The sequence below is a fragment of the Algoriphagus sp. genome (assembly GCF_046296635.1).
Lineage (GTDB): Bacteria > Bacteroidota > Bacteroidia > Cytophagales > Cyclobacteriaceae > Algoriphagus.
In genome coordinates this window covers 115,343-210,701 of sequence record NZ_JBKBKZ010000004.1, presented here as the reverse complement: position 1 = coordinate 210,701, position 95,359 = coordinate 115,343, and the positions used below count along the sequence as shown (strand labels likewise).

The 95,359-nt window shown below is 40.8% G+C and carries 88 protein-coding genes (1 of these 88 only partly in view); 38 read left to right on the top strand and 50 right to left on the bottom strand.

Translation table 11 applies throughout. The annotated features are described in order from the left end of the window. Positions 1 to 141: 141 nt before the first annotated feature. The 3 genes from ACK4HU_RS05240 (at position 142) to ACK4HU_RS05230 (ending at position 2,822) form a co-directional block, all read left to right on the top strand. On the top strand, positions 142 to 591 hold the full coding sequence (locus ACK4HU_RS05240) for a GxxExxY protein (RefSeq protein WP_409803966.1): 450 nt from the start codon (positions 142 to 144) through the stop codon (positions 589 to 591). 218 nt (positions 592 to 809) lie between these two features. After that, positions 810 to 1,388 (top strand): Crp/Fnr family transcriptional regulator, encoded by a 579-nt coding sequence (locus tag ACK4HU_RS05235; RefSeq protein WP_409803964.1) that lies wholly within the window; start codon positions 810 to 812, stop codon positions 1,386 to 1,388. A gap of 57 nt (positions 1,389 to 1,445) precedes the next feature. Next, positions 1,446 to 2,822 (top strand): NAD(P)/FAD-dependent oxidoreductase, encoded by a 1,377-nt coding sequence (locus ACK4HU_RS05230; RefSeq protein ID WP_409803962.1) that lies wholly within the window; start codon positions 1,446 to 1,448, stop codon positions 2,820 to 2,822. 90 nt (positions 2,823 to 2,912) lie between these two features. Here ACK4HU_RS05230 and ACK4HU_RS05225 read toward each other — a convergent pair whose 3' ends face one another. Further along, positions 2,913 to 3,323 carry a hypothetical protein gene (locus tag ACK4HU_RS05225; RefSeq protein ID WP_409803960.1) on the bottom strand — a complete coding sequence of 137 codons (411 nt, stop codon included), beginning with the start codon at positions 3,321 to 3,323 and terminating at the stop codon, positions 2,913 to 2,915. 136 nt (positions 3,324 to 3,459) lie between these two features. Here ACK4HU_RS05225 and ACK4HU_RS05220 point away from each other — a divergent pair, with 136 nt between their 5' ends. Together ACK4HU_RS05220 and ACK4HU_RS05215 are read left to right on the top strand one after the other, a co-directional pair. Further along, a complete protein-coding gene (locus ACK4HU_RS05220; protein WP_409803958.1) occupies positions 3,460 to 3,813 on the top strand; it encodes a D-arabinono-1,4-lactone oxidase in 354 nt (117 codons plus the stop codon). 125 nt (positions 3,814 to 3,938) lie between these two features. Next, complete coding sequence (locus ACK4HU_RS05215) at positions 3,939 to 5,012, top strand: alkaline phosphatase (RefSeq protein ID WP_409803956.1); 1,074 nt, start codon at positions 3,939 to 3,941, stop codon at positions 5,010 to 5,012. 1,170 nt (positions 5,013 to 6,182) lie between these two features. Here ACK4HU_RS05215 and ACK4HU_RS05210 read toward each other — a convergent pair. The 5 genes from ACK4HU_RS05210 to ACK4HU_RS05190 all read right to left on the bottom strand — a co-directional run bounded on the left by ACK4HU_RS05210 (position 6,183) and on the right by ACK4HU_RS05190 (position 9,666). Next, positions 6,183 to 6,707, bottom strand: coding sequence for a hypothetical protein (locus ACK4HU_RS05210; RefSeq protein WP_409803954.1), 525 nt, complete (start codon positions 6,705 to 6,707; stop codon positions 6,183 to 6,185). A gap of 12 nt (positions 6,708 to 6,719) precedes the next feature. Beyond that, positions 6,720 to 8,015, bottom strand: a complete 1,296-nt coding sequence (locus ACK4HU_RS05205; RefSeq protein ID WP_409803952.1) for a hypothetical protein — start codon at positions 8,013 to 8,015, stop codon at positions 6,720 to 6,722. Between the two features lie 11 nt (positions 8,016 to 8,026). After that, the gene (locus ACK4HU_RS05200; protein WP_409803950.1) at positions 8,027 to 8,605 is read right to left on the bottom strand and encodes a YceI family protein; all 579 of its coding nucleotides are present in this window, start codon (positions 8,603 to 8,605) and stop codon (positions 8,027 to 8,029) included. Between the two features lie 332 nt (positions 8,606 to 8,937). Beyond that, entirely contained in the window at positions 8,938 to 9,150 is a 213-nt protein-coding gene (locus ACK4HU_RS05195) for a hypothetical protein (RefSeq protein ID WP_409803948.1), read from the bottom strand. Between the two features lie 18 nt (positions 9,151 to 9,168). After that, positions 9,169 to 9,666 (bottom strand): class I SAM-dependent methyltransferase, encoded by a 498-nt coding sequence (locus tag ACK4HU_RS05190; RefSeq protein ID WP_409803945.1) that lies wholly within the window; start codon positions 9,664 to 9,666, stop codon positions 9,169 to 9,171. A gap of 641 nt (positions 9,667 to 10,307) precedes the next feature. Between ACK4HU_RS05190 and ACK4HU_RS05185 the strand changes: the two genes are divergently transcribed. Further along, positions 10,308 to 10,658: an MmcQ/YjbR family DNA-binding protein gene (locus ACK4HU_RS05185; RefSeq protein ID WP_409803943.1), complete on the top strand. Its 351-nt coding sequence runs from the start codon at positions 10,308 to 10,310 to the stop codon at positions 10,656 to 10,658. A gap of 219 nt (positions 10,659 to 10,877) precedes the next feature. Here the strand turns inward: ACK4HU_RS05185 and ACK4HU_RS05180 are convergent, their stop codons facing one another. From ACK4HU_RS05180 to ACK4HU_RS05165, 4 genes are all read right to left on the bottom strand, one after another. Then, on the bottom strand, positions 10,878 to 11,975 hold the full coding sequence (locus ACK4HU_RS05180) for an endo-1,4-beta-xylanase (protein WP_409803941.1): 1,098 nt from the start codon (positions 11,973 to 11,975) through the stop codon (positions 10,878 to 10,880). A 307-nt stretch (positions 11,976 to 12,282) separates the two neighbouring features. After that, complete coding sequence (locus ACK4HU_RS05175) at positions 12,283 to 13,035, bottom strand: DUF3298 and DUF4163 domain-containing protein (RefSeq protein ID WP_409803939.1); 753 nt, start codon at positions 13,033 to 13,035, stop codon at positions 12,283 to 12,285. 3 nt (positions 13,036 to 13,038) lie between these two features. Next, on the bottom strand, positions 13,039 to 14,025 hold the full coding sequence (gene meaB / locus ACK4HU_RS05170; protein WP_409803937.1) for a methylmalonyl Co-A mutase-associated GTPase MeaB: 987 nt from the start codon (positions 14,023 to 14,025) through the stop codon (positions 13,039 to 13,041). Beyond that, positions 14,022 to 14,426: a hypothetical protein gene (locus tag ACK4HU_RS05165; protein ID WP_409803935.1), complete on the bottom strand. Its 405-nt coding sequence runs from the start codon at positions 14,424 to 14,426 to the stop codon at positions 14,022 to 14,024. Before ACK4HU_RS05165 ends, meaB begins: the two co-directional genes overlap by 4 nt. Before the next feature lie 54 nt (positions 14,427 to 14,480). On the opposite strand from ACK4HU_RS05165, the gene ACK4HU_RS05160 reads away from it, so the two are divergent. The 3 genes from ACK4HU_RS05160 to ACK4HU_RS05150 are packed head-to-tail and all read left to right on the top strand — an operon-like array spanning position 14,481 to position 16,092. Next, a complete protein-coding gene (locus tag ACK4HU_RS05160) occupies positions 14,481 to 15,023 on the top strand; it encodes a CopD family protein (RefSeq protein WP_409803933.1) in 543 nt (180 codons plus the stop codon). Continuing rightward, positions 15,020 to 15,646 carry an SCO family protein gene (locus tag ACK4HU_RS05155; RefSeq protein ID WP_409803932.1) on the top strand — a complete coding sequence of 209 codons (627 nt, stop codon included), beginning with the start codon at positions 15,020 to 15,022 and terminating at the stop codon, positions 15,644 to 15,646. The genes ACK4HU_RS05160 and ACK4HU_RS05155 overlap by 4 nt, the downstream gene beginning before the upstream one ends. Next, entirely contained in the window at positions 15,643 to 16,092 is a 450-nt protein-coding gene (locus ACK4HU_RS05150) for a c-type cytochrome (protein ID WP_409803930.1), read from the top strand. The genes ACK4HU_RS05155 and ACK4HU_RS05150 overlap by 4 nt, the downstream gene beginning before the upstream one ends. Here the strand turns inward: ACK4HU_RS05150 and ACK4HU_RS05145 are convergent. After that, a complete protein-coding gene (locus ACK4HU_RS05145; protein WP_409803928.1) occupies positions 16,089 to 16,520 on the bottom strand; it encodes a hypothetical protein in 432 nt (143 codons plus the stop codon). The genes ACK4HU_RS05150 and ACK4HU_RS05145 overlap by 4 nt on opposite strands. A 224-nt stretch (positions 16,521 to 16,744) precedes the next feature. Here ACK4HU_RS05145 and ACK4HU_RS05140 point away from each other — a divergent pair, with 224 nt between their 5' ends. Next, positions 16,745 to 17,566 (top strand): aminotransferase class IV, encoded by an 822-nt coding sequence (locus tag ACK4HU_RS05140; protein WP_409803926.1) that lies wholly within the window; start codon positions 16,745 to 16,747, stop codon positions 17,564 to 17,566. A gap of 237 nt (positions 17,567 to 17,803) precedes the next feature. On the opposite strand, the gene ACK4HU_RS05135 is transcribed toward ACK4HU_RS05140, so the two are convergent. From ACK4HU_RS05135 to ACK4HU_RS05110, 6 genes are all read right to left on the bottom strand, one after another. Further along, positions 17,804 to 18,562 carry a hypothetical protein gene (locus ACK4HU_RS05135; protein ID WP_409803924.1) on the bottom strand — a complete coding sequence of 253 codons (759 nt, stop codon included), beginning with the start codon at positions 18,560 to 18,562 and terminating at the stop codon, positions 17,804 to 17,806. Then, entirely contained in the window at positions 18,562 to 19,548 is a 987-nt protein-coding gene (locus tag ACK4HU_RS05130) for a DNA cytosine methyltransferase (RefSeq protein WP_409803923.1), read from the bottom strand. Before ACK4HU_RS05130 ends, ACK4HU_RS05135 begins: the two co-directional genes overlap by 1 nt. A gap of 261 nt (positions 19,549 to 19,809) precedes the next feature. Further along, on the bottom strand, positions 19,810 to 20,247 hold the full coding sequence (locus tag ACK4HU_RS05125) for a hypothetical protein (protein ID WP_409803921.1): 438 nt from the start codon (positions 20,245 to 20,247) through the stop codon (positions 19,810 to 19,812). A 24-nt stretch (positions 20,248 to 20,271) separates the two neighbouring features. Then, entirely contained in the window at positions 20,272 to 21,570 is a 1,299-nt protein-coding gene (locus ACK4HU_RS05120; RefSeq protein WP_409803919.1) for an ABC transporter permease, read from the bottom strand. Next, positions 21,567 to 22,199 carry an ABC transporter ATP-binding protein gene (locus tag ACK4HU_RS05115; RefSeq protein WP_409803917.1) on the bottom strand — a complete coding sequence of 211 codons (633 nt, stop codon included), beginning with the start codon at positions 22,197 to 22,199 and terminating at the stop codon, positions 21,567 to 21,569. Before ACK4HU_RS05115 ends, ACK4HU_RS05120 begins: the two co-directional genes overlap by 4 nt. 3 nt (positions 22,200 to 22,202) lie before the next feature. Then, a complete protein-coding gene (locus ACK4HU_RS05110; RefSeq protein WP_409803915.1) occupies positions 22,203 to 23,378 on the bottom strand; it encodes an ATP-binding protein in 1,176 nt (391 codons plus the stop codon). Between the two features lie 404 nt (positions 23,379 to 23,782). Here ACK4HU_RS05110 and sucD point away from each other — a divergent pair, with 404 nt between their 5' ends. The 8 genes from sucD to ACK4HU_RS05070 all read left to right on the top strand — a co-directional run bounded on the left by sucD (position 23,783) and on the right by ACK4HU_RS05070 (position 33,017). Next, positions 23,783 to 24,664, top strand: coding sequence for a succinate--CoA ligase subunit alpha (gene sucD, locus ACK4HU_RS05105; protein ID WP_409803913.1), 882 nt, complete (start codon positions 23,783 to 23,785; stop codon positions 24,662 to 24,664). 70 nt (positions 24,665 to 24,734) lie between these two features. Next, a complete protein-coding gene (locus ACK4HU_RS05100; RefSeq protein ID WP_409803911.1) occupies positions 24,735 to 26,237 on the top strand; it encodes a DUF294 nucleotidyltransferase-like domain-containing protein in 1,503 nt (500 codons plus the stop codon). A gap of 206 nt (positions 26,238 to 26,443) precedes the next feature. Further along, positions 26,444 to 28,771 (top strand): glucosamine-6-phosphate isomerase, encoded by a 2,328-nt coding sequence (locus tag ACK4HU_RS05095; RefSeq protein WP_409803909.1) that lies wholly within the window; start codon positions 26,444 to 26,446, stop codon positions 28,769 to 28,771. A 100-nt stretch (positions 28,772 to 28,871) separates the two neighbouring features. Next, positions 28,872 to 29,732 carry an ROK family protein gene (locus ACK4HU_RS05090; RefSeq protein ID WP_409803907.1) on the top strand — a complete coding sequence of 287 codons (861 nt, stop codon included), beginning with the start codon at positions 28,872 to 28,874 and terminating at the stop codon, positions 29,730 to 29,732. 412 nt (positions 29,733 to 30,144) lie between these two features. After that, a complete protein-coding gene (locus ACK4HU_RS05085; protein WP_409803905.1) occupies positions 30,145 to 31,095 on the top strand; it encodes a carbon-nitrogen hydrolase family protein in 951 nt (316 codons plus the stop codon). Positions 31,096 to 31,253: 158 nt separating this feature from the next. Then, positions 31,254 to 32,129 (top strand): RhuM family protein, encoded by an 876-nt coding sequence (gene rhuM, locus ACK4HU_RS05080; protein ID WP_409803903.1) that lies wholly within the window; start codon positions 31,254 to 31,256, stop codon positions 32,127 to 32,129. After that, positions 32,126 to 32,257, top strand: a complete 132-nt coding sequence (locus ACK4HU_RS05075) for a hypothetical protein (protein ID WP_409803901.1) — start codon at positions 32,126 to 32,128, stop codon at positions 32,255 to 32,257. Before rhuM ends, ACK4HU_RS05075 begins: the two co-directional genes overlap by 4 nt. A 145-nt stretch (positions 32,258 to 32,402) precedes the next feature. Beyond that, a complete protein-coding gene (locus ACK4HU_RS05070) occupies positions 32,403 to 33,017 on the top strand; it encodes a DUF4230 domain-containing protein (protein ID WP_409803899.1) in 615 nt (204 codons plus the stop codon). A gap of 69 nt (positions 33,018 to 33,086) precedes the next feature. On the opposite strand, the gene ACK4HU_RS05065 is transcribed toward ACK4HU_RS05070, so the two are convergent. From ACK4HU_RS05065 to ACK4HU_RS05055, 3 genes are all read right to left on the bottom strand, one after another. Beyond that, positions 33,087 to 35,501 (bottom strand): OmpA family protein, encoded by a 2,415-nt coding sequence (locus ACK4HU_RS05065; protein WP_409803897.1) that lies wholly within the window; start codon positions 35,499 to 35,501, stop codon positions 33,087 to 33,089. Then, positions 35,501 to 36,685 (bottom strand): hypothetical protein, encoded by a 1,185-nt coding sequence (locus ACK4HU_RS05060; protein ID WP_409803895.1) that lies wholly within the window; start codon positions 36,683 to 36,685, stop codon positions 35,501 to 35,503. Before ACK4HU_RS05060 ends, ACK4HU_RS05065 begins: the two co-directional genes overlap by 1 nt. A gap of 777 nt (positions 36,686 to 37,462) precedes the next feature. Next, positions 37,463 to 38,833 (bottom strand): Gfo/Idh/MocA family protein, encoded by a 1,371-nt coding sequence (locus ACK4HU_RS05055; protein ID WP_409803894.1) that lies wholly within the window; start codon positions 38,831 to 38,833, stop codon positions 37,463 to 37,465. 144 nt (positions 38,834 to 38,977) lie between these two features. Between ACK4HU_RS05055 and ACK4HU_RS05050 the strand changes: the two genes are divergently transcribed. The 4 genes from ACK4HU_RS05050 (at position 38,978) to ACK4HU_RS05035 (ending at position 43,694) form a co-directional block, all read left to right on the top strand. Further along, on the top strand, positions 38,978 to 39,850 hold the full coding sequence (locus ACK4HU_RS05050) for a geranylgeranylglycerol-phosphate geranylgeranyltransferase (RefSeq protein WP_409803892.1): 873 nt from the start codon (positions 38,978 to 38,980) through the stop codon (positions 39,848 to 39,850). Between the two features lie 219 nt (positions 39,851 to 40,069). Further along, positions 40,070 to 41,152 carry a glutamate 5-kinase gene (gene proB, locus ACK4HU_RS05045; protein WP_409803890.1) on the top strand — a complete coding sequence of 361 codons (1,083 nt, stop codon included), beginning with the start codon at positions 40,070 to 40,072 and terminating at the stop codon, positions 41,150 to 41,152. Continuing rightward, positions 41,145 to 42,383: a glutamate-5-semialdehyde dehydrogenase gene (locus ACK4HU_RS05040; protein WP_409803888.1), complete on the top strand. Its 1,239-nt coding sequence runs from the start codon at positions 41,145 to 41,147 to the stop codon at positions 42,381 to 42,383. The genes proB and ACK4HU_RS05040 overlap by 8 nt, the downstream gene beginning before the upstream one ends. A 114-nt stretch (positions 42,384 to 42,497) precedes the next feature. Next, a complete protein-coding gene (locus ACK4HU_RS05035; RefSeq protein WP_409803887.1) occupies positions 42,498 to 43,694 on the top strand; it encodes an ATP-binding protein in 1,197 nt (398 codons plus the stop codon). A 162-nt stretch (positions 43,695 to 43,856) separates the two neighbouring features. Here the strand turns inward: ACK4HU_RS05035 and omp85 are convergent, their stop codons facing one another. From omp85 to ACK4HU_RS05020, 3 genes are all read right to left on the bottom strand, one after another. Continuing rightward, positions 43,857 to 45,311, bottom strand: coding sequence for an Omp85 family outer membrane protein (gene omp85 / locus ACK4HU_RS05030; protein WP_409803885.1), 1,455 nt, complete (start codon positions 45,309 to 45,311; stop codon positions 43,857 to 43,859). Positions 45,312 to 45,522: 211 nt separating this feature from the next. Further along, positions 45,523 to 46,914 (bottom strand): ATP-binding protein, encoded by a 1,392-nt coding sequence (locus ACK4HU_RS05025; RefSeq protein ID WP_409803883.1) that lies wholly within the window; start codon positions 46,912 to 46,914, stop codon positions 45,523 to 45,525. Next, positions 46,914 to 47,594, bottom strand: coding sequence for a response regulator transcription factor (locus ACK4HU_RS05020; protein WP_409803881.1), 681 nt, complete (start codon positions 47,592 to 47,594; stop codon positions 46,914 to 46,916). The genes ACK4HU_RS05025 and ACK4HU_RS05020 overlap by 1 nt, the downstream gene beginning before the upstream one ends. A 356-nt stretch (positions 47,595 to 47,950) precedes the next feature. Between ACK4HU_RS05020 and ACK4HU_RS05015 the strand changes: the two genes are divergently transcribed. Next, positions 47,951 to 48,373 carry a rhodanese-like domain-containing protein gene (locus tag ACK4HU_RS05015; RefSeq protein ID WP_409803879.1) on the top strand — a complete coding sequence of 141 codons (423 nt, stop codon included), beginning with the start codon at positions 47,951 to 47,953 and terminating at the stop codon, positions 48,371 to 48,373. Between the two features lie 51 nt (positions 48,374 to 48,424). Here ACK4HU_RS05015 and ACK4HU_RS05010 read toward each other — a convergent pair whose 3' ends face one another. Next, entirely contained in the window at positions 48,425 to 49,456 is a 1,032-nt protein-coding gene (locus ACK4HU_RS05010) for an LLM class flavin-dependent oxidoreductase (protein WP_409803877.1), read from the bottom strand. A 150-nt stretch (positions 49,457 to 49,606) separates the two neighbouring features. Between ACK4HU_RS05010 and ACK4HU_RS05005 the strand changes: the two genes are divergently transcribed. Continuing rightward, positions 49,607 to 49,831, top strand: coding sequence for a DUF3820 family protein (locus ACK4HU_RS05005; RefSeq protein WP_409803875.1), 225 nt, complete (start codon positions 49,607 to 49,609; stop codon positions 49,829 to 49,831). A 30-nt stretch (positions 49,832 to 49,861) separates the two neighbouring features. Here the strand turns inward: ACK4HU_RS05005 and ACK4HU_RS05000 are convergent, their stop codons facing one another. Next, a complete protein-coding gene (locus ACK4HU_RS05000) occupies positions 49,862 to 50,968 on the bottom strand; it encodes a Gfo/Idh/MocA family protein (protein WP_409803873.1) in 1,107 nt (368 codons plus the stop codon). 95 nt (positions 50,969 to 51,063) lie between these two features. Then, complete coding sequence (locus ACK4HU_RS04995; protein ID WP_409803871.1) at positions 51,064 to 51,570, bottom strand: metallophosphoesterase family protein; 507 nt, start codon at positions 51,568 to 51,570, stop codon at positions 51,064 to 51,066. Between the two features lie 69 nt (positions 51,571 to 51,639). Between ACK4HU_RS04995 and ACK4HU_RS04990 the strand changes: the two genes are divergently transcribed. From ACK4HU_RS04990 to ACK4HU_RS04980, 3 genes are all read left to right on the top strand, one after another. Beyond that, entirely contained in the window at positions 51,640 to 52,035 is a 396-nt protein-coding gene (locus ACK4HU_RS04990) for a rhodanese-like domain-containing protein (protein WP_409803869.1), read from the top strand. Then, positions 52,032 to 53,402 carry an NAD-dependent succinate-semialdehyde dehydrogenase gene (locus ACK4HU_RS04985; RefSeq protein WP_409803867.1) on the top strand — a complete coding sequence of 457 codons (1,371 nt, stop codon included), beginning with the start codon at positions 52,032 to 52,034 and terminating at the stop codon, positions 53,400 to 53,402. The genes ACK4HU_RS04990 and ACK4HU_RS04985 overlap by 4 nt, the downstream gene beginning before the upstream one ends. Before the next feature lie 85 nt (positions 53,403 to 53,487). Continuing rightward, the gene (locus tag ACK4HU_RS04980) at positions 53,488 to 54,468 is read left to right on the top strand and encodes a pyruvate dehydrogenase complex E1 component subunit beta (RefSeq protein WP_409803865.1); all 981 of its coding nucleotides are present in this window, start codon (positions 53,488 to 53,490) and stop codon (positions 54,466 to 54,468) included. Between the two features lie 251 nt (positions 54,469 to 54,719). Here the strand turns inward: ACK4HU_RS04980 and ACK4HU_RS04975 are convergent, their stop codons facing one another. Continuing rightward, positions 54,720 to 57,239, bottom strand: a complete 2,520-nt coding sequence (locus ACK4HU_RS04975) for a TonB-dependent receptor domain-containing protein (RefSeq protein ID WP_409803863.1) — start codon at positions 57,237 to 57,239, stop codon at positions 54,720 to 54,722. 257 nt (positions 57,240 to 57,496) lie between these two features. Here ACK4HU_RS04975 and ACK4HU_RS04970 point away from each other — a divergent pair, with 257 nt between their 5' ends. From ACK4HU_RS04970 to ACK4HU_RS04960, 3 genes are all read left to right on the top strand, one after another. Further along, on the top strand, positions 57,497 to 58,582 hold the full coding sequence (locus tag ACK4HU_RS04970; protein ID WP_409803861.1) for a sensor histidine kinase: 1,086 nt from the start codon (positions 57,497 to 57,499) through the stop codon (positions 58,580 to 58,582). After that, entirely contained in the window at positions 58,579 to 59,322 is a 744-nt protein-coding gene (locus ACK4HU_RS04965; protein ID WP_409803859.1) for a LytR/AlgR family response regulator transcription factor, read from the top strand. The genes ACK4HU_RS04970 and ACK4HU_RS04965 overlap by 4 nt, the downstream gene beginning before the upstream one ends. Before the next feature lie 156 nt (positions 59,323 to 59,478). Continuing rightward, positions 59,479 to 59,955: a nucleoside deaminase gene (locus ACK4HU_RS04960; protein WP_409803857.1), complete on the top strand. Its 477-nt coding sequence runs from the start codon at positions 59,479 to 59,481 to the stop codon at positions 59,953 to 59,955. 439 nt (positions 59,956 to 60,394) lie between these two features. On the opposite strand, the gene tnpA is transcribed toward ACK4HU_RS04960, so the two are convergent. Both tnpA and ffh read right to left on the bottom strand, forming a co-directional pair. Next, positions 60,395 to 60,856 carry an IS200/IS605 family transposase gene (gene tnpA / locus ACK4HU_RS04955; RefSeq protein WP_409803855.1) on the bottom strand — a complete coding sequence of 154 codons (462 nt, stop codon included), beginning with the start codon at positions 60,854 to 60,856 and terminating at the stop codon, positions 60,395 to 60,397. A 641-nt stretch (positions 60,857 to 61,497) separates the two neighbouring features. Then, positions 61,498 to 62,838, bottom strand: a complete 1,341-nt coding sequence (gene ffh / locus ACK4HU_RS04950; RefSeq protein ID WP_409803853.1) for a signal recognition particle protein — start codon at positions 62,836 to 62,838, stop codon at positions 61,498 to 61,500. A gap of 389 nt (positions 62,839 to 63,227) precedes the next feature. On the opposite strand from ffh, the gene ACK4HU_RS04945 reads away from it, so the two are divergent. From ACK4HU_RS04945 to ACK4HU_RS04930, 4 genes are all read left to right on the top strand, one after another. Next, on the top strand, positions 63,228 to 63,644 hold the full coding sequence (locus ACK4HU_RS04945; RefSeq protein ID WP_409803851.1) for a hypothetical protein: 417 nt from the start codon (positions 63,228 to 63,230) through the stop codon (positions 63,642 to 63,644). Between the two features lie 471 nt (positions 63,645 to 64,115). Next, entirely contained in the window at positions 64,116 to 66,530 is a 2,415-nt protein-coding gene (locus ACK4HU_RS04940; protein ID WP_409803849.1) for a YfhO family protein, read from the top strand. Further along, complete coding sequence (locus ACK4HU_RS04935) at positions 66,517 to 67,248, top strand: class I SAM-dependent methyltransferase (RefSeq protein WP_409803847.1); 732 nt, start codon at positions 66,517 to 66,519, stop codon at positions 67,246 to 67,248. Before ACK4HU_RS04940 ends, ACK4HU_RS04935 begins: the two co-directional genes overlap by 14 nt. A gap of 10 nt (positions 67,249 to 67,258) precedes the next feature. Then, positions 67,259 to 67,786: a peptidylprolyl isomerase gene (locus tag ACK4HU_RS04930; RefSeq protein ID WP_409803845.1), complete on the top strand. Its 528-nt coding sequence runs from the start codon at positions 67,259 to 67,261 to the stop codon at positions 67,784 to 67,786. A 325-nt stretch (positions 67,787 to 68,111) separates the two neighbouring features. Here the strand turns inward: ACK4HU_RS04930 and ACK4HU_RS04925 are convergent, their stop codons facing one another. Together ACK4HU_RS04925 and ACK4HU_RS04920 are read right to left on the bottom strand one after the other, a co-directional pair. Further along, positions 68,112 to 69,071, bottom strand: coding sequence for an ABC transporter ATP-binding protein (locus tag ACK4HU_RS04925; protein WP_409803843.1), 960 nt, complete (start codon positions 69,069 to 69,071; stop codon positions 68,112 to 68,114). A 179-nt stretch (positions 69,072 to 69,250) separates the two neighbouring features. Further along, positions 69,251 to 69,595: an MmcQ/YjbR family DNA-binding protein gene (locus ACK4HU_RS04920; protein ID WP_409803841.1), complete on the bottom strand. Its 345-nt coding sequence runs from the start codon at positions 69,593 to 69,595 to the stop codon at positions 69,251 to 69,253. 355 nt (positions 69,596 to 69,950) lie between these two features. On the opposite strand from ACK4HU_RS04920, the gene ACK4HU_RS04915 reads away from it, so the two are divergent. From ACK4HU_RS04915 to ACK4HU_RS04905, 3 genes are all read left to right on the top strand, one after another. Beyond that, positions 69,951 to 71,210 carry an LVIVD repeat-containing protein gene (locus ACK4HU_RS04915; protein WP_409803839.1) on the top strand — a complete coding sequence of 420 codons (1,260 nt, stop codon included), beginning with the start codon at positions 69,951 to 69,953 and terminating at the stop codon, positions 71,208 to 71,210. Positions 71,211 to 71,265: 55 nt separating this feature from the next. Further along, complete coding sequence (locus ACK4HU_RS04910; protein ID WP_409803837.1) at positions 71,266 to 71,889, top strand: hypothetical protein; 624 nt, start codon at positions 71,266 to 71,268, stop codon at positions 71,887 to 71,889. A gap of 157 nt (positions 71,890 to 72,046) precedes the next feature. Next, positions 72,047 to 72,937 carry a sterol desaturase family protein gene (locus ACK4HU_RS04905; RefSeq protein WP_409803835.1) on the top strand — a complete coding sequence of 297 codons (891 nt, stop codon included), beginning with the start codon at positions 72,047 to 72,049 and terminating at the stop codon, positions 72,935 to 72,937. Positions 72,938 to 73,139: 202 nt separating this feature from the next. Here the strand turns inward: ACK4HU_RS04905 and ACK4HU_RS04900 are convergent, their stop codons facing one another. Next, on the bottom strand, positions 73,140 to 73,334 hold the full coding sequence (locus ACK4HU_RS04900; RefSeq protein ID WP_409803833.1) for a DUF6728 family protein: 195 nt from the start codon (positions 73,332 to 73,334) through the stop codon (positions 73,140 to 73,142). A 175-nt stretch (positions 73,335 to 73,509) separates the two neighbouring features. Here ACK4HU_RS04900 and ACK4HU_RS04895 point away from each other — a divergent pair, with 175 nt between their 5' ends. Beyond that, positions 73,510 to 73,932: a 3-hydroxyacyl-ACP dehydratase FabZ family protein gene (locus ACK4HU_RS04895; RefSeq protein WP_409803831.1), complete on the top strand. Its 423-nt coding sequence runs from the start codon at positions 73,510 to 73,512 to the stop codon at positions 73,930 to 73,932. A gap of 64 nt (positions 73,933 to 73,996) precedes the next feature. On the opposite strand, the gene ispG is transcribed toward ACK4HU_RS04895, so the two are convergent. From ispG to nrfD, 18 genes are all read right to left on the bottom strand, one after another. Further along, the gene (gene ispG / locus ACK4HU_RS04890; protein ID WP_409803829.1) at positions 73,997 to 75,979 is read right to left on the bottom strand and encodes a (E)-4-hydroxy-3-methylbut-2-enyl-diphosphate synthase; all 1,983 of its coding nucleotides are present in this window, start codon (positions 75,977 to 75,979) and stop codon (positions 73,997 to 73,999) included. A gap of 3 nt (positions 75,980 to 75,982) precedes the next feature. Then, on the bottom strand, positions 75,983 to 76,687 hold the full coding sequence (locus ACK4HU_RS04885; RefSeq protein ID WP_409803828.1) for an SDR family oxidoreductase: 705 nt from the start codon (positions 76,685 to 76,687) through the stop codon (positions 75,983 to 75,985). A gap of 63 nt (positions 76,688 to 76,750) precedes the next feature. After that, positions 76,751 to 80,215, bottom strand: a complete 3,465-nt coding sequence (locus ACK4HU_RS04880) for a hypothetical protein (protein WP_409803968.1) — start codon at positions 80,213 to 80,215, stop codon at positions 76,751 to 76,753. Positions 80,216 to 80,263: 48 nt separating this feature from the next. Continuing rightward, a complete protein-coding gene (locus ACK4HU_RS04875; protein WP_409803826.1) occupies positions 80,264 to 83,968 on the bottom strand; it encodes a sensor histidine kinase in 3,705 nt (1,234 codons plus the stop codon). Positions 83,969 to 84,022: 54 nt separating this feature from the next. Then, a complete protein-coding gene (locus ACK4HU_RS04870) occupies positions 84,023 to 84,268 on the bottom strand; it encodes a hypothetical protein (RefSeq protein WP_409803824.1) in 246 nt (81 codons plus the stop codon). A 41-nt stretch (positions 84,269 to 84,309) separates the two neighbouring features. Continuing rightward, complete coding sequence (locus tag ACK4HU_RS04865) at positions 84,310 to 84,864, bottom strand: DUF420 domain-containing protein (RefSeq protein ID WP_409803822.1); 555 nt, start codon at positions 84,862 to 84,864, stop codon at positions 84,310 to 84,312. Further along, entirely contained in the window at positions 84,851 to 85,519 is a 669-nt protein-coding gene (locus ACK4HU_RS04860) for an SCO family protein (RefSeq protein WP_409803820.1), read from the bottom strand. The genes ACK4HU_RS04865 and ACK4HU_RS04860 overlap by 14 nt, the downstream gene beginning before the upstream one ends. A gap of 258 nt (positions 85,520 to 85,777) precedes the next feature. Beyond that, on the bottom strand, positions 85,778 to 86,107 hold the full coding sequence (locus ACK4HU_RS04855) for a cytochrome C oxidase subunit IV family protein (RefSeq protein ID WP_409803819.1): 330 nt from the start codon (positions 86,105 to 86,107) through the stop codon (positions 85,778 to 85,780). A 21-nt stretch (positions 86,108 to 86,128) separates the two neighbouring features. Further along, positions 86,129 to 86,905, bottom strand: coding sequence for a cytochrome c oxidase subunit 3 (locus tag ACK4HU_RS04850; protein ID WP_409803817.1), 777 nt, complete (start codon positions 86,903 to 86,905; stop codon positions 86,129 to 86,131). Positions 86,906 to 86,933: 28 nt separating this feature from the next. Next, a complete protein-coding gene (locus ACK4HU_RS04845; RefSeq protein WP_409803815.1) occupies positions 86,934 to 87,515 on the bottom strand; it encodes a heme-copper oxidase subunit III in 582 nt (193 codons plus the stop codon). A 3-nt stretch (positions 87,516 to 87,518) separates the two neighbouring features. Next, positions 87,519 to 88,424 carry a heme o synthase gene (cyoE, locus tag ACK4HU_RS04840; RefSeq protein ID WP_409803813.1) on the bottom strand — a complete coding sequence of 302 codons (906 nt, stop codon included), beginning with the start codon at positions 88,422 to 88,424 and terminating at the stop codon, positions 87,519 to 87,521. 1 nt (position 88,425) lies between these two features. Continuing rightward, positions 88,426 to 89,502: a COX15/CtaA family protein gene (locus tag ACK4HU_RS04835; RefSeq protein WP_409803811.1), complete on the bottom strand. Its 1,077-nt coding sequence runs from the start codon at positions 89,500 to 89,502 to the stop codon at positions 88,426 to 88,428. Next, on the bottom strand, positions 89,486 to 91,366 hold the full coding sequence (locus ACK4HU_RS04830) for a cbb3-type cytochrome c oxidase subunit I (RefSeq protein WP_409803809.1): 1,881 nt from the start codon (positions 91,364 to 91,366) through the stop codon (positions 89,486 to 89,488). The genes ACK4HU_RS04835 and ACK4HU_RS04830 overlap by 17 nt, the downstream gene beginning before the upstream one ends. 11 nt (positions 91,367 to 91,377) lie before the next feature. Further along, positions 91,378 to 92,415, bottom strand: a complete 1,038-nt coding sequence (locus ACK4HU_RS04825; protein ID WP_409803807.1) for a cytochrome c oxidase subunit II — start codon at positions 92,413 to 92,415, stop codon at positions 91,378 to 91,380. Between the two features lie 24 nt (positions 92,416 to 92,439). Continuing rightward, positions 92,440 to 93,735, bottom strand: a complete 1,296-nt coding sequence (locus ACK4HU_RS04820; protein ID WP_409803806.1) for a quinol:cytochrome C oxidoreductase — start codon at positions 93,733 to 93,735, stop codon at positions 92,440 to 92,442. Between the two features lie 2 nt (positions 93,736 to 93,737). Beyond that, positions 93,738 to 94,430, bottom strand: coding sequence for a c-type cytochrome (locus tag ACK4HU_RS04815; RefSeq protein WP_409803804.1), 693 nt, complete (start codon positions 94,428 to 94,430; stop codon positions 93,738 to 93,740). 13 nt (positions 94,431 to 94,443) lie between these two features. Then, positions 94,444 to 94,974, bottom strand: coding sequence for a DUF3341 domain-containing protein (locus ACK4HU_RS04810; RefSeq protein WP_409803802.1), 531 nt, complete (start codon positions 94,972 to 94,974; stop codon positions 94,444 to 94,446). A 2-nt stretch (positions 94,975 to 94,976) separates the two neighbouring features. Next, positions 94,977 to 95,359, bottom strand: partial view of an NrfD/PsrC family molybdoenzyme membrane anchor subunit gene (nrfD, locus tag ACK4HU_RS04805; RefSeq protein ID WP_409803801.1) — the 3' end only. Its footprint extends 982 nt past the window's final position; 383 of the gene's 1,365 nt are visible here — the last part of the coding sequence; the start codon falls outside the window, past its right edge; the stop codon is at positions 94,977 to 94,979.

Sequence of the window (95,359 nt, the reverse complement as noted above, 5' to 3'; positions counted from 1 at the left end):
GAACGGCAAATTTGGCTGGAAAGAACTTTCATCTTCCTAGGTTTTTAAGTTAATTTATAACACACACGCCTCGTGGCGCACCGGATGTTCACTAATAAATTATTCGTGTTAATTAGTGTATCCGTGGCAAACTTATATTGTTTGATAGCTACAGATACACGGATATTCAGTAATCGATTTGTGATAAATAGAGCATTAGTGGCATATTTGAATATGGAATCGAATTTAATTTACAGAGAAGAGTCTTACCGTGTTATTGGTAAGTGCATGGAGGTTCATAATGAGCTCGGCCATGGATTTTTGGAAATTGTGTATAAGGATGCTTTGGAACTTGTTTTCAGACAAGATGGTATACCTTATGAAAGGGAAAAACCTTATGAAGTTTTGTTTAGAGGTGTATTACTACCACATAAATTTTATGCTGATTTTGTAGTGGAGGGTAAAATAATCCTTGAAGTCAAATGCGTTTCAGCCCTCACAGATGAACATATTGCTCAAACCATCAATTATCTTAAAGTCTCAGGCAATAAATTAGGTTTGCTGGTCAATTTTGGAAGAGGAAAGATGGAATATAAACGACTGGTATATTGATGCCACGGATGCACGGATGTTCACTAATGGATAATTCGTGTTGATCAGTGCATTTGTGGCAACCTTCAATCATCAACGGCTATAATACTTGATGTTTGAAAAGCCACGGAGTCCAGATTAATTTGACATATAATCGACCATGTCAATAATGACACCCAAAGTAATGAATATTGAAATGCGAGATTCCATCTGACCTTTAAAAGACAAATTATATACAGATGAAAAATAATACCTATTTCCATATTATATCAAAGTATTTTTCCACAATTCCTGACGCAAAAGGCATTGAATACCTGGAAGATTGTTTGGAAGAGACAACTTTTAAGAAGGGAGAATCGCCGATTCAGTTCTCAAAATACCACAATTTCGCTTACATTATCATCCATGGAGCAGCAAGAAGTTACTGCATCAAAAAAGACAAGGAATTTAATTTATGGTTTGCATTTGAAAATGATACAGTAGCATCCATTCAAAACTATAATGGAAAGCCGGCAAAAGAAACTGTAACGTTTTTGGAAGTAACCCACTGCTTAAAGATTGACCTTCCAAAACTACTTCTTTATTCAAAAACCGATTTCATCTGTAGTAACTTCATCAGAGCACTTCTTGAAGATTACATAGATTTTTTAGAAACGCGTTTGGGCATTTTTCAATTTCATGAGGGACTGGAGAGGTACCTTCATATTTTGGAAAATGAACCTGCCCTTATTCAACGTATCCCACTGACTTATCTGGCTTCTTACCTTGGTATTTCCAGAGAAACTTTAAGTAGGTTAAGGGCAAAGGCTGCTTTGTGACATATGTCAAGTGAATCTAATTTCCGGATTGATAATTTTGAAAAAAATATCAATGGAATGCAAAGAAATGATTTCCTGAAGTTAGTAGGATTAGGATCAGCTGCTTTTTTATTGACCTCCTTCAAGCCATTTAAACTTGATAAGTCAAAAGGGAAAGTAATCATTATTGGAGCAGGAATGGCCGGAGCTAGCGCAGCCTTTTACCTAAATCAAGAAGGATTTGAAATTGAAATTTTAGAAGCTAGAGATCGCATTGGAGGTAGAGTACATACCTTCGAAGAATGGGGTCACCCAATTGAGCTTGGTGCAGGATTTATCCATAGAGGTTCTCCTGAATCAGACTTAATCTGGAAGGAATCTCAAAAATTGAATTTGCTGACTAAAGCAACAGATTTTGAAAAAACAATGCTATTTGATCAAAATGGAGGAAAAATAGCCAAGTCAAATCTGATCAAGTTTTATGACAGGAAATTTGAACCAGCAGTGCTAAAAGCTTCTCAGGAAGTAAAAAACATCTTTTCAGATATTTCTTTAGAGGATATTTTTGAAAACAAGAATTTTATTTCAAAGGTAAATGATCAGGAAAAAGTAATAATTGATTTTATTATGCAGGGTTATCAGAACTCTATCAATACAAATCTGAAAAACGCATCTGCAAAATATTATTTAGAGGAAGCAATAATGGGTTCGGAAGGTAATGATCAAGCCATGTTGGGAGGATTTGTAAATATTATTGAGGCTCATTTAAAAGGTATTAGAGTTAATTTTAATTCTCCTGTAATAGAAATTGACGACCTAGGCAATAAGGTTGTTGTCAAAACCGAAAACGATACCTACGAGGCCGATTATGTGGTTGTTTCAGTCCCCTTAAGTATTCTAAGATCACAAGAGATAAAATTTAATCCCGATCTTCCGCCTTGGAAAAAAGAAGCATTCAATCAAATAGGTACAGGTCAATTTAACAAGATCGTTATGAAGTTTTCTGAAAAGTTTTGGAAAGGGAATAACGATGCATTTTTCTTTTCAAGTGAGATCAAGGATTCTTTTGGGTTGACTGTAAACTGGGATAAATACTCAAATCAACCAATTTTAATAGCCATGCCCGTAGCTGACGCAGCTTTATGGGTGGAAAAGCAAGATGCCGAAACCATCAGAAAAAAATGGGTAAACATCCTACATAAAGCATTCCCAAGAAAAAATATTGAAATAGTTGATCTATTGACTACGCATTGGGTTAGTGATAGCTATTCTCAAGGGGCATATAGTTATACACCGGTCGGATCAAGTAAAGAAATGTTTAACGCAATCGCTGAATCCGTAGGAAGAATACATTTTGCGGGAGAGGCAACATCCCCATTGAGTAATGGAACTGTGCATGGTGCATACGCTTCAGGCCTTCGGGAAGCAAAAAATATTAGTAACCCATACAAATAGTGTGATATTATCTAGTTTCAATGGTCTTTTGTTGATCCATAACCTTGAGGCACCGTTTTTAATGTTCATATGGCTCCAAAATACTAGAATTCAGTCCAATTCATTTTGAATCTGCTCTTCTAAAAAGTCCCTTCCAAAACTTAACTTTCCTGCCAAGGAGCTATTCGGATCAATCACCCTCCAAAATGGTGTGATGGATTCCAATGGGCTGCCTTGTTGCCATTTTTCGTAATTGGCCTCAGCCACGATACGTAAAAAAATCCCCGTGGTCACAGGGCAGGTGTATTCTGCCCTGTGTTCGAGGGCAAGATCCGTCCTGAGCGTTTTGAGGCTGACTCTTTTTCCTTTCCCGATGTTACGGACATATTCTTCAATGATTTTTGGATTGGCGATCAGCATCATGCATCCTGCCGGCATATCTGCAAAATCTTTATCCAAACGTTTGACCTGAGGGGCTTTGTCCTCTTCCAGTTTTTCTATCCAAGTTTTCTTTTTTGCCATATTATTTGCCTAAGTGGGTTTTAAGATTTACCATATAGTCTTCCATAGTCTTGTCCAGTTCCACAAATACATAGCTCAGTAACCTGAAAATAGGATTTTCTAAACGAATTACTTCTCTAAACACCACTTTAGTATTATGGCTGTTGCAGAAATGTCAGAGCAAATTAATCCTCACCTTTTTATTTCCGAAATCCGAAGCATCAAAGCGGATGATCTTTGGATGAGCACCTGCTATCAGCGTGACTCGATTGCGATTCACACGACTTGGAAGCAGGAAATTCCGGAAGTGACAGCTCTCATTTTGCAAATGGAAGAAAAGCTAAACCGTTTCAATCCTAGACCGCATTGGGCGAAACTATTCAGCATCCCAAGCGAAACGCTTCAGTCCAGATATCCCAAAATTGAAGATTTCAAGGCCTTACTCCAGAAACATGACCCTCAGGGAAAGTTTAGGAATGAATATTTGGATCGACATATTTTTGGGATTTAGGAATAGCTGGAATGAAAGCCATGATCAAGTCAGATTAAGCTTTGGTTAAACTTGACAAAAAACCTCAAAACCAGCATCTATATTCTATTTTAGCATTTAATAAACGCTTTAACCCACACTAGCTTATGTTTCGGAAATTCATTTTAGTACTAGCGCTCTTTACCATTCTCAGTCCAACATGGGCCCAAAAAAAAGCCAAAAACCCTAAAAACATCATCCTAATGATCGGTGACGGAATGGGTGTCTCTCAGATTTATGCAGGAATGGTGGGTAATTATGGGAACCTTAATCTGGAAAAATTCAAGGTGATCGGATTCCAAAAAAACCAAGCAACCAACAACTTCGTGACCGATTCAGCAGCTGGAGCCACGGCTTTAGCTTGTGGAGTCAAAACATACAATGGTGCGATTGGAGTAGATGAAAACGGAAACGCCGTGCCAACCATCCTCGAAATCGCAGAAAATAATGGTCTTGCCACCGGACTAGTGGCAACATGCTCCATCACCCATGCGACTCCGGCTAGTTTTATTTCACATCAGGCTTCCAGATCATTGGATGAAAATATCGCCTTAGATTTCCTAAATACAGACATCGATGTGTTTATTGGAGGCGGAAGGAAATTTTTCGCCAATCGAACTGACGGGTTGAACTTGATCGATTCTTTGAAAAACAGAAGCTATCAAATTGCCAATACCATCGAGGAAGTTCAGCAAATCAAATCAGGAAAACTTGCGGCCTTTCTTGCCGAGACGCAGCAGGACAAATTCTCTGAAGGACGTGGTGATGAATTGGTGAAATCGACCGAAGTGGCTTTGAATCTTTTGAAAACAAACAAAAAAGGAATGTTTTTGATGATCGAGGGCTCTCAAATTGACTGGGCAGGTCATGCAAACGACACGAAGTACATCGTCGATGAAATGATTGACTTTGACAATACAATAGGCAAAGTCTTAGAATTTGCTGCAAAAGACAGAAACACCTTGGTTATTGTCACTGCAGATCATGAAACCGGTGGATTTTCGATCAATAAGGGCGATACAAAAACAGGAATGGTAGAGGGTAAATTCACGACTGGAAGTCATACCGGAGTGATGATTCCGGTCTTTGCTTATGGACCGGGTTCGGAGGCTTTTGCAGGGTTTTATGAAAATGATGAGATTTTTCATAAGATGATTAAAGCTTACAAGTTCAAGAAATAAGCGAATCAGCAATTGGATGGGTACTTAGCAGCCTCTGTAGACTTGAAAAAATGATTTGAGTCAATAGTTTTTTTTTAAAACCACATAGCCTCATAGAGATCATAGTATAAAATCATTGATGAATGGAAGCTATGTGCCCCTATGTTTCTATGTTGTGAAAAACCTCCACAGCCTAAGCGGTAAAAAAAAAGCTTTAGCTTTTTCTCTGTGACCTTGAGAAAATTCTCAGAAAGCCAAAAGGCTTGAGGTTCTTTTTATTATCCTGAACCACTTAAACTCAAATTCTCTGTGTCCTCTGTGGTGAAAAATCTTTGCGTCACTTCGCGTGCTTTGCGGTAAAAAAAAGGTCGTGCCTTCAGCACTCGAAATTTGATTATTCTCATTTACCCAGCATTGCATACTGGGCTTTTACAGGACGTGCCGTTGGAACTTTTACACTGACTATTTCTGATAAAAAGCTTTAGCTTTTCCCCTCTGTGACCTTGAAAAAGGCCAACCTAGCCAAATAGCTGTAAAGTCCAATTTAAGGATTGCTCCCTAAATCTCTTTTCCTCTGAGAACTCTGTGGTAAAAATCCTTTGTGATTAAAAACCTTTGCGCACCTTTGCGAACTTCGCGGTAAAAAAAGATCGTGCCTTCAGCACTCGAAATTTGATAATTCTCATTTACCCAGCATTGCATACTGGGCTTTTACGGAACGTGCCTTCAGCACTTTTACACTGACTATTTCTGAAAAAAGCTTTAGCTTTTCCCCTCTGTGACCTTTAAAAAGGCCAACCTAGCCAATTAGCTGTAAAGTCCAATTTAAGAACTGCTCCCTAAATCTCTTTTCCTCTGAGAACTCTGTGGTAAAAAATCTTTCTGGTTAAAAACCTTTGCGCACCTTTGCGAACTTCGCGGTAAAAAAAGATCGTGCCTTCAGCACTCGAAATTTGATTATTCTCATTTTACCCAGCATTGCATACTGGGCTTTTACAGGACGTGCCTTTGGCACTTTTACACTGACTATTTCTGATAAAAAGCTTTAGCTTTTCCCCTCTGTGACCTTGAAAAAGGCCAACCTAGCCAAATAGCTGTAAAGTCCAATTTAAGGACTGCTCCCTAAATCTCTTTTCCTCTGAGAACTCTGTGGTAAAAAATCTTTTTGAAAAGGTTGCTCAATTTTTCACTTTACATCCCGAGATGAAGCTCCAAATCCAATTGGTTTTCGACCTTGATTAATCCTCCAAACTTACTGGGAGGACTTAACTTGAGCATATCAAAATTGAGGATCAGGTTAGCACTCATTCCGGTTGGATTCTTTTCTAGTAATAGATCGGGGAATACCAATTTTTGACCGACTAAGTCCAAAACCATTTTGCAATAAACTCTGCCGGATTTCAGTCTGAAATTAGAAACAGTCACTAAGACATTAGGATATTCTTTAGCCTTAAGCGTGGACCGGAAGTCATTGTTGAGGAGGAAATTTCCACAGGAGAAACTTTTGACAGGAATGATGAATTCCAGTGTTCTCAAGTCTCCTGTGGAATTTAATTTCAGCGTATCCGTCATTCCTACCCGAGAGAAATCGCAATCGAATTTACCTAAAGAGGTATACCCACTTACCTGAACTCTCTGCTGTGTGATGATCAGTTCTCCTCTCTCATGTGCGAGAGAGGAGAAAAAAAGGACCATCATTAGAATGAAGACTTGCATGATTTATTTGGTTTAGAAGCCTATCACTCCTTCGATCATCAGACCATTGAATCTACCGCCGTTGAACCTATCTGCGGCAGCGAAGCCGTTATAGTTTTGGCTGACATACTCCAATTTTGCAAGGACATTTTTAGTCACAAACCAACCACCGCCAATTTGGATTCTGTCGAGGCTAACCTCAAGTCCTGATCCAGCCAATGGACCTTTGACTTCGTTGTATCGGCCAGCCACGTAGAATTTTTCGCGGGCACCAAATCTATAGACCAAATCAGCACCTGTTTGATTCCAAGTTCTATCCTCAGCTTCATTTCTGGCTTTTCCGGTTGATCTTTCAAAGTTGCCAAAGAACTCCAAACCATGGAATTTGATGAATGGGTTGAAGACAAAAGCAGTAATGTTGTCTCTTTGTCCAGGGTTAAATCTACCTGAGGTAAAGTTTGCAGCAGTAGTGGCAAGCGTATTTTCCATTACTAGATAATATCTTGAACCTGCCCTGTCACCTCCCCAAAGGGTGTTGCCTTGAGATCCCTTAGTAGTAAGGACCGAACCTGTCAACCTTACTCTCAAATCATCAGTGAGGTATTTGTCATACCCGAATTTTCCGATAAAGTTTGGTTTTCTATTGTCTGGATTGGTTATGCCACCTTGGATTTCACCACCTGTGACCGCGACCATCGCCAACCATCCGTTGCTTTGGAAGAAGACTTCACCACCAACTTCAGTTGTAAATGCATCCATGATATAATTACCTATGAAAGGATTGTACATGGCATTACCGTTGTCAGATCTTCTAAAGTGCGCATCACCATAGTTGATTTCCATATGGCCTACCCGAACGGTAAGGTATTTATCAAACCAGTCGGTGTTACCCAAACCCAAAAAGCCCAATTTATCAACCTGAAGATATCCACCTTTTACCCAAGTTTCTGGGTGGTGTCTAGAGGAAAGATAGGTCGTCAGGTTCAATCTTAAACCATCTGCCAATTCAACGTCAATATTAAGGTTGGCAGTGGCAAGGTTGGTACCTGCACCAATATCGATAAGTTGATTGAGATTCACATTTTGTGCATTCAATACCGGTGATGCTGTGTTTTGATGGTTGAGGTTTTGCCATTGTTGTGCAAAGTGTCCTCCGATTCTTACTTTCATGCCTTCAAAAGCAACAGAATCTACTTTTCCTGTCTCAAAAACATTGACACCTCGTTGATCATAAGGTCTCCAATATTGGACATCTCGCTGTAATCCCTGAGCCACACCTGTGGCAGAGATCCCCGCAGCAAATACGGCGGACATTAGATACTTCTTCATAATTGTATGGATTATAGGGTAGGTTGAAATGTAGATTTGAAAGAAAGCTTGATCTCATCTTCGGTTTTCACCGTGCCAAGCAATGCAGTGGGAGGCGCAATTGAGAAGTTGGTAAGCCGTGTTTCAAGGCTTCCCTCAAAAGTCAGTTTCATGCCCGCAGCGCTCATTTTTACAGGGAAGCTTACCGATTTAGTCACTCCGGCAATGGTCAAATCACCCTTTGCCGAAAGGCTTGCGCCTTTTCCAGTCAATTCTTTGAGAACAAAACGAATCTCTTTGTTTTTATCAGTTTTAAGAGCTTTGTACGCATTGTTATCAAGACCCCTTGTACCACTCTTTAGCGTTTCTGCAACGAAACTGATGCTTAGACTTTTTGCTGATTTGAATTGCCCATTTTCAAGAACAAATACAGCTTGCCCTACTCCCTTCTCAGAAATCATCGCCCAATCATGAAGAGAGGAGCCACCTTCAATTTTAAAATGCGGGGAACCAGAAAGGGAATAGTTCGTCTGGGAGAAGCCTGCTGTTACACCAATCAGTAGACTGGCTGCCAGGAGGAAAAAGACTCGGAAATCGGAAAATCGTACCATCGCATTTAGGGTTTTTGATTATACAAATCTCCCTATTGATCATGGCATAAAAGGTGACGAAAGTCAGTAAACAGTATGATTGTTCACAGGTCACGAACTTCATTTTATGAAATATTATTCTGATTTATATATAAAAATAGCCAAATTCAATTTATTATTCTGTAAAATTAGGTTATTCAAAATACTATATATTTAATCAGTTAATTTACCAAACTTAATAGAGTAGATTGTTTTTTTATCCACCGAATCTCCTTTTGGCCTAAAAATCAGACTTGAAAAACTTTAATTCAAAAAGTTAAAATCAGTTTATTTTAGGATTAGAAAACTCAATTTTACTCGTCCTTCCCAAAAATCAAAAAATGCTGGATTTTCATAAACTGACCATTTTGCACCAGTCTGAATCCATTAGCTGTGAGTTCTTTCTCCACTTGTTTTACGGTCATCTTATGCAACGGTTTGATGGCAACTTCCGGGTCTTCACCTCGGTATTCAATCAAGAGAAGTTTACCCTCAGGCTTCAGAGATTTCCGAATGCCCGCAAGCATCTCAACCGGGTATTCGAGTTAATGATACACATCTACCATGATGACGAGATCGAGTTGATTTTCGGGGAGGTTTGGCGAGGTTTCAGACCCTTTGATAGGCACGACATTTTGGAAACCCAACTCTTCACTTTTGGTTCCGAGATACTGAATAGCATCGTCCTGAATCTCGACCGCATAGACTTTTCCATCGTTTACTTTGGGAGCAATTCGGAACGTATAATAACCCGATCCAGCACCCAAATCTGCCACTATACTTTCTGAAGAAATCGGAAGATTTTCGATGGCCAAAGAGACACTTTCCTCCTGTTCTCTACTGCGTCTTTCTAACCATTCTTTACCCTGAAATCCCATCACAAAGGAGATCTCCCTCCCCATGTAGACTTTACCAATTCCATCCATGCTGGCGACTTTGTAGGAGTAGGGAGAGTCAGCTGTTTTGGATTTATTTTGGGCCGAACAAGATAGGTTCAGGCAAAAGCTTAAACTCATCAAAAGTAGAATAGCAGGATTCTTCATCGAATTTTTTTCTTGTAAACACAGGAAGTTAAGACATGTTTTGGATTTTATTATCCTTCCCAAGTGTCTTCGAACAGTGTCCTTCCAAAAGGGTAAAGAAAGTAGAAGGCATGAATCTGGGCAGGCAAAATTCTGCACCCTCGGCTAGGATCAAACTTGATTTTCAAGTTTTGTTTAACGTTGATTTATGTGAAAGAAAGCATTTTCTAAATTCCGATTTTATCTTCAACTGATCCATAAAACAAAAACCAAAAGGTTCAAATTTCCAAAGACTTTACAACATTTAATTCATTGATTTTAGGCCCTTTAAAATCTTTCACTTCATCATCTGATTGCAGGAAATTTGATTTTTTGAAAACCGAAATATTATTTGGTTTGTGGAAAAAAATTGGTTTTTCTTGAATTTCAACCTTTCCAAATTTGCTTCAGGTGGATTTGTATTTCAAACAAGTAATTATAGATTTTCAGACTACTCTAAAAATTCAAATTCAGCCTTATTTTGGGAAAACCCATCGTTTTCAGATTCGCTTCGGTGTGGGAAAACATTCAATTTATTCCTCTTTTTCTTTTCCTTCACCTTTAATTCAAACTAGGTGCATTTCTGAATTTTAGCTAGCTTCGGAGGATAACCACCAAAATCTATGCTTGATTTTTTTCGCTCTCTTGCTCTTACTTTTCCAGAAACTATAGAAACTCCTCACTTCGAAAAAACATCTTTTCGAGTCCGGAAAAAGATCTTCGCTACCTACGATTACAAGACCCGACTGGCCTGCCTGAAACTCTCCGAAAAGAACCAAGATCTCTTTTGCCTCTTCGAATCCAAACTGATTTTTCCCGTCCCAAATAAGTGGGGAAAACAAGGCTGGACCTTAGCCAAAATTGATAATTTGGAGGAGGAAATAATCAAGGATTTGCTCCTTGCCGCTTACAATGAGGTGGCACCTGAAAAACTGAAAATACCACCTTCCAACCCCTACTCCACCCCTCTGTGAAAATCAAATTTTCCTCCTCATTTAAGTCGAGCTTTTCTTTTGGGATGATTGCAAAAATCCCCAAGGTCACCGGGCAGATTGCATTGCGGAGCTTTTAGCCAACCATGACCCAAATTGGATGGTCTACTACATTGGATCTCCGACAGATGAATTTGTCCCGATTACTTTTGTCGAGCGAAGAGAAAAAAACAAAGTCCAATCAACATATTGACTTTAGGTCTATTCTATACCTTCAAGAAATCCTTCTTTCAATTTCATTTGCCGATCAAAAAGCAATGCGTAATTCGTTCGCCCTCTGACAGGCCAATTGTTCAACCAACTTCGGCCATCGTGGAGCCCCCAGAAAGTTACTCGGCTGATCTTGTCAGAATGCTTTCTGAACACGTTGAAAATCGAAGCATAACGATCTATTAGCTGCTGTTCAACATCGGCAGGAAGACCGTTTTTATAGGGATTCCATTCTTCGGATTCAGCAAAGTTGATATTTAAGTCCGCACCTTGTGAATTATTTGGTCGGGGTAACACATCCACGTCAAGTTCGGTGACATGGACTTGAAATCCTGCGGCATGGATATCCACAATTGCCTGTTCGATTAAATCCAAAGCAGGCGAATTCAAGCGATAATGCCCCTGCATTCCAATTCCGTCAATCCGAATCCCTTCAGCTCGAAGTTCTTTAGCTAATGACAGAATAGCCTTTCGCTTTTCAGGAATCCAGACGTTGTAGTCATTGTAGTATAATTCCACATTGGGATCGGACTCATTTGCTTTACGAAAAGCAGCTTTGATAAACTCTTTCCCAGTGATGTTGTACCAATGGGTTTTGCGCCAAGTGCCGTCATCTTCAAAAGCTTCATTGACCACATCCCACCCATCAATTTTCCCCTTGTAGCGCCCCACCACGGCGGAAATATGGTCTTCCATTCGCTCAATTAACTTTTCTTGATTGATAAATTCTCCGTCTTCATTCTGAAAAACCCATATCGGAGTCTGCTGATGCCAAACCAAGGTATGACCGATGGTAAATGCATTCATTTTTTCACCCAAAGCCACATAAGCATCCCCAAATTCAAAATTGTATTCCCCCTCCTTTGGATGAACTGGGCCCCATTTCAGTCCATTTTCGGGACTGATGGAACTGAAATGAAGATTCAAAAGGGAATCCGCACCAACTTCCTTTCCCATCACCTGACCTGGATTCAAGGCAGCTCCAATAAAAAATTCATTATAGAATTTACCTTTCAATCCAGTCGGGGTATCCTTTTGAAATGAAACCAGAAGAGGAAAAAGCAGGAAAAGAAGCGTCAATTTTTTCATGCTCCAACTTACTCGCTTTTCACCTTAAACAGAAGAAATCAAGCTGACAAATCCCTAAAAAGCTTGATTTTTAGCAGAATACAGGTATTCCTCTAATTACACCCTTATATCCCAAGTTCTAGATTAGATAAACCAAAATGTGCATATTCTTAATCTTACCAGAAGTTTAAAGAAGAGACTATAACACTTGATTATAGGCATTCATCGGTCACCAGTCACCTGACCTGCCTTTGCCGGTAGCCAGGCATCTGACCCATAACCAAAAGAAATTCGCCTACTGGTGGATGCGAATAGTCATAAACCAAATTTACCACCTCAGCGCTGTGGGAACTTCTTCTCTGGAAAATTCAAGCTCTGTGTAACCCATCGCATAGGGACCAATCTCATATGGAACATAGATCACCCAAAATTTATCCTCCTTGAATCCCATCGCATTTGCTAAGAAAAATCCGGTTTCGGGAAGGAAAAACCTACCATCATCGGCCAACTTAGCCCCCTTTTCCACTTCATGGTATTCTTTGAATTTCTTTTCACTTAAGTTAAAAAAAGTAGTCTCATCCAGTATCAACTGATCATCACTCAGTGCATTTCCCGTTTTTGGATCAAAGTTTAAAAAGGAAACCATACTATTCGGATGTGCGCCCCCGAGAAAGCTGAACTGTGTAAAATAGATACTTAAAGTACTGTCAGAACGATAAGAGACTTCAGCAGAGGCTTCGATTTCCCATCCACCATAGGAGTCTGGCATTTCTGCCTTGAATGATTCGAAAGACCTGAAATACTTAGAAATCATCGTGTCCAAAGGAGCAATATCTTCTCCTGTTTGCATTAGTAAAGCCATCTTGTCTTCGATAGCCCGATTGATTTTTTCGGTTGCCGCTCCACCCGATGCAACTGGCCATGAGAGCTTCAACTTTGCGCAGTTCTCGCCAACACAGGATTCTTTTTCCAGTGTTTCGGTACGAAATGTAAGTTGTGATTCTGATTCAGTTTCCAAGGCTTGGTCTTTTGGCTTGCAGGAAACCAAAGCGATAAAAATCATTATAGAGAAAATTCTCATAGGTTATTTCTTGAAGAAAAGCTGAATTAAAGATTTTGCTAGTTTGCTGGGGTTGAGTTCGCCTTTTTGAACTTTGGGCTTTCTGTCTTCCAGCATCTTTTGAATGATTGGGTCCTTTAGGAATGCCTGTCCAAGCAAAAATTGGATCTGATCATCCAGCCAATTCAGCCGTTGAGCTGCTCTGTTGGTTTCCCAAAAACCATTCCCTTTCATTTGATCCAGGTATTTTTGAACTAAATTCCAAACTTCTTCCAAACCCTCACTTTCTGTCGAAGATGCCAAAAGAACTTTTGGAGACCAATTTTTATCTGCTAATGGAAATAAATGAAGTGCAGTTTCATAGTTCACTCTGGCTTTTTTTGCCATCGACAGATTATCACCATCAGCCTTGTTTATCACCAAAGCATCGGCCATTTCCATGATTCCTTTTTTGATGCCCTGAAGTTCATCTCCAGCCCCAGCAAGCATCAGCAGCAAAAAGAAATCCACCATATTCTTCACGGCGGTTTCACTTTGGCCCACGCCCACGGTCTCCACCAATATCACATCAAAGCCCGCCGCTTCACAAAGCAACATGGCTTCCCGGGTCTTTCCAGTCACACCGCCTAAGGTTGATCCCGTTGGACTCGGACGAATAAATGCCCGCTTATCCGCGGAAAGCGTTTCCATACGTGTCTTATCCCCCAAAATACTCCCCTTAGTCAACTGACTACTCGGATCGATCGCCAACACGGCTACTTTTTTACCCTGATCAAGAAGCATTTTGCCAAAAGCCTCAATAAAAGTACTTTTCCCTACTCCAGGGACACCAGTGATGCCGATGCGAATGGAATTTCCAGTTTCTGGAAGCAGGGATTGCACCAGTTCAGAAGCCAAATTCTGATCAGATTCCAGCGTACTTTCCACCAAAGTGATTGCTTGGCTTAGGATCACACGATTTCCCGCTTTAACTCCTTTAAGAAAATCAGTTAGGTGAAGTCTTTTCTTCATCGATTCAAAAGTTGAAATCGGCTTTCGCCCATGGGAGTTTTTTCATATGCTGCCAAGAGAAATTCTTGAAACTCAAGCGGAAAATAGGGTTCAGTCGGAGAAAGTTCAATCTTTTGAGAATGCTTTTCTGAGAAAAAGAAAACCAGCGTCTTCCCATACTTAGTATGCGGCTGGGCATCGGCAAAATCCTTCATCCAACTTGTATCTGAATCCAAAGCTCGGATTGCATAAATCCTCAGGACAGGCCCGGTATTATTTTCATTTCGATAGAATCCGATTTCTTCATATTTCCCCTCAAAACGCTCCAATCCGGGCTGGGAAAGGCTGGAACTAACGATCTGAAACAGGACAATCAGCACTATGCCTCCGATCAAATAGAAAATGAGTTTGTTCCTTTTCAAAAACTTTGGCGGGTTTACAAGGTTTAGACCTTAATTTAGCCCAAAATTCTGACAATGGCTTTCGAGTACCTCAAGGCACTTCACATCATTTTCGTAGTCACTTGGTTTGCAGGGCTTTTCTATATCGTCCGCTTATTTATCTACCAAACCGAAGCGCTCCAAAAACCCGAACTGGAACGAAACATCCTGAAGCCTCAGCTTGACCTGATGGCGAGCCGACTTTGGTATATCATTACTTGGCCGTCTGCGATCCTGACCTTGATATTTGGCACTTGGGTTTTGAGTTACCGATGGGGATACATGGAGTTAGGATTCATGCATGCGAAACTTGGTTTTGTGTTTTTGCTATATATCTATCATGGATTTTGTCATGTGCTTTTCAAAGAATTGCAAACCGGAAAAAGCCGCTGGACCTCAACTCAGCTCCGAATTTGGAACGAAGCTTCTACAATTTTGCTTTTTGCTATAGTATTCCTCATTGTCTTGAAAAGCACGCTGAGCATGGTTTGGGGGATATTGGGATTGATTGGATTATCGATCACGCTGATGCTCGGAATCCGGCTTTACAAAAAATATAGACTCAAAAAAGAAAAATGAAGACCCCTACTATTCTATTCGTACTCACTTTAATTATTGGGTTTTCTTGCAAATCAGAGTCTGAAAAGACATCCCCCACACTCCCAATCATGGGCGAGCGGTATGTGGATGACAATAAAGACACTGTGTTCCACAAGATCGCCGATTTTGCCTTTATTAATCAACTCGGTGACACCATCACCAACGAGGAGGTGGAAGGAAAAATCTATGTCGCCGATTTCTTTTTTACCTCCTGCCCTACGATCTGCCCGATCATGAAAAAGGAGATGCTTCGGGTATATGAAAAATACCAAGATCAGTCAAACTTCATGATTCTTAGCCATTCCATAGATCCCACCCATGATACGCAAGCCGTGCTAAAAGATTATGCTGAAAAACTGGGGGTAGAAGACGCCTCTACATGGAATTTCCTAACAGGTGACCAGGAAAAAATCTTTGAGATCGGCCAAACCAGCTACCTGACCACCGCAATGGCAGATCAACAAGAACCCGGAGGATTTCTGCACAGTGGGGCTTTTCTTCTGATTGATGGAAATGGCAGAATCAGAGGCGTCTATGATGGCACCAAGTCTGACCAAGTGGATCGCCTGATTTCAGATATCCCAAAATTGTTAAACAAATGAGGAGTCTTTCACTCATCGCACTCATTCTCTTACTCTTTTCCTGTGCTCCAAAATCCAGCAACGATGAAAATACTTTGGCGCAGATCAGTGATCCGGAAGTGTTAAAATTTGCTATTCCAGGCAAAGCGCTTTACGAAAACTACTGTGGGAATTGCCATCAGTCCGATGGGAAGGGCTTGGGAAAACTCATCCCACCATTGCGAGATTCTGATTATTTCAAAGCTAGTGTTCACCGCACCGTATGGATTATCCGACATGGGCAACAGGGAGAAATCACTGTGAATGGAGAAAAATACAATCAGGCAATGCCTGCAAACCCAAATCTAAAACCACTGGAAATAGCCCAAATAACAACGTACGTTTATAACATTTGGGGAATGAACGAAGGCGTGATTACCTCCTCGGCAATCGAAAATTATTTAAAAAATAAGCCTGAAAACTATTAATTATTTAACAGGGAGTCTGCTTTGGATAGTGCGGTTTTCATTAATCGGTTGACCTCACTTACCGAAATCATTTGCTCATCAAGGTAAGTCTTCACTTCTTCCGAATTGCGATCTCCATCCTCCGTGTCATATTGACGCATCCAGACAAACATGGCTTCATAGGCTTGGTCTAATTCTACCGCCAATACTTTCAACTCTTGAACCTTGGCTGAATCTACTGAATCCATTGCAGCAAATTCATTAGCTTTTTGCAGTGCCTTTTTTTCAAAAGACTTGATTTGACCCATCTTCGGCATCACTTCATCATGGACTGCGATGACCTCCGATCTTCTTTCGGCATTCAATTCCTTTTGGCTTGGCCCACAAGACTGAAGCAACAAAATGAAAGTAAAAATCAAAGTAATACGACCAAATTTTATCAATTTCATTTTTTTACTCTATTAAGGTGCAATTTTTTCTTTCTTTAATTAAAGTTTAAATGTAAATATTCATTCTCGGAAAAATATAAGAATTCATGTTAATTTTAGGAGGTAATTTACACAAGTAAAGAAGTTGAAACTGCCTGAAGAAAACAGGAATGACAAAAAAAGTCATGCACTTGGATACCTAAAAGTTCGATAGCCATTTGGAGGCCTTTAAATAAAATAATACAATGAAACCATTTTGCTTTGCTGACGGATTAATCATTCCAACTGAATCTGCAACCCTTCATCCCATGGACTTGGGATTGATTCGCGGCTATGGAATATTCGACTTCTTTCGCACGGTTAATTATTCCCCGCTTTTCTTGGAGGATTACCTCAATAGATTCATCTCTTCAGCTGAAAGGACATTCCTTCCCCTTCCTTATTCGAGGGCTCAACTAAGTGAAATCATCTCCTTGTTGATCGAAAAAAACAACCTTGAAAACGGCGGCTTAAGAATGGTTTTGAGTGGTGGAGTCTCGGAAAATCACTTTTCACCTGCAGAAGGTAAACTTTTTATTTTTGCGGAATCACTCTCTCTTCCTGCCGAAGAAAAGTTCAGAGATGGAATTAAATTATTGACTCTCGAATACGTCAGACCCATCGCTGATATCAAAACCACCAATTATACACTTCCGGTATGGCATAGTGTCAATTGGAAAAGATTGGGTGCTGAGGATGTGCTTTATCATTGGAATGGCTGGGTAAGCGAGAGTTCCCGGAGCAATTTTTTCATTGTAAAAGATGGGGTCCTTCATACTCCAGACCAGCATATTCTTCATGGAATCACCAGAAAGCATATATTGGATTTAGTGAAAAATGCAGTGATCCGACCGATTTCACTGGAGGAAGTTTGGGAAGCAGACGAGGCATTTATCAGCAGTACTACCAAAATTCTACTGCCAGTAACCCAACTGGACGATCGGAAAATAGGAACTGGCAAACCGGGACCTGTGACTATGGATATCCTGGAAAAATTCAGAGCCTTAGAAAAGGTTACCGTTGCCTAAAGTTGAAAAAAGCTCCGAAATGAACCACAAATATTTCTGAAAAATCTCTTACAAAATCACAACCTGTTTTGTAGTAGATTTTTATCCGTATTTTTTTCATCCTATTAAAAAGAAATAAATAACAAGATTAAATGATGTAAAATATTTGCGGAAGTTTGGGAGGATTTTGGAAGGGAAGTTCCGAGTATTATTTGATTCCCTTTAATAACTTGAAATTTACCAATGGATTAATTCTACTTAACCTTCTCTTTTTTCAACACTTATCCAACTTTTATCAAATCCCATTGCATCAAGAATTTTCCCCTTTTCCAAAGGCTCAGGCTGTTTAAGTTTTATAACCAAACTATCATTTGGAACATCCTCAATTATTGTAAATTGGGAGCCGTGTGGTTGCCAAACAAATCTCTTGTTTCCTGTATTTTTATGGTATCCTTCCAAGTTTTTATTTTTATTCCATCCAAATACAAACAATTCCGGATCGTAGCGGATCGTTTCAAATTCAAAAACAGCAACTTGGGAAAGATCTGTTGATTTTACCAGAACGACAGTTCGAAGGTTTTTATATTTTTCTCTAATTGAACTCACCCGCTCGTTCCAAATTCTTAAAATCAAATCCCCTATTACATTCGGATCAGCACTTGGATCAATTGTTCCTCCATAAGAATAAACCGGAGAATTACGGCCAGAAATGAGTCTAACCTTAACCAGATTTCTAAAGTCCCTTACAGAAGATTTGACTGTTTTGGCACCCCAAGCTGTGTTCCCCAATACCACATCATCCAAACCTACATTTGAAGGTTTCCACTCCGCCCCTATACAGCTGGCGAAAATCTCCTCCCATTCTGGTCCTTCCAAAACTGCCTTGCCTTTGGTGGCAAGCAAGTATATTATCTCTCGACCAAGAATAAATGGAAATTCTGAATTAAATTGATTTAAAAGAAAAGGTGGATACGTTTTACTTACCGTACGCAACCGGGGTGAGTTTTGGTCCTCCATCAGATCCGGTTATATTGAATATCGTATTCCCTAAGCAAAACTGCCTCGTCTAATGAAACGGCAACATATGGCAAAAGCTTTTGCAGTACAGCTTTAATCATGTTTACAGGTATAGAATTCCCTGCCTGCTTTCTGGCCTGTCCATCATTTTCAATGATTTTGTACCAATCAGGAAAGCCTTGCAATCTGAACATTTCCCTTGGCGTAAGTCTACGTTCTCCATTAACCAATAAATAGTTATATGATGCTCCTGCACGTAAAGCACAAGAATAAGGATATGAGCAAATATTTCCTGATTTGTTTTCGTGCCAGATCGATGGATAATATGAAGTCTTATGACTTTCTTTCCGCTTTTCCCTTATGTATTCAGAGGCAAAATGTTTATGACTTACCTCTGATTCCAAAATTTCAGAAAGTGGCTTGAAAGGTCTGACTGGAGTTGGAAAAGTAAACAAAATGGGTTCCCTATGACCTATAATAACAACACGCTCCCTCTTTTGCGGTAGTCCATAATCCAGTGCATTCAATACGCTATATTGAACATGGTAACCTAGATCTTTCAGTGTGTGAATAATTATTTTCAAGGTATTGCCCTTGTCATGTCCAACCAATTGTTTGACATTTTCAAGAACAAAAGCCTTTGGTTTTTTTGCCTTTAGAATTCTGGCAATATCAAAAAACAAAGTCCCTCTAATATCATTCATTCCTTGTCTATTACCAATAATACTGAATGGCTGACACGGAAATCCAGCAAAAAGTAAATCATGATCAGGAACGTTATTTTCGTCAATTTTAGTAATATCTCCCAAAGGTCGATCCCCAAAGTTAAGCTCATACGAGTCTTTGCAAAACTCATCAATATCTGAAGACATTACACATGCCGGAACTATGTCCACTGCTTCACAAGCTTCTTCAAAAGCAACACGAAAGCCCCCAATTCCGCAAAAAAGATCTATATATCGAACCCTTTCTCTTCTATCGTACATAAATTCAAATTTAGTATTCTACTTTTCTAATCAAAATTCTTCCTAAAATTAATCAGGTTACCCAAAGTTGTTTCAATCATAATAAACTCCACAATAAGATTGTCGCAAATTGACACTCTTTGTAGAAAAATATTCCTAGAGCATATAAATTAGTTATGGGCATTTAGAATGCAACCCAAGGATTGCCAAAATCACGAAATTTCCTTTCAAAAAAAGAGTAGGAGGAATTTTAATAAAACTCCGAAAGGAGCTTTTTCTCTTTTATTCTGAGATCAACCTCGCATCCTTCAGGATATACATCAGCTTCTCCGGATCATTGGAATTGAGCGTTAGCTTACCTCTTACTGTTACCCGCTTGGAAGTGTACTTAATTGGACTAGCCATCATCACTTCCATCACAGTCTCGGGCCCACCGGAACCGCAAAAAAAACATTCTGCCAAAGGCAAACTGGAAAGGATAATGTGCTCGGGTTTAAACATCCCTTCGAAAGGAATGATGTAGCCATCTGCTTCTACTTCTTTACCTTCCAATTTTTTGATTTGATCGGAGAAAACAGGAATGTATAACTCTCCAAATTTGTCCTCACTGATTTTATAAGATACTTCAGACAAGCTTTTCCATATTCCCTGAGCTTTGGCTTCTGACGCTAGAAAACCAAATGACAGAATCACAACCAGAATAAAACTCCACTTTTTCATTTCGAATATTTAATTAAATGCTAATTACGCCTTTGTCAACTGCTTTGCAATGCTTGTTTGATAAGCTGACCAAGCCGGAATGATAGACGCTACCACACCGACTACTAACGCATAACCTATGATCCAAAGTTCTTCTTTCAGAAAAATCCACGGCTGAAGTGCGGCTACCACGTTTTGATCGCCCTGCTTGACCAAAAACCAGAGGAACGTATGGCCCAAGGCAATCCCAAATACTGCGCCCATAAATGTCAGCATGATCCCCTCCAGAAAAATTAAAGCCAACAATTGACCTCTTGATGCTCCAATCGCTCTGAGAATTGCCAAATCATATTTTCGCTCCTTTAAAGAATTATAGAGTGCTATGAAAATACCAAGGCCGGCTATTACAATCAGAATTAAGGCTATGCCCTGTAGCAAGCTGATCCCAACACCCAATAATTCAAATAGTCTTGACATTTCGAAAGAAGGTGAAGCCGCTTGCATGGAAGTGGCTGAGTTGATCATTCGAGGTAATTGGACCGATGCGATTGGATTTCGGTACTGGAGAAGGAGAGTAGTCACTTCCCGATCTTTATAGGAGACAGGAAATCCGGTCTTGGCTACTGGAGAGTGAAATTGAGCATGGTCGTCATGCTCACTTTCGCCATTTTCATCTATATCAGCTGATACGGAATCCATCTCTGAGTCTTCTTCAACGACTTCACTTCCTTCATCATGAGAATACCAGACCGATTCGATACTGGTCATGATCAATCGATCAACCACATTTCCCCTCGGTTTAAGTATGCCTGCCACCACAAAATTATGCTCATCATGGTCATGACTTCCTACACTGATTCCATGACTCGACGTAAATTCATCACCCAGCTTGAGATTTAATTTTGCAGCAATTTCAGAGCCCAAAACCACCTCAAAAGGCAATTCCCAGGCTTTCCCTTCAGCGAATTCCACTGCATAAAGTTCGAGGTAGTCATGATTGGTACCTACGATTCTATAGCCTTGATAATTATCCCCAAGAGCAAGCGGAATTACGTTTTTAACGAGTCGATTGCGGGTTAAATTCTGGGCATCCTCCATCTTGATATTACCCGTGGGAAAATCCACGTGATAGACCGACGACAGAATCAATTGAAGCGGACTGCCTTTGGCACCAACCACCAGATCAATCCCCGCTGCATCCTGATTCATCTTTTTCTCAAACTGATCTTGGATGAGGAGCAGGACAGTGATGATGGCCAAACCCAGGGCGAGTAAAAAGACATTCAAACCCGTCGAAAGCGGTCGAAAAGTCAGGTATTTCCAGCTGATCTTGAATAAGTTCATGAGGCGATGACTTCGATGTAGTTGGGAATATGATTTTTCACCCGCTGATCGTGTGTTACTATAATCAAAGCAGCACCAATTTTTTCAGCTTGAGTTTTAAGGAGGCGGATGACTTTTTCGGTATTTTCATCATCCAAGCTAGAAGTTGGCTCATCAGCCAAAATCAACTTTGGGCTATTGGCCAATGCCCTTGCAATGGAAACCCGCTGCGCTTCACCTTCACTTAGTGTTAACACTGAAGCGTTGGCTTTATCACTTATGCCAAGATCCAAAAGTAAAGAGTTGATATCCTGACCTTTTTTCTTGCTGAAAAAATGAGCGAGCTCCAGATTCTGTCGCACATTGAGTGCGGCTATCAAATGCGGCTTTTGGAAGACAATCCCGATATTTTTCCCTCGAAACAGGTCTAATTCCTGACCTGAAATAGAAGATAATTTTACACCGTTGAGTAAAACTTCTCCCTGCTTTGGCTGGAGAAGCCCCGCCAGGAGATTTAGAAATGTAGTCTTACCGCTTCCTGAATTACCCAAGACCAACAAGGCATGTCCTGAATCAAGACTGATGTCCGGAAAGGTGATCAGCGCTTGACCCGAATACGCATACTGTAAGGAATTTGATTGTAGAAACATATCCTATTTTACTGGAACTGTCACATGAAATGTTGTGCCTTTGTCCACTTCACTTTCAAATGTAATTATACCCTCTAGAACTTCAAGGCATTTTTTGACAATGGAGAGTCCAAGGCCGGATCCTTCTACTATTCCAACATTTTTAGCACGGAAGAAGCGCTCAAACAACTTACTCTGCTCAGATTTAGGAATTCCGATTCCGCAATCAGAAATAACCGCATGAAGCTTATTCTCTTCAAAAGTTAATTTAAAGACAACCTGCTTGCTTTCCTTAGAATACTTTACAGCATTAGAGAGCAAATTTTCAAATACCTGATAAAGCAACTCCGGATCAGAAGTGATGGTTTTTGGCAGATCCCCTATTTCAGGCTTGATAGTAACATCGTTTTCTATCCCTGCTTTTACAGTATCAAGCAATTCTTTGACAAAAGCCCCGGAAAAAATCTTTTTGGGCTTAAACTCCAATTTGTTTTCATCCGATTTACCAAAGAAAAGCACACTCGTCAAAAGATTGTTTAGCGCCCTTACAGAATTCTCTATTTTAAATGCATGCTTGGTTATCTTCTGTTTGAAAGGGTGCTCCTTCTCGGCATAAATCTGTAGTAGCTGTGCCGAACTGAGAATAGATGTTAAGGGAGTTTTGAATCCATGGGACACATTTAATACAATTCGTGATTTCAGCTCGTTGATCTCGCGTTCCTTTTCCAACGCTTTGGTGAGTTCTTTATTAGCCTCGTATAGTTCGACTGTACGCTGCTTTACTTTTTCCTCCAGTTCATTATTGAGCTTTTGAAGTTCCTTTTCTTTTCGATCCTTGAAAATGGCCAATTCAATCACCATGTTCAATTCCCTGATATTGAACGGCTTAATTACATAAGCACTCGGATTGGTACCGACCACCTTGTTCAGTGTCTCGGCATCAGAGCTCGCACTGAGGTACACCACAGGGATATCATATTTTTCATTGATGATTTCTGTGGTTTTGATCCCATCCAGTTCTCCCGCGAGGTTAATATCCATCATGACAATGTCTGCCATGTTTTCTCCCAGAATCTCTATGGCCTTTTCTCCTGTATCGGCGATTCCGATGATTTGATGAGCATTTTTCTCAAGAGCCCGCTGGAGTAAAAGTGCGGAAACGGAATCGTCCTCTACGATGAGAATTTTCAGTGTGAACATGTGCTGAATCTGGGTGATATGGTGGTTTTAGGTATTTGAAATTACAAAAATTACGCTTTGGGCAAAGGAATTTCTAATGGAACTCTTATGCCTGGTATTTTTATTCCTGGATTCTGAATTTTGCCTCTATGTAACCGGGTAGAATATTTAATCCAACCAAGATATAAACCTGTACCTTCAAGTACGGTGTCAGTGCCTTTCCTTTCCTGCTAAAAGGGATCAAACATTTTACCTTGAAAATTTAGTGGGGACAACTTTCCTCTCTTCTGGCAATTTATAGTTCGATGAAAGCCCAAAAAAGATTTTTTACCAAGCTTGCCACTTCTTCAATGGATATTGTTTCGGTTTTCTTTTGTCAGCGGGTGGTTTCTCTTATTTTTGTGCCAAACTTAAAAAATCGAAGCATGAGTGTACTAGTCAATAAAAATTCCAAAGTGATCGTTCAAGGTTTTACTGGGTCTGAGGGCTCCTTTCACGCCCAGCAAATGATCGAATACGGAACAAACGTAGTCGGTGGTGTGACTCCAGGCAAAGGCGGTTCCACACATTTGGAAAGACCTGTGTTCAATTCAGTCGAAGATGCAGTTCAAAAGACAGGTGCTGATGTTTCCATTATTTTTGTTCCTCCTGCTTTTGCAGCTGACGCCATCATGGAAGCAGCAGATGCAGGCATCAAAGTGATCATCACTATCACAGAGGGCATTCCTGTTGCTGATATGATGGTAGCTAAGCCCTACATCAAAGAAAGAGGTTGCGTACTGATCGGTCCAAACTGCCCGGGTGTCATTACTCCAGGTGAAGCTAAAGTTGGTATTATGCCAGGCTTTGTATTCAAATCCGGTAGAATCGGAATTGTATCCAAATCAGGAACTTTGACTTACGAAGCTGCTGACCAAGTAGCCAAAGCTGGATTGGGCGTATCAACTGCAATCGGTATCGGTGGAGATCCAATCATCGGAACATCTACCAAACAGGCTTTAGAAATGTTGATGAATGATCCTGAGACCGACGCAATCGTTATGATCGGAGAAATTGGTGGTAACTACGAAGCTGAGGCTGCAAAATGGATCCGTGACAATGGCAACAAAAAGCCAGTAGTTGGCTTCATCGCAGGTCAGACTGCACCTCCAGGCCGTAGAATGGGCCATGCAGGCGCAATCATCGGTGGAGCGGATGATACCGCAGCTGCCAAAATCAGAATCATGAGAGAAAATGGAATCCACGTGGCAGAATCTCCAGCTGAGATCGGAGCTGTCATGGCAAAAGTGCTCGGAGTATCCATTTAAAAAAACTAAGTATTGGAAAAGCGATTTTCAAAAAAAATATAACTGCCTCGGATGAAAATTCGGGGCGGTTTTGTTTTCAGTTTACTGGAAAGCAATTCTGTTTTTGTATTTTCCGTCCATGCACAGTCCCGGTACTTTTCTGTCTGAACAATTTTATTCCAAAAACGTCCGAGATCTTCATTTCAGACATTTGAGGATGATGCGGCATAGTGATCCCGTCTATCAGTGTGCAGCATTGATGAGGCGGGAGAAAGTCAGTTGCCTTTTTATTGGAAATTCTCCCCAGGAAATTACAGGATATATCACAGATATTACCTTGAGAGACCGCTTACTCGCTGAGAGGCTCCCCGCTGAAATCCCGGTTTCCCAAATCATGGAATTTAACATGGTAAGTATTCACCCGGATAAAAGCTTGGTCGAAGCATTGATTTTGATGTTTCAAACCAAGTCCAGATATCTATTGGTGCGAGAAAATCAGGAATACATTGGCTGGATCAGCCGAACGAAAATTCTTACTGAGCAAAGTCAGGGACCTTTCATGTTTATCCAATCTGTGAAGGAAGCCAGACAAATTCCCGAGCTCCGCGAAAAATGGAATCGAATGCCTGAAATCATCCATCTCCTCAGCACGAGGGGAATGAAATCCGGTCTGATCAATCAAATCATCACTACAGTTGCCGACACCATCACCCAGCGAGTCATCGAGCGAGTTTTCAAAGATATAGGTCCGGCTCCGGCAAGATTTGTGTTTTTTGTATTTGGAAGTGAAGGGCGTGGAGAACTAACACTCAAAACTGATCAGGATAATGCCATAATTCATGAAGACAAGGCAAATGAGCACCGGGAGGAGGTCCGCACCTATTTTCTTGACTTCGCTACTCGGGTTTCCACAGCACTAGACACGATAGGGATAGTTTTTTGTGAAGGGGAAATGATGGCTATGAATCCAAAATGGACACATTCACTCTCTCATTGGAAGCGAAATTATGACATTTGGATTTCAGATGCTTCTCAGGAGACCGCCATGAATTACTCCACTTTTTTTGATTGCCGAGCAATCTATGGGGAGTTATCGCTTTTAGACGAATTGAAAAGCTATATGGGCGAATTGCTGGAAAATGCTCCTGAGCGATTTTTTATAAATCTGGGTCACAATGCACTTCAATATGAACCGCCATTGACCTTTTTCCGAAAAATCAAAACAGAAGAGATTGATGGGGAAAAGCAGTTGAACCTTAAGCAAACGATGAGACCCATTGTGGATTTGGCAAGGGTGTATGCGCTCAAGCACCGGATTTTTGAGACAAATACAGCTAACCGCATCGCATTATTGAAGGAAAAGGGAGTTTTCTCCGACAAAGAAGCTCAAGAACTGATTCATGCTTTTGATTACCTGATGAGCATTAGACTCGAAAATCAAACACTTTCAATCCTGGATCAAAACCGTAAACCGAAGAACTTCCTCAAGATCAAAGCACTCACCAAAGTTCAACAAGTTACCCTAATTGAAATTTTTAAAGTTATTGAAGAATTCCAGTCTAGAATCAAATTATCCTTTACCCGAACCCTATAATTTTCTGCTTGATTTAATACTTTTATAATTTTTTTATAGAAGTTGTTTTTTATTCACCAAAGTTTTTTATTTTTGTATGGAAGAATAAATTGCAGTTGAAGCCGAGATAATATTTGGAACATGCTGGATTTAAGGCTCCATAAAATTTGGAATGCAATCAGAATCAAAACAATAAAACCTTACACAACCTAAACTGTCCCATCAGTATGCTAAGTAAGTATCCCCTATCCGAAGTAGAAAAAGCCTTTTTAACTGAATCTGGAGCAGAAAAAATCTCAACACTGATTCCTTACCTCACGGTTGACAACTTTCCTAAACTCGGTTTGCTCACAGCTTGCCGCTTTTTGGAATGGGTAGCAGCCAACCCGGAAGGTGTAATAAGTTTGCCAACCGGAAAAACACCAGAGTTTTTTATCAAATGGACTCAATACCTACTCGAAAACTGGGACAGCAAGAAGGGCAAAGATGTGCGAGAAAAATACGGATTAGGGAATACCAAAAAGCCGGTTCTGAAGGATTTGACATTTGTCCAGATTGACGAATTCTATCCTATCTCGGCTTCTCAACACAATAGCTTCTACGACTACGTCAATAAATTCTATATCAATGGGTTCGGCCTCTCTAAGGAAAAAGCGATTCTAATCAACTCGGATGAGATTCCATTGGCAAATGGACTACATTTCAGGGAAATTTTTCCTGACTTGAAAGTAGATCTTTCCCTTAGATTCCGCGATCCAGTCAGTGATCTGGAAAGACTTCAACAGCAATCCATTTATAAAATTGATCAGTGGTGCGGCGAATATGAGCAGCGAATTCGGGACAAAGGGGGTATTGGATTTTTTCTAGGGGGCATTGGTCCCGACGGGCATATCGCATTCAACACCCGTGGATCACACCTTTTCTCTGTAACCCGTCTTACCGACACCAACTTTGAAACTCAGGCAGTAGCCGCAGGAGATCTAGGCGGAATAGAGGTTTCATCCAACCGACTTGTCATCACGATCGGCTTGGAAACCATCGTGTATAATCCAGAAGCTGTGGGAATAATCATTGCGGCGGGTGAAGCCAAAGCCGGAATTGTAAAGGATTCCCTGGAAACGAAGATGAACAACGTGTACCCGGGCACTGTACTTCAAAAGCTAAAAAATGGGCGATTCTACCTTACAAAAGGCGCTGCTGTAAAGCTCACAGACTCCATGGACGCTTACTATCAAAAGGGTGAATGGACCTATGAGAAAACGGAGCGTGCGGTGATCGACCTTTGTAAAAAACTAAATAAATATGGCCATCGAATAAAGATTGAAGACCTCAAAGCTGATAAGTACACCAAACTGATCCCCGGTCTTTCAGAAGATACAGTCAATCAGGTCATGAAAAGTACTGAAGCAAAATTGGCCAAAGGACTCGAGCCTGAAAGCAACGAAGTACTACTTCATACAGGACCTCACCACGATGATATTTCTTTAGGAATCCTTCCTCACATCACCAACCAACTGAGTGAACCGACCAATGAAGCACACTTCTCCGTGTTGACTTCAGGATTCACAGCAGTGACCAATACTTTCGTAATCGACACACTCCAGCACACCAAAAAACTGTTGGATGATGGCAAAATCCAGATGGTCAATTACGAGGACTTCTTTGATGTAGGGTTCAGCCTTAAGACGGACAAAGATGTCTATCACTTCCTTACCAATGTCGCTTCTGAAAATCTCGATGCCAGAAAGCGGGGACTTTGCCATCGCGTGGTGAGAGCTTTGGTCATTGTCTATGAAGTGAAAAATAGAACCCAACTCCGAGAGACTATCAATGATGTAATCAGTATACTGAAAAACTCATACGACGGGGAGAAGAATCCATCAAAAATCCAAAGGCTTAAAGGAATGATCCGGGAGTTTGAGGAGGAATTGGTATGGGCTCACTTTGGCGTGCAGGTGAAAAATGTGCACCACCTTAGACTCGGTTTTTACACCGGAGACATCTTCACCGAGCAGCCCGACAAAACCCGAGATGTGGAACCTATCGTGGACATGTTCAGAAAAATCAAACCGACCAAGATTAGTCTGACCCTCGATCCGGAAGGTTCAGGTCCCGACACCCATTACAAAGTCCTTCAAGCCACAGCCGAGGCGGTAAAGAAATGGGGTGAAGAACATGATACCAGTAAACTGAGAATCCTCGGCTATCGAAATGTCTGGTTCAAATTTGAACCTCATGAAGCAAATGTGATTGTCCCTGTTTCTCTCGGCGATATGTCTGTAATGGAGGATTCTTTCTCCAACTGTTACTTAAGTCAGGTGAATGCCTCATTCCCAAGCTATTCTCACAATGGTAAATTCAGTACAGTTGCCAAGCGAATTTGGGTACGTCAGTTAAATGACATACAGCTTTTGCTAGGTAAAAACTATTTTTACCTACATGAGCGAGCTAAAGTAAGGGCAAGTCACGGCCTGATTTTCTTCCGAGACATGAATGTGGATGAGTTCCTAGCCACTGCCCAAGAACTGGAGAAGTCGATTGAAGGCATGCTTTAAATAAAAATATAATTTCAAACCTATGTTGAAAGCGGCCGGGAAATTTCCCGGCGGCTTTATTTATTAAATCTATCGATCAACCCACAATTGCCCAAAGCGAATGGAAAAAGCCATTTTAGGATTAGATATCGGGGGTACTGGAATCAAGGGAGGAATCCTGATCAAAGGACATCTGGAAGACATTCGCGCTATCCCCACTCCTTCACAGGAAAGTCAGACGTTCATCCTTGAGACCATTGCAGCTTTTATCGAAACTTATTCTCAATATGAGTTTGTAGGGATCGGTATTGGAATACCAGGCTTGGTAGATACTAAGGAAGGCATCGTCTTGGGATTAGCCAATATCCCTTCTTTTCAGCATGTGGAATTAAAAAAGTTTCTGACGGAGAGATTTTCAAAACCGGTTTTTATTAACAATGATGCAAATTGTTTTGCTATTGGAGTGCATAAATATGGGGTGGGAAAACCTTATAAAAACCTGGTGGGAATCACACTCGGAACCGGAACAGGGGGTGGAATAGTGATCAATGGACAATTGTACTCCGGACTTTTTTCAGCTGCAGGCGAGTGGTGCGGGGCGCCCTATTTAGATCATAATTATGAATTTTATTGCTCTGGAAAGTTTTTTCATAATTTCTACCATTCAAAGCCAAAAGCTTTAGCCAAACTGGCGTTGACTGGCGATCCAATTGCCATGGAGGCCTTTGATGAGTTTGGGAGGCATTTGGGCGAACTGCTAAAAATGATCATGTACTCTTTGGCTCCAGAGGCAATAGTTTTGGGAGGATCGATACGGAAGACATATCCACTGTTTAAAAAATCACTTTTAAAGACCTTGGAAACATTCGCCTATCCAGCCGTCTTGGAAAATCTGAAAATTCTAATCTCCGAATTGGACGAAACTGCGATTCACGGTGCTGTTGCACTTGTAGATGTGGAAGAGAAAATGGTAATAATATAAAAAAATTGGTTTAATAAGTAAAAAAAGGCGATTTCTAAGAGATCGCTTTTTTTCGTTTTTGAATCTCAATGTTCCAAACAGACAAAAAATCTGTGATAATCCGTGTCATCTGTGAGCCTTTTTCGGAATTTGCCCCGCTTAAGGACTGGTTCTTTATTTCAGAAAGCTGCCTCATAATTCCAAGATGGAAATTTGAATAAATCTTTTCAAAGCAAAAAATCTGTGATAATCCGTGTCATCTGTGAGCCTTTTTCGGAATTTGCCCCGCTTAATCACTTGTTCTCTATTTCAGAAAGCTCCCTCATAATTCCAAGATGGAAATTTGAATAAATCTTTTCAAAGCAAAAAATCTGTGGTAATCCGTGTCATCTGTGAGCCCTTTACCTATTTTCGATTCCCAAATTAAATATCAATGCCCAATCACCTCCTCAAAGTCGCCCTTGCCCAAATCGCCCCAGTCTGGCTGGACAAAAAAGCCACGATAGAAAAAGTCAAGACTACTATCAACGAAGCAGCCGAAAATAAAGCGGAACTGATCGTCTTCGGCGAAGGTCTTATCCCCGGGTATCCTTGGTGGCTGTCAATCACTCATTCTGCTGCTTGGGACAACCGAATCCAAAAGGAAATCCATGCCCACTATACTAGAAATGCAATTCAAATCGAATCGGGTGACCTGAAAGAAATCCAAGAATTAGCAATCAAGCATAAGATCGCAATTTATCTTGGGATCATCGAGCGACCTCAGGATCGTGGCGGCCACAGTCTCTATTGTTCCTTAGTCTATATTAATCAGCAAGGCGAAATCTGTTCCGTTCATCGCAAACTCCAACCTACTTATGACGAGCGGCTAACTTGGTCCCCAGGAGATGGAAATGGACTTCAGACACATCCGCTTAAAAGCTTTACTGTTGGAGGATTAAATTGCTGGGAAAATTGGATGCCTTTGGCGCGGACTGCTCTGTATGGCTTGGGAGAAAACCTCCACATCGCAGTTTGGCCTGGATCGGTAAGAAACACTGAGAACATCTCCCGAATGATTGCTCAGGAAGGGCGCTCCTTTGTGATTTCAGTTTCAAGTTTGATGCGGAAAAGTGATTTCACTACGAACACACCTCATTTAGATATAATTCTGGAAAACTGCCCCGAGATCTTAGGAAATGGAGGGAGCTGTTTAGCAGGACCGGATGGAAAGTGGATTCTTGAACCTGTGGCCGATCGAGAAGAAATCTTTTATCAAACCTTGGATTTTAATCGGGTATTGGAAGAGCGACAAAACTTTGATCCTGTCGGACACTATTCCCGGCCGGATGTTTTGGAACTAAAAGTGAATCGGGAGCGGCAGCGTGGTGTGAGGTATGAGTAAAAGAGAGAAGTGATCGGCTTCAATTACTTAAGAAACTTCTCTGACAATTTCTTCCCTTCTCGGCAAGAAGGCTTTTCCTTCTCGTCCAATCTGATATCTTTAAGATTCAGTTTTTTGGCATTTGATTGCCTTTGTTATCAATTAAAAGACTGATGTAAATGAAGGATGAAATCATTTTATATCGCCCTGATGAGGTTGCCGAGCATATTGAAGTCAGAATTGACGAAAAAAAAGAAACCATTTGGCTAACTCAACAACAAATAGCTGATTTATTTGGCACGCAACGACCTGCTATCACTAAGCACTTGGGCAATATTTTTAAATCTGGGGAATTAGACGAAGATGTGGTTAGTTCCATTTTGGAACATACCACACCACACGGAGCTATCAAAGGTAAAACCCAAAAGGCGAGAGTAAGATATTACAATATTGATGCAGTGTTATCTGTGGGGTATAGAGTAAATTCTATCCGAGCCACACAGTTTCGTATTTGGGCAACTAGGGTGCTGAAAGATTACTTATTGAAAGGTTATGCCATTAACAACCGAATGAACCGGTTAGAAGACAATCTAGAAAACCTGAACAAAAAAGTAAACCAAATAGATCTTCAGATAAACACCCACCTCATCCCTACTCAGGGCGTCTTTTTAGATGGACAAGTATTCGATCCCTACGCACTCACCTCCAAAATCATCCGATCTGCGAGAAAGAACATTATTCTGATAGATAACTACATAGATGAAAACACACTTACGCAACTATCAAAAAAGGAAAAGGACGTCAAGGTGCTACTCCTTACCAAAAACATCAGTAAATCTCTCAGCTTGGATGTACAAAAAGCTAATGCGCAATTTGGTCACTTTGAGCTAAAAGAATTTACTAAAAGTCACGACCGCTTTTTGATCATCGATTCAGAAGAAGTCTATCATTTGGGGGCTTCATTGAAGGATTTGGGTAAGAAATGGTTTGCCTTTTCTAAACTCAATAAAAGTTCCATTGAAAATATGTTAAACTCAATTTTGGAATTGATATGAAATCAAGCATGACGAGTATGCCACACACTGGGATGAATATCCACCATGCGAAACTGGGAGAAGTTGGCGGAATCAGCAAACTGTTTATTCACTTTCAGAAGGATTTGTATCAAGGGTCGGTGGCGTAATTTTTCGACATCTTTCAAAGTAAAATGGTCGTTTGATTAGATATGATTTACAAATACCCTCCCTCAGTTGAAAAAGTAATTGCTCTCGACAAATGGCATCCTTTCATTTCCCCCGATTTCACGATTTTAATTTTTAAGTTTGGACATGAATAGATTTGGATTCGGGTTTCTTATAGCTTTGGTTTTGTTTGCGGGGTTTTGGTTTTTCTATCAAGGAAAGCAGGAGCGGGAAGAGTTGAGGGCAAGTTCGGAATTGATCCAAAAACAAGTCCAGCAAGTAGGTAAACTGATCGTCACGGAAGGATATTATTCCAAGGTTTTCACGTTCAAAAACTCCCAAAACCTCTTTTTAAATATTTGGAAATCGGATAAAAAGGCCTTGGTGGTAGTCAATGCAAAAGCAACTGTGGAGTATGACCTGCGCCAACTCCAAGTGGAAATTGACGAGGCAAACAAAACACTGATCCTGAAGAAAATCCCCGATCCCGTCCTAAACATTTATCCCGACATTGAATATTACGATGTGACTCAGGATTATTTCAATTCTTTCGAAGCGAAGGATTACAACAAAATCAAAAATTCAGTCACAGCCCAAATCAGAACTCAAATTGAAAAATCGGACCTGATGGAAAATTCACGTGAAAGGCTGATGGTAGAACTGACAAACCTTTTTGTCCTCACCAAATCCATGGAATGGACGTTGATGTATCAGGAAAAAATCATCGAAAGCCGCGAGGAATTAGAATTAATTAAAAAATAATCCACCATAGTTGACTATCCTCAGTCGATACATTTGGATTTCAGGTTTTTCTAAGATCGGTTATCACCATTAAAATGGGTCATCTAATTTTTCTTGAAAATCCTCACTAGCGGATTGTACTCTTACCTCTACCCTGCGGTCTTTTTCGGCAGATGTTTTTTTTGTGCCTCTGATTACCTGTCCACCAGATTCCAATTGAATTCGCACTTCCGGTATGTCATATTTCGACTGTAATATTTTTGCGATGCTTGCCATTCGTTCATCTGCCAGTTTGAGATTATATGTCAAACTACCGGTATTGTCGGCGAAGCCGGAAAGCACAAAATAGAGATTTTCCTGACTTTCAAAAAATTCTACTAACTCTTCTAATTTCTGAATCTCAGCTTCACTAGGGACCTTTTGATTTATGGCAAAATACAGGCTCGCTTTCCCCGGTAATAATCTTACTACCCCCTCCTTCGTCAAATACACCGTATCAGTCATTTTAAATGATTGAAGTTGGGGTGAAAGGTTAAGCCTCTGGAAATTTAAGTCATAAGACTTGTCAGTCACAAAATTTGAGTCCAAATAAGTGGAATCTGTGTGTGTAGGTAAAAGAAGCAAAGAATCTTTAGAAGCTTCTGATGATGAATTTCCAGCACTTTGATTTCCTACTGCAGTTCCCGCTGCGAAAGCCCCACCAGTTAGTAATAACCTGTCCCTCGCCTGATTATTGGATCTCTCATTCCGTTTATCGGGTAGATCTGTTTTTTTGGACTCGCTAGATTGTACTTGGACTGTTTCCCTGATAATTGTTTGTCTTTGTTCTGATTGAATTGGTTTACCAGTTTTGGATTCTTCTTTATCCAAAAGAGCCTGATCTAGAAGTAGTCGTAAATTTTGATTTTCAGCTTTCACTCTTAAAATTTCCTCAATGTCAATCAAGGCATTGGGCTCTTCAGATGAACCCCTTTGATTCATACTTGAAACACTATCTGTTTGCAATGCAGCATTATTTGACAGCATTTTATTTTCAATTATGACGGAGTCAGAATAAAACAATTCACCCTTTTCGGAAATCGTATCTTCATCAACCAAACCCCGATTAAATTTTTCCTCCATTTTATTTTCAGGTGCGAAGAAATATTTTTTCAATCGTGAAATACTATCGATTTCGTTTTTAATTTCAAATTCCCTTCTATTTATTGAATCCAAACTATATCTAAGATCAAATTGGCCTTTAATTGCAGCAGCACGAATTGAATCGGCAAAATCTTCAGTTCGACTTTCATTTTGAATCAAGGAATCTAACCACAACCGACTGGATTGCTGGATTTCCAAAAGTGTTTTTCTTCTGTTTTCTATTGCTCTGAGGTAATTTTCACGTTTAGAAATAGCCTGTTCTAAGTCTACCAGCAGGAGTTTTTGAGAAAGACTGTCAACCCGGAGCTTGTCATTCTTTTGAGACAATTCCAATTGACTCATCCGACGAATCAGCACTGAATCAGAAGTACTCTGATCTTGTTCAGCTGATTCAATACTTCCCTTCTTTTTGGTGCTAGAATAAGATGGTAAAAATGTACTTATGCGAGGGGCTTTGAAGGTTCTTTTACTTACTCCTAAATTATATTTTAAACCAACTGAATGATAGATAACCCAATCATTCAATCCATTTGGATTCCCACGCCAAGTTTGACCTGGAATTACGGGAATTGAGTTTGGATTTGCAGCGTATTCCTGAAAATCATTTGTGTAATCTCCACGATATTTTCCACTGACATCATCTAGATGATCACTGAATGTGAACATAATCTCACTTTCAGCAAACAATTCAAACCTTTTTGTCAACCGAATGCTAAATCCCAGTCCAAAGTTTGAGTAAAAAGCATGCAAAGGATATGGTCCTTCAGTTTGAACTTCTGCCAAGTTTGTTTCATAAATACCATCATGGATCGCTCGCAATGAGGAATAATCATAACGCTGGCCTCGACGATTCAAAAGATCTCCTCTAACCTGGAAATCTAAGAAGCCAACTCCCAAATTAAAATATGGACTAATCCAGGAATTGGCTGGTAGTAATCTGCCATTATTTGCCTTAAAAACTAATCCTAACCCATAACTACGGGATTGATTTTGAAAATTTAGCCCACGTGAAAAGTTAGGTGCGTCATTCCATATTGTCCCATCTTTTCGAATAAACCGGTCACTTGCTCCGAAAGTATATTGACCATAGGCCAAACTTAGCCCTATTGTAGGTGAAAGTGCTCGCTCTACTGTAATCTTAAAAGATGGTTTTTCTACGTAGTTTGGATTATATTCGAAAAGTTGCCCAAAAGCCTTTCCATTGGATAATCCTCGGATCGTATAGGGACTTAAGTCTCCATAATAATTGGAATACCCTCCACTGATTCCAATTCTCCAATCAAAATCACTCCTTTGTCCAATTACAGGTATCGAAAGGGTAAGTAAAATTACCCAACAAATAATTTGAAAGAACCTCATCATTATCTCCTGTCTTTTAAGCCTAACCATAGATTGAGCTCCAAACTAATGCTCGCAAATGGTTGAAAATAGGTAGTCTTTTTTGGAGTCGGCCCGAAACCTTGACCCTGAAGCATTACAGTGCCTACATTGAGCCTAAACACCTCGAAAACTTTATATCCTAACCCAGCATAAATCGGTAAGCCAATCAAGTCACCTCTAAGGCTTTCCCCATTTGCAGATTCAAAATTGGTCAGGATCACTCCCGTAGAAAATGAAGCATTTCCCAGAAACTTCGTGAAGGTTTTGTTACCAAAGGGAATAGAAATGCCTAGGGCGGGGCCATGTAAATATTCTGTAGAAGGTTGATTTCTCTTGAAAGGAACCGTGGCATAACCAAAATTGATGGGTATTGAATTGGGTTTGGCTTCAGTGGGAAAATTGGCGACAGTTCTCAAATCGACAAGACTAAAAAGACTATTTTGGAGGTATTGACCTATTTCATTGTGAACTACGGCGACTAATTCATCGATGTATTGATTGGCGTAAATAGCCCGACTATCATCTGATTTATCGTTGGATTTATTTTTTCTAAGGATATTTAAGTTTGCTCTCTTGAGTTTCATTCGATCCTTTTGCCCTATTTTTTGTCGAATCACCTCACTAAATCCCTGAAATTCCCTTCCCAGAAAATGTTGATAGTCCACCAAACCTTGAGTGACAATTTGGTTCATTTGGGAGATCATCACCGCATCTGCGACGTTCGATTTTATACCGGAAGGTGCCACTTCAAAATTTGCCCGAATGTAGGCCTCTAGATTTTGTTGTATCGCACCTGAGACATATTCCATTTGGTCTTCATCAGCTCTGGAAAAAAAACTAAATTCCAAATCATAGGAATCATTGTTTCTCAATGGCTCCGAAACAAACAACTCATAAGTACTGGTGGGAAAATCAAAAGCCTTTTTCCACTCATAGATATTCTTTGATTTATCATTTTTCCCGGACTTCTTTACAGCCACTTGAACCATCAAAATACCCTCTGGAAGTTGTCCATTGATTAGAAATGATTCTTCGGAAGGAATGGGGACATTATTATTGATAATGTTTCGCTCAACTTCATAAGTTACTGTCCGGATTTGGGCTTGAGCTGGGATATAATTCAAAGAAAAAAAACTTAAAAAGCTGAAAATTAAAATATTTTTCATAAATCTATAAATTAAGGTTATCAACTTATCTAACCTCAAAAAATCGTTAAAGGTTTACTAAACAAACTACTATGCCTTTCTTATTTCAATAAGATATTTAAACTGTCTTCTAAGTCTCTTTTTCTCAGCCAGATCTGTGGTAAAAAATCTTTGCGCACCTTCGCGTCCTTCGTGGTTAAATCCAGAAAGCTTTAGCTTTTCTCTGTGTCCTTGAAAAAGGTCTGAAATCTCCCACACAATTGCGGTTCATTTAAAAACCCTCTACCCCTAAAAACCAAATCCTCCTCGAACTCCGTGGTAAAAAATCTTTGCACTCCTTCGTGTCCTTCGTGGTTAATTCCAAAAAGCTTTAGCTTCTCTCTGTGTCCTTGAAAAAGGTCTGAAATCTCTCACACAATTGCGGTTCATTTAAAACCCTCTACCCCTAAAACCCAAATCCTCCGCAAACTCCGTGGTAAAAACCTTTGCGTACTTAGTGACTAAAAAATCTCCCAGCAAGCTCTAAAAGATTGCTTCGTCGCATGAAACTCCCAATAAAAGTCAACAATCCAGTACTGCTCCTCGCAATGACGTAGCACAAAAAGCTTCAGCTTTTCTCTATGCTCTCGAAAAGGTAAATCTTGGGAGCCACCTCTGGAGATCTAAGAGAATAAATCTCCTAAACCTCCATTTCTCAGCTTTCTCTGTAGTAAAAAACTTTGTAAAAAATCCCGCAAAGCTCAATTGCTCTAGGGGATTTCCATTTTTCAGACTTCTGATTTTATACTTCTCCCTTACCTAGGCACCTCTTCCACTCACCTTCAACGGAATATCCGTCAAATCCTGGATTTTGATCGGCTTACCTTGCTCAATCGATTTTCGTGCAGCAATTCCAACCAAACAGGACATCGCCCCATCTCGGCTCCCTGCTGACTGTCTCCAAGGATCAGGAGCATTGGTATCGAGGAAAAGCTTATCCTTCAATCGGGTATCGCCGCCTCCATGGCCGCCTCCACCCTGAGGAACGGTGATGATACTTCGCTCACCGAAATTTTTCACCAAAACGAGTTCGTCCTCATTTTTTTCATCCCAAGGTTGGCTTTCCTTGATCCAAGTTTCCAGTCTGCCTTTGGTTCCATTGAAAGCAATTCGATAGCCTTCATAAGGGGAATAAGTGGTCAGAGAATAACTCACTTGAACCTTGTTTTTATACTTGATCTGCACGGCCATCTTATCGTAGATATCGATTTCTTCGCGGAATACGCAGCCGTCCCGGTGGTAGCCGTCAAATTTTTCATTGTCTACATATAGCTTGGTCAAGTGCTCACTTTTGGTGATATCCCAATGAAAATCACACTTGGAAGCGTGAGGACAACCCCGACAAGTAGTGGATCGGAAGGGACCGTTTTTCCCATAAAATTCCAAAGCACCAAAAGCATGAACTTCTTCAGGATCCGAATCCAACCACCAGTTGAGCAAATCAAAGTGGTGAGTTGATTTGTGAACAAGAAGAGTACCTCCGAATTCCTTTCTTCCATGCCATCTGCGGAAATAATCAGCGCCATGGGATGTATCCAAATACCAGTGAAAATCAACCGAGGTAATGGTGCCGATTTCTCCCGAGCGAAGCAATTCGTAGATTTTCTGACGATGAGGAGAATAGCGGTAATTGAAGGTGACGATGAGTTTTTTGCCAGATTTTCTTTCTGCATCAAGTATAGCCTGCATTTTCACTTCATCGGTGGTCATCGGCTTTTCCGAAATCACATTCATGCCGGCCATGAGTCCTTTGACGATAAATTCGTGGTGAGTACTGTCCATGGTGGTCACGATGAGCACATCAGGCTTGGTCTTGGTCAGCATTTCATCGGTGCTCAAAAAGAGGGGACAATTCAAGCCCATATAGGTTTGACCGTATTTGAGTCGACCTTCATTTTTATCCGAAAGCCCAACAAATTCTACCTGATCCTTGTAGGCACGTATCACATCTCTACCCCACATCGCCAAACCCCTCACACCTGTTCCGACCATGGCTAATTTCATCTTTTCTCCAGGTCGATTAAAAATAGAAAGGGCCTCGGCAACAGGATGAATCAGAATTGATCCTGCCAATAATCCTCCTGTTTTGGCTATAAAATCTCTTCTGGATTGATTTTCTGTTTTGTTCATGGTTGTTGGGGTTGATTCAATTTTACAAAAAGAAAGTTAGAGAAAACTTAAAAAATGCACTGTGAAAATTACGGAATCGATTTTTATTCAAGATAAGGGTTAATTAAACTTCGAAAGGAAATCGAATTACTCTAATTTTAAACCATGAACAGCAAAAGCATGGAGCGAAGTATCTCGTTGAGCGGACTATTCCGTATCAGCAGGCCTATCAATCTCCTCATGGTGGCTTTTGCCCAGTTCATGACAGCTTATTTTTTGGTTGAGACGACTCGGACAGGACTGCCTGTTCTCCAGGATTTCAGATTATATCTTTTAGTGCTTTCCACAGTGATGATTACCGCTGCCGGATATATGATCAATGACTATTACGATGTCAAAATTGATTATGTCAATCGCCCAAATGAGGTGGTGGTGGGCAAAGGAATTAAGCGGCGAATGGTGATTTTTCTTCACACCATTCTAAATTTCACAGCGATTGGTTTAGGCTATATTGTCTCCCAAAGAATTGCCTTGGTCAACTTCTTCGCTGCATTTCTATTATGGCTTTACAGCAATAGGCTTAAAAGAGGGCCCTTCATCGGAAATTTAACAGTAGCTTTTCTGACAGCATTGGCTATCTATTTGGTGGGTTATTATTATCAGAAATCAGAACTTTTGGTACTCACTTATGCAATCTTTGCCTTTTTCCTGAATTTGATCCGAGAGATTATCAAAGACATCGAAGACCGCCCCGGAGACCGAAAGCATGGCTGTCGCACACTACCTATTGTAATAGGATTTCGCAAAACCAAACAGGTTATTTTCATCATTGCCATTTGCTTTGTCTTTGCGATTATGATTGTAACCTTCGAAATCAATAATCCAATTTTATTCATCTATTTCGGGATTTTGGGGATCTTTTTCATGTGGTTTATGTGGAAAATCTACTATGCTGATCGCAAGGACCATTTCACCGAACTCAGTACCATTGCAAAGATTTTAATGATGGTGGGGACTATAAGTATGGGATTTTTGTAAGTACGATTTACGAAGTACGATTTACGAGGCCAACATCTTCGATATTCGATATTCAGCATTCGACATTCATTATTCTATTTTGGGAAAATATCGAACATCGAACATCGAATAATGAAGAAGGGTCCAATTGAGATTGAACTTCCGTCTTCGGTCTCCCAACTTCTCTCAAATTAGCAATTCACTAACATCTTCCTTAATTTAATGCAAATTTTCTAACAAATGCTGGAAAGTAAGGTATTAGTCATAAAGATCGGATCGAATGTCCTCACGCAAGCTAATGGACTTCCGGACCTCGAACGGATGGAGCATTTGGTGGAACAGATCCAAAAGCTGATTTCCTTAGGGAAAAAAGTCGTGCTCGTCAGTTCGGGTGCTGTAGCTTTTGGGAGACAATCTATCTCACTTCCGGAGAAACTTAATCCTGTTTTCAAAAAGCAGATTTGGGCCTCCACAGGTCAGATTCGACTTATCAATCAATACCAGCAGTTTTTCGGAAACCTAAATCAGCACATTGCTCAAATTCTGGTGACAAAGGAGGATTTCCGAGACAGGAAGCATTTTCTGAATATGAAAAACTGCATCGAGGCGCTGCTTCAGCAGGGGATTTTGCCCATCATCAATGAAAATGATACGGTGACTATCACCGAACTCATGTTCACGGACAACGACGAATTGGCCAGTCTCACTGCGGCCATGATTAATGCGGATACGCTGATGCTGTTGACAAATGTGGATGGAATTTTCACCGGGAATCCCTCGGAACCTGGTTCGCAGTTGGTGGAAAAAGTGGCCTTATCCATGCCTGAAGTCTCCAATTATATTTCAGCGACCAAGTCATCTTTCGGTCGAGGCGGGATGCTGACAAAGTACACCATGGCCAAAAAGTCCGCTGATTTGGGGATTCAGGTCATCATTGCCAATGGAAAACGAGACGGTGTTTTGGATGAATTCATAGCTAAGACCTTGCGCTGCACTTGGTTTGAACCGCAGAAAGTCAAGAACGCACCAAAGAAATGGCTTGCTCACGGAGCTCAATATTATAAAGGCGAAATCACGATAAGTGAAGGGGCCAAGAACTCCCTCACTTCTTCGGTAATCCGAAGTCTATTGCCAATTGGCATCACAAAGATCGAAGGAGAGTTTGCCAAAGGCGATATTCTACTAATTCGGGACGAAACAGGCCATAAAATGGGTCTTGGAAGAGCTGAATATGCGTCAAAAAATGCTCTGGAAAAACTGGGACAAAAGAACCAAAAGCCATTAATTCATTACGATTACCTCTATCTTTTCGATCATGAATGAGTTTTCGACCCTTTTTGAGCAAGTCCAAAAGAGCAGCCGACGACTGACCGGAATCAGCGACAGTTTGGTCAATCTAGTTTTGGAAGACCTTGCTGCACTTACTGAGCGGGAGATTTTGTTCCTTTTGGAAGAAAACAAAAAAGATCTGGAACGGATGGATCTTTCTAATCCGATGTACGACAGGCTTTTACTTTCTGAATCCAGAATCAAAGGAATTGCCTCCGAAATTAGACAGGTAAAATCACTTCCAAGTCCCCTTCACCATATTTTGGAAGAAAAAAACTTGGAGAATGGACTACTTCTCACCAAAACAACCGTACCGCTCGGAGTAATTGGAATCATATACGAAGCCCGACCCAACGTGACTTTTGATGTATTTACTCTTGCAATCAAATCGGGAAATGGCTTGGTGCTCAAAGGTGGTTCGGATGCGGATTTTTCGAATCGTGCCATTCTTCACTTGATTCATCAGGTATTGTCCAAGCATGGTTTGCCCACTTTAGCCTTCCAGCTACTTCCACCAGATCGGACAGCAACCAAAGCACTGTTGGAAGCAGTCGGCTATGTCGATGTGATTATTCCTCGAGGGTCACAGGGTTTGATCAACTTTGTACGGGAAAACGCCAAAGTTCCGGTAATCGAAACTGGAGCGGGAATCGTCCATACTTTTGTCGACGAATCGGCGGATTTAAACAAAGCCAGAAAAATCATCCACAATGCCAAAACCAGGCGTCCTAGCGTTTGTAATTCGCTGGATTGCCTGATTATCCATGAGGAACTTTTAGACGAATTGGGGGAATTGGTCCATCCTCTGATGCTGGATAATGTCAAAATCTATGCTGACGAAAAAGCCTTTGCACACCTTCAGCGTCACGAACTGATTCAAAAAGCAGACGAAAGCCATTTTGGAACAGAGTTTCTCAGTTTAAAAATGTCCATCAAAACAGTGAAGAATCTGGATGAGGCGCTGGATCATATTGCTAAATATTCTTCCAAACATTCCGAAGCCATCATCTCTGAAACTCCTGGAAACATTGATCGCTTTCTATTGGAAGTCGATGCAGCGGCTGTTTACGCCAATGCCTCCACGGCTTTCACCGATGGAAATCAGTTTGGCCTTGGTGCAGAAATCGGCATCAGCACCCAAAAACTTCATGCCCGCGGCCCGATGGCACTCCGAGAACTCACCAGCTATAAATGGGTGGTGAGGGGAAATGGACAGATTCGGTAGGTCAGCCTTAGTCCTTAATTTAAATTTTCGAAAAAATTGTTTTTCCTAGACAGATTTTTGTTTTGAACTCAAAACATTATTTATGTATTTTTGTATTAAACTCAAAACAAAATTGTGGAAGAATTGATCTCATATCAAAACAACTTGTTGAGCCTAGTCGATAATTCTTGGCATAGATACCTCTATCCACATTTGAAGACTGATGAAAAATTGCTCGGAATCAAGGGCTTGAGAGGTGTAGGAAAAACCACCTTGCTTTTACAACATATCCAATCGCCGTTCCTACAGTCGACAAAAAGCTTGTATGTCACTGCGGATCATCCTTATTTCTATAAAAGCAGCCTCTTTGATTTGGCGACACTTTTCTATGCTTACTCCGGTGAATTATTGGTTATCGACGAAGTCCACAAATATTCCAATTGGTCAAGGGAGCTGAAGTTGATTTATGATGGCTTTCCTAATCTTAAGGTAATTTTCACTAGTTCATCAGCCTTAGATTTATTTCGGGGAGAATCAGATTTGAGCAGAAGACTCATCACTCAAAATCTTGAAGGCTTGTCTTTTCGGGAGTATTTGTCGCTCATGGAAGGTGTGACATTTGCAAAAGTGGAATTGAAAGAAATTCTGGAAAACCATTCGGATATCACCCGAGAAATAACATCAAAAATTCATCCGCTAACCTATTTTCAAAAGTATTTGGAATATGGATATTTTCCTGCAATTCAGAAGACACAACCTTCTGAAATGAAGATGAAACTATTCCAAACCATCAATACTGTCTTGGAGTCAGACCTTGCTTTTTCTAAAGATTATTCACCCGCCAACATCCTGAAAATCAAAAAACTATTGGGTGTTATCGCTGTGACAGTCCCTTTTGAACCTAATATTTCAGCAATTGCAACAAAACTTGGTTTAGGGAGAAATACAGTCTATTCTTTCTTGGCACACCTTCAGGATGCAAAAATTATTCGACTTCTTAATAAGCCTAATCGCGGAATCAACTACTTGCAAAAGCCGGATAAAATCTATTTTGACAATTCAAATTTTGCCTTCGCATTGCAAGAAAACCCAAATAGAGGTACGATAAGAGAAACCTTCTTTGCAAATCAACTGGAAAATAGTGGCCATAAACTTGCGCTAAGTGATTCAGGAGATTTTCTGGTGGATGAAAAGTGGACGTTTGAAATTGGCGGAAAAGCTAAACAAACGGAACAAATAAAATCCATTGAAAATAGCTATTTAGCATCGGACGACATCGAGTCAGGCTTTGCTAGCAGAATCCCACTTTGGCTGTTTGGTTTTTTGTATTGAACCATGTGGATAAACTGAAATATACCATTAACCAAATTTCATTAATGAAACATCTGTCTTAATTGTTAAGGTGCAAGCCCTTAACCCAAACATCAGCCAGTGCATGGCTGGAAATGATTTGGTCCGAAAGAATCAGATGGCTTGCACCTGAATGTTCCCTTTTTAGAATATATGTCCAAATCCAAAGAAGAATTGTCCTCCTTCTCTACTTTGAGCATAATCTAACCTCAATATTGTTGATTGATTCCAGGCAATACGTCCTCCAATGCCTGGTGCACCCCTCCATTCTTTGAAATTCATATCTCCTGGTCTATCCCATACGCTTCCAAAATCATAAAAGGGAGTCGCTCCAAGCGAAAAGTGTTGATTGAGAAATCTAAAATCAACCAATCTTGCACGCATTTCCAAATTAACCAAGGCAACAGTCGGTGCCAAAAATCGTGCTTCTCTGAATCCACGAATGGAACGTCCACCGCCTAATACCAGAATTCCACCTGCTTCGGCTTGGCTGGACAAATCCCACATTTCAATAAAGTTGATATTTGGCCCAAATATATGCCCCATTGCCACCAAACCCGCAAAAGTCAACCGTCCTTTGTTATCTCTCCATCTTTTCAAGGTATGAATAAATTGACCTTGAATCATGAATTTATTGAAGTTGAATTTTGAACCTAGCCATGGGGCGGAATATTCGTGAGAATATTGAAGAAAGACCCCGTTGGAAGGATCCGGTTCAAAATCTCGCGTATCATAAATGATGGCTCCGGCAAGCATGCTTGTAAATTGATAATCTTCAGAAAATCCACTTAAATTAAATCTATCCCAAACTCCAGCTGCCTTTTGTATATCTATCAAGGTTGGATTACTAATTGCATCCACTGCCTCTCCATTTATGGTAAAGGCTTCTTCTGCTCTTTTACCATTATAGGATGAGAAAGAGGTTAATAATGCCTCGTATCCAAACATTAACCGTAGTTTGCCACCCATTAGTACTCTTTCTCCCAATACGTTGTACAACTGCTCCCTTTGGTGAATATGGTTAAAGTGAAAGTCTGTATAATAATTTCCATCATTACCCAACTCAGCCAGACCAAGATTTTCTTCATAGTCGGCAACCTTATTGAAATTTCGTGTTATACCACTTCTTTTATCCTTGAATCGCAGAGGATTTAAAGATGAACGGCCAATTCCCCAGTACTGCGCATTAGGGTCTTCCCAATGTACCATATCCACCCTCAACCGCCATTTTGAATTGAAAATGTAGGGAGCGTCATAGTTTAGTGAATAGCGTATTCTACCATTTTGGAAAATAAAAAATTCGGCATTTACTCGATGACGATAGGCAGTATAATCAAAGAATGGGTCTTCTTTTGTTTTGTTCAAAAACAGGTTTACGTTGCCACCAACCCCAAATCCACGGATAGGGTCAAATTCAAAACGTGGTAAACCTGTCACGAAAGTTCCTTCTTTCTTTTCCTCCAACTCAAAATCAGGAATTTTTTTTGATTCGTGGATGAAGAAAGGAAGTTCATTTCTTACCTGTGTCGTGTCATTGGTTTGAGCGTAAGCATTTAGGCTTAAGACTCCTCCCAGTAGAATTGTTATTAACTTTTTCATTGAATTCTGATTTTTTTCGAAGGCCATACATGACTGCCGACAGGCAGGTGGATTTTAATCATACCTCTGCTTGTCACTCTGGCCCATGCCTTTATTCCTCAGGAAGGCTCGATTTTATGGTACCATAACTTTTGGCGCAAAAATACCTTGGTTAAGATCCGGCAGCCGTTAGAGACCTTTTAGAAAAAAATTAGAATTTTATTAGAGAGACTTAGAGGTGGGGTAACTCTACTGTGAAGGTTGTCCTCTGAGAAGAGATGACAGAAATGCTGCCTTGGTGAAGCAGGATAATCTTTTTGGTCAATGAAAGCCCAATACCATTGCCATCTGCAAAAGTTTTGTTTTCGCCCCGATAAAATGGATTGAAAATGTTTTTCAGATCTTGCTGTGTAATGCCAATGCCATTATCAGAAAATTTCAAGATAAGTCTTTTGTTTTCAAATGAAACGGATACGGTACTTTGACGGTCTTTTGAAAATTTACAGCCGTTTTCAAATAAATTCACAAAAGCCGTTTTTAAAAGATATTCGTTTCCATTCACCGAAATTTCATTGTCTTCCCCGTGCTTTTCGGGATCTAAGCCGTCACTATAGCTATCGGAATCAAATTGAATAGCAATTTTGTAATCAGGATTTGCCTGTTGCACCTGATGCCTTGCATCCAAAAGCACTTCATCCACTCGTAATGGCTTAAATGAAATTTCGGATGGATCGTAACTGGCTTTGGCCAGGTCAAGCAAGCTATTGGAAAGGCGGACTAATTTTTTTGCATCATTCAGCGCATTGTGAATTGCGGATTTATATTCTTCTATGTTGCGATTTTTATCGATGGATAATTCCAATTCAGCGATAATCGCCGAAAGTGGTGTCCGCAATTCATGAGAGATGTTCGAAACAAAATGCTTTTGAGCCTCAAAAGAATTTTCCAAGCGGCTCAGCATTTCATTGAATGTATTTGCCAACTCCGAAAGTTCATCCTTACTGCCGTTGCTATTCAGCCGTAAGTCTAAATTGGTCGCAGAAATCTTCTTAGCTTTTCCCGTCATTTCCCTTACTGGGTCAAATGCTTTTTTAGAAAAAAATCGACCTGCGATGTAGATGAATAAAATGGAAATGATAAAAACAACGATACTGTTTTTAAGTAAGTTGTTCAATTTATTGTAACCATATTGGTCAAAAGAGGTGGCTGTGATTAGGTAGTTTTTTCCTTCAAAATCATAGCGTAATCCGATCACCTGCCAATTTTCCTGGTAAAATTTCAATTCTCCCTTTTGATAAATTTCGCTTATCATTTCAGGTGTTTCCTTCACAAAATCAATATCCACCGCATCGTGGTAAAGCAAATTGAAAGCGCTGTCGTAAATAGCAACTTCCACTTCGTTCAAAATTTCCCGATTATTTCTATAAATGTCCTGTAAGGTTTGGGTTTCAACCTTTGCATTAAAAAATAAATTGGCTTTAGTGATTGCTTCCTTTTTTAAAGAAGAGTAAAATTCTTTTTCTCGATTTTCCCTTGCCGAAAAGTATATAACTGATGCATACCCCAACAAAATAGCGGCTGTAATAAGTGTAAATAATATCGTTAAGCTTGTCCTTACTTTCATTATTCCGATTTCAAAATGAAGCCCATTCCTGATTTGGTGTGAATGAGTTTGGTATCAAAATCCTTTTCAATTTTCTTTCTCAAATAATTGATATAAACATCAATGAAATTAGTTCCAGTATCGAAATGTGTGTCCCATACATTTTCAGCGATTTCCAGCCTAGATAAAACCCGCTCAGGATTATTGAGAAGATAGCCCAACAAGTTAAACTCCTTAGGCGTCAAGTTGATTTCAATGTTGTTTCGCTTAACTATCTTAGTATGCAAATTCATTTCAAGATCAGCATACTTCAACACCGTAACCGTGTTGTTGGTCGTTTTATTATTTCTTTTCAGCAAGGCTCGGACACGAACTAACAGTTCTCGCATTTCAAAAGGTTTGACAAGATAATCATCAGCACCTGCGTCAAAGCCCTCCACCTTGTCATCAGTCGTACCAAGAGCTGTCAGCATAATAATTGGGATATCGGGTTTGTTTTGCCTTATTTCTTTGCACAAATCCAGTCCATCCAATTTCGGTAAAATTACATCTGTGATAATCAAATCATACTCATTCTGCAAAGCCAATTTTTTTCCTGAATGTCCGTCATACGCCAAAGTCGGAACAAAACCCTGTTCTGTCAAGCCTCTTTGAATGAGCTCAGCTACCCTTAAATCGTCTTCTATTAGTAATATTTTCATAATCTTTGGATTAAGCCTGTCCTGCCTCCTGCAAGCTCGATTACATCTGAGGTGACCAATCTCACAATTTTTATCCTTTAATTCCTCCTAAATTTGTGTAAAATCAGCAAATATGAAATTGCGCTTGCCTGAGGCAGACAGACATGACCCTGTTGGTGTAACACAGAAGAATGCCACCCCGATAGTCATCGGGGCTATCTGGGCTGTCATGCGAGATTCCACCTGCCTGCCGGCAGGCAGGTGTGGCCATCAAAAAAAAATTATAAACACATGAAATGCCCATGAGAATAGCTCTCACAAAGGGAAATGATTATTCGGGGCATTCCATATGGCCGCTGAAAAAAAATTATAATCATATGAAACAATTCCTTCTCCTACTTTCTGCCAGTATCCTGGCATTTTCATCCTGTGATCCCAAGAAAGAAAACACGCAGATAGCTCCTTCCTCAGAAGTGACCACAGTCAGCGTAATCAATCTCAGTCCAAGTGAATTTCAGGAGAAAAGTACCAATGGAATCATCATCGATGTCCGAACTTCAGAAGAAATAGCTGAAGGCAAGATCGCAGGATCATTGGAACTAGACTATTTCCTATCAAGCTTTCAGTCCAAAGTGGATGAATTATCAAAAGACGAGGAGATTTACATTTATTGTGCTGTTGGAGCGAGAAGTAAAGAGGCGGCAGAAATACTGATTCAACAAGGATTCACCAAAGTGTATCATCTCAGCGGAGGAATTCAAGCTTGGGCACAAAAAGGATTGCCGATTGTCCAAGAATAATGGAGCAATCGGCAATAGATTAATCAACATTTCAAATTAAGAAATCGGACTTCAAATTCCTTTTTTCACGAGTGGAGAAACTTCTTTCCCGATCAACTCAATGGATTCGCTGAGTTGCTCGTGGCTCAAACCTGCATTATCCATCTGGAAAGTAAAGCGATCAATTCCGCCTAAGGATTCGCTATGGCGGAGTATCTTTTCTGCAACCTCTTCAGGTTCACCAACTAAGTAAGCTCCTCGTCGGGAGTTTTGTGCTTCAAAATGCCCTCTTGTCACCGCCGGCCACCCCCGTTCTTTTCCGATTCGAGTGAAGGTTTCAGCATAGCCTGGATAGTAAGTTTCCACTGCTTCGTCATGCGATTTGCCTACAAAACCGAGCGAATGCAGACCAACTTTCAGTTTGTCCTTCGGGTGACTGGCTTTCTCACCTGCTTCTCGATAGAGGTCGATCAGAGGACGAAAACGATGAGTTTCCCCGCCAATCACTGCCACCATCAATGGAAGTCCAAGCGAACCAGCTCTGACGAACGAACCGGGAGTTCCCCCAACTCCAAGCCAGATTGGAAGCTGCTTTTGGACGGGTCTAGGATAAATCGGCTGATTGTTCAAAGCTGGTCTGAATTTTCCTGACCAGTTGACAATCTCATTTTCGTTGATCTGAAGAAGTAGACCCAGTTTTTCGGCAAAGAGCTTATCATAATCTTCCAGTCTGAGCCCGAAGAGTGGAAAAGCTTCCGTAAATGAACCTCTTCCAACAACTAGCTCCGCTCGGCCTTTGGAAACCAAATCCAGTGTGGCAAATTCCTGAAAGATCCGAACTGGATCAGCAGCACTCAGCACTGTGACGGCGCTCGTGAGTTTAATCCTGCTAGTCTGAGCGGCAGCCGCGGCCAAAATGATCGCATTGGCCGAATCCAAAAACTCTTTGCGATGATGCTCTCCAATACCGAAGACATCCAAACCTACGGCATCAGCAAGCTTGATTCTGGCTAATAAAGCAGTGATTGCTTCCTGTGCAGTTCCTTTGATCGTTCCGTTTCCATCTGTGGGAAACGCCGCAAAACTGTCAATTCCAATTTCCATGGAGTAATTCCTTTTTTTTAATTGAAATGTAAACTGAAAGTCATTCCAAAAAATTCAGATTTTGTTTGTCTTCAAACAAAGCTGAGGTTTTGGCTTTGATCGTGATAAGTAAATTTTATTCAATCCCAAAAATCACCCTATTTTTACCGTATGGACAAAGAAATCCTGATAGATATTGTGACCAAAACTATGCCTTTTGGCAAATACAAAGGAAGGTTGCTTTGTGATATTCCGGAATATTATTTGGTTTGGATGCATGGAAAAGGCTTTCCCGAAGGAAAACTCGGCATGTGGCTGAGTACGCTTTATGAAATTCGCCTGAATGGTTTGGAGGGGATTTTGGCGGAATTAAAAAAGAGATATGGGAAGGTTTAAATTGTGGTTTTTCTCAACATCAGTGATTTTTCACTTTTTGGATAAATAGATCGTTTTCCCACTCTCTGCACTTTCTTTTGCAGCCTGCAAGATTTCCATGACCACCATGTTATTCTCCAAACTACTCAGATCAAATGGCTCCAATTTTACTTTGCCCCTTACTACTGACATCAACAGCGTAAAGGGATCATCGAAGGGAGATTCGCGCGGGTCTAAGTCAAAATTTTCCTCCGAAAACCCATCGTAGCCTTCCGCTATTCTGAGTCTAAGTTCGCGGCCATTATCGGCAATCACAGCTCCGGTCAGTCCATAGATTTCCATATCCTTTCTACCAATGGGCCAATTCCAGGATGCCTCAATGATTGTTTGAGAATTCGGATAGGTGACTATAATCGTGGCTTCGTCATCTACCTTGGGATTGTCTGCTGGATTGAGTTGCTGAATCACTGCGGTGACGGAAATCGGTCTCACACCTTTCATAAGCCAGGTGCTGAGATTCGCACCATAGCAACCAAAATCCATCAAAGCTCCTCCTCCATTGAGTTCTGGATCTGTCAGCCATTCCAAAAACTCAGGACCAACTCCGATTTTCTTTGGGCCACGGTGTCCATCCCGCACCACAATTTTACGGGTTTCTCCGATTTGACCGGAGTGAAGGATTTCATATGCCTTTTCATTACTTGGATACCAAGTCGTCTCGTAATTGGTCAAGAGGTGAATGTGATGCTTTTCTGCCAATGCTTTCATTTCCAAAGCATGTTCCAAGCTTACGGCCAAGGGCTTTTCCACCATCACATGTATTCCTTTTGGCGCACATTGCTGTACGATTTCAAGGTGGGCAAAAGTAGAACCGAACCCCGTGACAGCTTCAGGCTTGGTCTTTTCCAACATTTCCTCCAAGGTATCAAACACCAATTCCATGGAAAACCCGTATTGCTTGGAGTACTTTTCAGCTAGCTCCCGATTGGGTTCGGAGATACCCACGATTTCCAGATCGGGTCGTTTATTTGCATTCAAAACCCACGGAACATGCCCATGATTCAGTCCGGCAACTCCTATTTTTAGGGGTTTATCTTGGGCTTTTGCAATTGAGAAAGTTGAAAAGCCAACGAGCAAGGTCAGGAAGAGCTGTTTCATAATTTTGAATTTACCTTAAATTGTTGAGTAAGCTTTCGACTTTCTTATCTAAAGTGGAACCATTAAAAAGAATTGACCAATCGATTTTTTAGGATTTAAATCCCACCTCTTTTTCCCAACTCCACTACTCTCAAGTTTTGAATTTTTCCGTTTTCTAAATCAAAAAGCAACAAAGTACGCATGATATGAAAACCATGTCTCCCCATTGCACCCGGGTTCATGTAAAGGCAATTTAAAGCTGGATCAAACTCGACTTTACAGATATGGGAATGCCCGCAAATGAATAATTGAGCGCCGAAATCCTTAATTTTTTGCTTAACACCTTTAGCATATTGGGGCGGCTTACCTCCAATATGTGTCATGAGGACTTTTACTCCTGCGAGTTCAAACTCTTGCCACTCGGGATATTCCTCCTGAATTGACTGATCATCGATATTTCCAAAAACACCCCGGACGGGTTTACCTTTTGGCAATGCCTCCATCACCTCCAAGCTACCAATATCTCCCGCATGCCAGATTTCGTCTACATCCTGCAAGTAACTCAGGGTTGTGTGATCAATGTAACTGTGGGAATCAGAAATCAGAGCGATCTTTATATGCATTTTGAAACGAAAGTGGGTTAATTTTCTGTTCAATATGGCGGACCTTCTTCACTAATTCAACAAATACCTATGCAAACCAAATTAGTATTTCTATTCGCCTTCCTGATGATCGGATTTAGCTCCTATGCGCAAACCGTTGAAAAGGACTCAATTCAGGTGATCTCTATTGCGGAATTCCAAAAAATGTCTTCCAAGAAAAAGAATAAAGTGATTGATGTACGAACTCCTGAAGAAGTGGCCGAAGGTCATTTGGCTGGCTCTTTCAACATTAATTTTCTTGGAGAAAACTTCACTCAGGAAATCGAAGCACTTAACAAAAATAAAACCTACCTCCTCTACTGTCGCTCAGGTGCTCGAACTCGAAGAGCTGCAGATCAAATGCAAAAAGCAGGCTTCAAGAAAATTTACATGCTGGAAGGCGGAATCACCGCTTGGAATGAAGCGGGAAAACCAGTGGAAAAATGAATGAAATTCAGTCGTTAAATCCTTGGACAGGGAAAGTTCTCAAAGAATTCTCCACACTTTCCCCAAAAGAAATTGAAGTTAAAACAGCAGAATCAGCCAAGACATTTCAAGCCTGGAAAAACGTCCCAATTGCAGAACGATCTGAGTTGATGAAAAAAGCAGGTGAAATCCTGCGCCAAAACAAAGAGGAATACGCTCGACTGATCACCCTAGAAATGGGAAAAATCATTCGGGAATCACGAGCTGAAATCGAAAAATGCGCTTGGGCTTGCGACTTTTACGCAGAAAATGCAGAGGAATTCCTAGCTCCAGAAAAAATCAGTCTTCCCGATGGTAAAAAAGCTAAAATCATCCACCAACCTCTAGGTGCTATTCTAGCAGTAATGCCATGGAATTTTCCCTTTTGGCAAGTTTTTCGGTTTGCTGCACCGACGCTCATGGCCGGAAATGTGGGAATCCTCAAGCACGCCTCGAATGTTCCGCAATGCGCTTTGGCAATCGAGTCAATCTTTCGGAAAGCAGGCTTTCCCGAAGGTGTCTTTCAAAGCTTTTTGATTGATACAGACGCTACCTTGGCTCTCCTTGAGGATGATCGCATCAAAGCAGTCTCGCTCACAGGAAGTGAAAAAGCAGGTGCCGCAGTTGCTTCTGCAGCAGGAAAAAACATTAAAAAGGCCCTGCTTGAACTTGGTGGAAGTGATCCTTTTATCGTGCTGGCTGATGCTGATATTGCAAAAGCCGCAGAAACAGCCGTCAAGGCTCGAATGGTTAATTTTGGACAAAGCTGCATTGCAGGCAAGCGATTTATTATTGAAGAGTCAGTTTATGATGTTTTTTTGGAGAAATTCAAAGAAAATTTAAGTCAGCTCAAATTTGGAGATCCGATGAAAGAGGATTCCGATTATGCTTGCATGGCAAGACCTGATTTGGCTGAGGAACTCTACGAGCAAGCTCAAAAATCAGTAAAAAAAGGAGCTGGAATTCTGGTTGGCGGTCAAAAACCAAAGGAAGGAAGTGCTGAGTTTACGCCAACGATTTTAACTGATATTCCGAAGAATTCTCCCGCCTTTTCCGAAGAACTCTTTGGTCCGGTGGCTACGATTTTCAAGGTGAAAAATGCCGCTGAAGCAATTGAAGTGGCCAATGCCACTGAATTTGGTCTTGGCGCTTCGATTTGGACATCAGATCTAACCAGAGGTGAAGCACTCACTGCAGAAATTGAAAGTGGAGCGGTTTTTCTCAATGCTATAGTTGCTTCCCAACCTGCGCTTCCTTTTGGAGGAATCAAGAAATCCGGATTTGGACGGGAACTTGGGAGAATGGGTATTTTAGAATTCGTGAATTCCAAGACCGTCTATCTGGGCTAAACGCCTTACGGGATAAAGCTAGGGTCAACCTTTGCTTTTGCCCGATTCCTTTCTATTTTTACGAGCCAAAATTTTGTCATTACAAATGAGAGAAATACAATTTCGGGAAGCTTTGAGAGAGGCGATGTCCGAGGAGATGAGACGTGATAAGAACGTATTTTTGATGGGTGAAGAAGTCGCTGAGTACAACGGCGCTTACAAGGTTTCGCAAGGAATGCTGGATGAATTCGGCCCCAATAGAGTTTACGATACACCGATTTCAGAATTGGGATTCGCTGGTTTAGGCGTAGGAGCTGCGATGAGCGGTCTTCGTCCAATCATTGAATTCATGACATTCAACTTTTCTCTGGTTGCGATCGATCAGATCATCAATTCAGCAGCTAAAATGTACGCGATGTCAGGTGGAGCATATTCTGTTCCGATTGTATTCAGAGGCCCGACTGGAAACGCCGGCCAACTAGGTGCAACACACTCTTCCAACTTCGAAAATTGGTTTGCCAACACGCCTGGACTTAAAGTGGTCGTTCCATCCAATCCATACGATGCTAAGGGTCTTTTGAAGGCTTCAATTCGTGACCCGGATCCCATTATTTTCATGGAATCTGAAGTGATGTATTCTGACAAAGGCGATGTTCCTGAATCCGAATATTTGCTCCCGATCGGTGTTGCAGATGTGAGACGTAAAGGGAAAGATGTCACCCTCATTTCATTTGGAAAAATGATGAAAGTGGCATACGAAGCCGCCGAAGAAATGGCAAAACAAGGTGTGGAGTGTGAAGTAATCGACTTGAGAACCGTTCGTCCAATTGATTATGCGACTTGTATCGAGTCAGTGAAAAAGACGAATCGCGTAGTAATCGTAGAAGAGGCTAATCCTCTTGCGGCAATTTCCTCTGAGTTAACTTATCATTTCCAGCGCTATGCATTTGATTATTTGGATGCTCCCGTAATCCGTGTAAACTCGATGGATATTCCTTTAAGTTATGCCCCAAGCTACATTGAGGCTACCCTTCCAAATGTGAAGCGCACAATCGAGGCAATAAAACAAGTAACTTATAAATCTTGAAATACCCTTTAAAATAAAAAGCCCGACTCAATTGATGAGTCGGTTTTTTTGTACCCCTTAGTTCTATCTTATGTGAATTAGACCCTGCAAAATTAGATTAGTTTAAAGCCCTCCAAAAAAAAGCCCGGACTTATGAAATCCGGGTTTTATGTTACCCAATCTATCTAATTAATTTTTTGATGGTTGAATATTTCATCAACAACTGTAATAATTAAAAAACCCTGATTTTTAGATCAGGGTTCCATTTTCTGTTATCTGTTTCTTATCGGAGCAGCTCCGCCTTGTTCCTGTCCGCCATCTCCTCCTCCACCATCTTTCAAGTCGTCATTGTTAATGGACTTTCTTCTTTTTGGTCGGGCATCCATCGTAAGCTTACCTATTCTGTAGCTGAAGTTCACTTTGAAGTTCATATTTCTGGTAGCATTCAAGCTGTTTTGAACGATTGTAGGAGTAACGATTTCGTTCCTGATGACAAATTCCTTTGCAAGGAAGTTTTCGACACCGAAACCAACACTACCGCGTTTCTCAGCAAACTGCTTGTTCATACTCAGACCATACACTGCAAATCCACCGGAAGTTCCCTGAAGTTGTACCTGTCTTCCTCTTGCGAAGGAGAACAATTGAACTTGCCAGTTTTTAGGGAGTGTGTAGTTACCGAAAATACGGCCACTGATGACAAAACCTTCGTTACTTGCTGCAAACTGTGGATCAGTTAGACCGTTGTCCAACATCGCGTAGTACATATCAAAACCACCATTTAAAGAAAATTTATTATTGATATTGACATTCGCGAAAATGTTTGCTCCAACTGTTTTCTCTTGCCCGATGTTGTCGAAAGTCGTAGAGATAATTCCGCCGTCAAGCACATTCCTGAGTGCTTGAATAGAACCTGTTGTATTTCTGTAGAATGTAGTAAAGTTCAGATTAGTCCCTTTAATAAAGGTGCTATAGCCCAACTCGTAGTTATCTGTGAACTCAGGATCAAGCTCAGGATTACCCTGAGAAATCTGAAGTGGGTTTGAAGCTTCGATGTTTGGATTCAAGAATCTTAAAGAAGGTCTTTGAATTCTTCTGTTGTAGGCTGCCTTGATCATATTGCCATTTTTCAATCTTCTTGAAGCATTAAGACTTGGTACCCAAGTTCCGTAAGAAGGAATTTCAGCTTCAAATTCAGTTCTGAAATCGGCATTGATGGTCGTGTACTCATATCTAAGACCTGGCTTCAAGGTGTAATTTTTCAAGAAAGCAAGCGTATAAGACACATAACCCGCAGTTACATTTTGATCATAACTGAAGTCGTTGTTTCGAACTGGATTCGGATCAATAATAAATTCTCCAGTTGGACCGTCTGCCTCAAAGTAGGCAAAGTCTGAATAGGCTTTTCTCAGGATATTTTTAGCACCGTATTCAAGAATTTGAGTTCCTTTTTCATCCATTGGAGTTACATAATCCAGTTGGACTGTAAATTCCTCGTTTCGGCTGGGATTATCATTTTTCAATCTTGAGTCGATCGTACTGAAATCATCCGTGAAAAGGGTATTAATGAACGAGTTTTCTCTGTTATTTCTGCTGTAAAGAGTCAATAAGCTCAATTCTCTTCCCTTTTTCTCAAAAGATCTGGTGTAGTTCAAACTTACATCCACAGAATTACTCAGGTCTTTGGTGTCTGTACTTCTGAGTCTATTGCTCATCAGGAGGTTATTTCTAAAATTCTCCGTCAAGAAATTGGTTTGCTCATTATTTGAGTTTCTTAGACCGAAATTGACTGCACCAGTGATAAAGTTGTACTCATTGATATCATAGTCAACTCCGAAATTATATCTTCCGAAAATGTCTCTTCGCTCAGTATCTGCAGATTGAAGAACTCTTGATATGGTATTATCAGGATTGGTGATGAGTTGTTCGTTTTCAAATCTTCCAAGCAAGTTGTAACCTGCTCTTCCGAATCCACCAAGGCTGAACCCCAGTTTCCCTTTTCTAGCACTTCCCTGAAGACCGAGATTGGAACCTCTCAATCCAAAACCTGAATTGATGTTCATCGTCATGCCTTGAAGGTTGTTCTTCTTGGTCACGATGTTAATTACTCCTGAAGTACCCTCGGCATCAAATCTTGCAGATGGTGAGGTGATCACTTCTACGGCTTTAATCTGGTCAGCAGGTATTTGCCTTAAGGCATCTGCGATAGAAGAAGCTGCGATTGCGGAAGGTCTGTTGTCAATTAATACTAAAATGTTGCTACTTCCCCTCATGGATACGTTTCCGTCCAAGTCCACAGAGAGCATAGGCACTCTTCTCAATACGTCTGTAGCATCCCCACCAGCCGTAGTCTTATCATTTTCAGCTTTATAAATCGTACGATCAACTCGCTCTTCGATCAAATCACGCTGGCCTTGAACTGTAACTTCTTCCAAAGCCACTCCTTCGTCAGTCATTCCGATTTCACCAAGATTGATGTCTGTATCAGGCGAGTTGATATTGATAGTTCGCTTCACGGTTTCATATCCAATAAAGCTTAATTGAAGTTCATAAGTACCGACAGAAAATCCGGTAATGAAAAACTCACCTTTTCCATCTGCCACAGCTCCGGAAGTACTAAGGTCTGCACCTGCTTTATATAGTGCAGCGGTAGCATATCCTACTGGCTCGCCAGTTTTCAGGTCTTTGGCCACACCGATGATCCGTGCAGGTCCTTTGTTTTCTCCGGTTTGCTGAGCAAAAGTAACAGTGCCTCCGAAAAATGTGATTGCGAGAATTAGATTAAGTATTTTCATAGTGTTGTTTTCCAATGTGGACTTCTGCAATTGATACACCAAAGTTGAGGGCAATGTTTTGGCTTAAAAAATGTAATAGACCAGCAGGAGCTCTTCATCGACAAAGAGGACTAAATCCAAGACGAACTTGAACAGATTGCATATCCGTGGCTTTATCCTTACAATAGTACTTTCCATGGGTCAAATTCACGTTTTGGTAGATTGTATTTGAGACATCGAAGTAATTTGATTTAGTTTGGATACTGAAAATCAACCAAATGCTATCAATTACCCCTAAAAAAAGACTTTCTGTCATCGTACATATTCTCGGCTGGCTGATGCTTTGTATCGTCCTGTTGTTGTTATCCCCCCTTTCCTGGAGGATGGGAGAAATGGAAATTCCCATTCAGTTTTGGTGGAAACAGGTATTCCTTGTGGTGCTGTTAATTTCGGTTTTCTACACAAATGAATCTGTCGTAGTTCCTAAAGTTTTACTCCGCGGAAAAAATTACCTCTTCATTTTGATTATCATTTTGGGTGGAATATTTTTTTATGGTTTAATTATATACTTTGAACAGTTTATTCACTATTCCGAAAAAATGCACGAGGTCTTTAATCCAGGAAGACCTTTTGATCCAACTAGAAAAAGGTGGCTACCTGGCGATGTTTTTCAAATGTCCCTGTTTTTAGTGTCTATTGGATTGAGTACTTCCCTTGCTTTAGTTCAAAAGTGGCAAAAAGATGAAACCCTTCGCCGGGAATTGGATCGTCAGCGAATCAATACCGAGCTATCATATCTGAAGGCTCAAATCAACCCACACTTCTTTTTCAATACTCTTAATAATATCTATGCGCTAACCAATCTAGATGTGAAAAAAGCTCAGGAAGCCCTCTTGAAACTTTCACGAATGATGCGCTATGTTTTGTATGAAAATCAAAAAAACGAAACACTCCTGAGTAAAGAGGTCAAATTCATTGAGGATTACATTGAATTGATGAAGATGCGATTAACAGAAAAAGTAAAGCTCACTATCGAAATAGATAACCCTAAAGAAGATTTGGTCATTGCTCCGATGTTACTCCTGCCATTTTTGGAAAATTGTTTTAAGCATGGAATAAGTTCACAGCAGGAAAGTGAAATCAAAATCAAACTGGAAGTGATGGGTGATACGGTATTCTTTGAAACCAGAAATCACATTTTCCCGGTTAATCCTGACAGCCCCGAAGCACATGAAAATGGCATTGGGCTGAGCAATACTCAACGAAGACTGAGTCTGATCTATCCGGATAAACACCGCCTAAAATTTGGCAAAGACGAAACCAAACAGGAATATTGGGTTAACCTGACCATCAATCTATCATGATCCTGAAATGTGTCGCAATTGATGACGAACCTTTAGCTCTTGAATTACTAAGCAAATTCATCAGCCAAACTGCTTTCCTGCAACTTGAAGGAAAATTTTCCAACGCAATTGAAGCCTTGGGATTCATCAATCAAAACGAGGTCCAGCTTATTTTTATGGACATTCAGATGCCCGATCTATCTGGAATGGAGCTTGCCCGAATCCTCGATGGGAAAAAAAATGCTGACAAAACCCGAATCATCTTTTGCACCGCTTACAATCAATTTGCGATTGAAGGTTACAAAGTGGAAGCCTTGGATTACTTGCTGAAACCATACAGCTACGAAGATTTTTTGGCGGCGGCGACCAAAGCTTACCAATATTTTGACCGGATATTTAATTCGCCTGCGGCAAAAAGCCTAGAACCCATAGCTCAGCAAGACTTCATTTTTCTGAAAGTAGAATACCAATTGGTCAAAGTAATGCTGAAAGACATCACGCATATAGAGGCATACAAAGACTATGTGAAAGTCCACTTGAGATCGAAGCCTAACCCCCTCCTTTCCCTCACAAGTATGAAAAACATGGAGGAGTTACTTCCTTCAGAAAAATTCATGCGTGTGCATCGCTCGTTTATCGTGGCTTTGGATCACATTGATTCAGTTTCCAAAAACGTCATCCAAACAGGAAGTCACCAAATCGCTGTCGGCGAAAATTACAAGGAACAGTTTTTAGAGTTTTTAAGCAAGTGGATGAGTTGAGGCAGTGGGCAGTAGGCAATAATCAGTTGGCAGTTTTTAGTTTTGTAAAAAGTAAGTAGTTAGTAGTAAGAGGTAAAGCCGACAAACAACTTACTACTCACTTTTCACTACTTACCAAAACACTGATCACTCCAAACTGATCACTATCTTTACCCCATGACCGAAATCCAAAAAAACTTCATGCGACAAGCCATCGAGCTTGCAAAAAACGGAATGAAATCCGGTAATGGAGGTCCATTCGGTTGTGTGATTGTCAAAGATGGAAAGATCGTGGGTCAAGGCTCAAATATGGTCCTGAAAACCAAAGACCCAACTGCTCATGCTGAGGTAGTAGCTATCCGAGATGCCTGCAAAACGCTAGATAACTTTCAACTGGACGAATGCGAATTATATACTTCCTGCGAACCATGCCCGATGTGTTTGGGAGCGATTTTTTGGGCAAGACCAGCGAAAGTGTTTTTTGCCTGCACCAAGAAAGATGCTGCCGACGCTGGATTTGATGATGATTTTATCTATCAAGAAATAGAGGTCACACCCGGCGATCGAAAAATCCCTATGATTTCACTGCTTCGGGAAGAAAGTCTACCCGCCTTTGAGCTTTGGAAGGAAAAGAGAGATAAGAAAGTCTACTGAGAAGCGAGATTTTAGAAGCAAGGAAAAAGTTAGAAGGCTAAAGTGTGAAAGCTGAAGAAGGGGTTAGGAAGTATGGAGGTTTGGATGTTAGGAGGCAGGAAGATAAACTTGGAAATCTGCTTGGTCTAAATCAAAAAACCCAGCCATCTCGAACTGATTTAAATTTTTTAAGAGGACGTAAACCGCGTAAATCGTACCCCGATAGCTATCTGGTCGAATGCCGTCATGTCCCAGCATCTCAGTAGGTAGGTTACCTTACCTTCGGATGAACCTAACTATGTCCCAGCGGGACAGCTGGTGGGTAATTTTCCCACGTTCCAGCGGAACTCATGTCCCATCGGGACAGCTCGTCGGTAACTTACCCCTATCCCAGCGGGACAGCTGGTGGGTAACATAATGATAACCAAGAAAACCCAGCGTTCCAGCGGAACGCTTGATACTATTTGAGATCTTCAAAAATGTATTGTTCCTCCCAATCCACTTCAAAGGCTTTCAAAAATGCTTTATACTCCGCAAGAAAGGTTTTTTTGCGATGATGCTCCTCTTGATTGATGATGTATCTAATGACTGTTGGAAGTTGGCTTTTTGCGTATGAAAATGCTCCAAAACCATCCTGCCAACGGAATTTTCCCTCACAGAAGTTATTTTCATTTATCCATTTACTGGTTTCTGATTTAATATTCTGGACTAAAGCAGAAAGTGCCTGATCAGGTCTTAATCCGATCAGCATATGAATATGATCAGGCATTGAATTGATCTGAAGCATCTTATGATTGTTGTTTTGAATCATTCCAGTAAAATATTGGTGAAGTCTCTCCTTCCAACTTGAATGGATTAAGGACTTTCTATACTTGACGGCGAAAATTAAATGGATGTGGATTTGTGTGTAGGTATTTGCCATGGCTGAAAAATTTTGTTTCTTCAATTTAATGATTTCGAAAAATATCACCAAACTTTCCTACGGAACGGATTTTACAATTGCATATCTAAGTTCAACCAACCCCACTTTCCGCTGGAACGATGGATCAGGAGTTGTGAATTTCTCCGCAAAAGGGCCAAGTTCAGATTCTAATCATCCGATAAGAATCCGCTTTCCTTGCTGACCCAAATCCCAACAGGATAGCTGGTCAGTAACAAAAACTACGGGTAAGAATTCGCTCTCATCTGCGACCCATGTCCCGGCGGGACATTTGGACGGTAACTTCCAAGTGAATACCGCAAACCAGCGTTCCAGCGGAACGCTTGGCGAAAACCCCTCTTTTCGTTTCTACCAAACGTTCCTACGGAACGACTCTCAAATCGACCCTCTCTTTGCTGCCAATCAGGCGTTCCGCTGGAACGAGAAACAAGTAGCAGTGAAGCCAAGAACAAGCTTCCTACTAAAAACCCATGTCCCAGCGGGACATTTGGTCGGTAACCTACCCATCAAATGAACATCCCGCGTTCCAGCGGAACGCTTGAGGAAAATGGCAAAAATAAACCCAGCCATCTCTGACTGGGTCTTAAAAATCCGAAATCGAAAATCCGAAATCTGAAATCTACTCATCTTCTTCCTCCACCTGGAGGCATCATTCTGCTCATCGCCTGCTTGGCTCCGCCCATTTTGTTCATTTGCTTCATCAGTTTACGCATGTCGTCAAACTGCTTCATCAAATTGTTTACTTCCACTATCGTCCTTCCGGAGCCATCGGCAATTCGTTTTCTTCTTCTTCCATCGATGATGTCAGGTTGCTGACGCTCTTTGGGAGTCATGCTTCGAATAATTGCCTCAATTGGCTTGAAACTATCATCATCAATATCCAACCCTTTCATGGCTTTGCCCATTCCCGGGATCATTCCCATGAGGTCTTTGATATTTCCCATCTTTTTCACCTGCTCGAGCTGGGAAAGAAAATCATCAAAATTGAAATTGTTTTGACGGATTTTGGCATTGATTCGCTTGGCTTCATCCTCGTCAAATGACTGCTGCGCACGCTCAACCAAGGAAATTACATCACCCATTCCGAGGATTCGCTGAGCCATACGGTCTGGATGGAAGACATCCAAATTTTCCATCTTTTCACCAGTGGAAATAAACTTGATCGGCTTATTCACCACGTGTCGAATCGAAATCGCCGCTCCACCTCGGGTATCACCATCGAGTTTGGTTAGTACAACTCCGTCAAAATTCAGTCTTTCGTCAAAGGTCTTCGCAGTATTCACCGCATCCTGACCGGTCATCGAATCGACCACAAAAAGTGTCTCAGAAGGGTTGAGGGCTTTTTTCAGTTCCTCAATTTCCTTCATCATTTGATCATCCACCGCAAGACGACCTGCAGTATCGACCACTACAGTCTTTTTGCCGGTTTTCTTAGCATATGCAATCGCATTGGTAGCAATCTGAAGGGCATTCTTATTTTCTGGCTCAGCATAAACTTCCACGCCGATCTGCTCACCCAAGACTTTCAACTGGTCAATCGCAGCAGGTCGATAAATATCGCAAGCTACCAACAGCACCTGTCTACCCTGTCGCTTCAGCAAGCTTCCAAGTTTTCCGGTAAAAGTGGTCTTACCCGAACCCTGAAGACCTGCGATCAAAATCACCGCTGGATCACCGCTCAGTTTAATATCGACTTTTGAGCCACCCATGAGCTTGGTGAGCTCCTCTTGGGTGATCTTGATGAGTAGTTGTCCAGGAGAAACTGAAATCAAAACATCTCTACCGAGTGCTTCATTTCGAATCGTATCGGTTACTTCTTTGGCTACTTTATAGTTAACATCGGCATCGATCAAGGCTCTTCTGATTTCCTTAACGGTGGATGCGACGTTGATTTCGGTGATTTTACCGGTTCCTTTCAGGGTTTTGAAAGCCCGGTCAAGCTTTAAACTTAAATTATCAAACATTCGGTTCTGCTTCTATTTGCTGCAAAAGTAGTGAATTTAAGGGTTTTTGGGAAGGTGATGTGTGGGAAATAAGTCGGAAGACCGAAGACCGAAGAAAAAAATGGTTGTCCGATGACCGATGACCAATGTCCGATGCCTTTTTGAGCACAATAATCGAGGTACCTATGGATCTGACGGTGTAAAAAAAGTAAGGCAATCAGGAAAAAAATACGGAAGGATTGATTCAAAAAAATCTGTGAAAGTCTGTGATTTTGATCAGTGGAAATCTGTGGGAACCAACCCACAGTAATGCAGTCTCCTGACTGCTTCATTAAATTACCTATTATTATTTGACGCAGTCTGAATCCCTCGCCATCAAAAACTAGTACTTTGCGTTAAATAGTCGAATTATGGCACATAGAATATCTTTAGTTCTAATTCTTATGATATTTTGGGGATGCTCTAAGAGAATTTCCTCAAAAGCGGTGATTGGGAGCTGGTGGTCTCTGCAAGAGGATTCTACTTATTTTGAAGTTTATATCAATGAAGAGCAGTTCGTTTTTAATCATGAATCTTATGGTCCGATTTATTACGAATATTTACTTGTAAATGACTCATTGTTCATTTCCGACAGACAAAAATCATCGGTAAAGAAGTGGAAAATTGTGGAAATTTCAGATTCCAAGTTAGTTTTTAAAAGCGATTGGGGAGAAATAGACCTACATATTATTCCTTTAGAAAAAACTTTTTTTGAGATACAATATGACAGCATTGGTTTTGTGAATTTTCAAGAAGAATTCATCAAAAGGTATTTGGAAAAAAGTTAGCGTCCCAAAACATTGTAACAAAAGGTATGCAGTCTTAGAATGCCTACAGTAAGTTAGATTTTCAATTGCAGGCCGAAAACTGCAATATCCTTGATCCAAGACTGAAGTTTTGAACCAATCCAAGCAACAGCTCCCTCTTGGCCAAAAGCTTCAGCTTTTCTCTGCGCTCTCAAAAAAAGCTGAAAAGTGAAATTAGGATTGAAGTTCAAATCAAGCCCAAGATATACCAAAAACAATCTCTCTCTCTTTTTCTCTGTGATAAAAAATTCAAAGTAAAAGCAGCCCACCTACCGGGAGGTAAATCTAAAGCCTGCATTATCCTTGATCCAAGTCTGAAGACTGGAACCAATGCGGTCTGTGCTTTTCTGTGCCATCTGTGAGAGATTACCAAAAATCATATCTTCTCGCTCTTTCCCATTAAATCCCTAATTTGCAGGCTTAATTTTGACGTAACGGAAATCAACCCTTTTCATGCAAATTAATTTTCAAAAGGACCTGCTTCCCCACCTATTGGGCATCGTTCTTTTTTATTTGATTGTAATCTTATATTTCTCACCGATGGTTTTCGATGGGAAAATCATCTTCCAAAGTGACATTCTCCAATGGGAAGGCTCCGCTAAAGCAGTCTTGGATCATCGGGAAGCCACAGGAGAACAAGCACTTTGGACCAACAGTATGTTTGGTGGAATGCCTTCATATTTTATCAGTTTGGAGTTTCCGGGTGATATTACCAATTCAGTTATCTCTGTCTTGACACTAGGACTTCCCCACCCGATCAATGGATTGTTTTTCGGAATGCTGGGGATGTATATTTTGCTTTTAAGCTTCGGAGTCCGACCAGTTTTCGCCATCGGCGGGGCGATTGCTTTCTCCTTTAATACCTACAATCTACTTTCCCTCGAAGCAGGCCACAATGCCAAAATCTGGGCTGTATGCCTGATTCCTTTGATTTTGGCAGGAATTCACATGGCTTTTGAGCGAAAAAGAATCCTTGGAGCCGCTTTGCTGGCATTGGGTCTTTTGCTCCAATTGAAATTCAATCACTTGCAAATCACCTATTATACATTAATCATCTCAGTGATTTATGTGGTGGTTCGGATGATTTTTGACTGGAAAAAAGAAGGTATTCCGGGACTTTCGAAGACAATCGGATTCTTGGTTCTTGGTGCTGTTTTGGCAGTTGGAGGAAATCTCGGCAGACTTGCCACGGCTTTAGAATACAGTCCCTACTCCACTCGTGGGAATTCAACTTTGGAGGCAAAATCTTCCGGTTTGGACAAAGACTATGCTTTTGGCTGGTCAAACGGAAAACTGGAAACGCTCACCTTATTGATTCCAGACTTTTATGGTGGAGGAAGCAATACGCCGCTGTTTAAAGATTCTGCATCCGAAAAAGCCCTTCGTGCACAAGGGATGGAAGTTGCTCAAATCAATGGATTTATTAAAGGTGCACCTACGTATTGGGGAGACCAACCTTTCACAGGTGGTCCGATCTACGGCAGTGTGACCTTAGTTTTTCTTGCCATTTTGGGGATTTGGGCTGCGCCAAAAGAGAGTCTGATCACCTTTGGAACGATCATCGTGCTATCGTTAATGCTGAGTTGGGGCAAAAACCTGTCGTGGTTCAATTACCTTCTTTTTGACATTTTACCTGGATACAATAAGTTTCGAGCCGTTTCGATGGCATTGGGTATGACACTTTTTGCGATCCCTGTTTTGGGAATGATCTCTTTGGAAAGATTAGTCCAAAAAAAGGAATTGAAACCCTTGCTGATTTCCGGAGGAATTGTCGGAGGATTGGTATTGATTCTTGCTGTGGCCTCAGGTGCTTTCTTCCGTTTTGAAGGTGCCGCAGATGCAAATTTTCCGGATTGGTTGGTGACTGCTATGAAAGCTGATCGCAAATCTATGCTTTCGGCTTCAGCTTGGAAAAGTTTAGCTTTTGTCGCATTAGCAGTTGGCCTAGTGTATTTCCACTTAAAAGGGAAAATATCTGATTTGATTCTTGGCATTGGATTAATTGCTTTGATCTCTATCGATGTCTGGACGATCAACCGACGCTATTTGAATGATGAGTCTTTTCAGGGAAATCCATCCCGTCAGTTTTTCGCAGAAACTCCAGCAGAAAAATCCATTGCTCAGGATCAAGGATATTTCCGAGTTTTGCCTTTGACAGAAGGCCTGACTCAAGGGGCGAGAACAAGTTACAGATTCAACAGCTTGGGAGGATATCATGGAGCCAAACTCCGACGCTATCAGGACCTGGTGGACAATCAACTTCAACCTGAATTACAAGAATTCATAACAAAAGCTCAGCAAGGAAACTTCGACTGGGAAGGCACTGGCATAATCAATATGCTGAATACCAAATATCTGATAGCCGGAGCAGAAGCCAATGCAGTTTTCGAAAATCCCGAGGCTAACGGTGCAGCTTGGGTTCCTTCTGAGATCATTATAGTTTCCGCCAATCAGGAGGAAATTGATGCTTTGGGAGAAATAAATACAAAAACCCAAGCAACGCTCAACACATCAGAATTTGGTCAAATCTCCGCAGGCTCGGGTCAGATTTCAATTACTTCTACCACACCTAATGAGCTAAAATATAAAGCTTCGATGAGCCAAGGCGGCTTGGCTGTTTTCTCGGAAATCTATTATCCTAAAGGATGGACCGCTACAATCAACGGCAAGGAAGCGCCTATCTTACGCGTGAATTACCTACTTCGAGGACTTGAAATTCCAGCTGGAGAACATGAAGTGATCTTCACTTTTGCTCCATCGAGCTTCTATGCGACCAAAACTCCGATGGTGATTTTCCAATATCTGATCGTCCTGACGTTGATCGCAGGGGTCTTTTTCACCTATAAAGAATCTAATGGAAAAGCCTAAAACAGATCAGAAAGAAGAAGTCGTAAGTTTCTACGACCAATTTGCAGAGAAGCAACAGAAAACGGGGATCAACTCCCGACATCTGAGCATTTTGGACAAAGTCAAAGCCGCGGGATTGAAGTCAAATCACAGCATCCTCGAAGTTGGTTGTGGCATTGGCACTGTCTCACATCTCTTGGCCACTCAAGTTCCAAATGGAGAAGTTTTGGCCGTGGACATTTCTCCAGAGAGCATTGAGAAAGCTAAAGTTCTCTGGAAATCACAGTCTAATTTGAGCTTTGAAGTATCGGATATGTCTGACTTTGATAAAAAGGGAAAAACCTTCGATTTCTTCGTCTTTCCAGATGTATTAGAGCATATTCCAGTCGATCAGCATTTTCGGCTTTTCCAAAACATTCAAAAACATTCGACTCCGGACTCGGTGATTTTCATTCACATCCCATCTCCTCGATATTTGCAATGGATGATTGAAAACGAACCTGAAAAACTTCAAGTGATCGACCAACCTTTGGATTCAGGAGACTTGATCAAAAACATTACAAACGCAGGTTTTTACTTGGAGAAGATGGAAACCTATTCCCTTTTCTTCGCAGAAAAAGACTACCAGTACTTTGTCTTTCGCGCAGCAAAACCATTAAAAACCTCCACCCCGCTCAGCAAGTGGACAGTTTTAAAAGAAAGAATGCTCATTCGCCTGAAATATGGCTTAACCAAATAAACCTTAACACATGGACATTAAAGAAAACGCGGTGGTAGGCCTTACCTACGAACTGAAAGTCAGTAAAACCGAAGACGATATTGAGTCAGCTCCATTCAGCGTGGAAATCAGAGATGAAGAAGATCCATTTTATTTCATTTTTGGGCAAAGCGGTCTTCCTGAGAAATTTGAGGAATTACTAAGCGGAAAAGAAGACGGAGAGGCATTCTCCTTTGTGATTTCTGTTGCGGATGCCTACGGAGAACCTGACGAGGAATTGCTCATTACACTTCCCAAAGAGCAATTTTCAGGTGAAAGAGGCTTCTCGCCGGAGATGCTAAAAGAAGGAGAATTTCTTCCGCTTATGGATGAAAACGGCTACAGCATGCAAGCAAAAGTCCTGAAGGATATGGGCGAAAATCTGTTGCTTGACTTCAACCATCCTTTAGTGGGTTTTGAATTGCACTTCGAAGGAAACATCATCGAGGTTCGGGAAGCTTCCAAAGAGGAACTCGCTCATGGGCATGTGCATGGGGAGCATGGGGAACATGAGGAATGAGTGATCAGTAAGCAGTCGCAGTTTTCAGTTTACAGAAACCATTAATGATTCCTGTTAAGAGTTGTAAAATGTGAATAGTAAGTAGTCAGTTGTAAGTGGATTACGGCTAACTACTTACTATTTTCTTCAACCTAATGATTTTTAGAACTCGGGTGAATTTACCGAGGTGATAAAAATCTTTAGCTTTTGACTTTGTGCACTTGAAAAGGACAGCTTTCAGTTTTTAATTTCAAGTAAACTAAAAAACTTTCTCACGGATGACTCAGATGTTCACAGATATCTTTTTTCTGTACTAATCTGTGTAATCTGTGAGCCTTTTAAAATATCAGGACTTCAGCATCAGCACCTTCTCCTCATCAAAATGGAGATAAACTCGATCCCCGACTTTATACTTTCTGAACGGATCATCGACTTCCCAGATTTGCCCTCCATTTTTCAGTCGAATTTCTAAAGAATTATAGTGCACTAGAAATCGCTGGCTCACGACATGACCAAGTATTTCACCTTTGGTTCGAAGCCTGACATCAGCAGGGCGGATATAGGAATTAAATCGATCAGGAATCAGGTTGATCGGAGAAAAAAGCCGAGCCACATATCGAGTTTTAGGGTGCTCGCAGAGTTCCTGAGAACCTCCTTTTTGGACAATTTTTCCTTTTTGCAGGATAATCAGATTGTCGGTTAAGCGCAATGCATCATCCAAATCATGGGTCACAAAAACAACTGTTGTTCCCATTTCAAGAAAAGAATCCTTGAGTTCGGCGATCAGTTTATGCTTTTGAATCGAATCCAAACTACTGAATGGCTCATCGAGCAAAAGCACATCAGGCTCAACAGCAAGTGCCACTGCAATCGCTACCTTTTGCTGTTGCCCTCCACTGAGTTGACGAGGATGACGCTCTTTCAGGCCTTCGAGCCCCAAGTCAAACAGTAAACGATCCACTCGATCACGTGCATAGTTCTTGTCATAATTCAGCAAAGGCCTGAAAATATTCTCTTCAACAGTAGAATTGGGATGAAGTTGATAATCTTGATGGATCAACTTGATCTCGTCATATCCAGGGACAAGCTTTTGAGCAGGGTTTTCGATTTGTCGATCTTTTAGCCAAACCTCACCTGTACTTTGGGTTTCCAAGCCGGCCATGATTCGAAGTAGCGTGCTTTTACCGGATCCGCTTTCCCCGACTATGGCTAGAAACTGCCCTTTTTCCAATTCCAAGGAAAACTCCTGTAAAGCGATAAGCGAGTCGTAGGATTTGGAAACTTGTCGGATGGAGAAATAGGACATGGGGATTTATGATTTACGATTTTCGATTTACGAGGCATGTGGCAAAAATTAGCTAAAAAGGGTAGATGTTGTTCTTTTCTCTTAGTTGAATATGGATTCGGTTTTTCTTTTCATACAAATGACAGGCGGAAACAGCGCACTGCAAACTTAACCTGAAAACTGATCACTGTAACTGCCTACTAAATCCCTTCTCTCACCTTCTTAGGTAAAGAACTTTTAATCAACTCATAGCTATGAATCGCTAATTCCAAAATCAGGGGATCGGGAACATTACCACTGACGCTGACCGAATTCCAAAGCTTTTTATTCATGTGGTACCCTGGCGTAATTCCGTCATATCGCTCCCGCAATTCGATGGATCTTTCCGGATCACATTTCAAATTGACATATTCAAATACCTCCATATCCATAATCGCAAAAATCTTCCCTCCTACTCTAAAGCAAAGTGTCGTGGGATCAAAGGGGGTGTCTTCCGTTACTCCTGGAAGTGAAAGGCAATGATTTCTAAAAAATTCGAGTGTCATTAGATGGTGAGTTTATTAGGCCATTTTGGGAAAATATTTTTTTACGCTATTCTGTATGTAGGCGAATTTTCTTAGTTTAAGGATTGGAGGACCGGAGACCGAAGAGGGCCTGAAAATTAGATTTTGAGCCTATTTCCGAAATTCATTTTACTCTATAGTCAAAGAAGCGAATTATTGTATTGACAAATTAAAGAAAAAACAAACTTTGATACTTTTGAAAGGAAATAAATTGCCGCACTAATATTTTACAAGGACTTAAATAAATTTGATTTTTTTCTAGTTTCTTGTAGCAAGTCATTGTTTTCTTCCGTCTAAAGATTGATCTTATTTTTTTTCAACCAAAAAAAGTAGCCTTATGAAGAATCTGAACTCTGTTTTCGTCTCTTTAATCGTCCTGATTTCAGCAATTATGTTGAATTCCTGCCAGGACGAAGTCACCACAACGCACACGTATCGGGCGATGGTACCTGTTTACCTAAAGATGAGCGATGTCCGGGCAAGAACTATTGTGATTGAACCTGGTCAAGAACTTGAAAATCCCGGTAAAATCTATCTCTACGGGAATTACCTTCTCATAAACGAGCCTCAAGAAGGCATCCATATTCTTGACAATACCAATCCGGCTTCTCCTGTCAACCTCAATTTCATTCCAATCCAAGGGAATGTGGATTTGGCAGTAAACAACAACATGCTATATGCTGACAACTTTGTAGATCTACTGGTATTTGACATCAGTAATATCCGATCAATCAAACTGGTGGAGCGAGTTAAAGATGTGTTCAACCACATGTACTCTTCTTCCGATACCGGTATTATTCTGACTTTCAAGGATTCTGTAATTACTTCGGAGTCACCATACGGATTTATGGGGCGAGGATTTTTTATGGCGGATTCAAGAGCAAGTTTTGCTTCCAATTTATCAGGTGCTGCGCAGAGTTATGGACAGGGCGGATCAATGGCGAGATTTACACTAATGAGTGGTCACTTATACGCCGTGGATGATTACAGCCTGCGGGTTTTTGATGTCAAGGCACCCTCAAATCCCAAACATGTCAAAAACATTGAACTAGGTTGGGGGATCGAAACTATTTTCCCTTTTCAGGAGAAACTCTTTATCGGGTCCAATTCAGGAATGCATATTTATGACGCCAAAAATCCCGGAAATCCGACGAAAATGTCGGTCTTTGAACATGTCAGAGCCTGTGATCCCGTGGTGGTCAATGAAAAATTCGCATTTGTCACCCTTCGAAATGGAAGAATGTGCTGGAACGGAGTGAATGAACTTCAGGTAGTGGATATTGCCGACCTTTATAAGCCTCGATTGGTGAAAGCTTATCCCATGCTCAATCCACATGGCTTAGCCTTGGCGGGTGATTACCTCTATGTAGCCGAAGGACAGCATGGGCTGAAAAGCTTCAACGTTGCTAATGTGATGGGCATTGATCAAAATCAACTGGAATTTCTAAAATCAATGAAATCAGTAGACATCATTCCTGGTCCTAAATCACTGATTGTGATCGGCCCGGATGGGGTTTGTCAGTTTGATTATAGTACACCTTCGAAGCTCAAACCACTTAGCTGCATCAATGTGAAAAATCCAGTTACAGTTCAATAAGGATCGCATAAACACTGCATAATTGAACTGCCTTGATAAAAATCCCAATCAAAAAATGATTTCTAGAATCTTGATTTTAGGTTTTTTATTTGTTGGTTTCCACCAATCCTTTGGACAGGATAGACCCTACTTCAATCAGACAGAAGTGGGTATCTTATTTGGAAATCCAGTGGATTACTGGGGGGATAATAAAAACAGAGTGAATTTTTCCCTGATCACTTTCCATGGAGCCATGATCTCAAAAAATCAAGCCTTAGGAGTTTCAGTTGGCTTAGACCAATACCAAACCCTTGCAGTATTTCCTATGGCATTGGGTTGGAGAGGTTTTCTGGGGAAAGAAAATAAGCCACAACTGATGGGAGGATTTGATTTTGGGGGAGGATTTGCTTTGCTTGAAAAAAAGGAAAAAACGGAATGGTACGAAAGTCAGTTTCGGGGTGGCCTACTCGTCAGTCCGTCCATCGGAGTGAAGTTACCTTCCAATAAAGGTAAAAAAACGGCCCTTACTATGAGCTTGGCGTACAAAAGGCAGGAATTGGAGTTTTTTACCGGATACTTTGAATTCAATCCCACCCCAAGGCCATTTACCAGCACAAGCCTTCCGTCAGGATACAGTTCTGTCACAGAAACATCCTATTTGTTTCACAGCTTGGTGGCGAGAATGGGGTTTATTTTCTGAGAATTACCTGCTTAGATTTGGTTCAAACCATTTCACAGCATTGTGAAAGTAGATTTTATCGATTACTTCTTTTGGTAACTTTAGCATTTGAAAAAATATTACGCTAAACAAGCGTCTTCTTCAAGTGGTTTACATGAAGTATATTCATATTTGACTAATGGAAAAATACTTTAAGGTGATTGCGGATGCTTATTATGGTTATGGCAGTTACCTCCTAAATGAAATCCTAAATCCAAGCTGGCACAACTACTTTTATTGGTTGGTCGCTGCTTCTTTGTTGATTTGGATTTTGGAATTGGTTTTTCCTTGGAGAAAAGACCAACCTGCCATCCGACAGGACTTTTGGATGGACTTGTTTTACCTCTTTTGGAATTACTTCCTCTTTGCGCTCATTGCCTATAATGCACTTTCCATGGTTGCAGTGGAGCTTTTCAATGATTTCCTCGGTCTTTTTGGTATTTCAAATCTGGTTGCGATACATGTTGATACCTGGCCTTTTTGGGCTAAAATAGTTTTGATTTTCATCGTTCGTGACTTCATGCAGTGGAATATCCATCGCATGTATCATCATGTGGGTTGGATGTGGGAATTTCACAAAGTCCATCATAGTACCAGACAAATGGGTTTTGCTGCCTTGCTTCGTTTTCACTGGATGGAAAATGTGATTTATCGAACTTTGGAATATTTACCACTTGCAATGATTGGTGTGGGAATCACCGACTTTTTTATCGTTCATATTTTCACTTTGGTCACAGGACAAATCGGGCATGCTAACCTAAAAATCCCACTTGGCCCATTCAAGTACATTCTAAACGGTCCACAGATGCACCTTTGGCACCATGCACGTAATTTACCCGAGTCTCATCCAAATGGCTTCAATTACGGGATTACTTTGAGTGTATGGGATTTTATTTTCCGAACTAACTATTGGCCATCCGACGATGAAAATCTACCAGTTGGGTTGCCGGATGAAGATCATTTCCCTGAGGATTTTATAGGGCAAAACGTTGAGCCCTTTCAACGGATTTTTGGAAAAAAGAAAAGCTGAATAAATAGACAGAAGACGGGATAGCGAAGACAGAAGTATTCTAACCTCTGACGTAATAAAGAAATTTAAGGTATTGATACTTACTTTTATGATGGCTGATAGTTAGAGAAAAAAATTGCGAGTTAAATTCAATAGTCACAGGCTCACTGTGGTGAACTTAATATTTTTTTTTTGGCAGTTGTGAAAGTAGAAGTAATACTGCTTAGATAAATCGCTTGATCGTCCAGAAAATGACAGCGAAAAGGAAAACGATAATGGAGATTTTGTTGATTCCATGCATCATCCTCAAATTGACGTTAGTTGGTTTGTTTGGATCTGGCTTTTTGAAGATGTTCAAGAAATAGTTTCCCACCTCACCCAACTTGAAGAATTCTTTGACTTTGCTGTTTTCTGACATGATCATTTATTTATTACTCTTTCAACTGGTTGAAGAATTGAATGGTTCAAGAAAACTTTCAAAAGTACCCTTGCAATCAATTCTCTAATTTAGAAAAAGGATTTTCATAATTTATACGATTGGAATACAGGCTAAAAATGCTATTTTCATTCTTAAACTCCTGCTGAATTCGACTATGAACATTCAATCATCGAATATAACTGATTTGCTTCCTCACAGAGATCCATTTCTATTTGTTGATAAAATTGTTTCATCAACTGAAAAAGAGATTATTGCAACAAAAGTTTTTTCCAAAAAAGATGCTTGGCTAAAAGGTAGTTTTCCTGAATCTGGATTTATTCCCGGAATGATACTAGTTGAATCTATGGCTCAATGCGGAGGAGCAGGAATCAAACTTTTGGGAATAGCTGAAGGTATATTCGCTTTGACCAGTATTGAAAATGTTCAATTTTTTGCAGGAGGACTTTATCAGAAAAAGATTAAATACATTATTGAAAACCAGAGAATCAGTAGCAATATCATAAAGCAGTCAGGCACTGCATTAATGGGTAAGAAAAAACTGATGACAGCTTCATGGATGAGTGTAAAAGTGAGATAATTTATTCAAACCCATTATCCCCAGGAATTCTTGATTCTTGTGTCTAAAGTCTTGAATCTCGAAATTAAATCGTCTCCGGCTCATTCCACATCCCGTCTTCCTTGATGATATTAATGAGCTCGTCGACAGCTTTTTCAGACGGGACGGACTTTTTCATCACTTCCTTTCCTTTGTAGAGTGTGATTTTTCCTTTGCCCGAACCTACATAGCCATAGTCCGCATCTGCCATTTCACCTGGTCCATTTACAATACAGCCCATGATTCCAATCTTAACACCTTTCAAGTGATCTGTTCGCTTTCTGATCATTGCAGTGGTTTCTTGCAAATCAAACAGCGTTCGGCCACAGGAAGGACAGGAAATATATTCAGTCTTCGACATCCTCGTTCTCGCAGCTTGAAGGACTCCGAAACTGACCGAATTGTGCAATTTGATCTGATCCAAAATTTCCTGACGGGAGTGATCGGCTTCTTTCTCCAAAGACATCAAAACCCCATCTCCCAAGCCATCAATCAGTAATCCTCCGACATCTGTGGCAGCATAAAGCGTGGTGGAATCAGCCGACTGATCCGGGTAGCTTACTTTTAAAACGACTGGAACGTCAGATTTAGCTTCCAAAAGATTTACAAAGGCTCTTCGCAAAGCAGGCATTGAGTGAGTGTTATCCGTTTTGAGGATCAAGACCACATCCTTTCTCACTGAAATCACAGGAATTGCCGCTTCCATTTCAGTGTCGGAGATCTCCAGGAAATTCAGTTCGGAATGGAACCTTCCAGCGATTTTAAATTCCTCCAAAGTGAATAACGGGAACTTATTGACCGAGTCAACGGCATTTTGCCAAACAGAAAAATTCTGAATTTCCTTCATGCCATTTGGAAGCATGAAAGGAATCGGATTGGATCCGGAATACACAAAATCACAACCCTGATCGTTCATTTTCCACTTGTCCAGTTCAGGCAAATAGAAATGACCCACAACTTTCATCTCTCTGTCAGTTACTTTTTCGATTTTCGAGATATCAGTAATTACTCTTGGGACATTATGTCCTCCAAAATTGTAGATTTCAGAGACGTGTCGCTTATTGTATTCGAAAGGAGTAATCGGATAATGAGGTATTTCCGCAATCGGAGAGTGAGCTTTTCTACCAGTATATCTGTCAATCAAAGCCTTGGCAACGGGGGCTTCAAACTCCGGATCCTCGGTCAAAGACACCCTAACTGTATCTCCTAAACCATCCTCAAGTAAGGTTCCGATTCCTACCGCAGATTTAATTCGTCCATCTTCAGCTTCGCCTGCTTCAGTTACACCCAAGTGCAATGGATATGGTTTGAATCCACCTTCGTTCAGTTTTTGAACCAACAATCGGTAAGCCTGAACCATCACTTGCGTGTTGGATGACTTCATCGAAATGACGATGTCATGATAGTTTTCGTCCTCACAAATTCTCAAAAATTCAAGTGCCGATTCCACCATTCCAAGTGGAGTATCGCCATAGCGACTCATAATTCGATCGGAAAGAGAACCATGATTCGTTCCGATCCGCATCGCTGTTCCATTCTCCTTGCAGATTTTTACCAGTGGTAAAAAGCGATCTCTGATCCTATCCAACTCATCTGCATAGCTGGCATCAGTATAGTCTATGACTTCAAATTTCTTTTTGTCGGCGTAGTTTCCGGGATTAATTCGGACTTTTTCGACAATCCTGGCTGCCAATTCCGCAGCGTTTGGTGTAAAGTGAATATCTGCAACAAGTGGCGTTTGATATCCTCTTTTGCGCAGCTCAGCCTTAATATGTCTTAAATTTTCAGCCTCCTTAATACTTGGAGCAGTAATTCTGACCAATTCACAACCTGACTCAATCATCCGAATGGATTGCTCAACGGAGCCGATAGTATCCATCGTATCGATCGTAGTCATGGACTGCACCACGATGTGATTGTCACCACCAATGGTGATATCTCCGACTCGGACTGGAATCGTTTTTCGTCTGGAATAGCTGGTCAGGCTATCGCAATACAGGGAATCGAGGGATTTGATCAGTGACTCCATAGCTTATAAATCTCCTAGTTGAGGGCGGATAATTACTTCTTCAACAACAGTTTGCGGGGAAAGGTTAAATGCGCCCCATACGCTTTCCGCGACATCTTCGGCTCGAATAAATCGCTCCTCAGGCAGATCCACACCTTCCCAACTTGCGGTAAAGGTCGCGCCGGGAAGTATGGAAGTTACCTTAATTTGATGAGGTTTAAGCTCTTCTCGTAGGCACTTTGTCATACCAAGCATCGCCCATTTAGTGACGGCGTAGGTTCCTCCATTAGGATATGCTGTCAAGCCTGCGATCGAACCCATGCTAAAAATATGTCCTGATCGGCGAGCAATCATGTCATTGACAAATGCTCGGGTCAAGTAATAGGCTGAAAATAGGTTGGTATGCATCATAAACTCAAAATTTCCCTCAGGCTCATTGTGAATGGATCCCGGAAGAAAAATCCCGGTATTATTCACCAAAACGTCTGGAAGGCCAATCGCTTTCACTGCATCTGAAAATTTGATTACTTCTTCTTTTTTTGAAAGATCAGCAGGCAAAGCCAAAACTTGAATGCTCGGATATTTCTTTTCCAAATGAGCTTTTAAGCTTTCCAAATCCTTTTCGCTGCGGGCACAAGTGAAGATATCAAACCCTTCCTTTGCAAATCTCTCGATAATCGCTCTTCCAATACCTTTTGTGCCTCCGGTGACGAGGATACTTTTGCTCATTTTGTTCGTGTTTTAATAGTTAGTATGACAACTATCTATGGCGAGCAAAGTTACATTAATTTATCAAAACAGTGCCGAGACTTGCATTCGACCGACGTGAACTATTCGATCGAGACCCTGAGAATTTCGCCCCTCGTAGACAAGATTGAGTTGAAGTCCTTCTCCGATCTTTTGAAGCCAATTTAATGACCAAGTCAGATTGGTGCCCCGAGTTAAGGCCTGAAGCATCTCATAACCCACCGGGGAGTTTATTTCTCCGTTGTAGTCGATTTGGATCAATCTGAGATTACCAGTCAAAGTGGTTTTGATTGCTTTTGCGTAGCGCATATCCAGCCCGATCTGATGAGTTTGAGCTTTTTCATCAAACACTTCATTCTGGGTATTTTCTTTTCCCGTAAAAGAATAAGATCCCGTGGTCCTGAAAAAAGGTGTTGGCTGCCATGCCAACTCAGGACCTATGGTAGTTTGTTGGATGGTATAGTTTCGATTATCGAGAAAGTCCGAAGCTGAGGTTCTGTTTCCTGTACTTCCAATGATCCTCAGCGTAAGTACAGAATTGAAATTGTAGCGGGTATTTAGTTTCCAGTCTTGTTGAATCTGATCCTCGAAGCCTCCTGAAAGCAATTGTTTGAGTTGAGAATCAAAGAGCGAAAGATCAAAGCCATACTTTGCTGAGGCTCGATTGAAGAAGAAACTTGTTCTAAGAATTTGTCGCAATGAAAGGATCTGATCCCGATTGATTGATCCGATAAATGGATTAACCCGATCCAGAAAATCATCGGACGTCACCTTTTTTTCGACACTGAGACTGGTGGTATTGGAGAATTTGTGGAGAAAAGCTAAAAAGCCACCTGCCTCTTTCCAAGATTCCGGCAGCCGAGCTTGAATCCGATAATTCAGCAAACTTGTGTACGCTTGGACGTAGGTGTCGGTCGGAACAAAAATCTTGATATACTGCTTTTCTTCCGGATTGATGGCAATGTAAAACTCATTAAGCTGCTGTATGCCGTCGCCATTATCATCCCTCCAAGTATGCGTGCCGTCGCCATTGGGTGCCGGAAGAAAGACAAACTCCCGCTGAAGTTCCCGTCCATTTCCAATGGCATAACTGATTTCATTTCGGATGAGATTTTTCCCTAAACTTCCTGAATAGTCTACTTTCCCCATCACCGTCAATTCAGTAGGCAGCTCACGCTGAAGAAATTCCAGCTCCCTGTAAGTGAAGGTACTGCTGAGATTATGTTGTGTCCACTGCTTTCTGAAAGTGAAATTGGAAGTAAAAGCACGTGTATCATCGAGCAGCCTCCCTCCCACCGGGGCCTTATCTTCTCTCCATGCGGCATCAACCAAAAAGGCATAACTCAGCGAATCATTACTTCGGAGATAAATCAAATGCTCCTTAAAATTCATTGCAGTACTGATCACGGAATCTGTATCGGTGTTTTTGAATGCATTTCGATCCAATGAAAACTGATAGCCGGGAACCAATATTTTCGATTGGTAGCTGACATTTCCCAGATATCTAATCCAGTCAGAAGTCAAAGTATCCTGATCACTTTTCAAGCTAAAATACTCCTGACGGAGCAAAAATCGCTTCCCTAATTCAGCGTTCCAGTTCGCAGTATGTTGCGAACCACTGAGCACGTTTTCACGATTTCGGAGGTAAAGCTTATAGTTGAATATGTTTTTGGCGTCTTTTTCCAACCCAATCTGAGAAAGAAAAAATCGCTCAGCAGCAGGTAATTTTAAGGTTTCGGGCGAGATCCCCCAGTCCCGGTCAAACTCAATGTATCGGAATCGATCGATAAAACTGAAGTTGGTCGAATTGTATTCAAATTCTGTCAAACCCTTGAACTTGTAGCCCTTGAAAAGCCCGATTTCCCGGTTTTCTGATTGCAGTCCAATCTTCCATCCGAGACCTTGATTATCTTCATCATCAAGCGAAGAGAACTGATTTTTATCTACTGATGAAAGTGCAAATTCAGTGTAAACTTTTTCGTATTGACCCAATTTAACCCGTGTCCCTGCCGTGGTCATCCGCTTACTATCCGGTGCTGCAAGCTGAGTCAAAATGGAATAATCGCCCTGTGGCTGACCACTGACTGGGGGCACGTATTGAAATACTGTCCCGTTGGAAAGTTGAGATGTCCGTCGATAATCACCTTGGTTGGCACCTACTTGGGAAAAGGAAAGCGCAAAACGTGCGAGTTCAGGATCAGTAGAATAACGGTAGTAGATTTGCGTATTTCCAAAATCATCTACCTCGATCACTTTTTCATAGAGGATTCTAGTGGGATCGAAAGCAACAGAGTCAATGCGCGGAATCACCGCATTTTCCACATTATCGCCAACCGAAGCCAAAAGCACCTGTTCCGCTTGGGTAAATTCTGTGAAAAGCGGACGGTTTCGATTGTCTTTTTCCTGGTAATAATTGACATAAAAATCGACTTTCCCATTCGTCTGCAGATGATTCGCTCCCAGAATAGAACGGGAATAATTGCGCTCCGCAAATTCAAAATCCACTCGAACTCGGGAATATTGTGTAATCAGGACTTTAGGAGTGAAAGTAATCTCGGCCTGATTGTAGTCGATGACATAGTCTGCATTGAAGCCTCGCTGCAGCTGCCTGCCGTCCAGAAATACCCGTTCGGAATTCGCCATAATGATAACGAATCGCTCATTGTTTGGTCCGCTGACTCGATATGGGCCAAGTACACCTTCCAAAATCGGCAATTGGATTGATGCGAATTTCCCTTTGGCCACTGAAACAAATCCCTGAGAACTCGCCTCCCAGCCTTCTTTTAGTTTGTATTTTGATGTGAATTGAAGTCCTTGGACGTTTTTATAGTATCTGAGAAATTCGGATTGCCGCTGCTGAAGTACGACATCTCCTGCTGCCAAGCTGAAATTATCATTGTACAGTTCGATCAGCACATTGTCAAAATCCTGAATCTGTTGCGTATTTCCTTCTGGTTGAAATGGGACATTTTGATCCGTGATACTTGCCCGGATTTTAAGATTTTCCCCGATATCTCCTTCCAATTGAAGATTCAAAGCCGAGTTGACGAACACATTTTGGGTATTACCAAAGGAAACTCCACGAGTCAAACTTCCTGTTTTGTATAGATTAGAGCTTGGAAAGAGCTCCTCACGAATATCAAAGTCAGGGATGTTTTGAACCCGATTATCCTTGAAGATGGCAGTAGAGTCATAATCTGCATCTAATGTTCGCTTCGCAAAAGTCTGATCCAACCTGAAAGCTAAGTTTCGGTAGCACACTTGGATGGAATCTGGCTTTGACTCAGTTCCAAAGCTGATCTGAAGGGTTCGGTCGGAAAGTTGGTATGAAAAAGGATAGGATTTACCAAGCTTATCGACCACTCTAATGCTTGATTCAATAGTGGAGAGGGAGTCCAGCTCGCGGGGAATTTCAAAATTATCAGCCGAAAACCAGCGGCATTTTTCTTGAGCTTGAGCTACTCCACTCAAACCAAAAAACATAAAGCAGGAAACTATCCAAACACGCATCAGATCTTTCGGCCCTTTTTCTTTTTTCAAGGTAATAAAAAGCCAAAACTATTCGACTAAAGGAAAAGTGAGATAGAAGGTAGTTCCTTTACCTATTGTTGTATCAAACCAAATTTTCCCACCTGCTGTCTCCACTCCACTTTTGGCTATTGCCAAGCCGAGGCCTGATCCTGTTGATTTGGTACTGAAATTAGGGATGAAGATTTTATCCTTCAACTCAGGGGGGATCCCTTTTCCATTGTCAGCTATTTCCAAAAACACAGATTGTTCAGTCATCCAAAGCCAAATTTTGATATGAGGGAAGACACCCGTATCAATTGCTTGGATACCATTGATGATAAGATTTGCGATCACACGCCCAAAAAGTTTATCATCTCCCATGATGATAATCTCATCGGTGTAGGAATCATCCAAAAAATCTATTTGAACTCGTTGATCATTTTTAAACAGTTCCAACACTTGCATCAGCACTGTTTTGAAGTTCATCAGCTCATTTTTTGGAAGTGGCATTTTTGCAAAAGTCGAGAAGGACGAGGCAATCCCACTAAGTGCATCGACTTGATGAATCAAGGTTTCAAGCGATTTGCGTAGCTTTTGCTGATCATCCAACTTCCCCTCCTTATCAAGCCGAAGCAGGTGCTGAAGGGTTAATTTCATCGGAGTGAGCGGATTTTTGATCTCATGCGCTACCTGTTTAGCCATTTCCCGCCAAGCGGATTCCTTTTCAGTAGAGGCGAGGACTTTCTTACTTGCTTCCAATTTGAAAAGCATATTGTTGTATTCGTTGACAAGGAGTCCGATTTCATCTTTGGAGCCCCAGTACATCGGTTCATTGTTTTCCAGATTTGTTGACTTTAGTTTTTGCGTTAGCAGTTTGAATGGTAGTGTCAAATTCTTGGAAACGAATGAAGATACAATCAGGAAAAGAATAAATATGACCACGAACGCATTGAAAATATTGCTCAAAACATCTGAAATCAAGGAATTTAACTCTGTCTCAGATTCGAAAAAGGGCACTGCCAGTATTCCGATATTCGACTGATCAATCTGAGAAGGCACAGCGAGATAAACTGTCTGGTATCGGAGCTTCCCGATTTTTTCATCCAACAAAAGCTGAATTTGGTTTTTCTCCATGATACCCGACATGGCGGAGGGATTGATCCAAGGGGATTGAATTTTTTTGTCGAAAATATTTGGGCGGTTGGTAGATTCCAAATATCCATCAGGAGTATACAGGTGGATATCACTGGCAATGGTATTGGCCAGAGTGTTGATCTCCTCGTTAAAAAGATCTCGGTCCACATTTCCGGGAATTTGGTTATTGAAAAAAACCGCAAGATTACTTCGAATCAAGCGAGCCTTTTCGATGTATTGCCGATTTAGATCATTTTGATAGCTATTTCCCAACAGGCCAATCGTGATGATGGAAATAATAATGATGGGGAAAAAGAAAGCAAAATTCAGATAAAGCTGAAGTTTGGTGGAGTAGTTAAATTCAAAATTTCGATAGCCTTTGAAAAGCGTATTCAGAAGGATCGCCAGGAAAGTCAAAAAAACAAAGGCTACAAAGAAGAGTGAAATGTTTCCAAAAAACTGTGAAAGAGAAATCGTCGGAGAGGTCAGAATGATTATTTCTTCGCCATTTTTCATCCCAAAATGATGAAATCCTTGGAAAAGAATTCCAGTCTCGTAAAGCTGATTTCGTTCTAGCGCATCGATAAAATCTGTTTGATTATAGTTGAAGGTACCTGAACTTCGAAGTAATTCATTATCCTTCAGGACCGCATAATCATAATTTAGCGGATCTAGTTTTTCAGCATATTTTCTATCCAACAGGAGCTTTGGATATACGCTACCGGGTTGCACACGAAGCTGATTCAGTTCCAGGTAGAGGGTTCCCAGTAAATTATCTTCCCGCAAAATTGGAATAATGGCCACAAACTTATTGCTGGCCGTGGTCTCTTTGCCACGGATAAAATACAGATCCCTTACACCAGTTGCAAAATCACTTTTAACATATTTTTGACGCAGTTCTTTTAAGTCTTCCCGATCGGTTGGACCTTGGATTTGTTGACCTGATGCTGAAAAAAGCCGGATAACCACCTCAAATTGGTCAAAGTAATTATCGAGGTAAATCTTCCGAATTTTCGTTTCTATTGGATCCTTGGATAGCAAAGGATCCACCATTCTGTTTTGAATAAACAGATCTTTTTTCACTCTGTTAAAAATATCACCTAGAAAAAATTCGGTCATTACATCATTTTCAATCAGGTTTTGATTTGCAAACCGAGTTTTGGAAAGAATGAGACGTTCTCTTTCGGATTGAAAAGTACTAAGCCCAATAATCCCTGCAGTAACCAAACAGGCATAGAAGAATGTTAAAAAAGTGTCTAGGCCTAGTCTGAAAATATTTTGAAACAACTCAAAACGAAGGATACTGAAAATGAAAATGAAATGGATCAAAAATGCAAGGCCTAACCAAAAATTGAAGTAAAAAGCGAGAATCAGAATTGGGACGCCAAAAGAAAGGATGTATTTATAGTAGATCCTTTTTTCTGTTTTTACACTAACCAAAAGACTGAATAGGGTTAGCGACAATAGTACGTAAACTGAGCCCCACAAAAACAAAATGATGATACTTAATCCCTTGAAAAGATCAAAAGTCGGTATGGACCGAATATCCAAAACCCACTGTGAATTAAAAATCAGGTCTCTGGGAAGCAACCAGACCAATGCAAAGAAAATAGTACTTAGAATTAATGAAAAGGCTAATCCTTGTTGGAAATATTTTTCTCTTTTTAGGATAATAGCCTGCTGAAATGACTTTTTGGAAGCAAGCTGAAAAATGATCAAGCCTAAAATAATTCCAAGGCAGGCCGTGTTTAGAAACAAGTCGCCCAAACTGGGATTTATCCAGGATGATGCATAATTAGTCGGGTCAAAAAGCGAAGTTTCAAAAAATCCACCCGGAAAATTGGACCATAACATGAACAATCTGATGGTAACTAAGACTAAAAAACCAAACCCTATAGTTTGCCAAGGTTGACCATTTTTCCATTTTCTTCTTAAAAAATCAAAACTCAATAAAATGTAAAGTAGAAAAAGGGAGCATATAAAAATCAACAAGGCGGTATTGGGTACTCTGCCAATTGGCTCATAGCCTAGTAGAAAACTGATTCCAAATATCTGTTTGCCTGAAACGGAAGTGACCTGGAAAGTCCCATCTAAAGGGTTTTCGAAAAGTTGAAATCGATCATTTTTGAAAAAATCTGGATTTGGACCGGTTTTAAGGAAATCATTTTCAATATTTCCCGGCCAGATCAACCGTAAAGCGTGCACCAAATAATAGTCAGTTGCATTTCGTTTGATCTTCCGAATCTTCAATACAAAAGTCCCGAAAGGATCTTCTAAAAGTTGAAATTCCTTATTTAAATCCAATTCCGAGAAATCAAGGGTGGTGGTGAAATCAGACCAGAAAAGTAATTTTCCCGAAGTATCCAATACAAAGAAAGTATGGGTGTGATCTGGACTGCTGACTTGCTCAAATGTGATGGGATCTTCGGGCCTGACCTCCATCAACACCCGAATGAAATCCTCGTCAAATTGTTTGTCTACATTATGGATTTTAGCTTGAACAGCTTCAAAATACTTCTCCTCTTCGCCTTTTTGAAACACGAAAAAATTAAGAACCAGTACAATAAGTAGTGAAATTACACTGACCAAGATGATCAGTCGTCGGGTTTTGAAGCTCATTTGTCCTAAAAATAAAAAAGCAAAGTCTGGTATCAAACTTTGCCTTTAGATCTCTTATCGAAGCGAGAGTTTTGCCTTTTTCTTTTTGGCAGATTTGTACCAAAAGTAACCGATCACTGCTGCCAACAAATACGGCATTACAAAAAGATACAATATCCCACTATTCAGGCCCGCACCGATACTGGTATCTCCGTTGCTGACGTTATTTTCTACTGAAGCTCTACACATAGCGCATTGTGCAAAACTTAAGGTTTGAGCTCCGAAGAAAAGAAATACAAGTAGGAAGGATTTTAGTCTCATGGTTATTCTAATTGAAAGTTCACTAGATCGATCAATATTTATCAATTAACATAGTAAGGGCTGATCATCAGGTACACAATCACCCCTGTCACAGATACGTAAAGCCAAATTGGATAGGCAAATTTAACCACTTTCCGGTGCTTTTCACGCTGATCAGTCAAACCATAGTAATATGCAAACAGAATAGGGAACAAAGCTACCGCTGCAAATATGATATGGGTGATCAGCAGAAAATAATAGACCGTTCGAATAGATCCTTCACCGCCGAAACTGGTACTTTCTGCCGCTCCATGGTAAATGACGTAAGACACCAAAAAGATCGCCCCCAAGACGAAAGCCACTGTCATAGTAGCTCCATGATAGGCGTATTTTTTTCGCTTGACGAAGATCAGGCCCACTATCAACGCAACAGAAGCTGCTGAGTTAATCACGGCATTGAGATGCGGGAGAAAATAAACCCAATCGCCCAAAGCTGTAATCTTGGCAGGCATGAATAGTAAAACTGCAACCGCCAAAGGAATAACAATAGAAATTCCAATTATCCAATTTTTTACTTTTGCCTCATTCTGAAGCACGCTTCCATTATTTACTTGCATGTAAAAGCACTTTTGTTTCCAACATTAATAAGTCCACATCCTCCCTATTTGTTCCGCTATAGTACCCTCTAATTCTACCCAGTTCGTCTACTAAAATAAATTTATCACTGTGCACAAAATCATCAGGAACACCATTCCCATCAATAGTCGGAATCACAAATCCGCAACGGGCAAGTTGATATGTCTCCTCTTTTGGGCCTGATAGAAAATGCCATTTTCCAGGAATTGCGCCATGTTCTTCAGCATAGCCTTTCAATATCGCCGGTGTGTCATATTCAGGATCGATACTGATAGACATGATCTGAACTCTGGGTTCTTCTCTAAACATGTCATTTACCCGCTCCATTTCCTTGGACATCACTGGACAAATACTTGGGCAGGAAGTGAAAAAGAAATCAACAATTGTAATTTTCCCTTCCATTTCGGCTTGCCCGATCAATGATCCTTCTTGGTTAGTAAAGGAAAATTCGGGAATGTAATGTTGAGTAGTATCAGTAAAAGGGCATTCAAGAAAAGGGTTATCCACACCACTTTGAAAGAAAATGGGTAAATCATAAGAATTAGTACCAAACCCTCTCAGAAACATGAAAACCAAAACAGGGACCAACAGAATACATACCAGCACCAATCCCTGCAATAATCTAAGTCCTTTCATCTGTTTATAATTGATTTTTTATGGTCAGATGGAATCTTCGCATGCATTATGAACATCCCTCTGTGTGTCGCTCGGGGTCATGCTTGATTTCATGTGGTTATAATTTGATTTTTAAAGGCCACATGGAATCTCGCATAATTGATAATCATCCCAGTGTGTGACGTTTTCGTCATGCTCGATTTCATAGTATTTTGTTAACAAAAAAGAAGGTTGAAGTGATTCACTTCAACCTTCTTTTTTATCGATTTTTCACTTTTTTTACCAACGCATCAAGAAGATATCAGAACCTTCTTTGACCAAAGCAATCACCAACCAAATTAGGAAGATCAAAGGCACAATGATAGAGTAAAACAAAGGCTTCACTTCATCACCTAAGTGCATAAACTCCATCATGATGTATTTGGCTTTCCATACCGTCAGAGCGATAAACAGGAAGTAGAGAAGGATTCCTCTATCCATTGTGAATGCCATAATAAATTCAACTACTGTGATAGCCAAAAGAATTGCAGCGGTTTTCCAGATCTTTTTGATCTTTTGTTCGTCGCGTTTCTCTACGATAAGGGTTGATTTATTTTCTTGAATTTCCATATTTCAAAGATTTTTAAATACTTAGATCAAATAGAACAAGGTGAATACGAATACCCAAACAAGATCTACAAAGTGCCAATAAAGACCAATTTTCTCAACCATTTCATAGTGACCTCTTCTATCATATTCGCCCACCGCAGCTTGATAAAAGCAAAGGAAAAGCAAGAATACACCAACGGTTACGTGAAAACCATGGAATCCAGTAATAAAGAAGAACAACTGAGCAAAGGAAGCCGGGCCGTACTCATTTACAATAAGATTAGCTCCGTAAACCGTTTCAGTAACATTTTGATTCAAAGAATTGATGTAAGTAAGTACAGTACCACCTTCAGTGCCATGAATAAAGTGATTCCACTCCCAAGCCTGACAGCTAAGGAAAGTAATACCTCCGAGCAAAGTCCAAAGCATCCACTTTACAACATCATTTCTGTCATTTCTGTGACCTGCTTCCACTGCCAAAACCATCGTAACAGAACTGGCGATCAAAATGAAAGTCATGATTCCGACAAAGATTAGAGGGGCATGAACTCCATGAAGAAACGGTAAGGCTTCAAAAACAAGCTCGGGCACAGGCCAATATTCATTGGATCCAACAAAATCGGTCTCTGATCCTTGGTATGCAGGATAAGTTACTCGGGTAGCAACATAAGTGATCAGAAATGCAGCAAAAGTGAAGATGTCGGAAAGCAGGAAAAACCACATCATGAGTTTTCCATAGCTTGCTTTTAGGGGTTCATTTCCTCCTCCCCAAACGCCTCTTTTCGAGCTTACTCCAATAGCAGTAGAATGCGCAGACATAAATAATTGATTAGAACTGGATTATATTTTAATGATTTAATAGCAAAAACATGAAAAGGTATAACCACAAGCCGCCCAGAAAATGCCAATATGTTGTGGCCATTTCCATCGTATCCATGGCTTTGGAATGAACCCTCAATCTGAGTGTCGAAATTAATACAATAATCAGAAATATCACACCACTTATCAGGTGAGCTGCATGAAGACCTGTAAAAACATACAAAAAAGAGCCTGCAGGATTGCCCACAAAGAACACCTCACGATCTACCATTGCTACCCAACTATACCACTGACCTACCAAAAAGGCGATTCCTAAGATCACTGTCAGAATCATTCCAATTCTAAGATTTAAGAAATTGTCTTTTTTTGCTGAAAAGTAGGCCCAATGAAGTGTGATGCTACTCAATACAGCAATTCCAGAGGTGTAATAAAAGATATTAGGAAGGTCATATTCCAACCAATTCCCCTCTGCCTGTCTCACAATATATGCACTGGTCAATCCGGCAAACACCATGACAACCGATACCATAAACAACCAAAGCGCAAATTTCTTTGGATGCATTGATATTGGCTGTTCCACCATATCGACATATTTTAATTCCTTTTCCATGGCTTAAGGTATTTTATCGAGTAGGTAAGCAATCTGAACGATCGGTAAGTATAGGAAGGAGCCAAACATGATTTTCAGCGCTGACTTTCTTGAGCAATCTCTCATTAGGGAGAATGTCTGGGCAAGAAACAAAACACCGCAAATCGTAGCTACAATTCCGGAATTCAGACCTGTGAGTCCAAAATAACTTGGTAACAATCCCAATGGAAGCAGGAACAAGGTATAGATCATTATTTGAATAGCTGTATTCAAATCTTGACCTCCTCCACTTGGAAGCAATTTGAAACCTGCCCTTTTATAATCCTCATCACTAACCCAGGCAATTGCCCAGAAATGAGGAAACTGCCAAATAAACTGAATTCCAAAAATAATAAGTGCCTCATAAGAAATTGATCCGGTAGCGGCAGTCCAGCCTAACAAAGGAGGCATAGCACCTGGAATCGCCCCTACAAATACTGCTATGGGACCAACTCTTTTTAACGGTGTGTAAACAAACACATATAGAACCATACTGAGAATACCCAGCCAGGTAGTCAATGGATTAGTGAAGAGCCACAGAAGTGAAATACCGAGTATTGCTACAAAGGAAGTGAACCAATAGGCTTCCTGAAGTGAGATGATTTTAAGTGGAAGCGGACGATTTTGGGTACGTTTCATCAACTTATCCAAGTCACGCTCCATTATCTCGTTTGCAGCTCCAGATGCTCCGGAAATGAGAAATCCTCCTAGTGCAAGGCCCAGAAATCCAGGCCAGCCAAAGCTAGCTCCCCGATCTCCAAGAATATATCCAAAGACCGCAGAGAAAGTAACCAAGGCAGAAAGCCTGAACTTTATCAAGTCAGAATAAGCTTTTATTCTTTCGATAAATAAGCTGGAAATAGTACGGTCAGTTACGTCAACTGTCCTCATTTCAATTAGAGTTTAACTTAAACTGTATATGGTCTCTCAATTGTAAAATCAACATAAATTGAATTCCCAAGATTAAAGAACCAAGTAATAAGTGGATAGGCTGCAAGAAAGCCGGTATACCGAAATATGCCATACCTATTCCAGATGCAATTTCTAATAACAAAACTCCCATCAGGATTTGAGACCAAAGATTTAATTTGGAATTCCTAACAGAGTATCTGAATGCCCAAAAGAAATACAAAACATGTATTCCTAATAGTACCAATGAGAAGGAACGATGAATCAAGAATGTGATTCCTACTCGATCTACCCAATCTTCACGAAGCATTCCTCCTAAAGAGGAAGAAATCTGATCGATATGCTCTCTTACCTGCGTTCCAAGAACTACCTGAATCAGCATTAACAATGCTCCGATTATCAAAACCCATTGAACTTTGGCTGGAACATCCATTTTAACTCCATGACTTGCTTGCAATCTTTCTGAACGGTGATTGATATACAGTAAGACAGCAACAAGTGCCAAAGCAAGCAACATATGGAAAGTAATCATCCATGTCAACAAGTTGGTGGAAACGACTATCGAACCTATCCAACCTGTAAACAAAACCAAGACCAATGACAGGATAGCATTGATCGGTATCCACTTATCAACTTTCCAAAGTTTGAATGATTTCCAAACTGTCAGCAGAATAAAGAGACCGATGACCACACCTAAGATGCGATTTAGGTATTCAATCCAAGTTTTGATGGCGTTGAATTCCTCCTCAACTAAAATAGATTTGTCATTTGCAATTCGAAAAGCTGCATTTTCAAATCCCAATTTTTCAAGCGTGGCTACAAACCTTTCGTTTTTAGCAAGTCGTTGTTGAAGGTAAATTTCCTGATAATTTTTTGGGAGCTGATCCACGCTTGTTGGCGGAATCACGCTCCCAAAACATTTTGGCCAATCGGGACAGCCCATTCCTGAGCCAGTACTACGTACTATCCCTCCGACCAAGATTAGAGTATAAACAGCTACGACAGTAATAAATGAAATTCGTCGAAAGCTATTTAGTGAATTATTAGTGTTTGGCTTCATTTGCAACCAATACCTCCGATTCATCTTTCATAATCTCCATTTCAAGTTTCACTAATTCCTGCTCATGAGGAAGGTTGGACTCTGGAGTTAACGAAAGAGGAACAGTCTGAGGAATGAAATCCTCTGCAGCTCCGGGCTTAGAGTAATCGTATGGCCATCTGTAAACTGTTGGAATCTCTCCAGGCCAGTTACCATGTCCAGGATAAAGTGGAGTAGTCCACTCCAGGGTATTTGATCTCCATGGATTAAGCGTTGCTTTTCTTCCTCTGTACATGCTGTAGAAGAAGTTGAAGATGAAGATAAACTGTGCAGTGAAAGTTATAATCGCAGCAACTGATACAAACATGTTCAAGTCAGTATACATATCTGTAAAGCTATAGCTAGTCCAAGAATAATATCTTCTTGGGAAACCAGCTATTCCAATATAATGCATTGGGAAAAACACCAAATAGACACCTGTGAAAGTCAACCAAAAGTGAATGTATCCCAATTTGGCATCCATCATTCTACCAAACATCTTAGGGAACCAGTGATAAACACCAGCCATCAATCCGAAGAAGGATGCAGACCCCATTACAAGGTGGAAGTGAGCAACCACGAAATAGGTATCGTGCAATTGGATATCAATTGCTGAATTTCCAAGGAAAATACCAGTCAGACCACCGGAGATGAAAAAAGACACCAAACCAATGGAGAATAACATGCCAGGAGTAAATATTAGGTTGCCTCTCCACAGGGTAGTCAAGTAGTTAAATACTTTAACAGCCGATGGCACTGCAATAATCAAGGTAAGGAACATGAAGATGGATCCTAAGAATGGGTTCATTCCTGACACGAACATGTGGTGAGCCCACACGATGAAAGAAAGGATGGTAATTCCAAGCATGGAGATAATCATCGCTTTATATCCAAAGATTGGCTTTCTTGAATTTGTAGCGATTACTTCAGAAGTAATCCCCAAAGCGGGAAGCAATACAATGTAAACTTCAGGGTGACCTAGGAACCAAAACAAATGCTGATAAAGGACTGGGCTACCACCAGTATTAGGAAGCGCTTCTCCGCCAATATAGATATCAGAGAGATAGAAAGATGTTCCAAAGCTTCTATCAAATACCAACAGCAAAGCCGCCGCAAACAGAACCGGGAAAGAGAGAAGACCAATAACCGCAGTCAGGAAGAACGCCCAGATTGTCAATGGAAGTCTGGAAAATGACATTCCTTTAGTTCTAAGGTTAATGACTGTGGTAATGTAATTGATACCCCCTAGTAAAGAAGAAGCAATAAAGAAAGTCATTGCAATCAACCACAATGTCATACCGAGACCCGAGCCTGGAATCGCTTGCTCAAGTGCAGAGAGAGGAGGGTATACTACCCAACCACCACCGGCAGGACCTGTTTTGATAAACAAGGAAATGAACATAATCACACCGGATACAAAAAAGAACCAGTAAGAAAGCATATTCATAAAACCGGAAGCCATATCACGGGCACCGATTTGCAGAGGAATCAGGTAGTTAGAAAATGTACCACTTAATCCTGCTGTTAACACAAAAAATACCATGATGGTACCATGCATTGTCACAAGAGCAAGATAGAATGTTGGGTCCAACTTTCCTGCCTCATCAATCCAGCCACCTAGAAGAGGCCGAAGAAATTCCAGACTCATATCAGGAAAACCCAATTGTAATCTGAAAAGGATGGAAAGGAAACCTCCAATTATCGCCCAAAACATACCAGTGATCAAGAATTGCTTCCCGATCATCTTATGGTCTTGAGTGAAAATGTATTTTGTTATAAAATTATCATGATGCTCATGGTGCTCGTGAGCTGCTTCGTCATGATGTGCCGCAGTTGCTGTTGCCATAACTTATAATTTTATTTTTTGATTTCTCTAATTTGAATCTCTGCCAGTTCTTTCATTTCAGGTGTAAGACCCTCGGCTAAAGCAGGGTTTTGCTGAATGAAAGTTTTCTGTTCTACCAACCACTTTTGGTAAGCCTCAGGCTCTACCACTTCTATCACCTTCCTCATAGAGAAGTGCCCTCGCCCACAAATTTCTGTACAGGCGATCTCATATTCAAATTCTGGATCATTCAACTCAGCTCTCATTTCTTCCGTTGTCTTTGTAGGAACAAACCAGAAGCGAGTTGGCATACCAGGAACAGCGTCCATTTTCAATCTCATGTGCGGAGCAAAAACGGAGTGCAAAACATCACGAGCTCTAATCTTGAACAGTACAGGTTCACCTTTTGGGATTACAACTTTTGGGGAAGGAAAATCGTCAATTGAATTTTTATCTGTGAAATCCACTCCATGAGAGTTGGTTGCAGTAATCAAACGATAATCATAATCACCTAATACATTATCCTTGCCAGGATATCTAATCTCCCAAGCAAACTGATATCCCATGATTTCAACCACATGGGCATTTTCAGGCGCTGGTTTTGTAATATCAGACCAGGCCATCCAACCTGAAATAACCAATCCTGCCAAAACAACACCTGGAACAATTGTCCAAATGACTTCGAGCTTGTTATTGTCAGGGTAGAATGATGCTTTTCTATTTTCTTTATACTGGTATTTGTAAGGGAAAACAAAAAGCAATACATGGGTAATTAGAAATACAATACCCGTGACTGCCATAGTAATCCAGAATAATTGGTCTGTAATTACACCATGCTCGGAAGCAACAGGAAGCTGATAATTATCAAATTCCTTGATAGAATACCAAAACATTAAAATCGTAGTACCCACAAGGAAAACCACAAATAAAATTGCGTTTACCTTATTACTGCCAGAAGCGATTTTTTTGTCGGAACCTTTTACAACCGATACCAAGGTTTGAATTCTGTAGACCATCCAAATAATGGAAAACAACAGAAGAACCCCTACTCCAATCAGAAACCCGTACATATCTTAGTTTTTTCGGATAATAAATTAAATGTGATGATGATAGCTCTCTTCAAGCATTGGGTGATTTTTAGCGACCAGATTTTTCTTTGCTAACCCTCCTAACACAACCAACGCCACCGATGAACCAAATACTAGAAACATTCCAACTTCCATAAATCCAATTCCTCCATTGTGTCCCAAGGTACCTGGTTGAACCATAAGGAAGAAGTCAATCCAGTGCCCAACCAAAAGAATCGTGCAAACCAACTTAAGAAAGACACCGTGTCGTTTAGAATCTCTTGTCATAAGAACAAGGAAGGGAAGGAAGAAGTTTAGACCTAAGTTTACGAAAATGAACGGTCCATACACGTCACTACTCAGTCTCTCAATAAAATAAACTGACTCTTCAGGTATGTTGGCATAATAGATCAACAAGAACTGAGAAAACCAGAGGTAGGTCCAGAAGATTGAGAAACCAAAAATAAACTTACCCATGTCATGGATATGATTTTGGTTAATCATTTCAAGATACCCTTGACTTTTCAAGAAAATGGTCAAAAGCGTAATTGCACATAATCCTGATACAAACCAGGAAGCAAATACATACCATCCAAATAGAGTTGAAAACCAGTGTGTGTCAATGGACATTACCCAATCCCATGCTGCAATAGAAGAAGAAACAGCAAAGAAAACCAGGAAGAAAGCTGACCAACTTCTCATTTTAAACCAATGGGAATTTCCTCCCAATTGATCTTCCTGATCACTGATCTGCTGAAACTTTTTGAAAAAGAATACCCACATCCCAAAGAATAATACCATTCTAACGATGTAGAATATCGGGAAAGTCCCTTTTTCCATAGGCCAATAAAAGAATGCCCCTTTCCCGTCAATTATGGAATCATATTGAGGATCGTTTTTATCAAACAAATAAGAATGAGTCCAGTGGAACAGATCATGATTGACCAAAAAGAACGTAGCAAGCATCAAAATACCAGCAAAAGGGAGCCAGTATCCGAAGGAAAGCATCACTCTCAAAAGTGGTGTTGACCAGCCAGCCTGAGCTGCAAACTGAATTGCGAAGAAGAAAACCCCTACAATTGCAATTCCAGTAAAGTAGACATTATTGATCCAAATGTTAGCATAGAGTCTTTCATACCAATGAAAAGCATGCCCTCCCGCTTCTCCTGCTTCTTCATGACCTCCACCGGTCATAGCCAGTATGATACCAATCCCAAGAAGGATCGCACCAATAATCAATACAGTCATAATAGACTTCTTAGTAGCAGCAGTAAAATCGAACCGCTGATCTAAGTTGTAGTGTTGTTCGCTGTGATGAGCCATGATTAGTTAGCTGGGGTTGCTTGTGCCACCATGGTTGAATCTACTGCCGCTGCAGGAGCTGCTGCTGTAGCCTGACCTTGGATAACTTGTTTGACATAGTGAACGATTTTCCATCTTCCTTCTTCAGTGATCTGAGAACCATGAGCTCCCATTCTACCTTTTCCTTTGGTGATCACATGGAAAATATGACCTTCTGGTAAGTTGATATAAGCGCCACCTTTGAGATTAGCTACACCACCAATTACTTCTCCGGCTTTACCATCTCCTTCACCACCTTTACCATGGCAAGCATTGCAATATTGAAGATAAAGGGCTTCGCCATCTTTCAACACTGGATCTGATGATTCAACAGGGTTTTTAATCAAAGCAGCAGGCTCCAATTCAAAAGCCTTGAGTCTATAAGGTAGATAGCCTTGCTTATTCCTTGGAACTGTATTGGCTACCGGTTCTCTCATATTCATTCCATGAGGGTTATTTTCGTTTGAGTTGTAAAACTCGCCTTTTCCATCCTCACGGTTTGAAAGCCAGCCTCCTTGTGATTCGTCTTTGATTTGACTCAAAGGTTCGTAAGCCACAGAATGATACATTTGAGGCGCATATTCAAGCCCTGGATTTTCACCTCCAGCCCTACATCCAGCCAATATTGAAATGGCTAAGGCAGAACCTCCGAAAATTAATGCTTTTGCAATCTTCATATATCCGGATTTTCTATTCAAAACTTTTTTTATTGATCTCGGTAGCACCGGAAGAAGCGAGGATCTCTGTGATCTTCTCCACTTCCATGCTACTGTTATTAGCGATATCGATCGCCATGATATGCTTATCATCAGTAGACCTGATATCAAAGATTCTTGGCTGTGCCCAAGGCTTCAAATTGGAACTGATCATGAATACACCGACCATACCAAATGCTGCCAAAAGAACAGTCATTTCAAACCCAACAGGAATAAAGTCAGGGAATGCTGCATAATCCTTACCACCGATAATCATCGGCCAGTCGAATCGCATCATGTAAAACTGCATGGTCATCGCTAAGGTCGTTCCCAACAATCCGAAAAGGAAAGCTGCAATCGGAAGACGGCTTCTCTTATATCCAAGTACCTCATCCAATCCATGAATTGGGTAGGGAGTAAATACTTCATGAATTTTTACACCCGTGTTTCTTACTGTTTCTACTGCGTGAAGCAATACGTCCTCATCGTCGTACACTCCCAAAATAAAATGTGTGTCTCTTTCCATGATTATTTATTCACTTTTTCAGATGAAGATTTCAATACAGACTTTACTTCAGCCATGTTGATTACCGGGAAGAACTTCGCAAATAAGAAGAACAGGGTAAAGAACAATCCAAAGGTAAAGAGGTAAACTCCGACGTCAACCCATGTTGGGTAGAACATCGCCCATGAAGATGGAAGGTAATCTCGGTGAAGTGAGGTAACAATGATTACAAATCGCTCGAACCACATTCCAATGTTTACAACAATTGATAAAGCAAATGTCGCAACGATGGAGGTTCTGATTTTCTTAATCCAGAACAACTGCGGAGAGATCACATTACAAGTCATCATAGACCAATATGCCCACCAATAAGGTCCGGTTGCTCTGTTGTAGAAAGCGTAGAATT

Excerpts from the sequence above, each read along its gene's own strand:
- ACK4HU_RS05235 (WP_409803964.1), top strand. The coding sequence starts at position 810 with ATGAAAAATAATACCTATTTCCATATTATATCAAAGTATTTTTCCACA.
- ACK4HU_RS05230 (WP_409803962.1), top strand. The coding sequence starts at position 1,446 with ATGCAAAGAAATGATTTCCTGAAGTTAGTAGGATTAGGATCAGCTGCT.
- ACK4HU_RS05225 (WP_409803960.1), bottom strand. The coding sequence starts at position 3,323 with ATGGCAAAAAAGAAAACTTGGATAGAAAAACTGGAAGAGGACAAAGCC.
- ACK4HU_RS05220 (WP_409803958.1), top strand. The coding sequence starts at position 3,460 with ATGGCTGTTGCAGAAATGTCAGAGCAAATTAATCCTCACCTTTTTATT.
- ACK4HU_RS05215 (WP_409803956.1), top strand. The coding sequence starts at position 3,939 with ATGTTTCGGAAATTCATTTTAGTACTAGCGCTCTTTACCATTCTCAGT.
- ACK4HU_RS05210 (WP_409803954.1), bottom strand. The coding sequence starts at position 6,707 with ATGCAAGTCTTCATTCTAATGATGGTCCTTTTTTTCTCCTCTCTCGCA.
- ACK4HU_RS05205 (WP_409803952.1), bottom strand. The coding sequence starts at position 8,015 with ATGAAGAAGTATCTAATGTCCGCCGTATTTGCTGCGGGGATCTCTGCC.
- ACK4HU_RS05200 (WP_409803950.1), bottom strand. The coding sequence starts at position 8,605 with ATGGTACGATTTTCCGATTTCCGAGTCTTTTTCCTCCTGGCAGCCAGT.
- ACK4HU_RS05195 (WP_409803948.1), bottom strand. The coding sequence starts at position 9,150 with ATGCTTGCGGGCATTCGGAAATCTCTGAAGCCTGAGGGTAAACTTCTC.
- ACK4HU_RS05190 (WP_409803945.1), bottom strand. The coding sequence starts at position 9,666 with ATGAAGAATCCTGCTATTCTACTTTTGATGAGTTTAAGCTTTTGCCTG.
- ACK4HU_RS05185 (WP_409803943.1), top strand. The coding sequence starts at position 10,308 with ATGCTTGATTTTTTTCGCTCTCTTGCTCTTACTTTTCCAGAAACTATA.
- ACK4HU_RS05180 (WP_409803941.1), bottom strand. The coding sequence starts at position 11,975 with ATGAAAAAATTGACGCTTCTTTTCCTGCTTTTTCCTCTTCTGGTTTCA.
- ACK4HU_RS05175 (WP_409803939.1), bottom strand. The coding sequence starts at position 13,035 with ATGAGAATTTTCTCTATAATGATTTTTATCGCTTTGGTTTCCTGCAAG.
- meaB (WP_409803937.1), bottom strand. The coding sequence starts at position 14,025 with ATGAAGAAAAGACTTCACCTAACTGATTTTCTTAAAGGAGTTAAAGCG.
- ACK4HU_RS05160 (WP_409803933.1), top strand. The coding sequence starts at position 14,481 with ATGGCTTTCGAGTACCTCAAGGCACTTCACATCATTTTCGTAGTCACT.
- ACK4HU_RS05155 (WP_409803932.1), top strand. The coding sequence starts at position 15,020 with ATGAAGACCCCTACTATTCTATTCGTACTCACTTTAATTATTGGGTTT.
- ACK4HU_RS05150 (WP_409803930.1), top strand. The coding sequence starts at position 15,643 with ATGAGGAGTCTTTCACTCATCGCACTCATTCTCTTACTCTTTTCCTGT.
- ACK4HU_RS05145 (WP_409803928.1), bottom strand. The coding sequence starts at position 16,520 with ATGAAATTGATAAAATTTGGTCGTATTACTTTGATTTTTACTTTCATT.
- ACK4HU_RS05140 (WP_409803926.1), top strand. The coding sequence starts at position 16,745 with ATGAAACCATTTTGCTTTGCTGACGGATTAATCATTCCAACTGAATCT.
- ACK4HU_RS05135 (WP_409803924.1), bottom strand. The coding sequence starts at position 18,562 with ATGGAGGACCAAAACTCACCCCGGTTGCGTACGGTAAGTAAAACGTAT.
- ACK4HU_RS05130 (WP_409803923.1), bottom strand. The coding sequence starts at position 19,548 with ATGTACGATAGAAGAGAAAGGGTTCGATATATAGATCTTTTTTGCGGA.
- ACK4HU_RS05125 (WP_409803921.1), bottom strand. The coding sequence starts at position 20,247 with ATGAAAAAGTGGAGTTTTATTCTGGTTGTGATTCTGTCATTTGGTTTT.
- ACK4HU_RS05120 (WP_409803919.1), bottom strand. The coding sequence starts at position 21,570 with ATGAACTTATTCAAGATCAGCTGGAAATACCTGACTTTTCGACCGCTT.
- ACK4HU_RS05115 (WP_409803917.1), bottom strand. The coding sequence starts at position 22,199 with ATGTTTCTACAATCAAATTCCTTACAGTATGCGTATTCGGGTCAAGCG.
- ACK4HU_RS05110 (WP_409803915.1), bottom strand. The coding sequence starts at position 23,378 with ATGTTCACACTGAAAATTCTCATCGTAGAGGACGATTCCGTTTCCGCA.
- sucD (WP_409803913.1), top strand. The coding sequence starts at position 23,783 with ATGAGTGTACTAGTCAATAAAAATTCCAAAGTGATCGTTCAAGGTTTT.
- ACK4HU_RS05095 (WP_409803909.1), top strand. The coding sequence starts at position 26,444 with ATGCTAAGTAAGTATCCCCTATCCGAAGTAGAAAAAGCCTTTTTAACT.
- ACK4HU_RS05090 (WP_409803907.1), top strand. The coding sequence starts at position 28,872 with ATGGAAAAAGCCATTTTAGGATTAGATATCGGGGGTACTGGAATCAAG.
- ACK4HU_RS05085 (WP_409803905.1), top strand. The coding sequence starts at position 30,145 with ATGCCCAATCACCTCCTCAAAGTCGCCCTTGCCCAAATCGCCCCAGTC.
- rhuM (WP_409803903.1), top strand. The coding sequence starts at position 31,254 with ATGAAGGATGAAATCATTTTATATCGCCCTGATGAGGTTGCCGAGCAT.
- ACK4HU_RS05075 (WP_409803901.1), top strand. The coding sequence starts at position 32,126 with ATGAAATCAAGCATGACGAGTATGCCACACACTGGGATGAATATCCAC.
- ACK4HU_RS05070 (WP_409803899.1), top strand. The coding sequence starts at position 32,403 with ATGAATAGATTTGGATTCGGGTTTCTTATAGCTTTGGTTTTGTTTGCG.
- ACK4HU_RS05065 (WP_409803897.1), bottom strand. The coding sequence starts at position 35,501 with ATGATGAGGTTCTTTCAAATTATTTGTTGGGTAATTTTACTTACCCTT.
- ACK4HU_RS05060 (WP_409803895.1), bottom strand. The coding sequence starts at position 36,685 with ATGAAAAATATTTTAATTTTCAGCTTTTTAAGTTTTTTTTCTTTGAAT.
- ACK4HU_RS05055 (WP_409803894.1), bottom strand. The coding sequence starts at position 38,833 with ATGAACAAAACAGAAAATCAATCCAGAAGAGATTTTATAGCCAAAACA.
- ACK4HU_RS05050 (WP_409803892.1), top strand. The coding sequence starts at position 38,978 with ATGAACAGCAAAAGCATGGAGCGAAGTATCTCGTTGAGCGGACTATTC.
- proB (WP_409803890.1), top strand. The coding sequence starts at position 40,070 with ATGCTGGAAAGTAAGGTATTAGTCATAAAGATCGGATCGAATGTCCTC.
- ACK4HU_RS05040 (WP_409803888.1), top strand. The coding sequence starts at position 41,145 with ATGAATGAGTTTTCGACCCTTTTTGAGCAAGTCCAAAAGAGCAGCCGA.
- omp85 (WP_409803885.1), bottom strand. The coding sequence starts at position 45,311 with ATGAAAAAGTTAATAACAATTCTACTGGGAGGAGTCTTAAGCCTAAAT.
- ACK4HU_RS05025 (WP_409803883.1), bottom strand. The coding sequence starts at position 46,914 with ATGAAAGTAAGGACAAGCTTAACGATATTATTTACACTTATTACAGCC.
- ACK4HU_RS05020 (WP_409803881.1), bottom strand. The coding sequence starts at position 47,594 with ATGAAAATATTACTAATAGAAGACGATTTAAGGGTAGCTGAGCTCATT.
- ACK4HU_RS05015 (WP_409803879.1), top strand. The coding sequence starts at position 47,951 with ATGAAACAATTCCTTCTCCTACTTTCTGCCAGTATCCTGGCATTTTCA.
- ACK4HU_RS05010 (WP_409803877.1), bottom strand. The coding sequence starts at position 49,456 with ATGGAAATTGGAATTGACAGTTTTGCGGCGTTTCCCACAGATGGAAAC.
- ACK4HU_RS05005 (WP_409803875.1), top strand. The coding sequence starts at position 49,607 with ATGGACAAAGAAATCCTGATAGATATTGTGACCAAAACTATGCCTTTT.
- ACK4HU_RS05000 (WP_409803873.1), bottom strand. The coding sequence starts at position 50,968 with ATGAAACAGCTCTTCCTGACCTTGCTCGTTGGCTTTTCAACTTTCTCA.
- ACK4HU_RS04995 (WP_409803871.1), bottom strand. The coding sequence starts at position 51,570 with ATGCATATAAAGATCGCTCTGATTTCTGATTCCCACAGTTACATTGAT.
- ACK4HU_RS04990 (WP_409803869.1), top strand. The coding sequence starts at position 51,640 with ATGCAAACCAAATTAGTATTTCTATTCGCCTTCCTGATGATCGGATTT.
- ACK4HU_RS04985 (WP_409803867.1), top strand. The coding sequence starts at position 52,032 with ATGAATGAAATTCAGTCGTTAAATCCTTGGACAGGGAAAGTTCTCAAA.
- ACK4HU_RS04980 (WP_409803865.1), top strand. The coding sequence starts at position 53,488 with ATGAGAGAAATACAATTTCGGGAAGCTTTGAGAGAGGCGATGTCCGAG.
- ACK4HU_RS04975 (WP_409803863.1), bottom strand. The coding sequence starts at position 57,239 with ATGAAAATACTTAATCTAATTCTCGCAATCACATTTTTCGGAGGCACT.
- ACK4HU_RS04970 (WP_409803861.1), top strand. The coding sequence starts at position 57,497 with ATGCTATCAATTACCCCTAAAAAAAGACTTTCTGTCATCGTACATATT.
- ACK4HU_RS04965 (WP_409803859.1), top strand. The coding sequence starts at position 58,579 with ATGATCCTGAAATGTGTCGCAATTGATGACGAACCTTTAGCTCTTGAA.
- ACK4HU_RS04960 (WP_409803857.1), top strand. The coding sequence starts at position 59,479 with ATGACCGAAATCCAAAAAAACTTCATGCGACAAGCCATCGAGCTTGCA.
- tnpA (WP_409803855.1), bottom strand. The coding sequence starts at position 60,856 with ATGGCAAATACCTACACACAAATCCACATCCATTTAATTTTCGCCGTC.
- ffh (WP_409803853.1), bottom strand. The coding sequence starts at position 62,838 with ATGTTTGATAATTTAAGTTTAAAGCTTGACCGGGCTTTCAAAACCCTG.
- ACK4HU_RS04945 (WP_409803851.1), top strand. The coding sequence starts at position 63,228 with ATGGCACATAGAATATCTTTAGTTCTAATTCTTATGATATTTTGGGGA.
- ACK4HU_RS04940 (WP_409803849.1), top strand. The coding sequence starts at position 64,116 with ATGCAAATTAATTTTCAAAAGGACCTGCTTCCCCACCTATTGGGCATC.
- ACK4HU_RS04935 (WP_409803847.1), top strand. The coding sequence starts at position 66,517 with ATGGAAAAGCCTAAAACAGATCAGAAAGAAGAAGTCGTAAGTTTCTAC.
- ACK4HU_RS04930 (WP_409803845.1), top strand. The coding sequence starts at position 67,259 with ATGGACATTAAAGAAAACGCGGTGGTAGGCCTTACCTACGAACTGAAA.
- ACK4HU_RS04925 (WP_409803843.1), bottom strand. The coding sequence starts at position 69,071 with ATGTCCTATTTCTCCATCCGACAAGTTTCCAAATCCTACGACTCGCTT.
- ACK4HU_RS04920 (WP_409803841.1), bottom strand. The coding sequence starts at position 69,595 with ATGACACTCGAATTTTTTAGAAATCATTGCCTTTCACTTCCAGGAGTA.
- ACK4HU_RS04915 (WP_409803839.1), top strand. The coding sequence starts at position 69,951 with ATGAAGAATCTGAACTCTGTTTTCGTCTCTTTAATCGTCCTGATTTCA.
- ACK4HU_RS04910 (WP_409803837.1), top strand. The coding sequence starts at position 71,266 with ATGATTTCTAGAATCTTGATTTTAGGTTTTTTATTTGTTGGTTTCCAC.
- ACK4HU_RS04905 (WP_409803835.1), top strand. The coding sequence starts at position 72,047 with ATGGAAAAATACTTTAAGGTGATTGCGGATGCTTATTATGGTTATGGC.
- ACK4HU_RS04900 (WP_409803833.1), bottom strand. The coding sequence starts at position 73,334 with ATGTCAGAAAACAGCAAAGTCAAAGAATTCTTCAAGTTGGGTGAGGTG.
- ACK4HU_RS04895 (WP_409803831.1), top strand. The coding sequence starts at position 73,510 with ATGAACATTCAATCATCGAATATAACTGATTTGCTTCCTCACAGAGAT.
- ispG (WP_409803829.1), bottom strand. The coding sequence starts at position 75,979 with ATGGAGTCACTGATCAAATCCCTCGATTCCCTGTATTGCGATAGCCTG.
- ACK4HU_RS04885 (WP_409803828.1), bottom strand. The coding sequence starts at position 76,687 with ATGAGCAAAAGTATCCTCGTCACCGGAGGCACAAAAGGTATTGGAAGA.
- ACK4HU_RS04880 (WP_409803968.1), bottom strand. The coding sequence starts at position 80,215 with ATGCGTGTTTGGATAGTTTCCTGCTTTATGTTTTTTGGTTTGAGTGGA.
- ACK4HU_RS04875 (WP_409803826.1), bottom strand. The coding sequence starts at position 83,968 with ATGAGCTTCAAAACCCGACGACTGATCATCTTGGTCAGTGTAATTTCA.
- ACK4HU_RS04870 (WP_409803824.1), bottom strand. The coding sequence starts at position 84,268 with ATGAGACTAAAATCCTTCCTACTTGTATTTCTTTTCTTCGGAGCTCAA.
- ACK4HU_RS04865 (WP_409803822.1), bottom strand. The coding sequence starts at position 84,864 with ATGCAAGTAAATAATGGAAGCGTGCTTCAGAATGAGGCAAAAGTAAAA.
- ACK4HU_RS04860 (WP_409803820.1), bottom strand. The coding sequence starts at position 85,519 with ATGAAAGGACTTAGATTATTGCAGGGATTGGTGCTGGTATGTATTCTG.
- ACK4HU_RS04855 (WP_409803819.1), bottom strand. The coding sequence starts at position 86,107 with ATGGAAATTCAAGAAAATAAATCAACCCTTATCGTAGAGAAACGCGAC.
- ACK4HU_RS04850 (WP_409803817.1), bottom strand. The coding sequence starts at position 86,905 with ATGTCTGCGCATTCTACTGCTATTGGAGTAAGCTCGAAAAGAGGCGTT.
- ACK4HU_RS04845 (WP_409803815.1), bottom strand. The coding sequence starts at position 87,515 with ATGGAAAAGGAATTAAAATATGTCGATATGGTGGAACAGCCAATATCA.
- cyoE (WP_409803813.1), bottom strand. The coding sequence starts at position 88,424 with ATGAGGACAGTTGACGTAACTGACCGTACTATTTCCAGCTTATTTATC.
- ACK4HU_RS04835 (WP_409803811.1), bottom strand. The coding sequence starts at position 89,502 with ATGAAGCCAAACACTAATAATTCACTAAATAGCTTTCGACGAATTTCA.
- ACK4HU_RS04830 (WP_409803809.1), bottom strand. The coding sequence starts at position 91,366 with ATGGCAACAGCAACTGCGGCACATCATGACGAAGCAGCTCACGAGCAC.
- ACK4HU_RS04825 (WP_409803807.1), bottom strand. The coding sequence starts at position 92,415 with ATGTACGGGTTTCTGATTGGAGTAGGGGTTCTTCTGTTGTTTTCCATT.
- ACK4HU_RS04820 (WP_409803806.1), bottom strand. The coding sequence starts at position 93,735 with ATGGCTCATCACAGCGAACAACACTACAACTTAGATCAGCGGTTCGAT.
- ACK4HU_RS04815 (WP_409803804.1), bottom strand. The coding sequence starts at position 94,430 with ATGAAGATTGCAAAAGCATTAATTTTCGGAGGTTCTGCCTTAGCCATT.
- ACK4HU_RS04810 (WP_409803802.1), bottom strand. The coding sequence starts at position 94,974 with ATGGAAAGAGACACACATTTTATTTTGGGAGTGTACGACGATGAGGAC.